General features: G+C 46.8%; 88 protein-coding genes and 2 tRNA genes (1 of these 90 cut by a window edge). 33 read left to right on the forward strand and 57 right to left on the reverse strand.

Features of this window, described 5'->3' with window-relative positions:
- Positions 1-454 carry the beginning of a glycerol-3-phosphate dehydrogenase/oxidase gene (locus KD145_RS15110; protein WP_212006657.1) on the reverse strand. Its footprint begins 1,115 nt before the window's first position, so the window shows 454 of its 1,569 coding nt (coding positions 1-454); its start codon is at positions 452-454; its stop codon lies beyond the left edge, outside the window.
- Positions 455-517: 63 nt separating this feature from the next.
- Between KD145_RS15110 and KD145_RS15115 the strand changes: the two genes are divergently transcribed.
- The 3 genes from KD145_RS15115 (at position 518) to KD145_RS15125 (ending at position 4,907) form a co-directional block, all read left to right on the forward strand.
- Positions 518-3,202, forward strand: coding sequence for a mechanosensitive ion channel family protein (locus tag KD145_RS15115; RefSeq protein WP_212006658.1), 2,685 nt, complete (start codon positions 518-520; stop codon positions 3,200-3,202).
- Positions 3,203-3,293: 91 nt separating this feature from the next.
- Positions 3,294-3,367 (forward strand) — tRNA-Met (locus KD145_RS15120).
- Between the two features lie 1,159 nt (positions 3,368-4,526).
- Positions 4,527-4,907: a PH domain-containing protein gene (locus tag KD145_RS15125; RefSeq protein WP_212006659.1), complete on the forward strand. Its 381-nt coding sequence runs from the start codon at positions 4,527-4,529 to the stop codon at positions 4,905-4,907.
- A gap of 130 nt (positions 4,908-5,037) precedes the next feature.
- Here KD145_RS15125 and KD145_RS15130 read toward each other — a convergent pair whose 3' ends face one another.
- The 6 genes from KD145_RS15130 to KD145_RS15155 all read right to left on the reverse strand — a co-directional run bounded on the left by KD145_RS15130 (position 5,038) and on the right by KD145_RS15155 (position 8,831).
- Positions 5,038-5,862, reverse strand: coding sequence for an alpha/beta fold hydrolase (locus tag KD145_RS15130; protein WP_212006660.1), 825 nt, complete (start codon positions 5,860-5,862; stop codon positions 5,038-5,040).
- Positions 5,863-5,929: 67 nt separating this feature from the next.
- Entirely contained in the window at positions 5,930-6,493 is a 564-nt protein-coding gene (locus tag KD145_RS15135) for a Crp/Fnr family transcriptional regulator (protein ID WP_212006661.1), read from the reverse strand.
- A gap of 59 nt (positions 6,494-6,552) precedes the next feature.
- Complete coding sequence (locus tag KD145_RS15140; protein ID WP_212006662.1) at positions 6,553-6,855, reverse strand: DUF1330 domain-containing protein; 303 nt, start codon at positions 6,853-6,855, stop codon at positions 6,553-6,555.
- Positions 6,856-6,999: 144 nt separating this feature from the next.
- Positions 7,000-7,458: a DUF6496 domain-containing protein gene (locus KD145_RS15145; RefSeq protein ID WP_212006663.1), complete on the reverse strand. Its 459-nt coding sequence runs from the start codon at positions 7,456-7,458 to the stop codon at positions 7,000-7,002.
- Positions 7,459-7,520: 62 nt separating this feature from the next.
- Entirely contained in the window at positions 7,521-8,159 is a 639-nt protein-coding gene (locus KD145_RS15150; protein ID WP_212006664.1) for a phosphoribosyltransferase, read from the reverse strand.
- Between the two features lie 9 nt (positions 8,160-8,168).
- Entirely contained in the window at positions 8,169-8,831 is a 663-nt protein-coding gene (locus tag KD145_RS15155; RefSeq protein WP_212006665.1) for a dienelactone hydrolase family protein, read from the reverse strand.
- Between the two features lie 372 nt (positions 8,832-9,203).
- Between KD145_RS15155 and KD145_RS15160 the strand changes: the two genes are divergently transcribed.
- Complete coding sequence (locus tag KD145_RS15160; RefSeq protein WP_212006666.1) at positions 9,204-10,001, forward strand: hypothetical protein; 798 nt, start codon at positions 9,204-9,206, stop codon at positions 9,999-10,001.
- A gap of 10 nt (positions 10,002-10,011) precedes the next feature.
- Here the strand turns inward: KD145_RS15160 and KD145_RS15165 are convergent, their stop codons facing one another.
- From KD145_RS15165 to KD145_RS15215, 11 genes are all read right to left on the reverse strand, one after another.
- Positions 10,012-10,692 (reverse strand): methyltransferase domain-containing protein, encoded by a 681-nt coding sequence (locus KD145_RS15165; protein ID WP_212006667.1) that lies wholly within the window; start codon positions 10,690-10,692, stop codon positions 10,012-10,014.
- On the reverse strand, positions 10,692-11,651 hold the full coding sequence (locus KD145_RS15170) for a hypothetical protein (RefSeq protein WP_212006668.1): 960 nt from the start codon (positions 11,649-11,651) through the stop codon (positions 10,692-10,694). Before KD145_RS15170 ends, KD145_RS15165 begins: the two co-directional genes overlap by 1 nt.
- Before the next feature lie 7 nt (positions 11,652-11,658).
- Complete coding sequence (locus KD145_RS15175; protein ID WP_249219837.1) at positions 11,659-13,014, reverse strand: MBOAT family protein; 1,356 nt, start codon at positions 13,012-13,014, stop codon at positions 11,659-11,661.
- A 458-nt stretch (positions 13,015-13,472) separates the two neighbouring features.
- Positions 13,473-14,594: a Fic family protein gene (locus KD145_RS15180; protein WP_212006670.1), complete on the reverse strand. Its 1,122-nt coding sequence runs from the start codon at positions 14,592-14,594 to the stop codon at positions 13,473-13,475.
- A 93-nt stretch (positions 14,595-14,687) separates the two neighbouring features.
- Positions 14,688-16,115: a trehalase family glycosidase gene (locus KD145_RS15185; protein WP_212006671.1), complete on the reverse strand. Its 1,428-nt coding sequence runs from the start codon at positions 16,113-16,115 to the stop codon at positions 14,688-14,690.
- A 9-nt stretch (positions 16,116-16,124) separates the two neighbouring features.
- Entirely contained in the window at positions 16,125-17,327 is a 1,203-nt protein-coding gene (locus KD145_RS15190; RefSeq protein ID WP_212006672.1) for a glycoside hydrolase family 27 protein, read from the reverse strand.
- A gap of 24 nt (positions 17,328-17,351) precedes the next feature.
- Positions 17,352-18,395 carry a PEGA domain-containing protein gene (locus KD145_RS15195; RefSeq protein WP_212006673.1) on the reverse strand — a complete coding sequence of 348 codons (1,044 nt, stop codon included), beginning with the start codon at positions 18,393-18,395 and terminating at the stop codon, positions 17,352-17,354.
- A 19-nt stretch (positions 18,396-18,414) separates the two neighbouring features.
- Positions 18,415-20,097: a RagB/SusD family nutrient uptake outer membrane protein gene (locus tag KD145_RS15200; protein WP_212006674.1), complete on the reverse strand. Its 1,683-nt coding sequence runs from the start codon at positions 20,095-20,097 to the stop codon at positions 18,415-18,417.
- A gap of 40 nt (positions 20,098-20,137) precedes the next feature.
- Positions 20,138-23,470 carry a TonB-dependent receptor gene (locus tag KD145_RS15205; protein ID WP_211999549.1) on the reverse strand — a complete coding sequence of 1,111 codons (3,333 nt, stop codon included), beginning with the start codon at positions 23,468-23,470 and terminating at the stop codon, positions 20,138-20,140.
- Between the two features lie 235 nt (positions 23,471-23,705).
- Positions 23,706-24,869 carry a FecR family protein gene (locus KD145_RS15210; protein ID WP_211999551.1) on the reverse strand — a complete coding sequence of 388 codons (1,164 nt, stop codon included), beginning with the start codon at positions 24,867-24,869 and terminating at the stop codon, positions 23,706-23,708.
- A gap of 88 nt (positions 24,870-24,957) precedes the next feature.
- Positions 24,958-25,572 carry an RNA polymerase sigma factor gene (locus KD145_RS15215; RefSeq protein ID WP_211999558.1) on the reverse strand — a complete coding sequence of 205 codons (615 nt, stop codon included), beginning with the start codon at positions 25,570-25,572 and terminating at the stop codon, positions 24,958-24,960.
- Positions 25,573-25,818: 246 nt separating this feature from the next.
- On the opposite strand from KD145_RS15215, the gene KD145_RS15220 reads away from it, so the two are divergent.
- Positions 25,819-26,418, forward strand: coding sequence for a methyltransferase domain-containing protein (locus KD145_RS15220; RefSeq protein WP_211999560.1), 600 nt, complete (start codon positions 25,819-25,821; stop codon positions 26,416-26,418).
- A 13-nt stretch (positions 26,419-26,431) separates the two neighbouring features.
- A complete protein-coding gene (locus KD145_RS15225) occupies positions 26,432-27,187 on the forward strand; it encodes a YoaK family protein (RefSeq protein ID WP_211999562.1) in 756 nt (251 codons plus the stop codon).
- Here the strand turns inward: KD145_RS15225 and KD145_RS15230 are convergent.
- Complete coding sequence (locus tag KD145_RS15230) at positions 27,153-27,878, reverse strand: Crp/Fnr family transcriptional regulator (RefSeq protein WP_249219373.1); 726 nt, start codon at positions 27,876-27,878, stop codon at positions 27,153-27,155. The genes KD145_RS15225 and KD145_RS15230 overlap by 35 nt on opposite strands.
- A 39-nt stretch (positions 27,879-27,917) precedes the next feature.
- Here KD145_RS15230 and KD145_RS15235 point away from each other — a divergent pair, with 39 nt between their 5' ends.
- Positions 27,918-28,631, forward strand: coding sequence for a Crp/Fnr family transcriptional regulator (locus tag KD145_RS15235; protein WP_211999564.1), 714 nt, complete (start codon positions 27,918-27,920; stop codon positions 28,629-28,631).
- On the opposite strand, the gene KD145_RS15240 is transcribed toward KD145_RS15235, so the two are convergent.
- A complete protein-coding gene (locus KD145_RS15240; RefSeq protein WP_211999567.1) occupies positions 28,623-31,331 on the reverse strand; it encodes a hypothetical protein in 2,709 nt (902 codons plus the stop codon). The genes KD145_RS15235 and KD145_RS15240 overlap by 9 nt on opposite strands.
- 525 nt (positions 31,332-31,856) lie before the next feature.
- Here KD145_RS15240 and KD145_RS15245 point away from each other — a divergent pair.
- The 3 genes from KD145_RS15245 (at position 31,857) to KD145_RS15255 (ending at position 37,300) form a co-directional block, all read left to right on the forward strand.
- Positions 31,857-34,976 (forward strand): SusC/RagA family TonB-linked outer membrane protein, encoded by a 3,120-nt coding sequence (locus tag KD145_RS15245; RefSeq protein WP_211999579.1) that lies wholly within the window; start codon positions 31,857-31,859, stop codon positions 34,974-34,976.
- Positions 34,977-34,985: 9 nt separating this feature from the next.
- The gene (locus KD145_RS15250; RefSeq protein WP_211999582.1) at positions 34,986-36,434 is read left to right on the forward strand and encodes a RagB/SusD family nutrient uptake outer membrane protein; all 1,449 of its coding nucleotides are present in this window, start codon (positions 34,986-34,988) and stop codon (positions 36,432-36,434) included.
- A gap of 128 nt (positions 36,435-36,562) precedes the next feature.
- Positions 36,563-37,300, forward strand: a complete 738-nt coding sequence (locus KD145_RS15255) for a hypothetical protein (RefSeq protein ID WP_211999584.1) — start codon at positions 36,563-36,565, stop codon at positions 37,298-37,300.
- 73 nt (positions 37,301-37,373) lie between these two features.
- Here KD145_RS15255 and KD145_RS15260 read toward each other — a convergent pair whose 3' ends face one another.
- From KD145_RS15260 to KD145_RS15275, 4 genes are all read right to left on the reverse strand, one after another.
- Positions 37,374-38,897, reverse strand: coding sequence for a DUF5689 domain-containing protein (locus KD145_RS15260; protein ID WP_211999587.1), 1,524 nt, complete (start codon positions 38,895-38,897; stop codon positions 37,374-37,376).
- A gap of 34 nt (positions 38,898-38,931) precedes the next feature.
- Complete coding sequence (locus KD145_RS15265) at positions 38,932-40,455, reverse strand: SusD/RagB family nutrient-binding outer membrane lipoprotein (RefSeq protein WP_211999589.1); 1,524 nt, start codon at positions 40,453-40,455, stop codon at positions 38,932-38,934.
- Between the two features lie 9 nt (positions 40,456-40,464).
- The gene (locus KD145_RS15270; protein ID WP_211999599.1) at positions 40,465-43,638 is read right to left on the reverse strand and encodes a SusC/RagA family TonB-linked outer membrane protein; all 3,174 of its coding nucleotides are present in this window, start codon (positions 43,636-43,638) and stop codon (positions 40,465-40,467) included.
- Between the two features lie 356 nt (positions 43,639-43,994).
- Positions 43,995-44,969 carry an AraC family transcriptional regulator gene (locus tag KD145_RS15275; protein WP_211999601.1) on the reverse strand — a complete coding sequence of 325 codons (975 nt, stop codon included), beginning with the start codon at positions 44,967-44,969 and terminating at the stop codon, positions 43,995-43,997.
- A gap of 96 nt (positions 44,970-45,065) precedes the next feature.
- Between KD145_RS15275 and KD145_RS15280 the strand changes: the two genes are divergently transcribed.
- The 3 genes from KD145_RS15280 to KD145_RS15290 are packed head-to-tail and all read left to right on the forward strand — an operon-like array spanning position 45,066 to position 49,038.
- Positions 45,066-46,637 carry a DHA2 family efflux MFS transporter permease subunit gene (locus KD145_RS15280; protein ID WP_211999603.1) on the forward strand — a complete coding sequence of 524 codons (1,572 nt, stop codon included), beginning with the start codon at positions 45,066-45,068 and terminating at the stop codon, positions 46,635-46,637.
- Between the two features lie 23 nt (positions 46,638-46,660).
- The gene (locus KD145_RS15285; RefSeq protein WP_211999605.1) at positions 46,661-47,989 is read left to right on the forward strand and encodes a TolC family protein; all 1,329 of its coding nucleotides are present in this window, start codon (positions 46,661-46,663) and stop codon (positions 47,987-47,989) included.
- A gap of 11 nt (positions 47,990-48,000) precedes the next feature.
- Positions 48,001-49,038, forward strand: coding sequence for an HlyD family secretion protein (locus KD145_RS15290; RefSeq protein WP_211999607.1), 1,038 nt, complete (start codon positions 48,001-48,003; stop codon positions 49,036-49,038).
- Positions 49,039-49,170: 132 nt separating this feature from the next.
- Here the strand turns inward: KD145_RS15290 and KD145_RS15295 are convergent, their stop codons facing one another.
- From KD145_RS15295 to KD145_RS15345, 11 genes are all read right to left on the reverse strand, one after another.
- Positions 49,171-49,626, reverse strand: coding sequence for a nuclear transport factor 2 family protein (locus tag KD145_RS15295; RefSeq protein ID WP_211999615.1), 456 nt, complete (start codon positions 49,624-49,626; stop codon positions 49,171-49,173).
- A 71-nt stretch (positions 49,627-49,697) separates the two neighbouring features.
- Positions 49,698-50,540, reverse strand: a complete 843-nt coding sequence (locus tag KD145_RS15300; protein WP_249219375.1) for an SUMF1/EgtB/PvdO family nonheme iron enzyme — start codon at positions 50,538-50,540, stop codon at positions 49,698-49,700.
- Positions 50,537-51,268: a hypothetical protein gene (locus KD145_RS15305; protein WP_211999617.1), complete on the reverse strand. Its 732-nt coding sequence runs from the start codon at positions 51,266-51,268 to the stop codon at positions 50,537-50,539. The genes KD145_RS15300 and KD145_RS15305 overlap by 4 nt, the downstream gene beginning before the upstream one ends.
- 44 nt (positions 51,269-51,312) lie before the next feature.
- Entirely contained in the window at positions 51,313-53,493 is a 2,181-nt protein-coding gene (locus tag KD145_RS15310) for an outer membrane beta-barrel family protein (RefSeq protein WP_211999619.1), read from the reverse strand.
- 149 nt (positions 53,494-53,642) lie between these two features.
- Positions 53,643-54,500 carry a TraB/GumN family protein gene (locus tag KD145_RS15315; RefSeq protein WP_211999621.1) on the reverse strand — a complete coding sequence of 286 codons (858 nt, stop codon included), beginning with the start codon at positions 54,498-54,500 and terminating at the stop codon, positions 53,643-53,645.
- 116 nt (positions 54,501-54,616) lie between these two features.
- Positions 54,617-55,531: a hypothetical protein gene (locus tag KD145_RS15320; protein ID WP_211999623.1), complete on the reverse strand. Its 915-nt coding sequence runs from the start codon at positions 55,529-55,531 to the stop codon at positions 54,617-54,619.
- Positions 55,532-55,555: 24 nt separating this feature from the next.
- Positions 55,556-56,293: a Crp/Fnr family transcriptional regulator gene (locus KD145_RS15325; protein ID WP_211999630.1), complete on the reverse strand. Its 738-nt coding sequence runs from the start codon at positions 56,291-56,293 to the stop codon at positions 55,556-55,558.
- A gap of 209 nt (positions 56,294-56,502) precedes the next feature.
- The gene (locus tag KD145_RS15330; protein WP_211999632.1) at positions 56,503-59,232 is read right to left on the reverse strand and encodes a hypothetical protein; all 2,730 of its coding nucleotides are present in this window, start codon (positions 59,230-59,232) and stop codon (positions 56,503-56,505) included.
- Between the two features lie 262 nt (positions 59,233-59,494).
- Complete coding sequence (locus tag KD145_RS15335) at positions 59,495-60,094, reverse strand: hypothetical protein (RefSeq protein WP_211999640.1); 600 nt, start codon at positions 60,092-60,094, stop codon at positions 59,495-59,497.
- 266 nt (positions 60,095-60,360) lie between these two features.
- Positions 60,361-60,981 (reverse strand): hypothetical protein, encoded by a 621-nt coding sequence (locus tag KD145_RS15340; RefSeq protein ID WP_211999642.1) that lies wholly within the window; start codon positions 60,979-60,981, stop codon positions 60,361-60,363.
- Positions 60,971-61,474 (reverse strand): RNA polymerase sigma factor, encoded by a 504-nt coding sequence (locus tag KD145_RS15345; RefSeq protein ID WP_211999644.1) that lies wholly within the window; start codon positions 61,472-61,474, stop codon positions 60,971-60,973. Before KD145_RS15345 ends, KD145_RS15340 begins: the two co-directional genes overlap by 11 nt.
- Before the next feature lie 319 nt (positions 61,475-61,793).
- Here KD145_RS15345 and KD145_RS15350 point away from each other — a divergent pair, with 319 nt between their 5' ends.
- Positions 61,794-63,812: a hypothetical protein gene (locus tag KD145_RS15350; RefSeq protein WP_211999646.1), complete on the forward strand. Its 2,019-nt coding sequence runs from the start codon at positions 61,794-61,796 to the stop codon at positions 63,810-63,812.
- Here KD145_RS15350 and KD145_RS15355 read toward each other — a convergent pair.
- A complete protein-coding gene (locus KD145_RS15355; RefSeq protein WP_211999648.1) occupies positions 63,809-64,924 on the reverse strand; it encodes a suppressor of fused domain protein in 1,116 nt (371 codons plus the stop codon). The two genes, KD145_RS15350 and KD145_RS15355, sit on opposite strands and share 4 nt — an antisense overlap.
- A gap of 111 nt (positions 64,925-65,035) precedes the next feature.
- Between KD145_RS15355 and KD145_RS15360 the strand changes: the two genes are divergently transcribed.
- The 3 genes from KD145_RS15360 to yiaA all read left to right on the forward strand — a co-directional run bounded on the left by KD145_RS15360 (position 65,036) and on the right by yiaA (position 66,700).
- Complete coding sequence (locus KD145_RS15360; protein ID WP_211999650.1) at positions 65,036-65,803, forward strand: NIPSNAP family protein; 768 nt, start codon at positions 65,036-65,038, stop codon at positions 65,801-65,803.
- Between the two features lie 229 nt (positions 65,804-66,032).
- Positions 66,033-66,104 (forward strand) — tRNA-Met (locus KD145_RS15365).
- A gap of 173 nt (positions 66,105-66,277) precedes the next feature.
- Positions 66,278-66,700 carry an inner membrane protein YiaA gene (yiaA, locus tag KD145_RS15370; protein WP_211999652.1) on the forward strand — a complete coding sequence of 141 codons (423 nt, stop codon included), beginning with the start codon at positions 66,278-66,280 and terminating at the stop codon, positions 66,698-66,700.
- Between the two features lie 88 nt (positions 66,701-66,788).
- Here yiaA and KD145_RS15375 read toward each other — a convergent pair whose 3' ends face one another.
- The 4 genes from KD145_RS15375 to KD145_RS15390 all read right to left on the reverse strand — a co-directional run bounded on the left by KD145_RS15375 (position 66,789) and on the right by KD145_RS15390 (position 75,914).
- Complete coding sequence (locus KD145_RS15375; RefSeq protein WP_211999654.1) at positions 66,789-69,242, reverse strand: PQQ-binding-like beta-propeller repeat protein; 2,454 nt, start codon at positions 69,240-69,242, stop codon at positions 66,789-66,791.
- A gap of 130 nt (positions 69,243-69,372) precedes the next feature.
- Positions 69,373-71,169 (reverse strand): RagB/SusD family nutrient uptake outer membrane protein, encoded by a 1,797-nt coding sequence (locus tag KD145_RS15380; RefSeq protein ID WP_211999655.1) that lies wholly within the window; start codon positions 71,167-71,169, stop codon positions 69,373-69,375.
- Positions 71,170-71,189: 20 nt separating this feature from the next.
- Positions 71,190-74,591 (reverse strand): SusC/RagA family TonB-linked outer membrane protein, encoded by a 3,402-nt coding sequence (locus KD145_RS15385; protein WP_211999657.1) that lies wholly within the window; start codon positions 74,589-74,591, stop codon positions 71,190-71,192.
- A 270-nt stretch (positions 74,592-74,861) separates the two neighbouring features.
- Entirely contained in the window at positions 74,862-75,914 is a 1,053-nt protein-coding gene (locus KD145_RS15390) for a FecR family protein (protein ID WP_211999659.1), read from the reverse strand.
- 161 nt (positions 75,915-76,075) lie between these two features.
- Between KD145_RS15390 and KD145_RS15395 the strand changes: the two genes are divergently transcribed.
- Positions 76,076-77,512 (forward strand): hypothetical protein, encoded by a 1,437-nt coding sequence (locus KD145_RS15395; RefSeq protein ID WP_211999661.1) that lies wholly within the window; start codon positions 76,076-76,078, stop codon positions 77,510-77,512.
- 139 nt (positions 77,513-77,651) lie between these two features.
- Positions 77,652-78,212, forward strand: a complete 561-nt coding sequence (locus KD145_RS15400) for an RNA polymerase sigma-70 factor (RefSeq protein WP_211999663.1) — start codon at positions 77,652-77,654, stop codon at positions 78,210-78,212.
- Between the two features lie 103 nt (positions 78,213-78,315).
- On the opposite strand, the gene KD145_RS15405 is transcribed toward KD145_RS15400, so the two are convergent.
- A complete protein-coding gene (locus KD145_RS15405) occupies positions 78,316-79,884 on the reverse strand; it encodes a RagB/SusD family nutrient uptake outer membrane protein (protein WP_211999665.1) in 1,569 nt (522 codons plus the stop codon).
- A 28-nt stretch (positions 79,885-79,912) separates the two neighbouring features.
- The gene (locus KD145_RS15410) at positions 79,913-83,068 is read right to left on the reverse strand and encodes a TonB-dependent receptor (protein WP_211999667.1); all 3,156 of its coding nucleotides are present in this window, start codon (positions 83,066-83,068) and stop codon (positions 79,913-79,915) included.
- Positions 83,069-83,818: 750 nt separating this feature from the next.
- Between KD145_RS15410 and KD145_RS15415 the strand changes: the two genes are divergently transcribed.
- The 7 genes from KD145_RS15415 to KD145_RS15445 all read left to right on the forward strand — a co-directional run bounded on the left by KD145_RS15415 (position 83,819) and on the right by KD145_RS15445 (position 94,320).
- Positions 83,819-84,457, forward strand: a complete 639-nt coding sequence (locus tag KD145_RS15415; RefSeq protein WP_211999669.1) for an RNA polymerase sigma-70 factor — start codon at positions 83,819-83,821, stop codon at positions 84,455-84,457.
- 103 nt (positions 84,458-84,560) lie between these two features.
- Positions 84,561-85,532, forward strand: coding sequence for a FecR domain-containing protein (locus KD145_RS15420; RefSeq protein ID WP_211999671.1), 972 nt, complete (start codon positions 84,561-84,563; stop codon positions 85,530-85,532).
- A gap of 180 nt (positions 85,533-85,712) precedes the next feature.
- Positions 85,713-89,303 (forward strand): SusC/RagA family TonB-linked outer membrane protein, encoded by a 3,591-nt coding sequence (locus tag KD145_RS15425; protein ID WP_249219377.1) that lies wholly within the window; start codon positions 85,713-85,715, stop codon positions 89,301-89,303.
- 20 nt (positions 89,304-89,323) lie between these two features.
- Entirely contained in the window at positions 89,324-90,781 is a 1,458-nt protein-coding gene (locus KD145_RS15430; RefSeq protein ID WP_211999673.1) for a RagB/SusD family nutrient uptake outer membrane protein, read from the forward strand.
- A 22-nt stretch (positions 90,782-90,803) separates the two neighbouring features.
- A complete protein-coding gene (locus tag KD145_RS15435; protein ID WP_211999675.1) occupies positions 90,804-91,655 on the forward strand; it encodes a putative zinc-binding metallopeptidase in 852 nt (283 codons plus the stop codon).
- A gap of 37 nt (positions 91,656-91,692) precedes the next feature.
- Positions 91,693-93,006: a DUF4302 domain-containing protein gene (locus KD145_RS15440; RefSeq protein WP_211999677.1), complete on the forward strand. Its 1,314-nt coding sequence runs from the start codon at positions 91,693-91,695 to the stop codon at positions 93,004-93,006.
- A 24-nt stretch (positions 93,007-93,030) separates the two neighbouring features.
- Positions 93,031-94,320, forward strand: a complete 1,290-nt coding sequence (locus tag KD145_RS15445; RefSeq protein WP_211999678.1) for a DUF4302 domain-containing protein — start codon at positions 93,031-93,033, stop codon at positions 94,318-94,320.
- Between the two features lie 76 nt (positions 94,321-94,396).
- Here the strand turns inward: KD145_RS15445 and KD145_RS15450 are convergent, their stop codons facing one another.
- Entirely contained in the window at positions 94,397-96,526 is a 2,130-nt protein-coding gene (locus KD145_RS15450) for a thiamine pyrophosphate-dependent enzyme (RefSeq protein ID WP_249219379.1), read from the reverse strand.
- Between the two features lie 80 nt (positions 96,527-96,606).
- On the opposite strand from KD145_RS15450, the gene KD145_RS15455 reads away from it, so the two are divergent.
- Positions 96,607-97,050 (forward strand): MarR family winged helix-turn-helix transcriptional regulator, encoded by a 444-nt coding sequence (locus tag KD145_RS15455; protein ID WP_211999680.1) that lies wholly within the window; start codon positions 96,607-96,609, stop codon positions 97,048-97,050.
- A gap of 44 nt (positions 97,051-97,094) precedes the next feature.
- Here KD145_RS15455 and KD145_RS15460 read toward each other — a convergent pair whose 3' ends face one another.
- The 4 genes from KD145_RS15460 to KD145_RS15475 form a co-directional block, all read right to left on the reverse strand.
- On the reverse strand, positions 97,095-97,706 hold the full coding sequence (locus KD145_RS15460) for a fumarylacetoacetate hydrolase family protein (protein WP_113617054.1): 612 nt from the start codon (positions 97,704-97,706) through the stop codon (positions 97,095-97,097).
- Positions 97,707-97,764: 58 nt separating this feature from the next.
- The gene (gene pth / locus KD145_RS15465) at positions 97,765-98,340 is read right to left on the reverse strand and encodes an aminoacyl-tRNA hydrolase (RefSeq protein ID WP_211999690.1); all 576 of its coding nucleotides are present in this window, start codon (positions 98,338-98,340) and stop codon (positions 97,765-97,767) included.
- Positions 98,341-98,406: 66 nt separating this feature from the next.
- Positions 98,407-98,997 carry a 50S ribosomal protein L25 gene (locus tag KD145_RS15470; protein ID WP_211999697.1) on the reverse strand — a complete coding sequence of 197 codons (591 nt, stop codon included), beginning with the start codon at positions 98,995-98,997 and terminating at the stop codon, positions 98,407-98,409.
- Between the two features lie 37 nt (positions 98,998-99,034).
- On the reverse strand, positions 99,035-99,991 hold the full coding sequence (locus KD145_RS15475; protein WP_113617051.1) for a ribose-phosphate pyrophosphokinase: 957 nt from the start codon (positions 99,989-99,991) through the stop codon (positions 99,035-99,037).
- Between the two features lie 283 nt (positions 99,992-100,274).
- Between KD145_RS15475 and radC the strand changes: the two genes are divergently transcribed.
- Positions 100,275-100,982 (forward strand): DNA repair protein RadC, encoded by a 708-nt coding sequence (gene radC / locus KD145_RS15480; protein ID WP_113619617.1) that lies wholly within the window; start codon positions 100,275-100,277, stop codon positions 100,980-100,982.
- Between the two features lie 55 nt (positions 100,983-101,037).
- Positions 101,038-102,003, forward strand: coding sequence for a Gfo/Idh/MocA family protein (locus tag KD145_RS15485; protein ID WP_211999699.1), 966 nt, complete (start codon positions 101,038-101,040; stop codon positions 102,001-102,003).
- 80 nt (positions 102,004-102,083) lie between these two features.
- Here KD145_RS15485 and KD145_RS15490 read toward each other — a convergent pair whose 3' ends face one another.
- From KD145_RS15490 to KD145_RS15505, 4 genes are all read right to left on the reverse strand, one after another.
- On the reverse strand, positions 102,084-102,755 hold the full coding sequence (locus tag KD145_RS15490; protein WP_211999702.1) for a 2-C-methyl-D-erythritol 4-phosphate cytidylyltransferase: 672 nt from the start codon (positions 102,753-102,755) through the stop codon (positions 102,084-102,086).
- Positions 102,756-102,875: 120 nt separating this feature from the next.
- Positions 102,876-103,925, reverse strand: a complete 1,050-nt coding sequence (gene queA, locus KD145_RS15495) for a tRNA preQ1(34) S-adenosylmethionine ribosyltransferase-isomerase QueA (RefSeq protein ID WP_113617048.1) — start codon at positions 103,923-103,925, stop codon at positions 102,876-102,878.
- Positions 103,926-104,026: 101 nt separating this feature from the next.
- Entirely contained in the window at positions 104,027-105,775 is a 1,749-nt protein-coding gene (locus KD145_RS15500) for an ABC transporter ATP-binding protein (RefSeq protein ID WP_211999704.1), read from the reverse strand.
- 20 nt (positions 105,776-105,795) lie between these two features.
- Positions 105,796-106,566 (reverse strand): AMP nucleosidase, encoded by a 771-nt coding sequence (locus KD145_RS15505; RefSeq protein ID WP_211999706.1) that lies wholly within the window; start codon positions 106,564-106,566, stop codon positions 105,796-105,798.
- 84 nt (positions 106,567-106,650) lie between these two features.
- Here KD145_RS15505 and KD145_RS15510 point away from each other — a divergent pair, with 84 nt between their 5' ends.
- Positions 106,651-107,091 carry a type I restriction enzyme HsdR N-terminal domain-containing protein gene (locus KD145_RS15510; RefSeq protein WP_211999708.1) on the forward strand — a complete coding sequence of 147 codons (441 nt, stop codon included), beginning with the start codon at positions 106,651-106,653 and terminating at the stop codon, positions 107,089-107,091.
- A gap of 84 nt (positions 107,092-107,175) precedes the next feature.
- On the opposite strand, the gene KD145_RS15515 is transcribed toward KD145_RS15510, so the two are convergent.
- The 4 genes from KD145_RS15515 to KD145_RS15530 all read right to left on the reverse strand — a co-directional run bounded on the left by KD145_RS15515 (position 107,176) and on the right by KD145_RS15530 (position 110,333).
- Positions 107,176-108,594: a Glu/Leu/Phe/Val dehydrogenase gene (locus KD145_RS15515; RefSeq protein ID WP_211999710.1), complete on the reverse strand. Its 1,419-nt coding sequence runs from the start codon at positions 108,592-108,594 to the stop codon at positions 107,176-107,178.
- A gap of 33 nt (positions 108,595-108,627) precedes the next feature.
- A complete protein-coding gene (locus tag KD145_RS15520) occupies positions 108,628-108,867 on the reverse strand; it encodes a CcmD family protein (RefSeq protein ID WP_211999713.1) in 240 nt (79 codons plus the stop codon).
- Positions 108,864-109,526, reverse strand: a complete 663-nt coding sequence (ccsA, locus tag KD145_RS15525) for a cytochrome c biogenesis protein CcsA (RefSeq protein ID WP_211999720.1) — start codon at positions 109,524-109,526, stop codon at positions 108,864-108,866. Before ccsA ends, KD145_RS15520 begins: the two co-directional genes overlap by 4 nt.
- Positions 109,527-109,670: 144 nt before the next feature.
- Entirely contained in the window at positions 109,671-110,333 is a 663-nt protein-coding gene (locus tag KD145_RS15530) for a heme exporter protein CcmB (RefSeq protein WP_211999722.1), read from the reverse strand.
- A 159-nt stretch (positions 110,334-110,492) separates the two neighbouring features.
- Between KD145_RS15530 and accC the strand changes: the two genes are divergently transcribed.
- Together accC and KD145_RS15540 are read left to right on the forward strand one after the other, a co-directional pair.
- Entirely contained in the window at positions 110,493-111,983 is a 1,491-nt protein-coding gene (gene accC, locus KD145_RS15535) for an acetyl-CoA carboxylase biotin carboxylase subunit (protein ID WP_211999724.1), read from the forward strand.
- A gap of 54 nt (positions 111,984-112,037) precedes the next feature.
- Complete coding sequence (locus KD145_RS15540) at positions 112,038-112,520, forward strand: GtrA family protein (protein WP_211999727.1); 483 nt, start codon at positions 112,038-112,040, stop codon at positions 112,518-112,520.
- Between the two features lie 49 nt (positions 112,521-112,569).
- Here the strand turns inward: KD145_RS15540 and KD145_RS15545 are convergent, their stop codons facing one another.
- On the reverse strand, positions 112,570-113,148 hold the full coding sequence (locus KD145_RS15545) for a thymidine kinase (protein ID WP_113617038.1): 579 nt from the start codon (positions 113,146-113,148) through the stop codon (positions 112,570-112,572).
- Positions 113,149-113,237: 89 nt separating this feature from the next.
- Here KD145_RS15545 and KD145_RS15550 point away from each other — a divergent pair, with 89 nt between their 5' ends.
- Positions 113,238-114,101: a hypothetical protein gene (locus tag KD145_RS15550; protein WP_211999729.1), complete on the forward strand. Its 864-nt coding sequence runs from the start codon at positions 113,238-113,240 to the stop codon at positions 114,099-114,101.
- Here the strand turns inward: KD145_RS15550 and KD145_RS15555 are convergent.
- Positions 114,071-115,336: a 3-deoxy-D-manno-octulosonic acid transferase gene (locus KD145_RS15555; RefSeq protein ID WP_211999731.1), complete on the reverse strand. Its 1,266-nt coding sequence runs from the start codon at positions 115,334-115,336 to the stop codon at positions 114,071-114,073. The two genes, KD145_RS15550 and KD145_RS15555, sit on opposite strands and share 31 nt — an antisense overlap.
- Positions 115,337-115,343 lie beyond the last annotated feature (7 nt).

Consider the following 115,343-nt stretch of genomic DNA (forward strand, 5'->3'; position numbering starts at 1 on the left):
GGTGATCTTTTTTCAGGGTAGTGAGTTTATCCAGGGTATCCTTGCGGGAGATGTGTACCGACTTGCCAAGGCTGAGATGTCCGGCCAGCCAGTCGTACATTTTAAGGCCGATCGTATACTTTATGTTTTCCCAGGCGTTGAAAGTGGGGATAACGAAGCTGAGGTTACGGACGAGGTGGGGGGCGTTGCGGGCAAGGCGGCCACGTTCAATGCTGGCTTCTCTTACCAGGGACACATCGCCCTGTGCCAGGTAACGGACACCTCCATGTACGAGTTTGGTGCTTTTACTGGAAGTGGAGGCCGCGAAGTCGGCCTGTTCCAGCAGCAGGGTACGATATCCTCTGGTGACAGCCTCCAGGGCGGCACCGAGGCCGGTAGCACCACCACCGGCCACAATAACATCCCATGGCTCCAGGTCTTTTCTCAGGGCTGCAACGATAGCTTCTCTTTTCATAAACGAGTTTTCGATTCCTACAAATTACTGCGTAAATATCTACCTCACAAGCATTCAGGGCATATGCCCCAAAAACTTAACGGACAGGTAAAGGAAATGTTCTGGCGTGTCAAACATTTAGGCATAAAAAACGTTCCTGTAAGGGATATCATCCGTTCCCACACTATTCATATGTCCATTAAGGTTATATCCATATTGCAGCGTTGCTGCCGGCCCTTGCTGGTGTTCCTTCTGCTGATCATCACCTTACCCCTCAGCGCGCAGCGCAAAAAAAACACCCCCATCCCCGGCACTATTCACATGGTGACCATAGACAGTGCCACTATCCGCAAAAATATCAGCAAGCTGGCCCAGGACACCTCCAAACTCAAAAAATCTGATACCGCTGTTGCAGTTATCATCAGCCGGATAGAAAGTTATACGTTGCTGCTCAATCAGCTGATGAGCAGCCTGCGCCGCGGATTCGACACTGTAAACATCAGTAAGGAGATACCGCTGATAGATACATCCCTGGCACTTATCCGCGAGAATATCGCCGGGCTGGGGCGTACTCCCAACGTCAACGATATTTACACCAACAAGGTGATGCTCGAACAACTACAGCGTAAACTCAGCGGCTGGCAGAACAATCTCTTTTCGTATTATAACCAGCTGGTAGCCATCAACGACACGCTACATTCCCTGCGCCAGGATACCTCCATGCGCAGTATTCCAGCAGAAGATGAGTTATATGGCTTCTACATAGGACAACTCACCCGCCTGATCGTCAAATACCGGTCAGTAGACAGTGCCAATAAAATCAACCTGATCAAAATAGGGCTGTTGCAAAACAAGATCGCCAACCGCTATATTGATGTGTCCAATCTGCTGGAAGACAGTGATTACCGGCTGGAGCAGTTTTCTGCCGATATGTTTTCGAAGGACTACCGCTACATCTGGAAACCGCATCGCGACAGTATCAACCCACTGGAATTTTTTCCGGTAGTACATCGTTCTCTTCACAAAAGCACCCGTGTGCTGACCATCTTCTTCTCCATACAGTGGCCGATATTCATCGTATGGATACTCCTTGCCACCCTCTTTGCCTTATGGATACGGAGTAATGTGCGTCATGTGCGGCGCAACCATCCTGAACAGGAGGCGGAAGCCATCCTGCAGCATGCCCGGTATGTACACCGGCATCCGATAGCCTGCACCATTATTTTCGTGACTACATTGTCATCGGTACTGTCTGTCCGCTACCCTATCCTTTACACCGAGATCATCTGGGCGCTCACTATGTTTGCGCTCACCTATCTCTTCAAAACCGATCTACCCAAAACACTGTTCCGGCATTGGCAACTATTGATGGTACTGCTGTTCGTTTATTCTCTCAACAACCTGCTGATAGAAGTAACTTATGCCGAGCAATGGGGCCTGCTCATCAGCGCTGTTCTCTGTATATTGCTGGGTTTCCGCCTGTTGAAGGAAACCACCCTCATTAGTTTTGCCCAGCCAAAATATACCCGGCCTGTTATCAAGATATTCATCGCCACCAGTGCATTCTCCCTGTTGATGGTACTGCTGGCACGTGTAGGCAGCGCCAAGATTTTCGGGTCCAGCGCGGTTGTGAATACTGTTATGGCCCTGAACCTTTATGTACTGGTGAAGATATTACTGGAAGCGGTTTTTCTCCAGGTAGAAGCCAACAAAAACTCCAGCACTTTCATCTCCTTTATGGACTACCAGGATGTGCAAACCAAACTGAAGACATTCCTGACCGCGCTGGCTTTCGTTGGCTGGCTCATCATCGTAGCCCGCAACCTTTATCTGTATGATGCTATTTCTGCCGATATCAGCCAGTTTCTTTCTACCAGTCGCCATATCGGCAATTCAGACTTCACCTTCAGCAGCGTGATCATTTTTGTGCTGGTCATATGGGTTGCCTTTGTAGCCTCCCAGCTGATCGCCTATATGTTTGGCAATACCGGCCAGAGCGCCACCCCGACACAGAAACCACGGTTTGGCTCCACGCTGCTATTGCTGAGGCTGGCCGTACTCGCCGGCGGTATTCTGCTGGCCTTCGCCGCCTCTGGCATACCCATGGACAAACTCACGATCGTTATCGGCGCCCTCAGCGTAGGCATTGGCTTCGGTTTACAGAACATCGTCAACAACCTCGTATCCGGTATCATCCTGGCTTTTGAAAAACCTATAGAAGTAGGTGATGTGATAGAGGTTGGTCCCCGCTCCGGTATTGTAAAAGAGATAGGTATCCGTTCGAGTAAAATCTCCGCCTATGACGGTTCTACCGTTGTAGTACCCAATGCCGACCTCATCTCCCAACAACTCATCAACTGGACCCTGACCAACCGTGCCCGTCGCGTCAACTTCATGCTGGGCGTAGGTTACGGCAGCAATATCGAACAGGTGACCGCCATCATCAAAAGCGCCTTCACCGACCAGGAAGGGATACTCGCCTCGCCAGAACCGGTTGTACAGCTGTCCCAGTTCGCCGACAACGCCATCAATTTCCAGGTGTATTTCTGGATCTCCGACCTCGGCAACGCCGGCGCACTACAAAGCCGGGTGCTGACTTTTATCTATGACGCTCTCAACAAAGCCGGCATAGAACTTCCTTTCCCACAACGTGATCTGCATATCCGCTCCATCGAAGAAGAAGTGCTGCTCAAGTGGAAAGGTGCTGCCACAAAGGATTCCAGCACCCCATCAACCGAAGCAGCCGATGATCAGGAAAAAAAAATATAAAAAAAACGGACTGTACATTTTGATTTTTCATTTATTAGCCGTTATCTTTGCACTCCCGTTTTGAGAATGACTGTTCAAGACAGACGGAAATGGCGAGGTAGCTCAGGTGGTTAGAGCACAGGATTCATAACCCTGAGGTCTCGGGTTCAAGTCCCGATCTCGCTACGAAAAGTTAAAAAATCCCATAGAATCAAAATTCTATGGGATTTTCATTTTGTATCTGTTTTATGTGTCGTATCTAATATGCATGTCGGCTATAATTAGGTTAGCAAGTATTTTTAAGGCCAGTAACCCACCTACTTTAAAATCATCTTTCATATTTCATCAGTTACTCAATGATAAGAGCCAGAAGATTTATTAAGTGCCCAACTAAATAGATCTTAGCAATTATTTTATAGAAAAGCCCATTACAATACCTTAAAGACTTCTTACAAGGTAGCTTCAGGGGAATATAGACCAAGGTAAGTCAAATCACAAAAATGAAAATTCAATAAACAGCCCCCTGCAAGGAACTCTATTATCCCTGGTATGTAGGACTTATCATTTGAATTTTCCGTAAATGCCTCCAGTATTCATCTTGCCAATTCATTAAATTCCATCTATTTTCCTTTCAAGACAAAGGATGGTTATTCAGATTCCTTCTATGCTCATATTATGGGTGATATGTTGAATTTTTATAAAAGTGCATCTGTTAAAGGGATTAGCTCATTCCTAGAGAACAAACGGAAAATCAACTCTGGTATTCTTCCTATAAATCTTATTGATGTAATAGAAGTGAATGATTATATCCCGATAGTCGAGCTAGAAGAAGTCTTATCAAAAAATATAGTTCATTCCAAATAGTAAAAAATTAATTGAATCGCTTGCTGAGTTATCGGATGAGGAGCGAAGACAAAAGATATTGGAATACAATATTGAGGTAACTAACAAGATAAACAAAAAAAAGAAAAGTGAAAATATAATTGATTTAGGTTTGAACATCCTAATGGATTCAGCAGGAGCAGCAACAGGTTATGTTGCTTTAGGAACAACTTTTTCAATGTTAAAAATGGCGATGCAGATAAGGCAAATATTCATTATTTAACAAAAATAAATAGAGTCGCGCGAGTTAAAAGAAATATCCAAACGCAGCTTACTAACCAAGCAACTTAAAGACAACAGGTCTGATAGGAATGAGTTAAATAACTCGCCCGATCTCACTACAGGTTAAAATCCGAAAATCTTTTACAGTAAACGGTTTGCGGATTCTTTGTTTTAATGCGGTACCTTTCTACCAGCATATTAGTTGACCATCTTTTTATATCTTTCCTAAAAAATATTATCTATGGGATTTTTTTCAGCGCTACTGGGCAATGCAGGAACAGTCAGTCAGGAAGAACTAGCAAAGGAATATGGTAAACTGCTGACTGATACAGAAGTGATAGAGTTAGGCTTTAAGTTGTTCAGGGATACTTTTATTTTTACGAACAAGCGGTTGATATTAGTGGATAAGCAGGGCCTTACAGGTAGTAAAACGGAATATAAAAGTGTGTCGTATAAGAGTATCAGCCGGTTCAGCGTGGAGACAGCCGGTACTTTCGACCTGGATGCGGAGCTGAAGATCTGGGTGAGCAGTGAAGCAACGCCCAGTATTGTGAAGACGTTCAATAAATCAGTGAATGTATATGAAGTACAGAGAGTGTTGGCACATCATGTATTAGGATGAGTACTATTAATCCCTCTCTTTTTTAAAAAATCCGGCTCACTTTAAGAGCCGGATTTTTTGTTTACCGGAAGATCAGTTTATGTGAATTTGAGATATCAAAAAACTGCTAAAGCATTATGGCGCAAATTTATTAGCATGGCTGAAGAGGCTTACTGTGTGTGGTATTTAATTCAAGAAAACCGGGAATCATTGCCATCAATAAATTAGTTTTCTTTGTTAATGCGGTATGCATTGTTCCGGGTAATATGGCCAGTTGTGAAGCGGGCATTGATAGCTCACCAATACTACCACCTCCCAATAGTTTATACAATTCCACAACATGCTCCAGCCGAACAATATCTGCATCACCAGCGATAATCAATGCAGGAGCCTTAATTTTTCGAATATCATCGACTGACCACTCCTGTATCTCTTTGTTAAATACGGTTACTTTCGCAAGGTGCTGAGACCAGTCCTGTGGCTGCGGAGCAGTGTTTAGATATTCTGCCTCATAGGGAGTACCCTTCATGCCTTCGGTGGTAAGCAAGGCTTCCAATCCTATGAGTTCCGGATGGCGCCCACTGCTATTGAAGGTAACGGAAGCCAGGATAAGTTTACTGACAAGAGCTGGTTTGCGCATAGCAATCTGCAGTGCGACTCCCGCTCCGGTACTGTATCCAAAAATATCTGCTTCTCTAATATTCAAAACATGCAGTAATTCAATAACGTCATCTGCAAATTGCTCATAAGAAAGCGGGCGTTCCGGAATATCAACCGTATGTCCATAGCCCTGAAATTCAAGGGCAATGACCTGCCTGCCTGTTGCCAGTAGCGGGATCAGGTTTCCGAAGGCAGTACTGACTCCGGAGACTGCCCCGGGCAAGAGAAGAAGCGGTTTTCCTTGTCCATGCACTTCGTAGTACATTTTCAGTCCGTTTACATTTGCATAGCTTCCACGGGTTTCTATAGTACTCATTAGCTTTGGGTTTGTTTGTTACAAAGCTCGGAAGCGACGGGCAAACAATTCTTGGTCTACACCAAGATCAAAATTTCACCTGATTGAATAGCTTGCTAAAATTCGTCGGGTCTATACCCAGATAGGAAGCAATATACTTGTGTGGCACCAGATGCAGCAGTTGCGGGCTTCTCTGGCAAAATGCCCTGTACCGTTCTTCTATGGTCATAGCCCGCAGGTTAATATGAAGGTCAACCATGTCTGCCAACATAGCTTCGATCATTCGTCTGAAGAGTCTTTCTATTTGCTGGGATTGGTCAAGCAGCTTTTGTAGCTGTTCATAACTGATATACTCCAATTCACTGTCTGTCAAACAGGATAAAAAGTATTTGGAAGGTACCTGAAACGAAAAGGATTCGGCGATGGCGCATAAGAAAGGGAAATAGCTGAAGTCAATGACATAAGTTTTGTCGCCCTCGAAGTAAGCCATTTGTACTCCGCTTTTTACAAAGTAAAGGTCCCGTTGGATCTGTCCGGGCACAGTAATGAAATCTCCTTTTTTAAATGAGCGGAGTTGCAGATTTTCTGTCAGCAAATGATAATCTGCCAAACTGATATCGTGAAATTGTCTGAAGTAATGGTAACGTTCCATAAAATCTAATCATCCTCCCTGTAATCAAAAGTCTACTTCCCCTAAAAAGAGTTATTGATCTATAAAGCAGCTCCCTGGATCAACAATATTTTACTCACGGACGCATCTTTGAGATGTAAAAAGTGTTCTCGTTCCTTGTCCTGTTTAAATGCATCAAAATCCTTTTCTGTAGCGAAACTCACAAGGTGTATCTCATAAGGCATTTCCTGCTCACCGGCTATCAGTTGTTCTTGTGAAGGCCTCAGCCTTAACAGTAATTTACCATGATATTTTTCCAATAAGCCCAAGGCCAAATCTTCAAATTGATGGAACGTCTCTTCTTTCCCAGGATGTATGTAGATAAGCTGCGTTAAATAAATCATGGTACAAAGGAGATTCGTGAAATAAATGTTATGTCACAAAATACTGTTTTTATAAAAAGATCAGTATAAGGATAACGTATTTTTTCCACTCAGAATGGCATAACACTCCAATGATTCTATGAGGCACCGTTTTTTATACTGTTCTCAAACCTTACTGGTAGTCTTCCTGGCTCTTGTTTTTGCAGCTTTCTTAGCAGCAGCAGAGCGTTCGGACTTACTCCGTTTTGAGGCCGCGGCATGAGCCTGACGTGAGAGCGCGGTGTGGGAAGCCGCAGCAGTGCTTTCTTTCTTCAAAGCCTTCTCTCTTGCCTCTGAACGTTTTTTTGAAATCGGTTCATGCTTCTGACCTTTTTCATAGGCCCGTTCTGCACTTTTCCGGGTCTTTTCAGATACGGTCCCGGCTTTCGGAGGTTTTAGTTTTACTCCTGCGCGACGGGCTTCTGACAGGCCTATTGCAATAGCTTGTTTCGCCGATCTCGCTCCATGCTCACCTCTACGAATTTTTTTTATCTCCTCGTGTACAAATTCACCCGCTTGTGTGCTGGGAGATTTCCCCTCACGTTTTGCTTTTTTTGCTCGTTCAATTGTTTTCTTTTCTGGCATAAAATAACTTTTTTATATGGTAAAAGTATAAAAGCGCCCCAGTCAGTCGGAATCTCTGTGTATTACTCAGTTCGTCTATCTCTTTCATTTAATTCCCTTAACAGGGTCATCACCTCCTCATCATCAATCTGTCTAAAATTCTGGTAGAACCTCCCTACCGCGTAGAAAGGGGCAGGTGTATACAAACATATAAACTCATCCACTTCCCTTTTGATTCGCTCCGTGGCTTCCTGAGAAGCAACAGGAACGGCCACTATCAGCTTTTTGGGTTGCTTGTTACGCAGCATTCTCAAGGTGACTAAAATAGTTCTGCCTGTTGCAATTCCATCATCGATCACGATGGCTGTTTTGCCCCTTATATCCATGGGCTCCTCTCTACCCATGAATCTCCTATAACGCTCTTTTAGCTCAAGGCGGATAAGATCAATTTGTACTTTAAGGTATTCATCGGGTATGTTGTCCCTCTCATCTATGAAGGCATCTTCTAATCCCACTGCACCGATAGCATACTCTTCATGCAAAGGGTGACCTATTTTTTTGGCCATCAACAAGTCCAACGCAAAATCCAGGTGCTTAGCCAGGTAATAGCCTATTGGAACGCCTCCCCTCGGCACAGCCAGCACTACACCAGTTTCTCCCTTGTACTTTTCTAATTTATCTGCTAACTGCATTGCTGCATCATATCGATCAATAAAGTACATAACAGGTTTTTAAAGTGGGCTGCCAGAAAACTTCCCGTTCCTGATTAAATACCGCTCAAACCAATCAGCAGCGAGATTGGATACGCTGTCCAGGGTTCCGGGCTCTTCAAATAAATGTGAAGCACCTTGTACAATCTCCATTCTCTTTTCACACCGAAGCTCATCATAGGCTTGTTTGTTCAACTCAATGACAGCGGTATCCAGCGAACCGATGATCAGTAATGTTGGTGCTTGTACCTGTGACAGATTTTTTGACAGATCTGGACGGCCACCACGGCTTACCACAGCCTCAATCCTTTTGTTCAGTGCAGCAGCCTGCAAAGCCGCTGCAGCGCCAGTGCTCGCACCAAAATAACCAACAGGCAATTGTCGCAGGGCAGCTTGTTCCATCGACCATTCTGATACTTTTATGAGCCGATTACTCAAAAGATTGATGTTGAAGCGATTTTCAAATACTACATCTTCTGAAGGTGTTAAAAGATCCGTAAGCAGGGTTGCCATCTGATGTTCATTCAGAACATCCGCCACAAAATTATTCCTGGGGCTAAATCGGCTGCTTCCGCTTCCATGTGCAAAAATCACCAATCCTTTAGCAGCTTCAGGTACCTTCAGCATCGCAGTCAGCTGTGGCCCACCTTTCAGTTCAACCTTTATTTCACCATTGTTCGGCATATGAATTATTTTATTATCAATGTTGGTTAAAACAAACTGACCTGGAAGGATTTTTTTGCAATATCCAAGCCATCTTCAGGCCCTATTGATACGCTCGATATACTTAACATTACTTCTTCCTCAGATGAGCATAATTCCAGTTCCGGGCACAAATGTTATTCCTGAGGTACAGCTCATCTCGTATTGCTCATTGTATTTAGTGGTATTTAAAGGACAGATTGCGCAATAAAAACTACAAGTAAAATCTCCCGGCAGGTCCATCCTGGCAGTTAACGCTGTGACAGTTATGATTCGCTTTCGGTGGTACCAATCCTACAGTGCATTTGTTTATATGCCCATCTTCTTTTATCTTATATAGACAACTACAGTATCATGAAAACAAAACCTATACTTAAGCCAGCTTTTTTAATTGCCACCCTCACTTTATCCCTAAGCCTTTCAGCACAGGAGCATCCAATGTTCGACACATTAAAGGTTGACAACAACACCAAACTCATAGGATACTATCCATCCTATGACAAAGCAAAAACTTATCAGTATCTGAATTTCTATCTGGATAATCCTGCGGAAATAAAAACAGTGATGAAAGAACTTACCACAGGTACTGAAGTACAAAATGCAATGGAAAGTTCGCCATTCTTTATCAGCATCATTCAAAACTACACCCTGGTAGAATCCTGGATTGTGAATCCAACCCTGAAAAGTGCCTTGTACGACGGGCACACCTACAAATTTGATATTGAAAAGATTAAAAAGCTCAGTAAGAAATATCCATTTGATTACAAAATGGAAAGGGTTACATTTTCAAATAAGGAAGAATACGAACAGTATTTAGCCAAACAAAAATCTGACACGACTTTTCTTTTTGCCTACCGTCCTCAGTTCAGGTATGAAGGTAGTTTTGAGATACAATTTCCAAACACGGGCACATTCTCCAGTCCTAAAACCATCAGTGATTTTTTAACCCCATTGATCGAGAAGATTGTCCCGGAAAACGAATATCGGGTGGGCTATATACTGGATCAAAAGAACATACATGATCAAAACCAGTTCACCATGACAATCACCGGGAGCAAAAAACTTTTTGACAATCTGAAGGTAGATAACCTGAAAGCCGAAAACTGGAAGCCCACGGTTGAAGAAGGGAGTTTTTTCTATAAAACGAAGTAGGTAGTCTTTTTTATCTGTAATAGGAAGTCACAGCCTCCTGACCGGTATAGTTCGGTCCGGATTTATCATCTGCGCCTACATATGTCAGCCTCAGGTCAATACTTCGAGGCCCTTTACACATCAGTATTTTCTTTCGGGTATTATATGTCATCTCATATTCCCGAAACAGTTTCTTCAGGCATTGATCGTTCCGGTCGTCTTCAATCTTAATGTTATTCAGATCAAGATTAGCTATTAATACACCTTGTTTTCCCAATGTTTTTAAAGCCGTTAGCAATACCTTCAGCTTATCACCGATATAATGCAGTCCATGTACGCAGGTTATCAGATCATACTGGTCATTACTTGTCCAGCTGACCAGCGATCTGATTTCAAATTGCAGACAGTTTATAGTCGATGGAATTGGCTGAAACTGATCAACAAGATCAATTCCCTTTAGTACAACACGATCCTGAAGTCCTTTACCGGCAATAGTTTCGCCGTATTGCAACAATGCATTGCCTTCTCCGCAGCATAAGTCCAGCCATTTTACCTGCTCTTGTTGTTTCAGGCAGTTATTTAAATATGTTTCCGGATTAAAATTTAATTCTTTTTCATAACTGTTTACCCCACTTGCTATCCGCTTGCGGTTCATTCTGTTGTTAGCGACAACAGGGGACCAAATCAGTTCGTTCTCAGATAGTAGCTTCATTACTGTCGGGATTCAGTTGTGATAAGATTTTTCAACCTACCTGCCAATCGTGCTGTAAACAGATCAGCGCCCTTATTATTGAGGTGCATGGTATTATAAAAATATTTTTTGTTGAAACAGAGCTCATCATTGGAGAAATCGAAGAAGGGTATATTGTATTTCCGGGAGAATTGATTGTATAGCTTTAAAAGTTCGTTTCTGTTGGCAATAAACCGTTGACCATCGATATGTTCGGGAGCGTAGAAGAGTACCAGTTCAATGTGGTTTCGGCTACACTCTTTGATAAAATTTTCGAACAATGCAATACTGGCGGTATCGAAGCGGATTTTATATTGTCCATTGTTTCGTTTGGCGTTAACGAAATCATCGTTCCATTCCATATCCATACCACGAAATCCTTTTTGTCTGTATGGTGGAATATCATTTCTAAGGCTACCAGCAATCATATCCATCGTTTCTGTTCTTCCTGCATATCTCATTAAAGGGATAAAATAATCGGTCTTACTAAAACCCTCATACGATGAAGTATACCTGTAAATATTCTCATTCCAGAGCATATACGGCATAAACTGGGTTAGCTGGTATAAATCCGGTCTTTTCTGCAGCGTAAATGCATCTACCGACATGACTATATGCCCCGGCTTGCGGTTATGTTTCAGATATTCCAGATGACGAAGATATTGCAACCAGAAGTTATGACCATCGATACCCAGATTGTATACACGCTTGTGCAGGGAATCCTCTATGATGGCTGGGTTGATCTGCACCCATGCCCGTGAGGAACCGTATACTGCAATATCACAGTCTACCCGGCCATCATATATGTCCCGCATCACCTCCAGTTCACCTATATCTCCATTTGCGTTTTTCAGGCCACGGGACAAGAGTATATCCAGCGGATACATTAAAGCAATGAGCGGAAATATGAATAAAAATACTTTCAGTAGAAATTTTTTCATGAAGACCTTAAAATTGGAAATAGATGAACTGTTGCTCTTTTCCGGCGAACCAGAAAACAGCTATTACCACAGCATAATAAAAAGCATATCTGACGGGCTTCTTCCAGTTCAGCCCCAATGTTTCGATTGCATACCTGTTTTCTCTGCCACACCACTCTACCAGCATAAACAGCGTAATCAATACCAGCTGAATCACCACGGCGTGGCCGGATTGGATATCCGGTTTACTAAACAGCGACCAGGAAAACATTCCTGACAAATAGGAAAATGCCGCTTCTATACTTTTTGCTCTGAAGAATACCCATGCTATCACGGTCAGGCTGAATGTAAGCGAAACATTGAACACATCTTTAACGGAAGGAAGCAGTTTTCCCTGGGCTACTGTTTCCAGGTTATTTCTGTTTTTGCTGGTGAGTAATAAAGGCAGAAAATAAAGCGCATTTAGTGCTCCCCAGGCGATAAAAGTCCAGTTAGCACCATGCCAGAAACCGCTGACGATAAAAATGATGAATGTATTCCTTATTTTCATCCACGTGCCACCTTTACTACCTCCCAGCGGGATATACAGATAATCGCGGAACCAGGTGGAAAGTGAAATATGCCAGCGTCGCCAGAATTCAGCGATATCACGCGAAAAATAAGGGAACGAAAAATTCTGCAGCAGCTCTATTCCAAACAGTCTGGCTGTACCCAGCGCTATATCGGAATAACCGGAAAAATCTCCATAGATCTGAAAAGTGAAAAATATGGCACCTAGTGCCAGGCTGCTGCCGGAATGATCAGCGGGGTTGTTAAACATCTCATTGGCAAATACAGCACAGTTATCAGCGATCACGATTTTTTTGAATAATCCCCAAAGGATTTGCCGTAAGCCATCCACTGCCTTTGCATAGTCGAATGTTCTTTGTTTTTTGATCTGAGGTAACAGATGGGTGGCTCTTTCTATAGGCCCAGCCACCAGCAACGGAAAGAAACTGACAAAAACAGCATAATCCACAAAATTACGTTCTGCTTTAATTCTGTCCTTGTAAATATCTATTACATAAGACAAGCCATGAAAAGTATAGAAGGAAATTCCAACGGGAAGAATTATTCGCAATGTCCACGGATTGACTTGTATCCCTGAACGGGCAAGCGCATCTGCAAAAGATGCTATAAAAAAGTTATAGTATTTAAAGAAGAACAGGAACCCCAGATTTACAATAATACTGATCCAGAACCAGGTTTTCTTTATGTTGACGCTTTTGGCATCGGACATTTTCAGCCCTGTATAATAGTCCAGTGACGTTGAGAAAACCAGTAAAAAGAGAAAACGCCAATCCCAGCATGCATAAAAGAAGTAGCTGGCCCCCAGTAACAACATATTCTGGATGGTTAGATTTCTGTTTGCAACAAACCAGTATAGGATGAATACTATAGGCAGGAATATAGCGAATCCAATAGAATTAAAAAGCATTACACAAGATGTTGGTTGCGGTGCGGCTACATGACTCTTATGAGCGCTGGCATAAGGTCAGATAACCAGCCGATTTTGGTTAATTGCCGGCAAATTAATCTAAAAAATACATCTGCAACAATTTTAACCTCCCTTATCTTTTTTACTTATCCAGCCTGATCAGCCGCACATAATCTATCATCTTCTGGTTCACTGTTTCATTCATGTTGATAACTGCCTGTCGCAGCACTTCTACCGGTCTGCACCGAAGAGGATTGTCCTGTGCAGACTAATTTTTCACGCTATTTCCATAAACAGTTGGGAGTGACACCCCCAGCTTATATCAATAGCCTGGAGAAAGAGCCGTGAGTTAAACTCAATCGTGGTTACATGGAAGAAGTGTCTGTTTCCTCCTTTAAGATGTAACTTGTACTTCTTCCTCCTGATGGCCCTTTAATCAATAGCCCGCGCTCTATTAAATCCTGGATATCACGAATCGCTGTGTCATGTGATGTTTTGGTAATTGTAGCCCATTTGGAAGAAGTCAGTTTTCCATGAAACCCATCCAATAATCTATTCAGCATCATTTTTTGCCTATCGTTAATAGATTTTGTAGCCGGATTCTCCCAAAACTTTGCTTTTCTGATCACAGCAGCCAGTGTATTGTCAGTCGCTACGATAGCGCGATGCAGACAACTTAAAAACCATTCCATCCAGGCAGTAATATCCAGGGTGTCTTTTTGTGTTTTTTCCAGAATATCATAATAATCATTCCTTTCGATTCTAATCTGTGCTGACATACTATAAAAGCGCCGGGGGCTTCCATCAGCTCTTGCGAGTTGCATATCGGTGAGTGCACGTGCCATACGTCCATTTCCGTCATCAAAAGGATGTATTGTTACAAACCAAAGATGGGTAATAGCTGCCTTTATTACGGGGTCTATCTTTTCGTCTTTATTAAACCAATCTATAAACCGGGCCATTTCTATATCCAGTATATCAGCATCCGGAGCCTGAAAGTGTACTTTCTCCCTTCCCATAGGGCCTGAAACCACCTGCATAGGGTCATCCTTACTATTATTACGCCAGGCGCCGACAACAATTTTATGCATACCGCTGCGCCCTGTAGGGAATAATGATGCATGCCATCCAAACAGACGTTCATCGGATAGAGGAAGAGCATAATGTTGTGTTGCGTCCAACATCATCTCCACAACTCCTTCTACATCCCTGTCAGCCGGGATAAGGCCAGCAACTTCTATCCCCAGGCGACGGGCAATAGAGGAACGTACCTGATCATGATCCAGTATCTCACCTTCTATCTCACTCGATTTCAGCACATCCATCGTCAGGGTCTGGAGAGTGGCTTCTTCCTGCAAGGGAAATCCCCACCCTTCCATCCTTCCAAGCAGTTTTCCTTGCCGATAGCGCACCTCAGCCAGTAGTGCAACAATTTGCTCATTATCCCAATGAAAGTCAGGCCGTTGTTTCAATTGATAAATAAACATTTTGCCTAGAATATAACATTTTTTCTTTGCAACAGCGGCCTAATCTACGCAAAACATGCGTAGATTAGGCCGCTTATTCTTCGCATCATCTTCTCAATTCACTTCTGCCTTCACCTTCTCTCCTGCTCTTACTTTAACATCAGTATATGAAATCATGTTCCCGCTATTGTCTTTCCGATGACTGGCGCGTCTGGCTGTCTGATGCAGGATAATTTTATCATAATTACCTGCAAAGGCAGCTCTCCATAACAGTGGTTGTTTCCCCTTGTTGTGGAAGATGGTTCTCTTATCAGCATGGTTGACCATAATGGTCGTGTTTAGTATATGGAGGCCGTCCAGGGTGGTATTGTTTCCTGTAGCTCCGCGGTATAGGGTTGTAATACGCTGACTGGGCGCATCAGGCTCTATTCCCATCAGTCCACTGACGATGCCTTCCACTACGCCAAAGGATACTTCCGGATATTCCCTTCTGGGTGTGGCTTTATCTGTAAGTTGCAGGATATAGTCAGTGGCTTTTTGCCAGTAGCCCTGCTTATACAGTATTACAGGGAGATAGGACGTAGTTTCCACATTCCAGGGTGTGGAAATAAGATGAGTGATTGTTTGACGGCTTCTGGCGGTATCTTTCAGGGCATCGAACCAAAGCAGGAACATTTCACCTTCACCCGTTCCGAATTGCCCTGCACCGTTATACCAGGTATAATAACGGGAAGCCTTTTCATTCCACCAGTATTGATCAATTTTTTCCCGGTACTGTTCTGCCATCTGTTTGTACAGGGCGGCTTTTGCGGTGTTTCCCCGTAAGCTTAAGATAGATGAATACGACAGTAATCCCCGGTAAATAGTGGCGATCAGGTCTACACCTGCTTTCAGGTCTGGTACGTTTTCCACATAGGATGCCAGGCCACGGCAGCGATGAAAATAATCAGCCTTGTTAAAAGGTGCCGGGGCATTGGGATGCAGCGGACGTGTCAACAGGGAGTCTGCCTGTAAGTTCCATTGATGGATGTATTCATGGATGGTTTTCTCAAAAAAATTGACAAACACCGGTTCTTCTATGTAACGTTTGTCGCCTGTCCAGGTATACAGTTTCCAGCAAGCGAAGATGATATCAAAGTTGGCGTTCAGGTTATACCAGAATTCTTTATCGTTCCGATAGTCTTCCGGTGCAGGTTTTCCGTATTTATTGATTTCCCAGAAAGAGCACCAGTCTCTGCTGGCGGCAATATTCCGGGCGAAGGCTGTCAGCATGTTCCGGTTTTCCTTGTCCAGGCCGCAGATGGCGGCGCCGATGGTCTGATGTGCCACATCACGCATACAAAAAGCGTTGCGGGATGGCAGGGCGGCTTCATACCAGGGTCCTACAGGGTCGGCGGGGTTGCCCCGGTAATGTTGTACCATTTGGAAGGCCCAGTTACAGGCCTGCTGCATAGCGGTATCGGTGGTGGTAAAAGTGGGGCCCTGCGCCTGCACAGCGATGCTGCAACAGGTGATCCACAGGGCCAGTAAGTGGTTTTTCATTTGTCTTTGCTATTGCTTTAATCTGAACATCACTACATCATGCGGTTTTATAGTAGCGCTGAAAGGTTTTTTGGTAGTGCCTTCGTTTTTACCTGTCCATACATTGTACAGGGTGTACTGAATGTTTGTATTTAAAGTATGATGAAAGACATTGTCTACTACAGGTGTTTGTTTCCAGTTGAAGCTGACAGCTGCATCATGGCTGCTTCTGTTCAGGAAACAAACGGCCCAGTCACCATGCTGTAATGGTTTGAACCATATCTGCAGACTGTCTTTATCTGAATATTTAAATCCCTGTATCCCTAGCGGGTCCTGGTCGATGGCGATGATATCTTTATTCGTAAGGATCTCTTTTGTTTCCTTTGTCATTTTGCGGATATCATTGCCGGCCATCAGCGGAGCTGCCATCATGGCCCAGAGGGAGAAATGGGTCTTGTCTTCTGCATAGGTCATCCCGTTGCCTACTTCCAGCATATCCGGATCATTCCAGTGGTCAGGACCGGCGTAGCGGCGCAGGGAATCCTGGAGATCGGCGATACGCATAACGCTCAGCGCATCCCAGGTGCCGTGGCTATGTACAGAGTCGAAAACCTGGTAGATGTCTTCCGTGGTGCGCCAGAGCTGACCTACAGGGGCACCCCATTCCCAGGGTTTGTTGACACCCCATTCGCAGATGCTGAAAATCATAGGGCGTCCGGCTTTGCGCAGGGCATTGCTCATAGTGGTATAAGCCTCTTTGGCGTTGATGCCGTGGGTATTGCACCAGTCGTATTTCAGGTAGTCGATGTTCCATGCCGCATAGTTGCGGGCATCCTGATACTCGTAACCACGTGTACCCGGATATTTGGCGCAGGTTAAAGTACCGGCACAGTTATACATGCCGAACTTCAGTCCTTTCGCATGAACATAATCCACTACCGCTTTAAGACCATGTGGAAATTTCTTTGGGTCGGGGACCAGGTTTCCGAGGCTATCCCGCTCCATGGTCATCCAGCCGTCATCGAGGACCAGGTAGTTGTAACCGGCGTCTTTCATACCGGAGGAAACCAGCACGTCCGCCATTTCCATGATCATTTTTTCATTGATGGCAGTCTGAAAAGTATTCCAGGTGTTCCAGCCCATCGGTGGTGTTGGGGCCAGCCCTTCAAATTTCTGTGCCGCAGCGGTATTGGCCATCGCCAATGCCAGCATGCCTATCAGCAGTTTTTTCATATTTTATGAAGATGATTTACGTATTTAATCCCTGCAACTATTGATGGCTTTTTCCCTGACGGAACAGCCCAGGAAGGCTTCAGGCCCGATACCCAGGAACCGTGGGGTTCCGGAATTGTTTACTACCCTGCCACCCATAAAATCACGGTACCAGTCCATCCAGGGGAAGGTATAGTTATACATTTCCGCAGCGTGTACCACCAGCCCGTCACCAGCTTTGCGCGGGAGTTGCAGCCCTTTGTCCTGGTAGAAATTTTCACCTACTGTATGCAACCATTCATGTACCCATACACCGGGATCATTGGTTTTGTAGTAGCTGATTTTGTTGGTGATACTGGTACCGGCATCAAACTTCACTGTGACATAACCTGTTTTGATATTTTCTTTCAACGGGTTTGTCCAGGCCAGGCCGAAGTAGCCGCTCTTAAAGCTACAAGCAGCCTCACTCTCCCGCCAGAATACAAACACACAATCGTATGTTCCTGGCTGTATTTGAGGCAGTATTCCTGAAATAGTAGAAGGTTCGGCCGTAAACCAGTTATCATTTGAGCGTGTAAGCGTTACCGGTAGTTCAATATCTTTTCTTTCCACATCCCAGTGGATGGTATTGTAAGTATATTTCTCAAAGTGTTGTTGCAGACTCCACTGAAAGAAACCATACCCCTGGTCCAGTTCATCTTTGGAAAAGTGGGTGCTGCATTCACCGCTGGTGGTGATGCCTTTGGTTTCGTATAGTCCTATCCAGAGGGCTTTCCATACCTTGGGGGCGGGCTTGTCTGTCATAACGAAGGCTACTGAAGCAGCACCGGTGACATTCACTTCTTTACGCAGGTACTGATATGAATTTTGCAGTGCCACGCTGATGATATGTTTTCCGGCTGTTACTGCAATGGTGCCAGGCGCCTGTTTACCAGTATATGCACCATCGACGTATACATAACCGGCTTCCGGCGCTGACACGGAGAGCTGTATCTGATTGTCTGACCCGTTACTACCGGCCGGGGCGCTGCTTTTTTTGCAGGCGCCCAGCATTGCCAGTAATAGTATCAGCATGCATCGCTTTTTCATGCTACCGCTTTAATGGTTATTATTTATATCCTGGATTTTGAGGCAGATTGGTTCTTCTGATTTCTTCGCGCGGGATAGGCAGCAGGTAATGTTGTGGCTTAAATGCCCTGTCCTGTACCTTAACGTAGGCGTAGGTTTTGGAGCCATCCGGATTTTTAGTGATGACTATGCCGCCCAGTGGTTTGTTTTCTGTGTCGTCTGCAATTTTCCAGCGGCGTACATCATAATAACGATGGCCTTCCAGGCACAGTTCCACCTGTCTTTCGTTTTGTATTTTTTTCTGCAGGCTGGAGCCGGCGAGGCTTCCGGGCAGATCATTCACAATACCGGCGCGGTGTCTTAACAGGTCCAGGTATTGCCGGGCCACGTTTTCATGACCGAGATTAAATTCTGCTTCTGCATAGTTCAGGTATATTTCTCCCAGCCGGGCGATGACCCAGAACTTATTTGTCTGCAGGTCTGTGTTATAGTTGTAGGTAGTATCCTGGTATTTCCGGAAGCTGTATCTGGTGAGACTGGCATTCCAGGTGTCCCATCCCTTCGGGGAGTCGAGGCCACCTTCATATGCTTCCACCACATTGCTATGTCCTGCGCTGTAACGGTCTTTGCAGAAATCGGGACGACCGAATGGTCTGCCATCGTAGATGATATCGTTGTAGAAACGAGGATCGCGGTTGGTATAAGGATTTTGCGAATCGTATCCGGAAGCAGGGTCTGTGATATCTTTACCATCCGCAGTACCAAAGGCATCTACCAGGTTCTGGCTGGGAGCAAAGGATGACCAGCCATGGAAACCATTGGGAGCAAGGAACATTTCCACACCCTGAAAAGCATCCCAGCGGTATTGTTTGTTACCGCCGCGGGTCATGATGAGTTCTGTGTTCTGGGAGGTGAAGAGGGTAGCATAACTGCCGGTATACAGCTGGTAAACAGGCATGTCAATCACTGCTTTGGCTGCGTCTGAAGCCAGCTGCCATTTCTGTTTGTCGCCGGAAGGATTCCAGAACGGGCTTGCAGCATATAACAACACTCTTGACTTCAGGGCCAGTGCAGCACCTTTGGTAGCCCTGCCCAGATCAGGAGAACCGGTGCTATAGCTTACCGGCAGCACAGCAGCTGCTGCATCACATTCTGCAACAATAAAAGCAACACATTCTTCAAATGAGCTGCGGGACATTTCAAAATTACTATGCAGGTCAAAAGGTTTCTTTACCAGTGGCACACCACCATAATCGCTGACCAGCCTGAAATAGGCAAAGGCTCGCAGGTAGGTAATCTCCGCTTTCAGCTGGCTGCGCAGCGCATCATCACCCGGTACCCCATCTATCTTAGACAGAAAGAGGTTGCAGTCCTGTATCCTTTTATAGGTTTCTCCCCAGATATCAAAATTCCCCAGATTGTCGGGTGTGAGGGAACCGGTATTCATAATGGACGCATTATAATCATCGAACCGGTTGATAGCTTCATCAGTAGCAGATGATAGCGCCCAGGAGCGGTTGGTCAGGTTATTCCAGTAATGACCGGGATTAGGGAGTATGTTATACTGAAAATCAGCAAATGCTTTTGCCAGCTTTATATCTTTCCAGACAGATTCATCTGAGAATGAATCCAGTGGTACTTTATCCAGCACATTTTTCTGGCAGGCCGCTAAAAACAATACGGTACATAATGCAGCACCTATTCTCCAATATATTCTTTTCACAGTAGTTAGATTTGAAGGTAATGAATATGATATAAGGGCCTTACAGACCGATACTGATACCGGCACGGTAAATCCGGGTCTGCGGATAACTAATACCGGTGATATTATTGGTTTCAGGATCGCGGTTGAATTTTTTCATTTTGTCGATAGAGAAAAGATTAAAACCACTCACGAATACCCTGATATTTTCGATACCGATGCTGCGGTACAGATTTTTAGGGACAGCGTAGGAAATCTGAGCAGATTTCAGCCGGATGAAAGAAGCGTCCTGCAGCCAGAAGTCGGCGTACACGGAGTTCCTGGGATCTTTGGAATTGAAGGCCCGCGGATATTCGGCATTAGGATTGTCCGCTGTCCAGCGACCATCGTATAGCCATTGGGGTGGTGCAATTACTGCACCCTGCATTTGCGGCAGGATCAATTGTTTGGCTTCAGCTTGTCCGGCCCATACCAGATCTACCGACAGCCCCTTATACTGGGCGCCCATAGTGATACCGAAGACTATCTGCGGAGAAGCGGATTCCGGGATACGTACCTGATCATCTTTAGTGATAGCTCCATCGCCGTTTTTATCCACGATCCACAGATCACCGGCTTTTGCACCGGCCATATGCGGCGACTCGTCCACCTCATCCTGTGTATGGTAAATACCTTTTGTTTCGTATACCAGCCAGGAATCAATCGGCAGGCCGGTGCTCTTCTGATAGTCGGGGATATTGGGTGCTTCATCACGGAACAGCACCTTGTTTCTGGCGTAGGTGAAGTTAAATCCGACGTTATATTTCACGGCATGTGCCTGACCATTGTAGTTGACGATAAAATCAAAACCTCTGTTCAGTGTTCTGCCGATGTTCTCGTCTGGCAGTACCAGCCCGGTATAAAGCGGTACGGAAGCATTGCGCGGCGCCAGGATATCTTTGCGGAGGTTACGGAAATAATCGACGGTCACACTCAGTTTGTTATTAAACAATACCGCGTCTATACCGAAGTTACGGGTATCCTGTTTTTCCCAGGTAATGCCGGTATTAGGTACAGAAGCCAGGAAGAGTGCTGTTGTTTCAGTATAGCCGGGCCCGAAATAAGTATAGTAGTTTTTGGGGGAATCAAAATAGTCGGTACTCATATTGCTTGCGAGCGAATAACGGGCGAGGTACAGGTACTTGGCTACATCGTCGTTACCCATCAATCCCCAGGAAGCACGCAATTTGAGGTTATCCACAAATTTTACGTTGTCTTTAAAGAATGGTTCTTCAGAGATACGCCATCCCAGTGATACTGACGGGAACATGCCCCAGCGGCTGTTTTTAGGGAAGTTAAAGGAACCATTATAACGGCCCACCACTTCTGCCAGATACTTATCAGCATAGGAATAGGAAATCCTGCCAAGGTAACTTTCGCGGCCATCCTGCGTAGCACTACCCATGGCGTTCTGATCAACTGTACCGCCGCTAAAAAGCTGGTCGAGCTGATCGCTGAGCAGATTTTTCCTGTAAGCAAGTGTTTTTCTGAAAGAAGAAACAGTTTGCTCATAACCGGCAAATGCACTGATATTATGCCGACCGAAAGATCTGTCGAAAGCTATTTTGTAGAAGTAGGTATTCTCATTATAACTCCTTTCATCCTGTGTGAGGCTGAGCGGAGTGGTGCTGGCTTTCTGGTTGTTGTAGGTATTGGTAGAAAGGCTATAGGTATAGGCATCCCAGGGGCGGTTAAAAATTTTCTCGCTGCGCTGATGGTAATCAAAAGCTGCATAACCACTAAGCGACAAGCCTTTGAGAAGAGCAGGCAGCTGCCAGTCGAAACCTATTTTAGGCTGTACGAAGAGGTCAGTTACATTATCATAGCCCGGCTCAGAAGACGTCATGGTATAGGGATTCCGGCCGTTGGAGACACCAGCAGAAGGCAGACCATTTGTCCAGTGTACAGGGATAAAAGGATACATGCTTACTGTTTCGTGCAGAATGCTCCCGGCAGAATTGGCCGGATACGTCCGGTCTTCTTTCCTGGCGGCAATATCAAGTGTGAGCTTCAGATTTTTGGAGATGGCCGCATCGATATTGGAGCGCAGGTTATAGTTTTTGAAGTTTTCGTCGCTGTTGCGCCAGTTGCTTTGTTGTGACAGGTATTGGCCGGATAGGAAAAACTTGATGGCTTCGCTGCCACCTCTTACAGAGATGCTGTGATTGGTTTGTGGTGCATTTTTACGGAAAACGGCATTTTGCCAGTCGGTGCTGGTATAGTTAGGATCATTACCGGCTTTATATTTTTCAATATCTGCCTGGGTATAGGGAATAGTTTGGCCCTGGTAGCCGTTCAGCTCATTGTAATAAGTCATGTACTGCCAGGAGTTGACACGGTGGTCCATTCTGGTGAGCTGCTGTATATCATAACTGCCTTCGTAGGAGATAGACGGCTTACCGGCCTTTCCTCTTTTGGTAGTAATGAGAATGGCGCCGTTGGCGGAGCGCACGCCGTAAATGGCTGCAGAAGCGTCTTTCAGGACGGTCACACTTTCGATATCGTTAGGATTGAGCCGGTCGATGTTTCTATCAGGGATGCCATCCACGATGATCAGGGGAGCTGTACCGCCGCTGAAGGAGTTGAAGCCTCTGACAGAGAGCTGGGAATTGTCATCGCCGGGACGGCCGGAGCGGTTGTTGGCAATCACACCCGGGATATGTCCGGCGAAGGCGTTGGAAACGTTGGCGGTAGGCACTCTTGCCATCTCCTCTCCTTTCAGGGTCGATACAGAGCCGGTGAGGGTTGTTTTTTTCTGGGTACCGTAACCTACTACCACTACCTCCTGTTGCTGAGATACCAGTCTTTTCAGTACTACGGTAACGAATACACTTTTTCCGATCAGTACTTCCTGTTTTTCCATGCCCAGGAAAGAAAAGATGAGTACGCCGGAAGCATTGTCCGGCAAGGAAAGCTGGAACTCTCCGTTTTCTTTTGTAACACCACCGATGGCGGTACCTTTCAATTGTACGGATACACCGATCAGGGGTTGTCCCTGTTCATCGGTCACCCTGCCTTTGATGGTTGCGGCCATCGCTGCAGGGCGTTCATTTTCCGGGGTGGCGGCTTTCCGGATGATGATCGTTTTATCGATGATCTCGTAGGTGACAGGCTGATTGCGGAAACAGCGCTTCAGCACTTCATCCACCTGTACATTGTTTACTTCAATGTCTACTTTACCGGTGTATTGCAGCAGGTTGTTGTTATAGACAAAGTTATAGCCGCCCTGGCGGCTGATCTCTTTAAATACGGTCCTGAGCGGAGCGTTTTTGAGTGAAAGCGTGATTGTCTGTGCATTCGTGCCGGCATGGACCTGTAGCATGAATACCAGGACAAGAAAAGTTGTCAACTTCATTATCAATCTGATTTTGGCCGGAAATCCCGTTGAATGGCGTGGTAGCAGGCCGTGGCAGCCTTTCAGAAAAGTGGAATTACAAAGAACATTTTGCATACTTTTGTCAAAGTTTGGATGTAAACGATTAGCAGTCCCGAAATGATTGTATAAGTGTACTGATCCAACAATCCACCGGGAAGTGCCGCGAACACAACCCGGTTTTTTATTGCACCATACATCAGGCTTTAGAACGGATTTATTTTTTTACGATGATTGTTTTTTCATTAACGGTGAAATGCACGCCCCCACTCAATTCCAGGAAGCGTAATAATTTTGATAGGGGCATATCCCTGGATATTTCCATACTATAAGTATCACTGATTTTATCTTCAAACACCACCTCTACATCGTACCATCTGCTTATCTGACGCATGATATTTTCCAATGGCATTCCGTTGTACGAGAAACGCCCGTCTTTCCAGGCCATGAGTGTTTCTATATCCGGATGCTCCACGACCCTGATATGATCATTGACCTGTGCCTGCTGACCAGGCTTAAGCAGGGCCACTTTCCCCTGATGGGCCACATTTACGCGACCCTCCAGGAGTGTGGTATTAATAGAGGATTCATCAGTATAGGCGTTTACGTTAAAATGGGTACCCAGCACCTGTACTTCCATTTCCTGTACAGTTACTTTAAAGGGCTGGGCTTCTCTGGCAGTCACTTCAAAATAGGCTTCCCCAGTGAGTTCCACCCGGCGTTCGTGACCGTGGAAGGCGGTTGGAAAATGCAGGGATGATGCAGCATTCAGCCATACTTTGGTACCATCGGGTAGTACGATACGGTACTGACCACCACGGGGAGTGGTCACGGTATTATATCCTACCGCTGCAGCAGACTGATTTACCATATCATAGTCCAGCTGCCCGCTACCTGTTTTCTGGATAGTGGCTCCTCCCTGCCTGGCCAGTGTTCCTTTGATGGCACTGTCCAGTTCTATACGGGTACCATCTGCAAGGGTAAGCATAGCTTTATTACCTCCTGGCGGCACATCTGTTTTGTGATAGGCTGCTATGGGCGCCGTTTTCTGCCGGATTCCTGTTACCCAATATGTGGTAGCACCAGCTATTAAAATGAGCACGGCAGCAGCAGCTTTCCACATGACTGTCCTGCGTTTTATCGGTTGTAGTGGTTGATCGTGTAATGGTGCCTGTTCAGCTGCTTTCTGCAGGATGTTTTGGAAGATCTGATCTTTCCGTGCATCGTCTGCCGGTGCTGCAAAAGCTTTACTGATCAAAGCCTGCTCAATAACCTGCTGTAGCGTTTCTTCCTGTTCTTTCTGCTTCAGATAATGGATCAATTCTTCCAGTTCTTCCACAGCAAGGGTATTATTAAGATATCGTTGTAACAGTTCTTTCAAATGTGTCTGATCCATTTTAGCCGATGGTGCTGTTTTCAATAAAGACACCAGAAAAATGCGGTGGTATGAGTGGTAATAAAAAAAAATTTCAGCGGGTGCGGGCGGCCAGGAAATAGCAGATGAGCAGCATTTCTATGGTCGCGTGGTGGCGGAGATAAGTGCGGATGATATGGAGCGCTTTGTTCATATGGCTTTTGACAGTATGCCGGGAGATGTGCAGGGTGTTGGCAATTTCCTCCTGGCTCAGCCCCTGCTGACGGCTCATACAATAAACGGTGCGTTGTTGTGGTGGCAGCTGTTCTACGGCTTCTTCCACCAGTTTTTCCAGTTCATTGCACAGCAGCTGTTTGTCGGGCGTATCAGTGGCTGCCACGGTAGCCTGAGCATAGTCCAGCAGATGATCGGTAAAAGCTTCGAATTTGATTTTTCTCCTGAATGTGTTAAAGATATGATTACGTGCGATGATAAACAGATAGCCTTCGAAGTTGTCTACTCCTGCCAGTTTTTCCCGTTTCAGCCATACTTTCACAAAAACATCCTGAGCCATCTCTTCCGCCATGGCAGCTGATTTGGTCAGTGCCAGTGCTACACCGTAAACAGTATCCCAGTGCTGGTCAAAAAGTACCCTGAAGGCCCCTTCATCACCCTCGGCCACTTTCCTGAAAAGGGCCTTTTCATCATCATATAGTAGGACGGTTGGCAATTGCTAAACAAATAAAACATACCGGCTTCCTATGAAAAACAGCCAGTGATGCGATTAATATTATGGTTGATTTTTTTCCAAGTTATTAAATTTAGGTGTAAATCAATGGGTTCCCTTTACCAAAATTACCTTCTTCTTATCCGATATTAACTGTCCATAGCCATCTATAAAGTGATCTTTTGCAATTTTTTTATTGAAAAGTATCACCACTGCCGAAAGCCACTACCGCTAACTTTGCGTCCAGACATGGAAGATATTACAGTGAGACCTGTATGGTCTGTTAATGATGCAGCTTTTGACTGGTTATATCCGGAGCGGATACAGCAGCTGTCCAGGCGTCACTGGACGCCGGTAGAGGTGGCCCGGAAATCAGCAAGGTTTCTGGCCGGAGGCGAGGGAAAAAAAATACTGGACGTCGGCAGTGGCGTTGGTAAATTCTGTTTGATAGGTGGCTATCATCATCCGGAGGCTAGTTTTTATGGTATCGAACAACGGAAGGAGTTACATCATTTTGCACAGGCAGCGCAACAACATACCGGTTTGGAAAATGTGCATTTTATAAATGGTAATTTTACCCAGATAGATTTTGATGATTTTGATCACTTCTATTTTTACAATGCCTTCTTCGAAAACCTGGCAGACGAAGGACATATTGATCATACCATGGAATATTCTGCCAGCCTGTATCATTATTACTGCCGGCAAATGTTTCAGGGGCTGTTATATAAGCCTGCGGGAACACGGGTTGTCACCTTTCACAGCATGGAAGATGAGATCCCGCCTGATTATCAGCTCGTAGATGCCAGTGTAGATTTCCTTTTAAAGATGTGGATCAAAAGACCCTGAAAATGTTGACCCTATGTTACGCCATACGGGAAAGAAACGAAATTACAGACACAACCTACGACTGGCTATATTGTTATGTTTCACAGCCGGCATGGTCAATGCGGCAGGGCTTTTCGCCTTTGCCGTACTGACCACCAATGTCACCGGACATGCAGCGTTGCTGGCCCAGAAGCTCGCTACAGGCGACTTCCGGGCCGCCCGCATGGTAGGTTTATGGTTACTGCTGTTTCTGGTAGGTGCATTTTTCTCCAGTTATTGTGTCAACAAAACAGGGCGTTTCAAAAGATGGCGGTATGTGATTCCTATACTTTGTGAAATCAGCATCCTCGTCATGGTAGGCAGCCTGGGCCATACTTTCGATCACAGTATCGTTAAAACTGAATATTTTGCGGGGAGCCTTCTTTTTGCCATGGGCATGCAAAATGCGCTGGTGTCGGCTATCTCCGGGTATGTGGTGCGCACCACTCACCTGACAGGTATGTTCACCGATCTGGGCATTGATCTGTACACGTTGTTATCCACACGACAACATCATCAGACAGATATCCGCAAAAAGGTGACGCTTCGCCTGGTGATTATTTTCTTTTTTCTGGCAGGTGGTATCGTTGGGGGTTATGCTTTTCTGCGGCTACATTATGCCACTTTTTATCTGCCGGCCAGTGTATTGGTGATAACCGTGTTTTACGATCTGTTCCGCATCCGGATGCTAAAGATGGTGCATAAAGTCCGCCGCGCTATGGCTGCCCTGCAATATCCACCAGTCGGTTGATATCGCTGATAATAATCTTCCTGCCACGGGTTTCGAGCAGCCCTTCTTTTTTGAATTCCTTCAGCACTCTTATTACATTTTCTCTGGCGGTGCCTACCAGGTTGGCCAGGTCTTCCCTGCTCAAATCGATGACTACCGGCAATTCCTCTTCTCCCTGTATTCTGAACTTTTCCCGGACAATGATCAGCTGCAGTGCCAGCCTTTCCCTGACTGTTTTTTGCGCAAACATGGTCAGATTATTGACCAATACAGCAAATTCGTGACTGAGCGCAGTCAGCAATCTGGTAGTAAGTAAAGGAGATTGATCGAGTGCACGCAGGAAATCTTCTTTGGAGATAAATGCGATAGTACTGTCTTCTATAGTAGCAGCCGTATCCGGATAACGCTCTTCTGAGAGCACGGCATGATAACCCAGCAGTTGCCCGCTATGGGCCAGGTAAACAATCTGTTCCCGGCCATCTTTATCTGCCTTATATTTTTTTACTTTCCCGTTGACAATATAGAAAATACCCGAAGGGAAAGCTCCTTCCCGGAAGAGGATTTCATTCTTCTTATATTTCCGTTCTTCGCGGTGAGCCATCAGCAGTTCATACACTTCCTGCGGCAGATCGGCGAGCACCGATTCGCTTCTGAAATTCCATTTGTCTATTGGAAAGATGTCCCGGATGCTCATAGCACCCAAAACTAGCATTTTAAAATTAAAAGTTACCTTTGATCATATCCACTACAGATGAGTTTGGCAGGCCTTTTTCCCATTGATAAATGGAATTTTAAATCACAGTCTATTTTAACTGGTCTTCCGGAAGAGGAATACACGTTCCTTTGCTCCCGGATGACAGACCTGCGTTATCATAAAGGGGAAGTGATTTTCAGGGAAGGAGTAATCGCTACCAACATCTTCTATATCAAAAAAGGAAAAGTAAAAAAATACCGGGCAGACGGAACAGGTAAGGAGCAGATCATCTATGTTGCCAATACCGGTGAGCTGGTAGGATATCATGCCCTGCTGGCCGGCGGTATCTATCCTGATTCTGCGGCCGCCATCGAAGACAGTGTGATTGCCCTCATTCCCCGGGAAGATTTTCTGCAGCTATTGAACAGCTCCCCCGTACTGGCACGCAGACTGCTGAAAACACTGAGCCACGAATTTACCGTACTGTCCAACACAATCTCTGCCTTTACCCAGCGCTCCGTCAAAGAGCGGCTTGCCATTACACTGATTGTTTTACGGGAGAAGTTCAAAGATGAGACAGCTCCCGGAGAAGATATTCTGGTACAGATTTCACGCAGTGACCTGGCCAATATGGTAGGCACCGGCATTGAGAATATAGCCAGGTTGCTCTCTTCCTTTAAAGCAGCCGGCATACTGACTACGCACGGCAAAAAGATTTGTATCACCGATATAAAACAACTGGTGGCTATCTCCGGCCAAACATTAGGGTAACTTCCTACTCTTTCCTTCATAAGAGCGACCGGGCGAAATGCTGTATTCCTCTCCTGCAGCGGCCTGGAAAGCGCAGGTGTTTTTTCCGGGGATAATATTAACATTGATATCCACAGCATTATTCTTTCCTTTTATGTTCCAGAAGCCCGGTGCCATGCCGTTCAGTACTACCTCACAGGCCCCGTTGCCAGGGATGGAGAGCTGCAAGGTACTATCTATCATATGGGCACCGATGGGCATCACCACCAGCCGGTTGGCCAGAGAGATCACATAACACTGCGCTGTTTCATAAAAGTGCAGCGGCAATGGAGCAGCTCCTTGCTGCGCCATTTGAAAAACTGTCAGGAAACGGTCCCGTTTATTTCCTTCACTGGGAGATACCATGATACGATATCCATTTGCTTCAGGATTAGCTGCGTTGACAACATACGGAGCCCCAAACGTGCTGGCAGCACTGTCTCCGCCCAGGACCACTGCATTGCGTTTGTCAGCGGATGGCAGGAGCATGTCCACATACGTATAGCCGGTCACGTTATCTTCTTCATTATGGAGCTGGAAACCTGTTGGTGTAAGTGCCGGTTTTTTCAGTGTATTGATCTGCCAGTATTTTTTAAAGGAAGATTGAGCAGTCGTCATATCATCGGTGAGGATGATGGCTGCCGGCACGTCTTCTCTGCCAAGCGACAGAAAACAGAAACCACGGGCATAACTGCTCATCTTATCCGTATAGGCTGCAGTCAGATCAGCCATAAAGTAGCTGTAGGACGGTGTTTGGGTAGAGGGACCATAAGCAGCGGACAACACGGTACCGTAATTAAACCATGGATCAGTAGTAGTTTCCTGCGGGGTAACCGGAAAACGCTGGTTAAAACGGGAGCCACCGTCATTGGCTGTTGTCCGGAACAGCAGCGGTTCTGCAGGATCTCTGGCCAGCATCATGCTATGGGAAACGGAGCGTTTATTGAAATTAAAATCGTAGGGAGTGCCGTAAGACAGATACAGACCAATATCTCCCACCTGCATGCCGTGATAATATATCTGCAGGTTGCCTGCGTCCGCATGCTGATGGTTACCAAAATGATAGCCCCCTCCTTTTATCTGAGCGATTACATCATTGCTGCCGGGAGTATTGTTCCATCCGGTGCGGGCAATCATGCCACCTATCACCGGGCCAAAGTCCCGGGTGAGCGGAAGCGATTGCAGGCTGGTATCGGCTTTCAGCGTGGGATCGTTTACCAGCAGGAATAACACGGGGTTGTCGGGCAGACCGCCCTCTCTTTCAAATTCTCCCTTTATCAGCGGATCGTTGGCATAAGCATAACTGAGGAGCATGGTCTGAGGTTGTTTCCAGTAGCTAGGCCGGCGATGAGCCCTTACGCTGAACATATCCCCATCGTGTAACATGGTACCGTCCGGCAGACGCATGTACAGCCACCAGGAAGGCAGGTTTTTGATATTGTCGTCAAATACGGTCTGTCCGGTCATGCGGTAAAAAAGCCAGGCGGCGTGCATTTCCCATCCGAAGCGATAAGCGCCGTAATCCACGCCCTGATTATGTCTGGGCGAGGCATATTCAAACCGGCGCATGGGCACCAGCTGCTCCAGGATGACGTAGGAAGTATACTGATAAGGCAACGGATCTTCGTCATATATGGCGATGCTCATAGCCAGCAGGTCGCGGTTGACTTGTGCTTCGTTGCCATGGCCGTTGATGGCGCTGTTATCGAAGGGAGGCCAGCCTATTTCCATTTCCCGGGCCAGTCGCATCATGTTTTGATACAGTATTTGTTTTTCCTCCCTGCTGAGCAAATCGTAACACCAGTCGTATACCAATGCCCCGGTATAGATGGCACGGCCTACTTCGCGGGTGATATCCCCATATTTTACATTGCCGAATTCCAGCATGGTGAGGTAGTGCGCCATGAGCTGTACCGCTTCGCTGCCGATGTTTTTGTCGCCGGTCATGAGGTAGTAGAAAGCTTTCATTTCGGCGGCTTTCTCTGCGGCCTCATTGTAAAATATTTCCTGTTGGGGATTGTAGACAAAAGGGAAAGGCCGTAGGGCAGCTTCTTTTACTTTGTTCCAGGCGGGTTGGTTGTCGCCGGTATTGAGCCGGGCCCTGACAATAGGTAATGATTTTTCGTTCAGCCATAACCGGGGTCTTGCTGACGGCGGAATGATAGCGGGTTTATACTGTTGGGCGGCGACAGGCACTGCAGGGGGTGTATATGTTTTAAGTCCGATGGATTGCAGGCGGACACCTTTGGGTAGCCATATGCTGATTTTCTGTTGTTTTCCTTTCAGGTCGAATTTACCGGCTGTCTGGGCGCCGTGGTTCCAGGAATCGAATACGATGCGTTGTGTAGGCCGTTGTTGGTTGACCTGTATTTTCAGGAGTATGGTAGGTACTTTCCCTTGTATTATGAGGGTATCCATGTTTTGTTCGGTGGTGGCCCTGGTGGTCATTTCGTAGGTACCTTCCCGTGGGATGTCTACTATAAAGGTCAGGTCGGGGGTGGTGCGATCGTATGAGGTATTCTTTTTCAGGGTGGCCCATCTGATGTTACCGGAGCCTTTGATGATTTCGGTGGTTTTAGGATTGAAAGCTGCCTTATCAACATTCCATTGTTGCTGTGCCAGGCTGGTGAGCGTTAATAATAATAACAACAGGAAGAAGGCTGATCGGCTGCAATTTTTCATGGTACACATGCTGGTTGATAATTACATTCACAGATAAACGGTCGGCTTAAGCAGACTACAATTATATATACATTTTGTATACAAAACAATATAAATCAAGTAAACATTTCTTCAAAATAGCTACTTAATTTATCATTTCAGATATTTCTTTAAACTAATAGGAAGAACAATAGTCATCTCATTTTTCTCAAAAATTAATTTTTTGTATACAAAATACATGTATATTCGTATACAAATAAATTAATACGATCCTGCAAACCACCGGAGCATTTTCCTGGCCAGCGGGGAAATTATCAAAATTATCAACCAACAAAACCGGCATTCTCTCTGGCTGCCGATTTAAACATCCGTCATACCAGCAATATTGAATTTCATGTTATCATCAGCAAAAAACTGATACAGGATTTTTATGTGAACACTGAACGCGGGAAAGGCATGCCGGTACAACCACAGACCTAAGCAACCAACATAAGGGCCGGTATATCCGGTCCGGGGGATTCTATTTTTAACCTGTAATTAAAACATATGGTTTTCAACATCCATACCAGGGGTAATACCTATGCCATGTTTCCCACAGGCACCCGTAAACCTGGTATTCCGAGATGGCCGCTGATGGCCACGCTAGCCTTGTTTTTCCTTTTCCTGTGCAACCTACGGGCATCCGCTGCCGGTAATACCTTCCGCAACCTATCCGACACAGTGGGCGTGAGTGGTATCATCACAGACAGCAGCGGCACTCCCATGCCGGGTGTACTCGTAAAAGTATCCGGCACCTCACAAGCCACTACCACCGACGCAGGGGGCCATTATCAGTTTAAACAGGTACCCCGCGGCGCTGTCCTGCTCTTCAGCATGATGGGTTATCTCCCCCAGGAAATAAAAGCAGGCAACAGCACTGTCAATGTACGACTTAAGCCAGGCATACGCCTGCTGGACGAAGTAGTCGTAACAGACGGTTACCGTACCACCACCAGGGCCGCCAATACCAGTGCTATCGGCACTATCAGCGGAAGTGCGCTCGAAAACAAACCTTTCTCCTCCTTTATGCAGTCCTTACAGGGAAAAGTAGCCGGCGTATCGGCTCCACTGACCAGCGGACAACCCGGCGCCAACGTCAACATCCGTATCCGTGGCCTGGGATCATTGTCCCTGTCATCAGATCCACTGATTGTGGTAGACGGCATGATCGTCAACTCCGGCGCATTATCAGGTACTGTCACCACCTCCAACGCACTTGCCGGCATCAATCAAAACGATATTGAAAGCATCGATGTACTGAAAGATGCCGCCGCCACTGCCCTGTATGGTTCCCGTGGCAGCACCGGCGTTATTGTAATCACTACCAAAAGAGGCCGCTTCGGCAAAACACAGGTCAGAGCCGACGCAGAGGCAGGTACTTCCAGCCCTATAGGACTGCCGCAGGCAGGTCAGCCCCTCAACGCCGGCCAATATGCGGAACTGTTTAAAGAAGGTCTCACCAACTCCGGTTATACCGATGCTCAGGTAAAAGACCTGGCAGACAAATACGGTCTAAACAGTGGCAAAAGCAACAACTGGTACGACCTCGTAACCCGCAACGGACGCCAGCAACAATACAATGTAAGTGTCAACAGCGGTACAGAAAAAACCAAACTGTTTGCTTCCGCGGGATACTTCGATCAGCAAGCCACCACTATCGGCGCCGATTTCAAAAGAATCTCCGGCCTGATCAACTTCGACCATCAGATCAATAAACGTTTCCTGCTGTCTGCCGGCGTCAATGTGTCTAACGTAGACCAGAACACGCCGTACAGCACACAATACTCCGGTAATCCTACCTATGCCGCCCGCGTATTAAGACCCTTTCAGCTGGCCTATAACGACGATGGCTCTATCAACACCAGCCTGAGTGGCAACACTAACTTCCCGGGCGTATACAATCCTTTATGGATCGCCCAAAACGACAGCAAACGTCTCTCTGAAACAAGAGTACTGGGCAACACCAAACTGAAATGGAATATATGGGACCAACTTACCTATACCAGCTATTTCAGTGTGGACTACAATACACTCGAGGAAACTATTTTCCTGAACCCCGTCATGGGTGATGGGGTTTCCGCCGGCGGCACCAGCAAAAACTATTACTCCCGTTATTTCAACTGGCTCACCCGCAACCAGCTGGACTACCGTTACAATATACCCGGATATGACAACTTTTATGTGACGGCTTCCGTTGGTTATGAAGCCCAGAAGTCCAAAAAATACCTGCTGGCAGCCGTAGGCAACGGTTTTCCATCTGCCCATGAAGACCTCACCGCCCTCAGCAACGCTGCCACTGCCGTAGGGGCCTATGGTCAATACAGCAACTATGCCTTCACCTCCCTGTATTCCAATGCCGGCATTAACTACCGGAACAAATATGCACTCAACGCCTCCTTCCGCAGAGACGGCTCTTCCCGGTTTCCCAGCAGTAACCGCAACGCCAGCTTCTATGCTGTGGGCGGTACCTGGAACATGCATGAAGAGGGATTCTTCCAGCAACAGCATATCCTTTCATCACTCAAACTCAGGTCATCCTATGGCACCACCGGCAACGCCAACCTCGGCAACTACGACTGGATGCCACAAATCAATTACAGCAGCAGCTACAGTTACGCCGGCTACAATGGCAGCCAGTACTCCATCATCGGTAATACCGACCTGCGCTGGGAGACCTCCAAAAAATTTGATATTGGCGCCGATATCGGTTTCAGCAACGACCGTTTTATACTGACCATAGACTACTACCGCAATAATATCGATGGACTTATCCGCGCCGTGAACACCTCACTCACCACCGGTTTCGGCAGCGTAAGCCAGAACGTAGGTGCTATGCTCAACAAAGGCTGGGAATTTACTATAAAAGGCGATGTACTGAAATATAAAGACTTCAACTGGTACAGCAATTTTAACCTGGCACTTAACAAAAACGAGATCACCCGGCTCCCCAAAGGTACTCCGGAACGCAATGACATGTTTTACCTGAAGGAAGAATACAGCTTCAACAACTATTACCTGAAGGAGTTTGCAGGCGTAGACCCGCAAACTGGTAGTCCGCTGTATTATACAGATGGCAGTCATGGTACCACTACCACCGATATCTCCAAAGCAGCCTATGTGATACTCGACCGCCAATCCATCCCCAAATATGTGGGCGGCTTCAGCAATATGTTCACCTACAAAGGCATCAGTGTGGGTGTAGACTTCAACTATAACCTGGGTTACTGGGTATACGGTGCATCTGATCTATACTTTACCTCCGGCGCCTATTACACCTACAACAAGTACCAGTTCATCTATGACCATCGCTGGACCACTCCCGGCCAGCAAACAGATGTTCCCCAATACTCCACCACTACCGATAATTCCACCAGCACCTACCGGCTGTATCGCGGTGATCATATCCGCTTACAAAATCTCAGCATAGGTTATGATCTCAGCAAAATAGCACTTGCAAAACGACTGGGCATCAACAAACTGTATGTATACGGACGTGGCACCAATCTATGGACAAAAACCTTCGACGACCGCCTGCCATTTGATCCCGAAGTCAGCTACTCTGGCTTTGATTACCAGAACATGCTGAAGTATAAAACTTTCACTTTTGGGATTAATGTCGGATTCTAAAATTTCTATATGATGAAAAACAAATTCAAACACATATATCTGTCAGTGCTGCTTGCCGGCATGGTGCTGATCTCTTCCTGTGGCAAAAGTTTCCTGGATGAAGAGCCGTCCACTTCCGTTTCGGTATCAAAAGGTATTCTTACCGACAGCGATATGATGGAAGCACTGGCAGGCTTATACCGCAACCTGGACAACTATTTCCTGTTTGGCCGAAATGCAGTGGTATTCGGTGATCTGCTGGCAGACAACGTATATCTCAGCAGCACCAATTCCAGCAGGCTGCTTACCCAGTACAGTTATACTTTTGTAGCTGGAAGCCCGGAAGCCAAACTACTGTGGTCGCAGAGCTACTACAGTATCCTGCAGGCCAACCGGATCATTGGTGCCCGTCTCAATATCAACAACAATATAAACCAGTTGAGAGGAGAAGCCTATGCCATCAGAGCCTTATGTTATCTAAACCTGGTTAACTGGTTCGCGACACCTTATACCGTGAAACCTGCTGCCGACGGTGTTCCGCTGATTACACGCTCCACCGATATAGGAGGAGCCTTTATCACACCCGCACGCAGTAGCGTAACGCAGGTATATGACCAGATCATCAGTGACCTCGACAGTGCCTACAAGATCATGCCGGATGTAACACCTGCTATTCATGCTACCAGCTCCAACTTCATTGCGAAGTATGCCGTAAAAGCACTGCAGGCAAGAGCCTACCTTTACAAAGGCGACTATGCCAATGCCCGCGATGCCGCGCTGCTGGTCGTAAAAAACGGTGGTTATACCCTTGCAGCCGATGATGCCGGCTTCAATGCCTACTGGAGCGGCGCTGCAGCCCGTACTGATAAACTGGAATCTATCTTCGAGCTTAACAACTCAGCCGCCGCCAACAACGGTCCGGAAGGACTGGATTACATCTATTCCCGCAGTGGCCTCGGCGACCTGCTGGTGACAGATGATACCTATGCGTTATATACGGCAACGGATAAACGCCGTGGACTGATTATTGACGGTACCAGAGGCAGTTACCAGGCTTACTTCGTCAATAAATACCAGAATGCCGCCAAAACCGATAAAGATGAAATAAAGATCCTGCGTTACGCCGAAGTATTACTAACGCTGTCCGAATCCTATGCCCGACTCGGTGACGAACCGAACGCCTTGCTATATCTCAACCAGGTAGCACAAAACAGAGACAACAAACTCACCGCCTACACCTATACCGGCACATCACTGACAGATGCTATCCTCCGTGAAAGACGCAAAGAACTGGCCTTTGAAGGACTTCGTTTCTTTGATCTCACCAGAACCAATGCAGAAATAGCCCGGCAGAACATGGGCGTAAAGGGATATACCAGTTATCCGACAGTGAAAACAACAGACTTCAGGAGATTACAACCTATTCCGGAAGCAGAAACAAGTGCCAATCCTAATATCAATCAGAATCCGGGATATTAACAGTAACATTTTTTCTTATAAAAAAGGCCTCATACTTCTGGCAGAAGTATGAGGCCTTTTGGTATCTAACCATTAATTAACAACCCCAGGGTGGTCGTTTTCGTTTGTACTCATAAAACTACCATCACATGAAAACGGCTATACTTGAACAGTTTAATGAAAAATGCAGTTCCCGGGTACTTTTTGAGGATAAATATCCTCCTAAAATGAGGAACGCACTCAGGAGGCTAAAAATACTACTCTTTCCAATTTTTATAATTGGGTATTGCATCATGGTTTACTTTGGCCAAAATAAATCCATTATATACCTCTTTGGCATAAGTGCATTAATACTTATAGCTGTCATTATTATTTACAAGAGGGTACAAATCAGTAGGAAAGGGGATTGCATAGTATTGGCCAGATACTACAATGAAATAGTTCGCTCTCCAAAAAAACTACCATCAGTCGTCAAAAAAATCAGGATAAAGGAAACTCTTCTACTGATTCGTTCCTGCAATTTATCTACAGTAAGAAAAGTCGACTATCTCATTAAAGACTTTACAGACGACTTGAAAGAAACCAGTCAAAACCCACAACTGGAGCAGATTGCCTCAATACCAACCATCCTCTCACTACTGACATTATGCCCGGCAGTCTATAGCCTAACAGAATTGAAAGACCTGCGTGTTGTATTCATTCTTGGAATAGCCTTCTTTTTGTTATGGGCACTGTTAATGCGCGCCTTTGCATATTTATTTTTTAGCAATAACAACAAAAAAGAACAACTTAGAGATCTTCTTTTCTATTTGAAAGAAGCCAGAACACAGCTTTTAAGTGAAGAACAATCCAATAGTGTTCTGAATCAGACGGAAGAATCCTGGTAAAGGGTAATTCCCCTAAAAATTAACCGGGGCCACCCTTTTATCAAGAGTGGCCCCGGTCCTGAATCAGATAATATTATTTCAGCGTAGTAACGTCTTTTTCTTCTATCTCTGCCAGTACGGAAGTTTTAGTAATCGGTGTATTAACCTGGGTGCGGGCTTTTACCCATCTACCTAAAGAAGGATTGTAAACACCACCCAGCTTAACAAAAATTCCATCTGTTGAAAGATACGACAGGAAAACACTGTTGGTTCCTGCCTTAAAGAAAGGCTGGTCCTTCAGGGTGATAGGATCTTTGATATCGTAAAAGTCGTTGTTGGTAATACGGTATCCTACGGGAGGCGGGCCTGCCGAATAAATACTACCACCGCCACTGATGAAAATAGCATCTACCGGTACAGTAGCGGCTGTAACTTTAGTACCGGCAAATACAGCAATACCAAAGGCGTTGCCGCTATTGGCCAGCAGGTTGCCGGTTTTCGTACCAAAGTCATCACCATCCACCTTGGAATAATCCGTCACTTTTACCCAGTTGGCATCACTCAGCACAGTAGTTTTATCTCCCATGATCATTTTGGTGGTACCTCCTACATAACAGAACTTACCCTTAGCTACTTTTCCGGATGTAATGTTGATTTTATAGGAACGCAGACCGCCGGTGGCCCAGCCATTGACAGGGAAACCTGTCGGCGTAGAGGCGTTGGCATTATTGTTTGTTACCAGGCAATAAGGAGTGACAGAGAAGTCGATGTCCTGTGTTGCCAGCAGCTGAACATATTCATAGTTGGCATCTGTGCTGATCGGATCGTTTACAAATCCGGAGATTACCAGTGGTGTGAGTGTAACAGCAGAACTTAATACGGTGACATCATCTGCGGAACGCAGTCTCAACTGCGGGGCCAGCGTATCACCGGAAGGTGCGTTAAACACGATACCAAAATAGTTGGCGAGGAAAGGCACAGTATTGTCCGCAAAAGTGGCGGTATTTTCAGTGTGCACTGTAACATTACCAAAACCATCAGTCAGTACCTTTTCGCCACGGATGGCTACCGGACTTGGTGGCAGCGGATCCAGCCCACCTTTAATCACCACTGAAAGTGTACTTTCATAGTTGTCCGGAAAAGCGAGCAACTGACTGGAGGTAACCCGGTTCAGCGGTATTTTGAGGCCGGAAGCCACTTTGGTAACAGCGCTATTGTTGATACCGGTCAGTTGAAGAATACCATTTACTCTTTTCAGCACAGCACCTTCCACATTGATGATCACGGAATCGCCGGGTACATATTTTGCAGCATCTGCACCCAGTGCGATACTAATACCTCTGATTTTGGAGAGGCGGCGGGAATCCTGTACCACCAGCAAACCGGCAGGCATATTACCACCGGTATGATCAGAAACCACTACAGCGGCCAGTTTATCGGATCCGTCCATATTTTCCCGGGTCAAAGTCACATCACTGCCTTTATATAAAGTCCGTATATCCAGAATACCGATATATTGACTGATCTCCCCACCGGGATAACTTTCTTTCTTACATCCCCATAAAAACACCAGGGAGCATAATAAAGAGAAATATATATTGATATTGATCTTGTTCATTATTTACCTTTTTTGCACAATAATTTTTCCTGCATTACGGTTTCTGCCACCATACCTGGGTAGAGATCAGGTCCGCTCCCTGTGCTGCCACGGCAGCTTTATAGTTGCCGGGGTTGGCGGATTGTACAAACACCGGATAAGTCATCCTTGCCGGCATGATACCATTGTTTTTCAGACCATTTCCTTTCGGCAACACCGGGTGACCGGTACGACGGTATTCAAACCACTGTTGCATGTCGGTGAGGAAAAGCGCATAGTATTTCTGCAGATGTATTTTCTCCATCTTCTGATCCAGTGTTTCGGATTCGATCCACTGAATATCAGCAGCCGCCAGCCAGTTGGTAATAGGACCGGTGAATTTAGGTACCCATTGCGTGATGGAGTTCATCGCTCCGTTGTTATAGTATTGGTCTGCAGCTCCGCTGATCCATCCTTTGGCAGCAGCTTCCGCGAGGATAAAGCATACTTCCGGATAGTTCAGGATCATGCCTGTCATCGGGTCGTTCATGAGACTGGGCGCGCTGGAGGTAGACACATAGGAGTTGAAGTAAGCCTTCTTCTGAGGATTTTCTCCTGGTGCGTATCCGCTGGGAACACCCTGGTACATGCCACTATAGGGGACAATGGCCCATCTGTTATAACCATTGGCGCCATAGGTAGGGATATCGATGCGCGGGTCATTCCAGGCAGCCAGATGATCTATAAAGAAGCTGGCAATACCTGGCGATCTGAAGTCCTGTTCACGTACATTCAGCAACGGTGACACCAGCGGTCCCATGCCCGTCCAGCGCAGGATGGCAGACTCGTCGTTGTTCGCCATGATCGGATACTGGGTAGGGTTCACATCTACCATCTCCTTAATCTTCTTAATACAGGTATCCGCTACTTCTGCTTTGCCGGACAAACGCAGTAATAACCGGAGATAAAGGGAGTTACCGAACTTGCGCCATTTGCCGATATTGCCGCCATACACCGGATCACTGCCACCGGGGATGCTAACGTTTCCTTTCAACAATTCGTTGGCTTTTTCCAGTTGTTTGAAAATATCAAAGTAGATATCCTTCTGACGGTCGAAAGGCGGATAGGAAATAGCGCTGTCCTTAGCCATATTGGATTTGAAATAAGGTACGTCCCCATAGGTATCTGTGAGCAGGGAATAGACCCATGACTGACAGATGAGGGAGATACCCTGGAACGACTGATTAGAAGTCAGTGTATCCGTTGCCGTTGCATACATCGCCTTGAAATCGGTAAGCCTGCTATACCAGGCAGTGTACAGATAATCTGACCAGCTGGAACGGTAATCATAACGGAATACCTTACCTTCTGCGTCATTGATATCCACCGTTACCTGCATCAGCTCATTGTTAAAGTTCCTGTTTCTGTTGAGGTTGGCGGAAAGGGTATTTACCAGTGCCGGCGCCAGCAGCTGCTGTGGCAGTGCGTGTTCGGTACTGTTAGGGTCGGTATTGATTTCTTCAAAGTTCTTTTTACAGGAAGTGAGCACTGTACTGAACATTACAGCAGCACATCCTATGATATATATGTACTTCTTCATATCCGTTTTTTAGAGGCCAATAACTAAGTTAAAACCGAAGGTGCGGGTAGATGGGAACTGCCCGATTTCAAAGCCCTGGATGATGTCTGTGCCACTGAGGGTACCAAATTCAGGGTCGAAGATGGGCCATGGTGACCAGATAGCCAGGTTACGACCGTAAACGCCCACGGTTAAACGCTGCAGACCGATTTTTTTAGCGGTAGAAGGTTTCAGCGTATAATCCAGTCGTGCTTCTCTCAGTTTGATAAAGTCGGTGCTGAAAGTGTTTCCTTCACCGTTATCCTGACCATAGTGAGAACGGTAGTATTCATCGATATTGGTAGCGATGACGTCGTTCTTTCTGTAGGAACCATCTTCATTTTGTACTACGCCATTACCAATGATACCGCTGTAACGGCCAGGCAGCGTGTTGGTAGTTTTACCCTGTTCTGCCAGTTTATAATGGGTCAGGGAGTGTGCTACAGCACCAAACTGTGCATCAAAGAGGATATTGAAGCTGAACTGCTTGTAGGAGAAATTATTCGTTAAGCCCATCTTCCATTTAGGGATGGTATTGCCGAGGTATACCACATCGGTAGTGAGCAGTGCCACGCCGGTTTTAGGATCATATACGATCTGTCCGTCCGGAGCACGCAGATAACCTCTTCCATAGAGATCACCCATGCTGCCGCCTACGGTGGCCACGATCTGTCCGCCGCCAACAGGGCCGGTTTGCAGCACGATAGAGCTGTCGGGCAGGGATTTGATGACATTTTTATTGGTAGAGAAAACGAAGTTGGAAGTCCATTTAAAACCACTTCTGGTAGTAAGCGGAGTACCGTTAATCGCTACTTCCAGTCCTTTATTAACAACCAGTCCACCGTTGATGATGGCATTGGTGTATCCGGAAGCCGGGTCCGTAAAGCGTTTCAGGATCTGGTCTTTGGTGCGGCCGGTATATACAGCCACATCGAAGCCCAGTCTGTTTTTCAGCAACACTACGTTGGTACCTACTTCATAGGTAATGGTGCGCAGCGGCCGCAAGTCTGGATTGGCCAGTGTGGAAGGCATCATCAGACCACCACTGTACAGGCTTCCTGCAGGTGAATAATAATAAGCGGTAGTATAAGGTACAGTACCACCACTACCTACACCAGAGGCAGAGAAACGCAGCTTGGCAAAATCAATGGCAGCAGGCAGTTTCGCTACCTCTGACAATACAAAGCTCAGGTTGGCGGATGGATAAAAGAATCCGGAGTTGGCGGTACGGGTAGGTGTTGCCAGTACGCTGTTCCAGTCCTGACGGGCGGTCAGGTCGGCAAACAGGTAGTTTTTATAGGCACCGGTCACCATTCCGTAAATACTGTTGATCGCATATTTTGACTTCCAGGGCATGGTCACAAGAGGACCAGCAGCGTTGGCCAGTGTGTACACGCCAGGATACGTGAGCGAGTCTGCACGGTTCTCATCGCGGTTGTAACTGTTGCGCAGCGTACTTCCACCCAGTGTTGCAGAGAAATCAAAATCGCTGTTGAACTTTTTGGCGTATCTCAGGAGGAAGTCACTGCTAGCTTCCATAGAGAAAATGTTTTGAGCACGGAAGCTGCCTTTGGCGTATTTGGCACCGGCACCGTAAGGACGTTGCTGGGAGCGCATTTCATAAGACAGGTCCATAGAAGATCTTACCTGCAGGCTGAGCTCTTTGGTAAAGCTGTAGGTAGCGGTAAAGTTACCGGTAACATTATGCCTGTTGGATTTATTCAGATACTCGTAAGCTACTGCAAACGGGTTGGAAGGATAGCTACTGAAAGGATATTTGATCTGTTTGTTGCCTTGTCCGTTTACCCAGTAGTTTCTAAGCCAGTTGATATCTGCATTAGGCTGCCAGAAAATATACCAGTACATCAGCGACTGGTTGCCATAACCAACACCAGGAAGGTTATCACTGGACTTGTTGGTATAGTTTACTTTGGATGACACCTGCAGTTTGTCGTTGATTTTGGAATTTACCGACATAGCCAGGCTATTACGTTTATAGCCGGTATTAGGGATGATCCATTTATTGCTAACATTGGTGAAAGAGAAGCGGGCAGTGGTTTTATCTGTTCCACCATCCAGGCTTACGGAGTTCGTATAGGTTTCCCCGGTATTAAAAAATGAGTTGAGTGTTTTATAGGGCACCCATGGTGTTTTGGTTTTACCCTGCGCCTGTGTCAATGGATCATACTGATAAAACAGCTGACCATCGAAGCGGGGACCATACGAAGAGCTGGTACCACTGGTGCTTGCACCGGAGGGAGAAGCTCCATAGGAATAATAGTCAGATCCATCCAAACCCTGACCATATTCATATTGCAGATCGGGCCAGCGGTTTACCTGCTCAAAAGCATTGTTTGAGTTAACGGTAATACCCAGTCCTTTCTTTTTGCTGGCGCCGGATTTGGTGGTAATGATAATGGCACCGTTGGCACCACGCTGACCGTACAAAGCCGCAGCACCAGGACCTTTCAGCACTGTGATGGAGGCGATATCTTCCGGGTTGATATCATTCAGCCCACTACCATAGTCGGCAGGCATGTTATCGTTGTTGGTACCATAGGCAGTTTCTCCGCTGATAGATGTACGGCGGCCACTTCCGTGGTTGATGACCACTCCGTCTACTACGATCAGGGCTTCATTCTCACCGGTAAGGTTGTTCTCTCCACGCAGAATGATTTTGTTGGAACCGGTAGGACCGCCATTGGAGCGGATCAGGTTCAAACCGGCTACTTTACCTGACAAGGCATCTGTCCAGTTATTAGACAAGGCATTGGTCAGGTCTTCTCCTTTAACAACAGTAGCAGCATATCCCAGTGCCTTTTCCTCGCGTTTGATACCCAATGCTGTAATAACTACATTATCCAGTTGTTTTACATCACTTCCCATTATCACGTTAATGACTACACGATTACCAACGATCACCTGGTGTGGTTGTAAACCAATAGAAGAGAACATCAGTGTGTCCCTTTCATCTGCATAAATGGTATAGGCACCTTCAGAATTGGTTTGTGTGCCTTTTGAAGTACCTTTTACACGCACGTTTACGCCGGGAAGAGGCGTATTGTCCGCGCGTTCTCTCACCGTTCCCGTGATCTTTTTCTGCTGGGCAAAAAGTACGGTATCCGTCATCACGAAGATGACGAAGAATAGTAGAAAATTCTTCATTGTGAAGGTTGATTTAAGCTTTAGTTACCGCGCGATAATAACTTTTGTTAAATGTTGATTTAGTACAGTACGCAATGCGGCCGCCAAAGTAGAGCGAATTCCAGAGAGTTTCACTTATTTAACATTAACGTTATGTAAACTTTCGTTTTCTTTCTTTTTTCGTATAAAAAAAGCAGGCACTTTCCTTGAAGGAAAACGTCTGCTTTTTTCTGCAATAACTGACAGGGTCTCAGAGCTTAGTATACAACAACTTCTCCTGTCCCCGCATATATTTGATCCGGTACCATTTTTTTTCTTCCACTTCTGTGCAATGCTCACCGTAAGGCATCTCCATGCTTTCAATCACGGCTCTTTTGTCAGGCTTTGAATTTTCCGGGGGTTATGCCGTACTTTCTTTTAAAGGCAGTGCTGAAGTTATTGGGACTGCTGTATCCCAGCTGGTAGGCAATAGTATTGATGGGTGCACCTTCCAGCAGCATTTTTCTGGCTTTCTCCATACGAAGGCTGTTGATATATCCAAATACGGTATCGCCAAACAGGCTTTTGAAGCCGTTTTTCAGCTTAAATACATTCAGGCCGGCCTGGCGGCTCAGCTTTTGCAGGGAATGGTCTGTTTCCGGTTCTTTATCTATCAGCTCCTTCACAAAATAGAGTTTCTCTATATCCCTGGAAAAGTCCATCAGATAACCACATCCTTTACCAGGAAGCGCTTCCTGCAGTGCTTCCGTTTGCAGCATAAACAGTTCCAATACTCGCGCTTCCAGAAACATTCTGCCGAAATAACCGGTACGTTTGCAGGTGATGATATCGGTGAGAACGCTGAGCAGATGGGGAGTTACATCCATCATACCGATATCGGCCGGCATCCTGTCATTACAGGCCAGCTTGTCCAGCAAAGTGGTATGTAACGCACAGTCTTCGTGAGCAATATGTTCAAAATAATTTTTGTTGAAGAGAATATCCACTTTTACCAGCGGCCGTTTATCCGACTGGAACTCTAAACCGGAGGTAAGGTTTTGGGGTACGGAGAAAAGACTGTGCTGTAAATCCTTTACCAGTAATGGTTTTATCAATTTCTCATTCCGGGAGAGAAAGCGGCCACTCAGCGAAAAATGCATTTCGACATACTGTTTTGAGGCATTGAGTTGCACGGCAGTATGCCTGGCCACTGTGATATTGCTGTAGTTGATTTCAAATCCTTCCAGCGCGGTGTATTCGAAAATTCCCTCCAGGCCTGTTTCCGGGACCATAGCATAACATGCCTGCCGAAAGCCTTTGGCCTCGCTCTCCCTGACAAGTTGGGCGTGTGGTAATAAAGCATCCAGGTACATACTGTAAAAATAACAATTATCCCTTTTGCAAACTTTTAAATCCTTTTCTCAAACTATTCTCCTTCGCTGGCCGGCGAAATTTGCCTTCAAAAAAAGATGAAACCGGAAGCAACAACCGTAGAGCATGGCCTGCGAAGAGTCGTCATCACCCTCACCGCCATGTTGTGCGCCATACTGGAATTACTGGACACCACCATCGTAAATGTAGCACTCAACGATCTGCAGGGCAATCTGGGCGCCACTTTATCAGAGGTCAGCTGGGTAGTAACTGCTTATGGTATCGGCAATGTGATATTGATTCCAATGAGCAGCTGGCTTTCCCGGCAGTTTGGACGGCGTAATTATTTCGCGGCATCCATCCTCCTATTCACACTGTGTTCCCTGCTGTGCGGTATGGCCACCAGTATTCCCGAACTGGCCTTATTCCGATTCTTCCAGGGCATCGGCGGCGGCGCCCTGCTGGCCACTTCCCAAACCATCATCACCGAATCATATCCCGTAGAAAAGAGAGGCACCGCCAACCTTATCTTTATGATGAGCGTAATCGTAGGCCCTGCAATGGGGCCACTAATCGGCGGATATATCATCGATCACTACAGCTGGCCACTGATCTTTTTTATTAATATTCCGCTGGGCATCATTGCAATCCTGCTAACAATGCAATATATACGTTCGCCTCATTACGATCATAAACTGCCAGCAGCAAAAGTAGACTGGGCCGGCATTCTGCTACTGACCCTGATGGTGGGGTCTTTACAGTATGTGCTGGAAAAAGGACAGGAAGAAGACTGGTTCAGCAACCGTACTATTACCACCCTGTCTGTTAGTGCCGGCATTGCAGCTGTCCTGTTCATCTGGCGGGAACTTACCTACCATCATCCGATAGTATCCCTGAAAGTGTTGAAAAACAGGAATCTGGCAGCAGGCACGCTATTTTCCTTTATCTATGGTTTCGGATCGTATGGGTCTACCTTTATTGTTCCCTTATTTACCCAGTCGCAGTTAAACTGGCCGGCTACCAATGCCGGACTGCTCGTTTGCCTCACTTCACTTTCCAGTCTGCTGATTTTTCCACTGACCAACAAACTTCTCAAAGCAGGTGTAAAACCGCAGTATATGATGAGTGCGGGCATGTTTATCTTTTTTCTGAACTGCTATATGAGTTCTAAAATACTAACGCCGGACACCAGCTTCAACGTATTTTTCTATGTGTTGATATTCCGGTATTTCGGGCTTAATATGATCCTGTTATCTATCAGCGCGATTGCCTTCTCTTCCCTCAAAACCCAGGAACTATCAGAAGGAGCGGCCTTTACCGGTATGACCAGGCAACTGGGAGGCTCCTTTGGCATCGCTATCATCACTACGTTTATTGCCCGAAGAAATATGCTGCACCGCACCAACCTGTTGTCTCATCTCAGCACCGATGCAGCCAGCACCTCCGAGCGCATACATCAGGCAACACGGTCTTTTCAGGCACAGGGCTTCAATGAAGACATGGCCGCCGGACACGCCTATAAACTGCTGGACATGGTAGTCAGCAAACAGGCCACGCTGCTATCCTACATGGACGTATACATCGTGATCGGATTTCTTTTTTTAAGCTGTGTGCCTTTCGTCTTATTTCTGAAAACCAGAAAAACCTTACCCGTAGCCGATATCCACTAATCTTCCAACATAATAACATAATCATGATCGAAAGAAAAAAATGGCATATACTGTTTTGTACCATCCTGATCACCTGGTGGCCATCAAAACATTACGGGCAACAACGCCCGCTCAGCCTTACTGATGCCATCAGTCTGGGAATAGCCCACAGCCAGGTACTCCGGCTGGACAAAGCCAGGACCGAAGAAACCATGAGCCGATATTTACAGGCCAAAGATGCCAGCCTGCCTACCGGAAACATCAACGCCTCCTTCAGTCATATGGAAGTACCGGCAGACCGTATCCAATTAGGGAATCTCAACTGGGCATTGGGCAAACGGGGCGAAACCTACACCGCCCATGCCGGTATCCGGGAAACGATCTATAGCGGCAACCAGCTCCGATATGCCCGTAAATCAGCACTGCTGCTCACCCAACTCGCGACATTGGACCTGGAGCGGCATACCAGCGAAGTAGTGTATACCATCGCAGAAATATATCACGATCTCTACAAGGTAAACAGCAGTATAAAAGTGGCGAAGCAAAACCTGAGCGCCATCGACAGTCTTATTAAACAGGCCAACGATCTGTACGAACATGGTATCGTGACTAAAAATGATGTGCTCCGTTTCAGGCTACAGCATTCGGAAGTAGCCATCACCTCCTCCAACCTTGAATCAGAACGGCAGGTGCTGCAATACAATCTGAACATATTACTGGGGCTCCCGGAAAATACAATCATAGAGCCGGCAGCAACCTTACCACCGGATAACGCCGGTACATCGCTGGAACAGTTTCTGGAAGACGCCTTCCGTTTACGGCAGGAACTGAAACAGTCTGCTGTACAATCAGCACTCGACGACACCCATATTCGCAGTATCAGAGCAGAACAACTGCCCACCCTCCATGGTAGCCTTACTGCAGATTATATACATGGCGGAGCAGCCTTTATCCCTCCTGCCGGCACCTATCTCACGCCCGTGTCTATTGGAGCCACCGCTGCCTGGAACTTCTCATCCCTATGGTACAACAAGCATAAAATCGCTACCGCCAAAATTCAACAGCAACAAACCACCATTCAACGGGACGTGATCAAAGAAGCCATCAGCCGGGAAGTTAGCACCTGTTATCAGCGCTACAGGCAGGCCTTGCGCAATATACAGCTACTACAGACCGCCATTGATCAGGCTTCCGAGAATAACCGCATACAGACAGACCGTTACAAAAACAACATCACTTCTGTGACAGACCTGATCGATGCCGACAGCCGGTTATACCAGACACTTACCAATATGGAAATAGCGCGTTCAGATGCCAGCCTGTTGTGGTTCAGGTTATCAAAAGCCATCGGTAATTTATCCACATCACACTAAAAACATATCACATGGAAGAAAAAACAAAAAAGCCTAAAATAGTGATACCCGTCCTGCTATTGGTACTGGCAGCAGCTGGTATCTTTATCGGCATCAACCGCTACCAGTATTACAGCAGCCACGAGGAAACCGATGACGCACAAATTGATGGTGATTTAAGCATGGTAGTATCCCGTGCCGGGGGTTATATAGACTCCATTTATTTTGAAGACAACCAGCGTGTCACGAAAGACCAGCTACTCATCACACTGGAAGACAGAGAATACCGGCTGAAACTGGACCAGGCATTAGCTGCGCACAAAGTGGCCGGTTCACGCATTGATGTTTCCGCCACACAGATAGAAACATCCCAGGCAGCATCATCGGGTTACAAAGCCCAGGCTGATGCCGCCAGGGCCCGGCTCTGGCAGGCCGAACAGGACTTTGCCCGTTACGCCGCACTAGTTACCAGCGGCTCCGTTCCCAAACAGCAATATGATAAGGCAAAGACAGAACGCGACGCCGCTGCTGCCAACTATGCAGCTGCCAACGACCAATACAATACCGCCTTGTTACAGATCAATAACAACCGTTCACAGTTGCAGGTGACACATACTGCTGTCAGCCAGGAAGCAGTAGCAGTGGATTATGCCCGGCTGATGCTGTCATACGCCCATATAACCGCACCGGTATCGGGGTTGGTCACCAAGAGAAGGGTACAGCGTGGACAGCTTGTACAACCCGGACAGACACTGTTCTCCGTGGTAGATGAAAACAATCTGTATGTAACCGCTAATTTCAAGGAAACACAGCTGGCCCATATACAGTCCGGCCAGCCGGTGAAGATCAGGGTTGATGCCTATCCCGATATGCACCTGGAAGGCACCGTTCACAATTTTGCAGCCACCACCGGAGCCCGGACAGCGCTGTTGCCGCCAGATAACGCCACCGGCAACTTCGTCAAGGTAGTGCAGCGGGTCCCGGTAAAGATACTATTGCATGGACCGGCCTCCGCACTCCGGTTACTACGGCCAGGCATGAACGTAGAAGTAATTGTGACTACACGGTAGCAGAAGACTCCGGACCATAGCCAACCGCAGCGCCAAAGAACTCACCAGGGTATTTCTATCTGAAACGGTTATACGAAATAAAAAAGGGAGATACCATTTACCGGTATCTCCCTTTCAATACGTTTCTACTCCTTACTGGTGTCTTTTAACATCATTAAACTGCCATAACACATTCACGATCTTCCACTCGTTGTTGAGTTTCGCCAGGTGCATGTAATCAATCCAGTCATCAGCATACAACTTTACAGAAGCTGTATTGGAACTGACGTCCAGCAACACCACCTCTTTCCGGGGAGTGGCCAGAAACTTGTCACCCTTAACGTTGTAGGAGGCCGCCAGCAGCACCATTTCATCGGCATGCGATTCACGCAGATACTCTTTTGACTGTCGGGGATACTTCCAGAAAGTACGTTTTACCAACCGCGGATGCAGACATCTGGCCATCTGTGCGGAGTCCGGCTTGTGTTGGGATTCAATGTAGTCCAGCGCTGCCTGCCGGATAGCGAGCGAATCAGCTTTAGTTTGGGCATAAGAGGTGAACACACCGCCCAGTAATAGAACGAGGATACTTGCTACAGTCTTGTTCATAAGCATATCAGTTGATACCAGCAAGGTATTAATGAAGCTGCATATGATGGCTACCGTTCATATAAATGCCACTATTGTTTCTTCACCACCCGAAGCCCCAGATTACTAAAGGAGGCGCCACGTTTTACACGTCCGATATCTACGGAGTTAAAGAAGCTGCAGGAGTTTTTGCTGCACCACCAGGAGCCACCGCGGGCATGCACTACACGGCTGTTTTTTTCATCGGTGGACACACGGCCTTCGCAGAATTCGAAGATATTGCCGTATATATCGTACAGTCCCCAGGGATTGGGCTTAAAACTGGCTACTGGAGCGGTATACATATACTGATCGCTGCTATCGGCATTAAGATGGTCGCGGCCATGCCATACATTAGCATAGGTGGATATCTGCGATAGATCATCTCCCCAAAAATAGGTAGTGCTGGCGCCTGCACGGGAAGCGATCTCCCATTCATCGAGGGTGGGCAGTCTTACGCCGGCCCACTGGCAATAGGCGATGGCGTCGCGGTAACTGATGCAGGTCACTGGATGATTCATCTTACTGGTGATATCACCCCGGCTGATGCCATTGGGATAACGCCAGTAAGCGGTACTATCTTCCAGCCAGCGAAATTCGCGAAGACCAGGTTCAAATACCAACGCGTTTTTCAGGCGTTCCGCATCGGTGATATAACCAGTGGCCTGTACAAATTTTTCAAAATCAGTGTTGGTAAGTTCTGTGGCGGCTATATCAAACCCATTGGTATGTACAGTCCGCAAAGGATTCATGGGGTAATCCTTCTTCCCTACCCTATACTCTCCTGCCGGCACATGCACAAAGGCAGGAGACTGGCCCTTAACAGCATTTACCCCGGCCAGCATCAGCAGGACCGGGGTAATATGTTGTAAACAATATTTCAGGAACGTCTTCATTTGCCGCGGGTACTATAAAAGTCAGTGGCCCTTTGTATGATCAGGTCTTCATTAGCCTTGTTAAAATCAATGTAAGACTGATAATTGGCGTCATCACCATACAGTTTACGGTACGACTGCGACGTCATGAAAGGCTTGTATTCATTGTCTTTCATCAGCAGCATCAACAGGGTCAGCAAGTCCCGGTCTTTATGGTCTGCGTTGTAGAGTTCAATGATAAAAGGAATCATTTCCCATCCGTTGACTTCTGTGATCGCCATTTTATAATTGGCACCCATTCTTTTGCTGCGGTTTACTGACTCTTTGACCAGTGCCATCACGGAATCCCGGTTGCTGACCAGAAACTTGGTCTGACGCTCGCTCCAGACAGACTCGTTAAAACCCTCTGCCATCTGGCCGAATATCTTCTTATCTTCATCCTGTATAGGCGGACGCACATCGCAGTTCTGAGCAGAGATCTCAGCATGGATCATATGGTAGGTAAACTTCTCCCGGAGGGGAAGCGCCATATAGTCCTTGTTGCTGAGCCGAAGGCTCTCATCATCACCGAAAGGGGTCTTGTCAATCAGCGCCTTTACTTTTGCCAGTCCGTATGGCGGCACTGTTTTTTTTCCTCTGTAGTCGCCATAAGCCTGGCTTGTTTTACTGGGATTCCTGTATTCGGACTCTTCCTGGGCAGAAAGGCGCAATACTCCAAAAAGGGCGGCCACAAACATCAGATACTTCATTAGTATATTCGATTTTAGACCGCTAAATTAAATGTTTATTGCTATTATTTTACCCTTCTGGATTCGTTTTCCAATCCGGAGCTGCGCTCCCTTGATTTAGCGAGTTTTAGGTTACCAAAACGATAACTGAAGCCCAGCCTCAACTGACGGGAATCTTCCATCCCACGGTTCCGGTAGTACAGTCCATCAAAGTCACGAACCCCGTACCAACGGTAAGTCTGGAAGAGATCATTGATACCCACCCTGACGGTAGCATTACCTTTCAGTATTTTACGCTGTACCCCGATATTCACCTGCCAGTTGTGCTTACTCCGCTGAAAACCGCCGTAGATGTCCGGAGACTGATAGTTACCGCTGATTTCTGCCTGCGTCTTTTTATCGAGATCAAACACCTGCTGTATATTCAGCAGCACGGTATTGACGCTTAGGGTAGCTTTGCGCAGCTCATCAAAACTGATGATATTCTGTTTGTGGTAAACATTCACATTGGCCGTGATATTCCACCAGGGCAAAGGAGACACACTGGAAGAAACATTCAGGGACAGCAGATGCTGGGAACCCACATTTTTGGGAGTCATCACCATTTTATTACCTGATATGCTGTCTGTTACCGGCACAAACATATCCTGTCTGTGTGTATACGTTAACGTAGCCGCCAGTATACCGGTGGCATTGTATCCCAGCGTAACGCTGTTGGAATACTGTGGGCGCAGAAAAGCATTACCCTGCCAGGATGATAATTCATCGAGCTGATAACTGAAAGGATTCAGATCGGTATAGGTGGGCCGGTCTATCTTCCGGTTGTACAGCAGGGTGAAGTTATGTTCAGCCGACTGGAGGAAAGACAGCTGCATGGATGGGAAAAAGTCCAGGTAACGGTTGTTTACCTGCTGTACAGTATCTTTAGCGGTAGTCAGACTTTTAGCATTTAATACACCATCAGCCGTGGTTTGTTCGGCTCTCACACCAGCCTGTAATTTCCATTTGCCCCATTGCTGGTCGGCCATCAGGTAGGCAGCATACACTCTTTCTTCATAACGGAAGGTGTTACTCTTCAGATCATTCAGATAATCCACATCATTCTTCACATCAAAAATCTGTACCCAGTTATCACTGATTACCGCATTGCCTTTGACACCGGCATACAGTTTTCCATGATGCAGCGGTTGTTCATAATCAGCTTTAACGCCATAGATGTTGATATCACTGTTGTTGAAAGTGCGCAGGGTATATTTATCCGTTTCTGTTACACTGTCTGCTTTGAGAAAGTGGTTGTACAGTATATTTTTGATACGGGCGCGATAATAGCCGTAATCGAGGTCTGTAGTGAACAGGCGGCCGGAGGTATCTTTATACTGGTAGTTGAAGTTGTAGTTTTTCCAGTTTTGTTTCTGGGAATAATAATCGTTGGTGGCTTTCAGCATGGACTGCAGTTTTTCTGTAGCGGCATCATGCAGATAGGTGGTGGTGTTGGTCATGCCCGGCCCGAAATACAGGTTAGCATTCATCATCAGGCCTATGGTGTGACGGCTGCTGATGTTATAATCAATACCTGCCTTAAAGTTCACCGGATTGCGCATATCTACATCGCGGGTGCGGTTATCGGTGATCTCTCCTTCCTGAATACGGTAAAAGTCGTATTCCATGTTATGGTAACCGAAATAATGGTTGTAGTTACCATAGAGATTAAATTTACCGCTGCGGTAGTTGAGATTAAGGGCTGCTTCTGTTTTGGGTGTTTCCCCGAAATGCATACCGGCAGCGATATCGCCGTTAAAGCCGGCGGCTGTGTTTTTTTTCAGGCGTATGTTGATGATACCGCCGCTGCCGGCTGCATCGTATTTACTCGACGGATTGGGCAGCAGCTCTATACTGTGTATATTGGCCGACTGTAATGATTTCAGTAGTGCAGCGAGTGCATCGCCCTGCATATAACTGGGCTTGCCATCGATATACACTGTTACACCGGACTTACCATTTAAAGAGATGCCATTAGTAGGGTCTACCATTACGCCCGGAGAGCGTTTCAGCAGTTCCAGTGCATTACTCCCCGCCGCATTCACACTATTGCTGACATTATACACTACTTTCCCATCCTTAAATTCCACTGTCTTCTTTTTGGAAACAACAGCAATTTCTTTCAGTTCCTTAATGGTGGAGTCCTTTTTTTGGGCAGCTACATACATGGGAAGGCTCACCAGCAAACACAAGATAAATTTACGCATACAGTACAATCAAATGATGACAAAATACGGTGTCAGCCGCTATTTTAATAACCGTCCATAAAAAAACTGTCGGTGTCATTTTCCCGTTTATGCATCACCGTTAATAACAAAAACCGGAACAGTGTTCCGGCTTTGCAGTGCATGAAGCGTTATTTCATGATTGGTTTTACCTTATATCCTTTTGCTCTCAGCAGATTGATCATGCCGGATTCACCACCCAGGTGGCCGGCACCTACCGCGAAGAAGCAGCTTTTCTCTTTCATCATATCAGGCATTCTGTTGGCCCAGTTGATATTTCGCGTAGTGAGCACCCAGTGTATCATTTCTGGATCGTCCATCTGTGCGAAGATAGCCTGAAGATCTTCCCGGTTGTAATCACCGGCCATCCGGGTGGTATTGGCTTTCAGGCTGTCGAGCGTATTGAGGTATTTAAAGAAATAAGTGTCCGTAAAACCTTTGTTCACATAGTCTACCTGCTCTTTCATGGTTTCCAGCACGGCAAATCCCATTTTCTTTTCTTGTGCTTCTTTATACAAGGTTGCTTCAAAGCTTTGTGGGTTGGCACATTCAAATCCCTGCTGGGATAAAAAGGAAAGGATCGCGCTCAGCCGGTAATGATCCAGCTGTATGAGGGAAAACTTGAGTTTCCTGCGGACAACGGAATCTACCAGGGCGTATTGTTCTTTGGTCAGCCTGGCACTTTGTGCCACATCGGAAGTAAAGCCCTCTTGTGCCACTTTAAGTTCTGCCGGATCAAAGACGTTGGATTCGATAACCAGTTGGGTTGTTTTGCCGAATGCTTTTTTTACTTTTTCTCTGATGAGAAAATCATCCTTGCAGAGCATATGAAAGGTACCAAACAGATAGGAAGGTTTATTGAGTCCGTTGCCGGATATTTCCCACAGTACAGTTTTTTCGGTGGGTTCGGGAGTAATGGCAGCGTGAGTAGCAACAATTGTAAATATAGCAGCGGTAGTCAGGATAATTTTTTTGAGCAGATTGTTCATCGTTTAAAAATTTATTTACATCATTAGTAGATGCAGATAATCTTTCGTTACAACTTTCTCAAAAAAAATTTCCGGCACTAAGAATAGTGCCGGATCAGATTCTAAGTGGATACAGTTCAGATATCTATCATTTCCTGTGCAGCTTCCATAGGTACGTCTGTTCCTGCGTCGATCACTCCTACGAGTGAGTATTTTCCTTTAGGTAAGTTCTTTGGTAGTTCAAATTCAACGATACGTCTTTGTTCCGGAAACAAGGGGAACTGCGGTACGTTGACTGTTGTTTTATCGCCGGTAGCGACATTGGACAGTTCTATATAACTGGTACATTCCAGTTGTGTAGTCCCTGTGTTCTGGCATACGATCTGACATTTCTTTTTGTCATTATCGGATTTATTATCGAAGGCCAGTATTTTCACATCTTTAAAGGTCAGGGATGGCGGTGTCTGGTAAAGATGGATGCCAACCCTTACTTTGTTATTTATGTTTGTTTTCAGTCCGTTTGCCCCTTCTACCACCTGTTCTTCTGTTGTTTCGAAGAAGAGCATTGTCCATTTCATTTCCTTGATAGAAGCGGTCGAATCGGGGACCTGTATCTTAATATCATAATCGTATGTCTGTCCGGGCTCTACTTCTATAAATGTTTTATTCAGTTTAACCCAGCGGGCGCAGGAGCGTTCAATGGAGCCTGGCGGTGTGTACGTATGAGCTCCGGTGGAGTCTCTGACCCAGTCGCTGAGATAGATTGTAAACTGTTTCTTCTTGGGAAGATGGTTTACTATATAAACATGGGCGGTACCCGTTTGCCCATTGTTCAGTTTAAAATCAATGGTGGATGGTTTAATCACCAAACCTATTCTTTTGCTGGTATCGGCGGGTGCTTTACCGGCAAGGGCGGAAGGCATCCTGGCGGGCACCCCTGTTTTACTGGTATCAACAGGGAGCCGCGGTATTGCGCTCTTTTTCCCGGTAGAATCTTGCGCCTTGGCAAGCAAAAAGTTGAACAACAGGAATAATAGAATCAACTGTTTCATAATAATATGGGATTGAAGGCTTAACTAAATATTCGATCTCCCATCGGAACAATAGATCAGATGTTCCAGCTTTCTTATATCCGTTATAATAATTTTTCCATCTTTTATCTGAACGACATTTTCATCACGGAGATCACCGAGGGTTCGTATCAGCGACTCTTTAGCTACGCCGGCGAGGGCTGCCAGATTACAGCGGCTGATGTTCATACTGAACTCGCCCTTATTGGAAGGATTATACTTTTTGTATGTGATCAGCAGCGCTTCAGCCACCTTTTTACGGAGCGGGCTGTAGGCCATTCTGAGCATCTGCTCCTGTTTTTCGGCAATGTTTGCTGCCAGTATATCCAGAAACTTGCGAAGAAAGCTACTGTTATACTCAAAATGATATTCCAGATCAGTCCGGGAAATAATAATGAGTTCTGCATCTTCTATCACTTCAGCTGTTTCGCGGTATCTGCCGCTATCCAGCAGAGCGTTGAATCCGATAAAATCGCCTTCATGATACAGGCCGGTGATCAGCTCTTTTCCTTCTTCATTCCATTTACTGGTTTTTACTTTTCCTTTCAGGATATAAAAAATGGACGCTGCAGTTTTCCCTTCCGAATAGATGATGCGTTTCTTTTTAACGCTTGTTACGTTTCCGTCATCGACCTGCGCTTTCAGCAGCTCGTCTACAGTAGCAACGGGGTTAAAAGAATGCATAATCGGGGTTAATGAATGTTTACAATCAGCTTCCTCTTCAATGATCATTACCTTTTTCATCTTTACTGAATTAATTAGGACATGACAATACATACAAGGCTCGTTTCAACAAACGACTCAGCATTGGAGATATGGCTAAATTTTCTTGAAAGAGAAATAATCTTTCGGGGTTATCATAAGAATAGAGCTATCACGATTTGGGGTGCATACTCAAACAAATCAATCTCTTGTTTTTCATAACAATGGGGTTTAATATTTTGGGGATACATTTACTTTTCCGTTTTGCGAAAGAACCTGACCATTCTGCTTCTATCTACAATTTCGAAGTCTGCCTTTGCTTCCAGCTGTATGCCTACATCTACTGTATAGGATAGTATTCTGGGTTTTATTTTTTCATTGAAAGCCTCCGGATTAAGCGAAACCGCATATTTGCCGGCGGGCACATTGAGAAAATAACTACCCATATCATCTGTCAGCGTGCTATACAGCATGCCTGTACTGTCTGTTGCGATTACTTTGATATTGTTGCGAGGGAAGTTGCTTTTAGCTAAAGAGTCAGAGTTGATCACGATACTCCCTGTAATCACTCTGCTCCTTTTAAAGGGCACGAAAACAGTGACATCTTTGTTGACCGGAATACTCTGGATGATGCCTGATGCAGGAATGACGCCTTTTACATTGTTTGCTCCTCCGAAATCCAATTTATAATTACCTGGAGTTACATTTCTATAGGAAATAGAGCCTCTTTCATCTGAGATAAAGGGAATGCTGTTGATACTGATCTGCAGATTAGGGATAAGCTGTTCTCCTGCATCCTTGATTCCATTAGCATTAACATCAAAAAAAGGTAAAAGGTTTAAGGTATAATACTTTTTCTTGAAAATTAATGGGACATTAAACTTCTTAATAATTGATACACTGATATACTTCTCACTCAGGCCATTAGGTGTCAAACTTCCTGTTTCCAGTGGCACCATGGCAGAGGCATTTACATCCAGTCCGTTCTTGCCGCCACTGTAGTTGATATTACCGCCTATCTGATGGTACATGGTTTTATCGTAAAGCGATTTGGAGAAATTGTAATAAACATTTGTCCTTACTCTTTTAAACAAATTGAACATTAGATAAGGCCCTGCCAGCACTGTCTGAACATATCGCAGAAAGTTTTTTTCGGTGGTATTGTCAAAAATCGGCTGCTGCATATAATTCCCCTTCACCCCAAAAAACTTATAACTTGCAGAGACATTTGTATTAGTCAATAATACAGGCTTTTTATTGGTCCCGTAAGAGCTATTATAACCGCTGAGCGAGTTCAGGATGAAGTTAAATTTCTTGCCGGCCCGTTGTCCGAAAGATACCTCCCCGAATATATATTTGGGCATCGTAGTTGCAACCGAAGCGCTCTGTTCCAAAAAGCCAGTGCTTAGTGACAAAGACCTGTTCATCGAAGAATTGCTGTATTTCAGCCCATACTTGGTGAAATTGAATTTAAATGCATCCGTATTATAGATCGTGTCCCGAAGCGTATTTACACCAGACCGGTTGTACTGATAAAAAATACCCAGTGCATTGTTTTTAAACTTCCAGCTTACATCATGGGAATGGAACAACAGTCCTTTGTTAAGTCCCGGGTAATAATCACCATTATATTGTATCATGCTGGAAAAATTAATCCTTTTACCTCTATAGGAGAAATTATATCCCAGTGCGGCTCCTGGCTTGTCCGGAAAACCGGCCACCTTGCGCAGATAATGGTCTATTCCTACACCTGCATTCACCCCCAGCGTCACCTTCTCTGTATTGAATAACTGTACTTCATTGTTAAAAAGATAAGCGGTACGATGCAGACCATGATCAAAGTCTGCAGATACTCCCTGGAGGATATTTATTTTTTTGAGGGAATATTTTGCCGTACCTGTGATATTATCATTCATGTAGTAGGTCATGAAATCGCTATGCTTGGTAACACTTAAAGTAAATACCGTATTGGGGTTGGATCTGTAAGTAAGTTTTCCCCCGCTTCCGTAGGTGAAAAAATATTTGATATCGCTCATATGGCCCAGATAAAGATCCCAGTGTTTAGATTGATAACCGAAGCCAAACACATTTTTTTCCAGGGTATTGCCGAGGCCGTATTGTTTTGTCCGGTAAAAAAAGGAAAGCTTGTTGTCACCAATGGGGATCTCACCGTGCATACCACCATAGTAACTAACCTGCTTTCCCCATATCATAACGCCTGTTTCGAACCAGAGCGGAAATATCGGGTACGGGGATTCTTTTTCCTTTCGTTCATGCTGTGCCCTTTCCAGCTTAACGTAGTTCATATAACTAACACCTGAGGTGTCTGTAACATTTACGTTCAGTTTTTCCGTCATCAGCTTGCTTATGGCCTTGTCCTTCAGCGTGTAGGAAAAAGTACATATCGTATCTGCACCGGGAGTGAGCCGGATAGCTTTAGAACTATTGATCTCAAGATTATTATTTCTCACATTGGTCAGATACGTTCCGGGTATGGTACCGGTGTTCCTTACCCGGAGCGTTATTTTAAAATCCTTTTCCTGACCTTTCAACGTGACGACATTAGTAATAGGGGTAACATAAAACTCACAGATGGGTTCCGCTTTTATATAAAACTTATAAGCTTTTGCATCAACCTGCACCTTCACCGGCTCCCAGGACGCCGGTGCATTCTGCAACCGCATCAGCACAACCGGTATAATCTCTGACTGACCGGCTTCCAGCACTTTGCTCATCACCTTTGCAGGGGCCATTAGCCGCCAGCCATCCGGGACCGTCACCGATAAATTAAATGATTGTGCCCGGTTATCCTTATTGAAAATCTTAATGTTATTATATAAGAAGCGGTTATTTTTATTGGCAGTCAGCGAGTCCCTGACGGTTACTGCAAAACCGGTGGCTCCCTGCCCGAATACAACCGGGCTATAGAGATTACAGCTAAGCTGCCATAACACATACAATATGGGTAACGACCATTTCATCGGGCTGACAGGGGGTTTGACATCGAACATTATATCTAGCGCAAAAAACATCCAACTTAGTGAGGTAACATCCAACTTAATGAGGTAACATCCAATTTATTTGAGGTAACATCCAACATTTATAGATAACATACATCTGATAGAAAACATACATCCAATAAACATCCAACAAAATATCCAACGAAATATCCAGCATGAAGATTTTTGGGGCAAGTAAGCCTCTTCCGGAGAAAAGGCTTACTTAAGCGTCCAATCTTAGGTATTATAACTGTGTTGCAGTCAAAATAACGCCGAGGTTGTAAGAACCAGCAGCAAAGTCCCATCCTGGATCTGCTTTAAATTTCAGACCAAAAGGTTTATTTAAACCATGAACACCATTGTTGATCAATGGAGCAGCCGCTACTGTCAGCGGATTCCATGTCATTGGAGTTGCGTTGGTACCACCAGTGCCATTGCTGGCCAGGTTGTAAGACAGTGTGCCGCAAGGCATTGTTGTATTGCCACCGCCAGGACCAACATACAGGAAGTTGGGGGAAGCAGATTTAATAGTTACGTTGAAGTTCCTGTTGGAACTTACAGAGAAAGTGCTGGTATGGTGACCGAAGAAGTCTTCCAGTACCTGACCTTCGTTATAATCGTCCTTGGAATCGAACTTAGCAGTTAAGATATCCAGTGGAGGACAGATTTCAATGATGTTTTCCAGACAAAGGCTAACAAGAACCACAGCGTGATCACAAGCGAGGTCAAAATTGCAGCATCCGGGACCATCAGGACGACGATCAGCAACGGGAGCGGCACCTGTTTGGGCGTAACCTGCAAAGGCAGCAAGAGCAAAAGCTGCAGATAAAATAAGCTTTTTCATTTTTTTTGGGTTTAAAGAGTTTTGAGAAAACAGCATCCTGAGACTGAAATGCGCATTTTTTAGTCAGGGGTTTATGACACAATATTAGAGTTAAAATCTTTTCGCAAAGATGACCGTCATCATCATTTTAAAATTCTTTTAACAACTTTATGGCATACTCGTTTTTAAACTCTCTAAACAAGCCATAGAAAAGGATTACAGGTATTTGTACGTATTTTCCCGTTAAGCATTGGTTAACGGGAAAATACATCCGAAAATCCATTTTTTTATACCTCTTCCCGCAACTGATCGAGGATTGCTTTTATTTCCTTCAGATACTTGCCGTAATATAATTTTATCCACCACTCCATAGACAGGCTTACCAACAATGTAAACGTCACAAATGCAATAATCACAGTAATGATGGTGATATCCTCAATATGCCTGTCTGCAAAGAATCTGGCCAACTTAGCATCCACCAATCCGTATACCGTCACAAAGCCCAGCGCCAGCATCAGTATGCTATAGGTACAAGACCTATACATCTCTATATTCAGTTTGATATCATAATATACCGCGTACAAATGGTCTTTGGTAGTCAACATATTGGAATTTAAACGTCTGTAAAACAGTAGGAATTTACTGAAGTAATATCCGCTGATGGCCAGCATCACACCATACAGACAATAATAAGCTGACTGCGTAGTCCTGTCCATTCCAAAATACTTCGGAAAAAAAGCCAGTATAATGATAGATAACAGCTGAACTATGCCTTCCTGCTGCATCATCTTCCTGATCTTATCCACCGGCTGCCCCACTGCTTTGATCTTTGCAAGATTGCCGGGCACTACAATATGACGGTTGTCGTCATCATTATTCCATACAGATTGTATATCATCAAAATTCATAACCTTGTTGTTTTATCAGTTCTTTTAATTTTGTTTTAGCCCGATTGAGTTTCACTCTGGCATTCACTTCCGATATGCCCAGGTTTTCCCCAATCTCTTTATGCGAGTAGTTCTCCAGATGATAGAACACCAGCGCCTTTTCCAGCTTTTCCAGCTGCTGGACTGCCCTGTAAAAGTGATGCAACTGCTGCTCCCTGACTGTCCATTGTTGTTCTTCTACTGCCAGATATTCCGGCATTGCATCCGAGGTCTGCAGTTGCCGCTTTTCCTTCTTCAGAAAAACAATAGCCGTATTCAGGGCCACGCGATACATCCAGGTAGAAAAGCTGCTCTGATGCTGAAAAGATCCGTAGGACTTCCACAGCTGATAAACAATTTCCTGAAACAGGTCTTGTTGATCATCAGCCGTATCCATATACATTTTACAGATCTTGTGAATGATGCCTTTGTTTTTTTCGATGTGTGCAAGAAATTCCTGTTCCTTATTTTCCAAGTCGGATAGCTTTTAGTACAAAATAGGTATACAAGACTAGTGGTATTCTTTCCGGCCAGAACCGGTACAATGCCTTATGTGTGCCCCCGGATGACGATCATGATGTTATTCATATTTCAAATCATTTACATCATTAGTAGCACACCATGAACTTTCGTTACAGCTTTTCCGAAAAAAAATAAAAAAATCCCGTTTCTCCCAATCCAACAGCATTTTTCATCCCCTCCGACAAAATCATCTTCAAATAATTGCCTATATAAAATGCCTCTTATTTATGGGCAACAACTGCTATCTTCGGTCAAACTTTACCATAGACCGCATGAAATATCTTTTATTGACATTGTTATTGATTAGCCGTTTTAGCACCCATGCCCAGCAACTTCCCCTCACCACCGTCACAGACATCGCCCGTTCACTGACAGACCAACAGGTACTCACGGCTACCGGCCGGGATGAACTGATACGGTTTGCCGGAGGACAACCCCTGAAATTATACGAAGGCCTGGATACCGTTGCCCTGCAAGGGATTACACAATCCGTCTTTGTAGCAGATGCAGGCCTCATCGACAGGATACCCGGTCAAACCCGCATCCCGCCTGCCCTCCTGGACTCCCTCGCTCATATTGACCACTACCCCTGGTCTGGCCACACCGAACAGTTTGCTGAAGAACAATTCCTGCAACAGCAGTTTCCTTCCCGCCGGGACCTGTTCAACTTTCTGCTCCTTGCTACCGACTTTTATCGCTTCAATTATACAAACGATCTGAGCTATAATAATACCCTGGCTATCTTGGTAAGCCGCATTGGCGGCTGGTTTGGACCGGCCATGATACCACTGTTTAAAGACACCACCGTGGAATTTTCAGTCAACGATCAGACAGATACACCCGAAGCCCAACAAGAAAGAGTGAAGACTTTCGCACCCTATCTCAATTGGGTCGCCATTTTCCAGCAGGCCGGCTTCCTCCCTGCCAGCGACCACGCCATTCAACAATACTATAGTAACGGTAAAAATATTTATGCCACCACCCATCATAGTTCCTTCCTGCAGGAACTGGGAAAGTATATCACCTATCTTGATAAATATCCCTATCTCCGTGAGCAACAGTTGCACCGCCTCGACAGCCTGCAACAGACAGGTCTCATAGATAACACGCAAAAAATCCAAATCATTACACGGTATAAACCCTTCACCCTGCTTTCTTCCGATGACATACTCAGCTGCTGCAACCATGCAGTGCCGCTCTATACAGCCACAGATATAAAACCATACGACTTTATCCCTCAAAATGAATATGGCCTCATACCGCCCGCATCTATTCAGGCCGTATTCAAAACAGTCACAGATAAAATTTCCCGGAAAATACTTTCACTAACAGCAACGGATATACGGATTCACAAACAAAAGCCCGGCAACAACGGTCTCTACCCTTATCAGGAACAACTGGCACTTAGCAGGTCCGCCAAACTGTTGTCGGCCACCCTGCTGCTCAACAATCAGCTGTATAAAGAAACGATCGATGAAAAAGAATTTGAATCCTGGATAAGGCCGGAAAATTTCCAGTTTCTCAATCATTATCTGGAAGACCAACACGACAACCGGCGCTTTTATTTCATCACGCCCAACAGATTTACCCGCTACGAGCCCCAGCCGGATACCGTTTTCCTGGCGTTGCTCACCGAACAACAAGCCACACTGCTGCAATCTCCTTATTTGTTTGACCGGATAGAAGGCTGTTACAACGGCAGTCCGGGCGACTACGACTATGCAGTTTATCCAGGCGACTACTTCCAGCTTTCTTCCAGGCTCAGCAAAACACAAATAGATTCTTTTGTAGCTATCTGCCAGCAGCATCAGGTACTGCCAGCCGGAAACACCGCCCTGCTGCAGGCAACTATCCGGGAGCAAAATCCAGCAGGTTACCGTGAAGCACTCTCCTGCTCACCGGCCTGCTTCGATAGTGAGGACAATCTATACAGCCTGCTCACCGGCACCCAAAGAGCCTTGCAGCAAATGCTTCCCCGCAATAAATTATTTTTTGCACAATTACCTGAGAAGCGAAATGGTACTCAGCAACCATCTTCCGGATTTATGTTTAACAAACAGATTTACCGGGTCCCTGCTTCGGACGAAGCAGCCGACTTCCCCGGTGAAATAGTGATGAAGACTATTAATAAGGCGCTGAGCGACCATGGCCTCCCCTACCTCCTTTATCAGGTGTCTGACAACAGCGAGGCGTTTAACGGTCACAGCTATGTATTGATAAAACCAGCCGCAGCACAGGCTTTGAGAAGCCTGTCGGCCGACATATTCCCTGTAACAGGTAGCAGCCGTTAACCGGCTACTACCTGCTCTCTGGGTTGTATAATATGGTTAATACCGTGATGGATCATTTTCTCCAGCAGCTCATAGCCACCATTGGGGTTTTCATGTGCAAACAGTCGTTCCGGTTTTGTAACCGGAGATACCCAGTACAGATTCACGGTGTCGTTGTACACCTTCGGCAGTTCAATAGCCGGTCCATTATATAATGCAGCCGACAGCACCAGGCTTTCATAAGGCGCCGGCAGCTCACTGGAGCTGATAGTATGCCCTTCTCCCAGCCAGGTTACCTGTTTCCACGGCCTGTCTGCGATTCCCGATACGATACCGGCCAGGTTCATGATCTCTTTTTCGGAGTAGTCTTTTTTGCTGATGGCCAGGGCCAGCTCCATACGACGGAAGCCCGGAGCCTTGTCACTATAGAGGATTTCCACCCAGGGCATAGGCCGGATGCTCACGCCTAGTGTCAGGAGATACACCACTTCATCTTTTTCAAAACGCGCCATACCCATAGGAGGCCACTGGTCACCATCTATGGCGTAATATTGTATTACCGGCCCCAGCAGGGCTTCGTAGGCGCTGAGGAACTCCTGCTGCAGGATGCTCCAGGTCTGGTTGGTTTCGCTGGTCCAGTCGTCCCAGAAAGCAGTGGCCTGTGCTACCCGTTGGTGCAGCTGGTTGGTGGCCGGAGTACCCAGCGGGAACATCATGCTGTCATCTTCAGCACCGATACAATCGGCCGCATAAGCTACGGAGCGCTCGTCTGAATACAGGGTCCAGCCGGGGATTACGCCCAACAGCTCTCCGTCATAAAAAAGAGAAGCCCCGTCACCTTCTTCCATCCACACGATATTGATCAGCGCTGCCTCTAATGGCGCTTTGCCTTCAGGATGATTACAAAAACGGGCTTCCAGCATGGGAGCCATGCCTTCTTTCATCGCCGCAATATCTTTTTTCTCCGGCGCCGGTTGCAGGTTACGCAGCCAGCAGGGCCTTGGAGAATACTTATTGGCCAGCAGTTCGGAAGGATACAGATAAAAATAAGCCGTTCTGTCGTCTTGTTCTACCACCGCGTACATGGTACCACGGTTGTTCGCTTGTTCTATTAACATGACCGGATCCGCCATAATATCAATTTTTAGAATAATACTGTATTCGCCAAAATTAATGCTTTCAGCGCAGGACTATTAAAGCTCTCTGAAATCGATTATTTTGTTGAGACTAAATATTACTCACACATGAGACTTTCCACGTTTCTGCTGGCAGCCCTGCTGCTGGGCACTCTTTCATTGGTTGCCAAAGACCGGCAATTTTATCAGATAAAGATCTATCATCTCAAAACAGCGGCTCAGGAAGCCAGCGTAGACAGCTTTCTTCAAACAGCCTATTTACCAGCACTACACCGTGCGGGCATCCAAACCGTAGGGGTTTTCAAACCAGTAACTGCAGACACCGCCGAAATACGGATCTATGTGCTCGTACCTTTCCGGAATATGGAACAGTTCATCAGCCTCGACAAAAAACTGTCTTCAGACAAAGCCTATCAGCAGGCCGGACAATCCTATCTCCAGGCAGCGTACAATGATATTCCCTATAGCCGCCTTGAGTCCGTTTTGTTACAGGCTTTCAGCGGTATGCCCATGATGACACTTCCTTCACTCACCGCACCCCAAAGTGAACGGATATACGAATTACGCAGTTATGAAAGTCCTACCGAACAATATCATGTCAACAAAGTGAAGATGTTTAACGAAGGCGATGAAATCGGCATCTTTCGACAACTGGGATTTAATGCGGTGTTTTACGGGTCCGTCATCTCCGGCAGTAAAATGCCCAACCTGATGTATATGACCACCTTCAATAACAAGGCAGACCGTGATGCTCACTGGAAAGCATTTTCAGCCGATCCTGCGTGGAAAAAACTATCTGCGATGCAGGAATACAGCCATAATGTATCCAAATCTGAAATACTGTTTCTGCGCCCTACAACCTATTCTGATATCTGATTAGAGGTATATCAACACTGTTGACACTGCATTCTTAATTTTTTTTTAGCTATCAACAACAGTTATCCACTTTAGCACGCACTCGACAAAACAAGCTACCACAAAGGATTTCATCAAATCGCTATTTATATATTTTTCTAACAGAGACAGATAGATTACCCATTCACTGCAAAAAAATTTTGCGTTAAATTTTGTAGTTTGATTTTATTGCCTACATTTGCATCCTCATTGCGAGGTAGAGCAGAGGTAGCTCGTCGGGCTCATAACCCGAAGGTCAGTGGTTCGAATCCGCTCCTCGCTACAAAAGAAAATCCCGGGTAATGCCCGGGATTTTTTTATTTATATAACCCGGTATCTTTTCCCCTCAACATAGCATGCACTTATCAGAAATAAATAGTATACTTATATTATAATTTTTTAACACCGCCATTTGTATCGCCAACATTCATCCCTTTTTTTAACATCAAGTATTCCATGAAACAAAAACCGTCACTCGCTTTTATCGCAGCCTCGTGGGTCGCACTGTTTGCAGGCATCCTCGGATTTATCATCGGGCTGTGGAATGCCAACATGCAGCTGAATGAAAAAGGCTATTATTTTACCGTATTGATGTATGGCCTTTTTGCTGCTGTATCCGTACAAAAATGTGTACGTGACAGACTTGAAGGTATTCCGGTAACAGACATCTATTACGGCATCAGCTGGGTATCTATGCTGCTCACCATTCTCCTGCTGATCATCGGACTGTGGAATGCCACACTCCTCCCCAGCGAAAAAGGCTTCTATGCCTTCGCCTTCCTGCTGAGTGTTTTCGGCGCCATCACCGTGCAGAAAAATACCCGTGATAGCCAGGCTGCCGCAAAAGAAGCAGCTAAAGCCAACGACCAGCTTATGTAGTTCTGTAGCACATTTTGAACATAACGTAAAAAGAGAAAGCGGAGATCAATGATCTCCGCTTTCTCTTTTTACTATGTACTACAAGCTATTACAGCCGATAAGCATTTACATTCCCCGAAAAATCGGCCACATATAACATACCGTTATAAATCGCCATTTCAGCGAACACTGGTGCCCCGGTAGCAATACGGTTCACGGCTTTGCCGGAGGCCAGATCCACTACATACACAAATCCATCGGAAGCCCCCACCAGGAGGCGGTTGCCCGCCAGCAAAGGCGTAGACTCTATCGTAGCAGAAGCTGGTGAAGTATAAGGAGCCGTGTAAAACAGGGCTTCTCCCGGCACAAACTGCCATACCTGTGCTTTGGTTGCTTTATCGTAGGCGATCATTCCGCCCCTGGCTGTGCAGGTGATGATGTACTGCGGCGTTACCAGCGGTGCAGTCATGGTTTTCAGTTCAGCCGTTACCGGTATACTGTCCACTGTTTTACCGGTAGCCGGCTCAATCACATGCAATTTATTGATGCCGTGCACATACAGCAGGTTATCAAAAAACGCTGCGGTACCGCTACGGAAGCGAATCCCTTCATCACTGCGTTTCCATTGCAACTTACCGGTAACAGCATCATGGGCATACAGATGGCTCCAGTTGGAGGAAGTGATCAGCTGACCGTTACGATAAGTCATAGCGGCTGGCGTACCTTCGCCACCCGCCCAGTCTTTGTTAGTCCATTTCACTTGACCAGTGTGGATATCCAGTGCCTGAAGATAATTGCCTGCACCGGTGTAGTAGATACCGTTTTGTATCAATCCTCCTGAATTGTAGGCAGGCAGTGATTTATGCGGTCCCTGGTGCTGCCAGCGCAACTTGCCGGTAGCAGCATCCAGCGCATAGGTAGTACCTTCTGCATCGGTGGCCAGCAACAGCCCTTCACTGTAACTCATACTGTGTTTGATGGAATTGCCGGTAGCAAACTGCCAGAGACGTTTGCCCGTAGCGGCATCCAGTGCGATAATGCTGCAACGGGTATTATTTTCATCATCGATGGTGCCCACGAATACACGACCGCCTGCACAGATGGGAGATGATTTCCAGATATTACCACCGGTATTGGCCGTCCATTTTAGTTGCAGACGCCCGGCAGTAACAGCACCCGCGACACCGGTACGTTGTACGTTCTGTAACACTTCCGGCCATTCAGGGCCAGTGGTGGCAGGCAATGCAGTTTTTGTCAGCCGGAAAGTATCGCGAACAAACAATACCCTGCCTGTGCCAAGGGTAGCCTCTACCGTGGCCGTATATACGTCGTTTTTACCCACCGGTGTTGCTGTGGCTGCACGCCAGTTCCAGTCTGTTTGTTGTTGCAGCGGCAGTTCTTTTACCAGGTGGCCTTTTTGATCGTACAGGCGGAAACGCACCTGTTTAACGGGAGAAGCGGTGTGGTAGGCGTTGAGGCTTATCACCATCTTATCCTGGTCGAAAGCTACGCCGCCAGCTGCCGGAGATACCAGTGCCAATTGGTTTTCCACATAGGTATAACGGCGCTGCACCAACGAAATACCCTTAGGATCGATATCTATCACATCGAAATTAGAAGCGGAGTTATCGATACCGCCATCCGGTGGCGGGGCAGCACACAATGAGCGGATATCAGTGTTGCCATGGGTACGGGCAAAGTTGATATGCCAGTGTCCATAAATCCAGGCTTTCAGGTTATGCTCATTAAGGTTAATGCTGTCGTTGCCCGCCCGGATAGCAAACAGGGTATCATAGGTAAGCAGGTCATGATTAAATACAATCACCGGTTTGGAAGGATCTGTATGTGCCAGATCATTCTTCAGCCATTTTACTACATCTTCTGCGGTATAGGAAGGCTGGTAGTCGCCATAACGCATAGGTGTTACGATAAAATGGGCCGGACCGGCTTCAAAGGAGTAAAATACAGGGCCAAAGAGCGATTCATATAAAGCCTCGCCATAAGGGCCCTTTACGAGGTCGTGGTTACCGATGCAATAATATACCGGTAGCCCCATCGTTTGAGTGTTAACATATTGGGCATGAAAGGCCATTCCTTTTTCATAGCAGATATCGCCGGTATGGATCATAAAATCGGCGTCTTCATTGCGGGCATATTCCTTCGCTTCGGTCATCCAGCTGTTGAACTGGGTTGTTTCCGTATCTGCCAGCCGCACAAACCTTGCTTTATCCTTCGTGGGCCTGTTGTGCTGCTGAAGTCCGAAATTATAGGCTGTAAGGGCACTGTCGGTGCGGATATAAAATGTACTGGTAGACCTGTATCCTGACGGAGTGGTGATAAATACGAACCGCGCCCTGGCATGTCCTGGCAGATGAAAGTTACCTCCCTGGTCTGTTACAGTCACTGTCAGTCCATCCGATACCCTTACACCCGGAATACCGGCTTCGGCTGCATCCTGCTTGCCGTTGGCATTCCCATCTGAATACACTTTCCCTGAAAATCCCTGTGCTATCAGCGTTTGCAGGCAGCAACAAGACAGGAGCGTGAGCAAAGTTTTTTTCATTGTCATTGTAAATAAAAAATACGAACTACAGATTACGAACCGTGGTTATCCAGCGAACATGAAACAATAAGAATCCGCTGAAATCACCACGTAAAATTCGCAATCTGTAATTCGTTGTCAGTAATTTATTTTACCAGCCCATGATCTGCTTCAGCTTATCGTTCAATACGGTCTGCTGTTTGGGAATAGGACGGTAATAAAACTGTGGTTCCTTGAAAAAACGGCCTGCACGGTCGCTGGCAAACAGAATATGTCCGCTGGTACCGTTTTCGAGATAGAAGTTGTTTTCTGCACCGTTTTTATCCACGAGATAAAAGCGGTTCAGCTTTGCTCTCACGTCAGCAGGCAGCCCTGCAATGGAAGTAGTATCTGTAGTATTGGGCAGGATAGCGATATCCGGTACACCATCACCGCTCATATCGATACCACCCAGTGCCGGTACATACATCCCTGCCGGTATTTCCTTGATACGTGCACCAGCTCTCCAGCGGTTGATATCTTTCAGGCGTAAACCTTCACAGGCCATTTCCACCCTTCTCTCACGGCGTATTTCCAGCAGCACTCCTTTATTGGCGCTATTGATGGTATACTGGTTGTTCATCACCGGATCAGGATTGCCGTTGGCAGCCACCAGGTTGAGGTCCGGCATCTGCACACGACGACGCAGCAGGTTGATGGACTTGTCCAGATCAGCTTGTGACAGCTCACCCAGTTCAGCTTTGGCCTCAGCAAAGTTCAGCAGCACTTCAGCATAGCGGTATACCGGCAATGCGGTATAGTTCGCATCCCATCCACCACGCTGTTTGGGATCGCGGGGATAAAATTTCAGCTGATCATATGCACCCAGGTTAGGTTTGGGGATGTACAACGAAGCATCCTGTGTGGTGGAGAAACCAGGATAGGACACGGTTTCAGCCAAACGAGGGTCACGGTCCTTAAAGGTAGCCACGAAGCCCATCTTGTCGTATCCAGGCTGTGAAGTGAAGGGAGTACCGTCCTTCATCAGGTAGCTGTATACCAGGCTTTGGCTGAGCGACCAGGTCCAGCCTAATACAGTATGGGTATTGTTGCCTTTACCCAGGCTCTGCGGATAGTCGCGCCACTGGATAATCTCCTTGTTACCACTCAGCGTAAGGCTTGAAAACAGATCACGGTAATCTGCTCCACCCCTGCCGGTATTGTATATTTCATATCCGCCGTTGGTCATAATCTGATCAGCGGCCCATACCGCTTTTTTCAGCCATGTATCGGCGGTATTGTCCAGTTTAAGTTCCGGCTGATAGCGGCGGAAAGTGCCTTCAAACAGGCAAAAGCGAGACATCAGCGCCAGCGCAGTGAATTTATTGACACGGGTACCGTTATCTTTTTTATCCACTTTAATGTTATCCACGGCAAACTGCAGGTCGGCCAGTACGGAATCCGCCACCGCTGCACGAGGATCCCGTCCTTTGTACAGGGAAGGGTCTACGTCGTTCATTGCATGGCTGTACCAGGGCACATCAGAATAACGGGCGATCATTTCAGCATAAAATCTTGCCCGGAAATAGCGTGCTACACCCACAAAATGATTGATATCAGCCGGATCGCCCTGTGTTTTGCCCACATTGTCCAGCATAAAGTTGATATTGCGCAGTTGGTTCCAGTTATCCCATCCTCCTACGGTCGTAGGGTCCAGGGTGTTGCGTACGAGTTTATCCAGTTCTCCGCCAGTATTACCGGAGACATTGTCGGAGTTGTTGTCATCATAGGGAGCAGACAGGTTCTCATCATACAGGCCGTATATATAAGTCTCCAGGTCTTTGGGTGTCTTAAAATAGGCTTCGGGAGAAATCTCTGTCTGTGGCAGACGTTCCAGGAAATCCTTATTGCAGGACACCGCTGCACATCCTAGTATCAGGAATGGTATAATAAGCCGTTTGTTTTTCATGTTGCACTTTTTAGCTTTCATTAAAAGTTCAGGTTCAATCCGCACGAATAGGTTTTCTGATAAGGATAAACGGAGCCGTCCAGTCCTTCCGGATCAATGTTGGCTTTCAGGTGAGAGATGGTAAAGATGTTCTCTGCACTGACATAAAAACGTAACCGGGCGATCTTCGCTTTTTCAGTAAGTGACTTGGGCAGTGTATAACCCAGTGTTACGTTTTTCAGACGGGTATAAGCCGCATTCTGCAGGTATCTGGTTTGTGGTGCACCCAGTTCGGTAGCATCTTCCGCGATATAGGATTTCAGACGCGGGAAATAACCGTTAGGGTTTTCCGGAGACCATCTGTCCTGGTTATGTACCTGAACGTTGGTCCAGGGTTGTGCATATACGCCCCAGAAATAGTGATTGCCCGGATTAGGGTACCAGTCTCTTTTGCCAATGCCTTGTATCAGTGCACGGAAGTCGAAACCTTTATAGGAAGCATAGAGGTCAATGCTGTAAGGGAAACGGGGAGCATTGTTACCGATGATTTTTCTGTCGCCGGGATTGGAAACAGTATTATCACCGTAGTCAATCACGCCATCACCATTAAGGTCTTTGAATTTCAGGTCACCTACATAGAACAGGTATTTCTGATCATCAGAACCCACTTTCTTTTGATCGGCATGTGATTTCAGCTCCTGTTCGTTCTGGAAGAAACCTTCTGTTTCGAGCCCCCAGATATCGCCGATTTCCTGGCCGTTATAATAGTTCCTGTCCTGCAGGTTGGAGGCGTCGTAATTCTCGAGTGTACCGGTTGGGTTGGTGTAACGGGTGATGAAGGAACGGCTGTCGGCCACCAGTAATCTAACTCCGTAGCTGAAGTCATTTTTACCGATTTTAAACTGATCGCGCCAGGAGAGCGTCATTTCCCAACCTCTTGTTTTCAGGTCAGCAGAGTTGGTTCTGGGTGCTTTAGCGCCGTATACAGAAGGCAATTCCTGGCTTTTAGCAAACATACCGTTTGTATAACGGGTATAACGGTCATAGCTAAACGATAATCTTTCTTTCAGCAGGGAGATATCGATACCGCCATTGATTGTTTTTACAGTCTGCCAGGTATAGGTAGCTGTTACCGGTTGAGGAGCAAACACGCCTATTGGCAGCTGGCCATTCAGTACGGAATTGATGTTTTTTGATTTCATCAGCTGCATATATCCGTAAGCATCCCATTGCTGATCGCCGAGGGAACCGTAGGAACCGCGCAGTTTCAGGAAGTCGATACCTGCGTTTTGTTTGATACCACTGAAGAATTTTTCTTTAGAGAGTACCCAGCCCACAGAACCAGATGGGAAGAAGCCCCAGCGGTTGTCATTGCGAAAACGGGAGGAACCATCATTACGGCCGTTTACTTCCACGATGTATTTATCATCATAGATATAATTCAGCCGATAGAAGATACCTCTTACAGCCCAGTCTTCGATGGATTGTTTTTCGGTGATATTACCGGTAGCCAGCTGTGGTGATGGATATTGCTGGCTGATCAGGTCTTGCCTTACAACATTAAAGAAGCTATAGTAGTGGTATTCCTGGTTAAAACCAGCGAGTGCTCCAACGTAGTGCTTTTTGTTGAAAGTTTTATGGAAATCAGTATAGAAGTTGTAAACGTTATACTTTACAGCTGTAGAGTTATTTTCAGCGGAAGATTTATTACCACTGGTATATTCAAAAGGTTGGTCCGGTCCTTTGCGGTAAGGCACAGGCAGTATATAGGAGTTACCCACATCATTGCCTCTGCGGAAAGTAGCGTCACCTTTCAGCGTCCATACATCCTTGATCAGTCCTATTTCTGCATTGAGGGTGGTCATAAACTCGCTCCAGGTATCGGTAGAACGGCCACCGCTTTGCAGGTTACCCAGCAGGGCAGCACCGTCGGAAGTCCAGGTACCATCCGGGTTACGGGGCACACTTAAAGACGGTGTACGGTTGGCATTATGGAAAAACAGGTAATCAGTAGTGCTGGAAGGCTGAGCATAGGTCGTATTGGTATACATGGTATTGGTACCTATTTTCACGCGTTCATTAAAGGTATAGGTGGCTTTTGCCCGCATGTTGTAGCGGTTGTATTTGTCTGGGTTATACCGCAGCATACCATCCTGTGAATAATAGTCACCGGAGAGGTAGTAGTTCAGTTTCTCGTCACCGCGGGAGATGCTGAAGTTGGCATTGTAGGCTGGCGCAGATTTCTGATATACTTCATGCAGCCAGTCGGTAGTGCCGTAATAGCTCCATTTGGTTTTATCTGTCGGGTTGACAATAACATTAGGTAAGGAGGGATCGTCTTTCAGTTTTTGCGCATAAGCCCTTTCAGCAGCAGGATACAGATCATACAGCGGTGTAGCTGCATCATGTTTGTAATCCATGGTGGTGAGCGGATCGGTAATGACTTTAGGTACCAGTCCCAGTGTACGTACTGCATAGTTGCTGTTGGCAGTTACTGCAATACGGCCGTCTTTACCGGATTTGGTGGTGATCAGCACCACACCGAAAGCGGCACGGGCGCCGTAGATAGCAGCAGATGCTGCATCTTTCAGGGTGGTCACGCTTTCAATATCGGCGGGGTTGAGGCGGGATACTTCGTCACTGGTGAAAGGGATGTTATCCACCAGGATAAAAGGATCTCCACCGTTGATAGAAGTCATACCGCGGATATTAAACTTGGCAGCGGAAGAAACACGGCCATTGGTGTTGGTGATATTGAGGTTGGGCAGCAGACCCTGTAAACCGTTGTTGATATTGGAGATAGGACGGCTCTCCAGTTCTTTGCCGGAGATGGCGTCTACGGCACCGCTCAGATTCACCCTTTTTTGTTTGCCATAACCGACTACCACTACCTCATTCAATCCGCTGGAATTGGCTTTCAGGGCAATGTTGTATATAGCACCATCTTTCGCTTTCATCTGTTGTGATTCATATCCAACATAGGAAAACTCGATGATGGCGTTTTCGGGAACTTCCATTTTAAAGCGGCCCTCAACATCTGTTTTAGCACCCTGGGTAGTACCTTTCACCAGTACAGTCACGCCGATCAGCGGCTGACCGGACTCATCAGTCACACGGCCTTTAACAGACACATTGGCAACAGTTTCTCCGGCTTCCAGGATCACGATCAGATTATCCTTCATGACCTTATATCCCAGAGAGGTGCCTTCCAGTGCTTTATCGAGGATATCGCGTACCGGAGCATCTTTCATGGCAATAGAGATCTTCCGGTCAGGAATGCTGGCATTTTTATACAGGAAAGTGTAGTCACTCTTCTGCCCGATCACATTCAGCAGCTTTCCAATGTTAATATTGTGATAATTAACACTGATGCGCTCCTGCGAAAATCCATGTGCGCTAAGCTGTAAAAACCCGGCACAAAGCAATACGGAGGTTAGTTTCATACGCAATAACAGTTTCCTCATATTCCGCCGGGGAATATCAGAAGGCCACCAATAGCTTTTTTTCATAAATTTGTTTCGTTAGGTTAAATAATAAGCCATTACCGGATTCTCGCGAATCGGTTTACGTTGTTTAGCCAGCATTGTAAAAGGGGAATGTTGCCGCATTTCCCTTTTTGCTGTCCGCAAAAAATTATCGGATGCCTGCACCGTAGCGCGTTAGATGCCGGCAATAAGATTTAGTTCAATAATCAAATAATAGTTAGTCCGCTTTTACCATATATAGATAACATTTTCCTTCGTGTTCATTTCGTAGTGAAAGCCCGACATCAATTGTAAAGCCTGTAGCACATCTTCAATGCCCTGCTTACGGAAAGCACCCGTAAATACTTCCTGTTTGTAACGGTCATTCTTAAACTGCAAGGTCACATTGTACCAGCGTTCCAGATCATGCGACAGTTGTTCAAATGTTACATTATCAAAATCAAAGCGGTCATTTACCCAGGCTGTTGTTGGTTTTTCCGCTGCCGGATCATCACCTGCCATCGTGATGACACTCTTTACCGGCGTAATGCTAAAGTTGTTCTTTTTATTGACGCTTGTTGGTTTGTCCTGTTCTGTTTCAATAATAAGTTTCTGTTCAGGCTGCAGCTGCACAGTTTTGCGGCCTCCTGTTGTTTTTCCTTCGGGGAAGCTGACCTCTACTTTCCCGCTCAGGAGCGTTGTTTCGATCCTTGCATCTTCGGCATAGGCTTTTACATTAAATACAGTACCTAACACCCGTATATTCACATGACCTGTCTGAATAATAAAAGGATGTGCAGGATCATGTTTTACATCGAAATAAGCTTCTCCGGTAAGCCCTACTTCCCTTTCTCCATTCAGGAAGCGGGTAGCATCATATTGTAAACGACTGCATGCATTCAACACCACGGTGGTGCCATCCGGCAGTACCACACTGGTTTTAGAGCCTGTTTTAGTAACTACTTCATTCCGGAAAGCCTGTTTGCCAGGTGTCACCGGCCATATGGCCCAAACGGAGATCAACACTGCAATACTGGCGGCGATGCCCGTCCACATCTTCCAGGGAGAGATACGTTTTACCACAGTATGTTCCTGCTCCTGTTGCAGGAACAGGTTCATGCGGTCAAGTCCTTCGCTGGCCAGCCGGGCTTCCTCTTCAGCAGTAAACCCGTTCACAGGCCCCACGCCATCTATATCCTCTACAATGGTAAAAGCATATTGTAATTCAGGGAACTGCATGAGCAACATTTCAAGCTCTTTCAATTCCGCTGCGCTGGCCTCTCCGGATACCTTCCTGGCCATCAAAATATTTATCCGGTTACCCTCGATCATTTATTTTTAATCCGTGTTACGACAGAAGGACGAAAATAATTTCAAAAACCCCCAAAGCCTGTTCTTCTTTTTTTACCTTTTCTGAATAATTTTTTTAATAATATATATTTGTACAGGTTAGCCTATCACTTATGGAAAACAAACTATTCAAGTACATCATCATTATTGAAATTCTACTGATAGCCGGCATTTTCGGCACTTCTTTTCTTGGCGCCATCCACGTTGATACCATGGCCATGGAAGATGCCGGCATACGGATAGCCTCACAATACGAAATCATCAGCCTGCCCTTTGGATGGCTGTACCAGCTGGATACGCTGCCCGGGGCACTGCCTCCGGGTGAACAGCATAACAGCTTATGCGATATGTTTGTAACACCTGTCGTATGGCTGCTCACCAGCTGTTTATGGGCTGGCATATTATATGGTATCATTCGGCTGTTTCGCCGGAAGGGAACGGAGATGGATACACGTAAAAATCATTTCTGGAAGAAGGTCTTTCTGTCTAACCTGCTGATATCCATTGTAGCTTTTCTTTTCATCTTTCTTTTTGACTACCGGTATTTACATACAGCATCCGCTTCGGAAAAAAATTTTTATCCGGAAACATTCGTATTCACAGGAGTGGCCATTGCCGGTGCCTTTTTACTGGGTGTCTGCTGGTGGCTGATAGAGCGGTGGTGGGCCAGCAAACGGGCTCTCAGCATTGTGTTTAGTAGTGTGGTAGTGGTGGGGATGTTGTCGGTTATTTTCGCTGCCTATAAACTGGTAGGCTATACCCGGGTGAGAGATGCTGCCCCTACTCCGCTTACGGCAGAGGAGCTGGCCGCCGCTGAGATGGTACAAGCCGCTGCTGCCGGCACGCTGGTGACAGATGGTGCTTCTCCAGCCACTTCCGCCAGCAACCAGGCAGAAAATCCATGGCAGGGTCCTGAACCGGAATCAGACAGCATAAGAGCCGCGCTGCAGTTTATCTGTTATGACCGGCTGGAGCTGGGAAAAAACAGTGGTCACCCTGCCGACCTGATGCTGAACTGGGGCCTGGAGATGCGGGCTCTCTTTGCACAGCAGGACCCCTTAACGCCTGAACAGGCCATCGAGCAATATCATACCAATGCCCTGGCGCCCGTCATTGCCATCTTTCAATTTACAGGCCGGGACGGCCACCTGCTGAAAGCCTGCTTCGACCACTTTAGCGAATACTTTCATCAGGTTTTGCCACAGGCAGTATACCGTAGTTCCCGGGCCGTCTATTATGTAGATAAATTAATAGCCACCCACGACCTGTTGCAACAACAATCCGGGTACCGGGAATCACTGACCGGACTATACGAAAAAATGAAACAGGGCTCCAACAACGGGGAACCACAGGCAGAAGCCTATATCGCAGATATCGCATGGACGGGCAGTTTGCGCAGTATCGACCCGGCCCTGGCCAGGGGAGATCAATATGCCAACCGGCTGTCTGTATGGCTGGTATCTTTCTGGGCGCGCAGGTATCAGGAAGGTAACGCAGGAGATGTTTATGATATCCTGCAAAAAATAGCTTCCCAGTATAGCAGCGATTAATGCTGAATTGGTGCGGATAATATCATTCTACGACAAAAAAATACCAGCGACAAAAAAAATTACCAGACAATTTATTTTGTTAACTTTAGCGTAATCTGCGTTATATATTATTGCAACCAACATCAGTGGCTTACAAGGGATGGATCAGGGTATAATCAATGAATTATTTAAAAACATCACAGCGAACAATGATCAGACAGCCTTTAAAGCTTTCTACAATCATTTCTTCATAAAACTACTGCGTTTTTCCTTCTCGCTCACCCGTTCCAAAGAAGTGGCAGAAGAAATTACGAACGATGTTTTTATGCATTGCTGGCAAAAAAGACAATCACTAACGGACATTAAAAATCCGCAGGTATATCTTTTTGTCGTAGCCAAAAACAAAGCAATCGATCATATGCGTAAACAAGCTACTACCAGACAGGTAGCCATTACCGCAGATGATAAACTGGAAATTTCTTTTGACAGCGATCCGGAGCAACTTATGATCTCCGCTGAAATGATACGCAAAATGGAATATACCATCGAACAACTTCCTCCCAAATGTAAAATGGTGTACATCCTGGTCAAACAATATGGGCTTCGTTACAAGGAAGTAGCCACTGTACTGAACCTCTCCGTCAAAACTGTTGAAAACCAGCTGGCCATTGCCATGAAACGCCTCACCACAGCGGTTAACTTCACACTGGAAAAAGCATAAAATATTTAGGGATTTAATGATTTAGGGATTTAGGGATTTGAGTGAACTGAAAAACTGGTCTACTCAAATCCCTAAATCCCTAAATCATTAAATCCCTAAATCATTAATATCCTTCATTCTGAGGTTTCAGGTTCGGGTTATTTTTCATTTCAAATACAGGCAGCGGATACAGGAGATGTTTCTTAGCCAGTACAGCGCCATTGGTTTTGAGTGCATGCCCTACGAAGTCGTCGAAACCATTGGTGTCTTCGTTGTATACTTTGCGCAGGCGCAGCATATCAAACCAGATCACACCTTCATAACAGAGCTCATGCCAGCGTTCACGCCACACGGCCTGTTCAAAATCGCTCTGGCTCAAACCAGCTTTAACAGGCAGGTTGGCACGCTGACGGATGGCATTCAATGCCGTATATGCATCTGCGTTAGGAGTCCCATCTGCCCTGTTCTGTGCTTCTGCATACATCAGCAATACTTCCGCATAACGGATCATCGGCACATTCAGGTTGCTAACGCCGGTACCGGGTTTGCCGGAAGCACCATGACAGGTCACATCAAAGTGTTTGTAGATATAGGGGGCACCCAGTTTGATAGTATCCCCACTTCCTTTGAAGAAGTAATAAGTATAAAAGAACTGTTGCTGGTCGGTACGTTTGTCGGTGGGCTCAAACTTTTTATAGGAGTCATAAAAAGAAGGAGAAGGCACCTCTGTTCCCTGACCGCTGCCTTTGGCAGAAATATCCGGCTGGGAGTTGTTGGGCAGCATCACCGTCTGCAACGGATTTTCTTCCACACCGCTCAGGTACTGCACTTCAAACAGGTGTTCCAGCCTGTTGTTGTTGGCCACGGTGTGCAGATCGTCGTAGTTGGTAAACAGGCCGATGTCGCTGGTATGCGTATTGGCATAGTCGATCACTTCCTTCGCTTTGTCTGCGGCCAGTTTGTAATAAGCCTGTCCTTTGTTGAGCGGGAAACCGGCCATGGTGAGGTATACTTTGGCGAGCAGCGCTTTAACGGCAGCGGTGCTGGCGCGGCCGGTATTGTCTTTCCAGGGCAAGCCAGCTGCTTCTGCAGTCTTCAGGTCATCCACGATGGTGTTATACACCTGTTCAGCACTGGTACGGCTAGGTGAGAAATCAGCCGATTGTGGTGTCTGTGATTTCAGGATCAAAGGCACATCACCCCACATCCTTACGGCATAGAAATAAGCCATGGCACGCAGAAAACGGGCTTCACCCAATACTTTTTTGCGGGCTGTTTCGTCCATGGGATTGATTTTCGGCACATTGTCCAGCACCAGGTTGGTTTGCGCGATCTCTTTATACAACCCTTTCCACCAGTTACCGATCTGGAGGTTGTCACCATCATACACCAGTCCCAACAGGTTATTCAGGTCGGAGTTCTGGGCTGTTTTAGTGACCACCGTTCCGGTAGGTGCGTCCAGTAAGGCGTAGTTGTTGGTAAAAATACCGGCGCCTTCTCCTATAAAACGCAGGCGTGCATAGGCCGCATAGATAGCGGCATCAGCATGTTCGGGCAAAGTAAAATAACTGTCGGGGCCCAGGTTGGAAGGATCCTGTTCTTCCAGGAATTTTTTACAGCCGCTGCCCGCACCCATCAGCATAGCGCCGCAGAGCGCCAGCTGTATTGTTTTATTAATGATATTTTTCTTCATGATAAAGTCTTTTTGAATACTGAACAAATTAGAACGCCACGTTTAATCCCAGCTGATAAGTAGTGGGTTTGGGATAGTCGAAGAAGGTCTGTCCCTGTGCAAATGAGTCGCCATAGGTAGTTACTTCCGGATCGTTGCCGCTGAATTTGGTCCTCAGGAAGAAGTTCTGTGTAGAAGCCCAGATACGCAGGCGGCTGAGATGCATCTTCTGTACCATTTCAGGGCTGAAGGTATAACCGATCAACAGGTTTTTGCCACGGAGGAAGGAGCCATCTTCTACCCAGCGGGTGTCTACGTTGGTCACATAACCGGCAGCTACCGGACGAGGTGCGGCAATCGGTGTGTTCTGGTTGGTAGGAGTCCAGTAGTTCAGCACGGTTTTAAAGCTGTTGGCGATGCTGATACGGTCTTCTCCGGAGTGATGGGACATGTTCAGCACATCATTGCCGTACATGTATTGCAGTTCCAGTGTAAGGTCAAAGTTTTTGTATTTGAAGCTGTTGATGAAACCTCCCCATCCTTTGGGGTTACCGTTACCGATGATCATGCGGTCAGCATCATTGATGATGTGGTCTCCGTTCACGTCACGGTATTTGATATCACCTGGCAGCATGGTGTTGCCACCGCGGTAGCTCTGGAATTTGGCAGCTTCTGCTCTTTCCGCTTCGCTCCAGGTACCTTCTCTAACCAGTCCCCAGAAGGAACCAACGGACTCGCCTATACGCAGAATGTTGGTCTGGTTGGTGAAGTTAGGTCCACCTACACCGAAGATGTCTGCAGGAGTAGCGAGTGACAGGATTTTGTTCCGGTTGAAGGAGATATTGAAAGTTGAGTTCCAGCTGAAATCCTTACCGTCAATCACCAGTGCATTCAGCGCCAGTTCCAGCCCTTTGTTTTCCATGGAGCCGATATTCTTGCGGATGGTATTATACCCGCTGGTGGTGGGTACGGGCGCATCCAGCAGCATGTTGGTTGTTTTACGATAGTAAAGATCTGCTTCCAGATTGATCCTGTTTTTCAACAGACCGATCTCAGCACCGAAATCGGCCTGTGCTGTCTTTTCCCATACCAGGTCCGGATTAGCCAGTCTTCCGGTTCCAACACCCTGTACTTTAGCACCACCAATCACGCCAGCGTAGGTGCCGCTGGCAGACAGCGTAGCGAGTGACTGGTAAGGAGGAATTTCAGAGTTGCCGGTCACACCATAGCTGGTACGCAGCTTCAGGTTAGACAAGACATTATTGCCTTTCAGGAACGGTTCTTCAGATACTCTCCAGGCAAGTGCCGCAGAAGGGAAATTGGCGTATTTCACTTTACCAAAGCGGGAAGAACCATCGCGGCGACCGGTGAAGGTCAGGAGGTAGCGGTCTTTGTAGCTATAGTTAAGTCTGGTGAAGTAGGAGAAGAATGAAAACCGGGTACGGCTGGAACCTACGCCACTGGCAGGTATCACCGAACCGGCACCCAGGTTGTTGGTTTCGAAATAATCTGTGGAATAGTTCTCTCCCCTTGCGTTAAAGCCAAAATAGTTGTTTTCGGAGGCGCCCATACCAACCATACCAGTGAAGGAGTGGTCAGTACCAAAACGTTTATTATAGGTCAGGTAGTTTTCGAATGACCAGAATGATTCGCGGTCATTGGCTATGATGGCAATACCTTTCTGGGAAGCAGAGATATCCAGCAGGGAGCGGCCATTCCATTCGTTGCGGCCGCGGGTTACGATGTTGGCGCCCAATACGCTGCGCAGTTCCAGGCCTTTTGCCAGGCTGATATTGGCGTAGGCGTTACCCAAGGTCGTTTGTGTGTTGAGGAGATATTTTCTGTCTGTCAGGATCTGTACGGGGTTGGAGCCACCTTCTGCACCGGGATACAGTTTATTGTTGGCCCAGGAGCCGTCTGCAAATTTCACGGGCAGGAAAGGTAACGCTTCAGTGATCATACGCACGGAGTTGAGACCGCCGGTACCGATGTCCACCAGGTTCTCCTGTTGGTTGTTGTAGCTGAGGGAGCCGCCAACTCTCAGCCATTCTTTCACTTTGGTGTCGATGGTGAAGCGGGCAGAGTAACGTTTCAGATAAGAGTTCAGCAGCAGACCGTTATCATCGAGGTATCCCAGGAAGAGGCCATACTGACTATCGGCGTTACCACCTGTAAAGCCCAGCTGATGGCTCTGTGAGAGCTTATGCTGAATAGATTCCTTGAACCAGTCGGTATCGTACAGTGGATTACCGTCTTTATCAAACAGACGGGAATCGGTCCTTTTCAGGGCTGGATTGCTGTTTACGTAGTTACCGTTGTCCCAGCCGGCTTTATCGTATATCTGTGCGTTTTTCCAGCCGAGTGTTTCGAGGTCCAGGTATTCTTTGGCATTGAGCATTTTCACCCGGTTAGGGCCTGGTGTGTTAAGGCCGAAGTAGTTATCGTATGTTACGCGGCCACCGGTGGCAGTACCTTTTTTGGTGGTCACCAGCACTACGCCGTTGGCGCCACGGGCACCGTAGATAGCGGTGGAGGAGGCATCTTTCAGTACTTCGATGGATTCGATGTCGCTGGGGTTGATGAAGTCGATGGCATTGCTGTTCTGTGTCTGGTTACCTATTGGCAATGCTACTCCGTCTACCACATAGAGCGGGTTGTTGGTGGTGTTGATGGAACTGAAGCCACGGATACGGATTTTAGTCTGACCGCCGGGGCGTCCGGAGTTGGTACTCACCTGCACACCGGGCATACGTCCGCTCAGCGCCTGGTTGATAGAGGCAGCGGGGCGTTCCTGGAGGGCTGCTGCTCTTACAGAGGTAACGGAGCCGGTCACGTCTGATCTTTTCTGTGTACCGTAACCGATTACCACTACGTCCTGCAGTGATTTTACATCCGTGCCGAGGGCGGCGTTGACGATGGTAGCGTTGCCTACCAGTTTTTCGGTGGGTGTATAACCAATGAATGAAAATATGAGGGTGCTGTTATTACCGGGTACATTGAGGGTAAAGCTGCCGTCGGCACCGGACTGTGTGCCGACGGAGGTGCCTTTTACCTGCACAGATACACCGGGTAGCGGCGTATTGTCCCGTGCATCAAACACCTTACCGGTGATCTTTTTTCCCTGGGAGAAAGCCAGCAGCGACAGTAGCAGCAGGAAGCTGCTCTGCAGGCTTACGCGCAACAGGAATGTCAGTTTTTTCTTCATACATGTTGTTTTTTGGTTAATAAAGGTTCTATATTAAAAAGGTGATTGCTAAAACGATTTTGCAAAAAGGGTCCACTATCCCTCCAATGTTTATTTTGGAACGAATCAGATAAAGACAATAAAGGGGGACAGGCGGTGGACCGGCTGCATACACAGCACAGGGTAGCTACATCACTACATATTACGCCTGATTACCTGGAAAAAATGATGCATAATGGCCGTGGTACCATTATAGTATCAACAAGTGCTTTTTGATAACGTGTTCTGTCAAATTTTTTTAGAGTTTTTTAATGTCTGTTTGTTCCTGCCAGCCATCAGCAGGGTGTCTTTTGTTTTCGTGTTTTCTGTTCTTGCTTTAAAAATATGGCTACCTAACGTGAAATGTGATAAATGCTCAATCGATTTAGCATTCCGGGCTTTTCACCATGACATTCATTTTTACAGCACTACATTACAAGTGATTAGATTTTTTAGATCCAGATTGTTTTGAGCTGGCATATTATTCTACATACTTTAGGTCTTTCCACTACAGCTCCGATCATAAAAATATAATTATTTCCAGATAACTAAAACGTTTTTGCAATTTTTTTTAAGGTTGATGATATATTACCGGTTATCATGAAAAAGGAAGAAAAAAATGGAATAACGCACACGGTTATAGGAACATGTGCTGCTTCTTTTTCTTTCTTAAATCAATTCATGTTTTTTTTATACCTTATACCCCGATACCTGGAAAAGAGTAGGAAACTAATGGTGAGAACCAGCGATATAACCCAATTGAGTGAGGCTGCACTGGTCAGGGAAATTCATGCAAAAAACAGGCAAGCCTTTACCTTCATATATGAACGCCATTTCCAGGAACTGGCCATGGCCGCTTTCCGTTATGTTAAAGATGCAGGCATCGCCCAGGAACTGGTGCAGGAAGTCTTTATCAGAATATGGGAACAACCCTCATTACTGGATGAAAACGGTGCGCTCCGTGCCTATCTGTACAAAGCAGTCATCAACCATGCTATCAACTATCTCAAAAGAGAAAAAAATATAGCCCGACATCATTCACTCATCGCTGAATCGCTGACAGACAGTTACCTGCACAACCTGCAGGAAGAACAGGAACTTAAACTGCGCATCTACCAGGAAATAGAAAAACTCCCCAAACAATGCGCTAAAGTGTTTAAGATGAGCCGCTTCGATGGCCTCAAATACCGCGAGATCGCCGAACAGCTGCAGATATCCGAAAAAACTGTAGAAAACCACATTATCAACGCCCTGAGAATCCTCCGCGAAAATCTTTTCTATCGCCAGGACAATTCCCGCGACTATACCACCAATTTACGTCTTATGCAACTCTTTGCCCTCCTCGCCGGAGACCTGCTCTCCCGGCTATAAAGCAACTCAAAACATATTAAACATAAAATAATGTGAAAATTTCTTCCCCAACACTGGGGGTATCCCCTTCTCTTAATTGTATCAATACACAAAGGCTAGCGTAATGGAACAAGAACAGATCAACTGGCTGCAACTGGTAAAATACCTGAATAACCCACAGGACCCCGTACTGGAACAGGCCATACGGCAATGGATCTCGGCATCCCCCGAGCACGAAGCCGCATTCCTCCAGGTACAGCAGCTATGGCAGCTGTCTCCCGACCTGAAAATACTCGACCAGCTAGACACACAGGCGGCCATCATTCGCCTGCAGGAAGCCCTGCCCCCGGAAGAAACAGATTATCAGCTTCCCAAACGCCGCTACAGATGGCTCAGCGCAGCCGCCATCACCATTCCCGTTATAGCTGCCGCCTGGTGGTGCTATCATACGTATAGTCACACCTCTTACAAAGAGAAAGCAACCCTGGCCGCCGTGGACTCACTGCGCCTCCAGGACCAGTCCCGCATATACCTTGATAAGTATAGCCGTCTCCGTTATCCGGAAAAAATGCAGCAGGAGCGCACCGTTTTTATGGAACAGGGTACCGCCTTCTTTTCCATCGCTCCCGACACCCATCCCTTCATCGTAAAAATAGGCCAGTCCAGCATCACCGTACTGGGCACCTCCTTTAACATCCGGATGAACGGCCAGCGTATAGGCGTCACCGTTAAAACCGGTAAAATCAGTTTTGTATCCGGACATAATAACACACCAGAAACCATTCTCATCGCAGGAGAAGGTATCAATTACGACCCTGTCACAGGTACCCTGGAACAGTTTAACGCCATCAACAGCAATGCGGACGCATGGATCACCCATGAACTGGTATTCATCGACGCTCCGTTAGCCGAGGTATGCAAAAAAGTAGAATCCCTTTATCAGGTACAGATCAGTCTGCAGGGTAAAATACCTGTCAAAAAACTGAATGCCACATTTAAAAATAATAAGCTGGAAGAAGTGCTGGAAGTTTTACAAGCCACCTACCCGATAACAGTGGTACAACACAACCGGGAAATCATCATCACCGGAAAATAACCACTGTCCATCAGGCAGGCCTTTCTCCTTTGTTATTAACCCTCATGTCAACTGAAATCAACAGCATTCCGTCATCCGGATATGCAACCGGAATTATTATCTGCAGGCTATGAGATGCCCTCCCCCGGAGGTCGCGTCTACGCATGCGCGCAACCCGTTTAACCTATAATTATATATACGATGTTTGAAATCCTTTACAAAAAAAAGCGACCAAAATCGAAGTTACTCCTGGCCCTCTTAGCGGCTGCCTGCCTGCAAAGTCAGGCCGCTCCCTTTAACAACGAGCAGAACAAAGAGAAGCTGGAAGTCATCCTCGGCAGGATGGAAAAAAAGTACAATGTCGTATTCGTGTATGATGCCGCCGTCATCAACAAAAATATGAACGTTGAAATAGACCCCGATAAACTGTCCATGCAACAAGCCATTGCCCTCCTCGAAAGCAAAGGCATCGCCTGTAAAGTGATCGGTGATAAAGTCGTGCTCACCCGCCCGGCCGAAAAACCCGCGCCCCAGCAGGAAGTCATCGCCGTCAAAGGACGCGTAGGCACCCGCAGCGAAAACGGTGAAACCAACTTCGTTGCAGGTATCAGCATCGTTGAAAAAGGCACCAGCAACGGTATCGCCACCGACAGCAAAGGAGAATTCACCATCAAGGTAAAACCCGGCGCCGTTCTCGTCATCAGTATGATAGGCTTTAAATCACAGGAAATAAAAGCCGCTGCCGACAAACATCTCCTCATCACACTGGAAGAAAATGTGACCAACCTGAGCCAGGTAGTTGTAACCGGTTATCAGACCATCGACCGCAAACTCTTCACCGGTTCGGCTAACACCCTGAAAGCCAGTGATGTTAAACGTGATGGTATCACCGACGTAAGCCGCATGCTGGAAGGCCGCGTAGCCGGTGTGTCTATACAAAACGTATCCGGTACCTTCGGCGCAGCCCCTAAAATCCGCGTCCGTGGCGCCACCTCCATCACTGGTGATAACAAACCATTATGGGTAGTGGATGGTATCGTACTGGAAGATGTGGTCAATGTGTCTAACGAACAGCTCTCTACCGGTGACCCCACCACCCTCCTGGGCTCTTCTGTGGCCGGCCTCAACCCCGACGATATCGAAAGTTTTCAGATCCTCAAGGATGCCGCCGCCACCGCCATGTACGGTGCCCGCGCCATGAACGGCGTAGTAGTGATCACCACCAAAAAAGGACGGATAGGTAAACCACTCATCTCCTACACCGGCAACTTCTCTACTTATATCAAACCATCGTACAAGGATTACAATATCATGAACTCTGCCGATCAGATGTCTGTGTACAAATCCATGGAAAGCAGAGGATTCCTGCAATACGGAGATATGGCCACCAGATCTGATGGTGGCGTGTTTACCAAACTCGCAGAAAACATCAACAACAGAACTGTTTATAACGATGAAAAAAGCAGGAACGAATTCCTGAAAAGATATGCACTGGCCAATACCGACTGGTTCGATGTACTGTTCCGCAACTCCCTGTTACAGGAACACTCCCTCAGCATCTCCTCCGGTACTGAAAAAACACAACTGTATTTCTCTACCAGTTTCCTCAACGACAACGGCTGGAGTATCGGTGATAAGGTAAAACGCTTTACCGGCAATGCCCGCGCCAACTTCAACATCTCCCCCAAATTCACCGTAGGCCTCATCACCCAGGGATCTATCAGAGACCAGCGCGCGCCTGGTACCATCGGCAGGGTCAGCAATCCCGTAGAAGGTAAATATGACCGCGATTTTGATATTAATCCATTCAGCTACGCCCTCAATACCAGCCGCACCCTCACAGCCTATGATGAAAAGGGCAACCAGGAATTTTTCCGGCGCAATTTCGCACCGTTCAACATCATCAATGAGCTCAATAACAACACGCTCGACCTCACCATGGTGGATATCAAACTCCAGGGTGAAGCTTCCTATAAAATCACCCCTACCCTGAAATACTCTTTCCTCGGTGCTTTGCGCTATGCCAAAACCAACAGGGAACATAAAGTAAGGGAAAACTCCAACATGGCCATGGCTTACCGCGCCGCCGACAATGCGGACGTAGTCAGCAAAAATAAATTCCTCTATCGCAACCCGGATGATCCGGAAGCCTATCCGGTAGTCGTATTGCCATACGGTGGTTTTTATAATACCAACGATGACTACCTCGTTAGCTACAACGTTCGCAATGCCCTGGAATGGAATAAAACCTACAACAACACGCACATCTTCGTAGCCTATGCCTCACAGGAATTAAGGTATGCCAACCGTCAGAACAAATTCTCCAATGGTTATGGTTACCAGTTCGATAAAGGTGGTGTGCCCTATGTAGATCCACGTATTGTGAAACAGGCCGTGGAAAGCAGTTTCGACTTCTATGGCATGCAAAACTACTATGATCGTTTCCTCGCCTACATGGCCAATGGTGCCTATTCCTATAAAGGCAAGTACAACATCAACGGTACCATCCGCTACGATGGCTCCAACCTGCTCGGTAAATCCCGTACCGCCCGCTGGCTGCCCACCTGGAATATCAGCGGCTCCTGGAACATCGATACAGAAGACTTCATGAAACAACTGGATAAAATCAACCGCCTCACCCTGCGTGCTACCTACGGCCTCACCGCCAGCCTGCAAGGCAAAGCCACCAACTCCAGTCTTATCACCCGCAGCGCCAAAACATACCGCCCTTATCTGCCGGAAATCGAGTCTGTGATCAATATCGCCGACCTCGAAAACTCACAGCTCACCTGGGAAAAACAATATGAAACCAACATAGGCATCGATGTGGGCTTGTTTAAAGACCGACTCAACATCACCATCGATGGTTACAAACGCGATGGCTTCGATCTTATCAGCCCTATCCGTACCTCCGGTATCGGCGGACAGTTCATCAAAAATGCCAACTATGCTGATATGAAATCCCATGGGGTGGAACTCACTGTTGGCGGCAACATCATCCAGCAGAAAAACTGGGGATGGAGAAGCCAGCTCACCGCTGCCTACAACGAAAACAAAATCACCAACCTCAAAACCAATCCCAATATCTGGGACCTCATCGGCGCTGATGGCGGCCCTATGATCGACCGTCCTTACAGAGGCCTCTATTCCATTGACCTGCAGGAACTGTCTTCCCTGGATGGTACCCCTGTTTTTGTCAACGAAAACGGAGAAAAAGTAAACGAGGTAAACCTCCAGAGTGATGCCATCAAATACCTGAAATATCAGGGCCCGATAGATCCCAGACTTACCGGTGGTTTCTACAACTCCGTACGATACAAAGACTTCATCTTCTCTGCTCTATTTACTTTCAGCGCAGGCAATGTGATCCGCCTCAATCCATCCTTCCAGCAGCGATATACTGACCTGACGGCTATGCCGAAAGAGTTCCTGGACCGCTGGATGATGACCGGCGATGAACGTTATACGGATGTTCCGGCTTTGTCTGACGTGCGTGTCATCAATCAGTTAAATGGTGTTACGCCCTATTATACCTATAACTATTCAACATCCCGTGTTGCTGATGGAGGCTTTATCCGCTTGAAACAGGTATCGCTCAGTTATAACCTGCCGCTGAAATACACTTCCGTGATAGGTCTTAACAACGCCTCTCTGAGCCTGGTGGCCAACAACCCATGGCTGATCTATGCAGACCCTAAACTGAAAGGCCAGGATCCTGAGTTCTTCCAGTCAGGAGGCGTAGCGTTACCTGTTCCCAAGCAATACACCCTGTCAGTAAAAGTTGGTTTTTAACCTGAATGAAAGTTTTGGATATGAAAAAAAATCTCGTATATATATCAGCGTTAGTAGTGATGGCTATTGCACCAGGGTGTAAAAAATACCTGGAACAGGTACCTGATCTTCGTACCGATGTCAACAGCCCGGCCAAAGTGGCTGAACTCCTCACCTCTGCCTATCCCAGGGCCAACTATATCCCGTTCCTGGAAGCTATGTCAGACAATGCCAACGACAAAGGCACCGCCGTTACCACCCGCGTAAATGCACAGCCCTGGTTCTGGGAGGTGTCATCAGACAGGGACCAGGACTCACCGGATTTCTACTGGCAAAGAGCCTATGGCGCCATCGCCGCTGCCAACCAGGCCCTGGAAGTTATTAACAACGCCTCCGATAAAGCCGCCTACAGCGCCTCCAAAGGAGAAGCCCTGGTAGCAAGGGCCTACGCCCACTTTATGCTGGTCACCATCTTCTCCAGATCATACGATGCAGCCACCGCCGCCAAAGACCCGGGTATCCCTTATGTCACCAAACCCGAAACTGTAGTGGTCGATAAATATGAAAGGAAAACAGTTGCCTACGTATACGAACAGATAGAAAAAGACCTGACAGAAGGCCTGCCATTGATTGATGACAACTCCTATGCAGGTGCTCCGGCCTATCACTTCACTACCACGGCCGCCCATGCTTTCGCTACACGTTTTTATCTCTTCAAAAAAGACTACGCCAAAGTAGTGGAACATGCCAACCTTACCTTCCCCGGTGGAAAAGCATTGTCTTTCCTTCGCCCGGTAAATACGGTGTATAATAACATGGAAGAACTGGTGTTAAGAAAAGAATATACCAGAGCTACCCAGAAAGCCAACCTGCTGCTGGCTGAAACACAGTCATGGTGGGCAAGAACGCTGATCTCCAACCGCTACGGCTGCGATCCCGCGCTGGGCGGCATGATCAACGGCCTCGACAACCCCGCAGGTGCCAGAGCAAGCTACAAAGTATACTACCAGGGAACAGAAGATTATTTCGTTCCTAAATTCTATGAACTGTTTATCCGGGTAGACCAGAACGCCAACATCGGTGACGGCTGGGATATGCTGCCTTTGTTCTCTGCTGAAGAAGTATTGTTCAACAGGGCCGAAGCACTTACAGAACTGGGCAAATTCGATGAAGCCCTGGCCGATGTCAACGATTTCCTCAGCCAGCGTATCACCCGCTACAACGCAGCCACCCACAACCTGAACATCGACAAGGTGCGCAACTATTACAGCACCATCGACACCCGCGCCGCTGTCATCCAAACTATCCTGCATTTCAAACGGATAGAGTTCATGTTTGAAGGCATACGCTGGTTCGATATACTCCGCCACAAACTACCGGTGACCCACGTTTCCTTCGATGGCAAAACCAAAATAGTGCTGGGTCCCAACGACCCACGCCGTATGGTTCAGATACCGCAGGAAGCTCAGCTTTCCGGCCTGGAATTAAATCCCAGATAAAACACCCTTCAAATCCGATTATATGAAACACAGATATATCATCACCCTGTTAGCCGCCGGCCTCATCACCCTGGCTGGTTGCAGTAAAAAAGAAAATCTCGACGTATCCAACCTGTTCCCGGAGAACAACCAGGCGCCTACCGCACTGGACAACTGGATCACCGATAATTATACCAAACCGTATAACATCGAAATAAAATACAAATGGGACCCTTTCGCAGTGTCAACAGATAAAACACTCGTTCCCGTTAAGGAAAATATAGTGATCCCCGTGATGGACCTCATCCGGAAAACATGGATAGATCCCTATGTGAAAGAAGCAGGGCTGCCCTTCTTCCTCAAATACTGCCCCAAACAGTTTGTACTCGTAGGAAGCGCCAAGTTCAACTCCAACGGAACCATTACCCTGGGTGAAGCAGAAGGCGGAAAAACAATACAACTGTTACGCCTAAACGATTTTAATCAGAAAGATGAAGCATTTGTAAAATTCATGCTGCACACTATCCATCATGAATTTGCACATATCATGCATCAAACCATCTTTTATCCGAGAGAATTCAAAGCCCTGACTCCCAGCGGATATACGGGGACCTGGAACAACACTTCCCTCCAGGAGGCACTGGACCTGGGTTTCATCACTCCTTATGCCCGTTCGAAGGCAGATGAGGATTTTGTGGAAATGGCGTCCACTATGCTCACAGAAGGTAAAGACGGTTTTGAAAAAATAGTCAACAAATCAACTACCGCAACCGGAAAAGATATGCTCCGACAGAAAGCAGAGATTGTCAGAACCTATTTCCAGAAAAGCTGGAAGATTGATTTTGACAGCCTGCAACTGAAAACCGCTACTGCGATTGCCGAGGCAATCAGGTAGTTTTTTTTGTAACAACGACTATAACGATCAAGCATATATGAAAAAAGTTATCATAGCAGGACTGTTGTTATGCACCTTTGCTACAGCATGCCGCAAAGACAATGATGGTTCTGTTTTCGGGGTAAAACCGGAAGAACGGATGAACACCACACTCAAGGCTTACAAATCACAGCTGACCGGCGGTGCCAACGGCTGGAAGGCCTATCTGTTCCCCGAAGGAGGACAGGGCTTTGGCTTCTATTTTAAATTCGGAGAAAATAACCGGGTCAATATGCTGGGCGACCTTAGCGCCGCAACGGGGCAGAACCAGTCTGAAAGCTCCTATCGCATGGCAGCTATGCAGCGGCCATCGCTCGTATTTGATACCTACAATTATCTGCACCTGCTCTCTGATCCCAATGAAAACGTGTTTGGCGGTATCCGTGGCCGTGGCTATGATTCGGATTTTGAATTCGGGTACGATTCCACCCGCACCGATACCGTATTCATGACCGGTAATGCTAAAATGAGCAAAATGATCCTGGTGAGGGCCAGCGCCGGAGAAGAGGCAGCCTATAAAGCAGGAGGCCTCAACTATATCCGGGATGCCGTGGAAGATTATGTAGCCGGCCACTCTACCCTGTATACCACCACTGCCGACGGGAAAAAAATACAGACAGTGGTTAACCCCAATTCCCGCACATTTTCGCTGGTATACGAACAGGATGGTAACCTGAAAACAGAGTCTACCCCTTACGCATACACGCTGACTGGTTTTCTGACCAAAAATCCTTTTCAGATAGATAAGAATACCTATCAGGAAGCCTTTTTTGATCCTGTTAAACAGGTATTCTACTTGAAGGGAAATGGAAAAAACATTGAATTCCAGGAAGCCAATGGGCCGATATTCGCCCTGCATCTGCTGTTAGGCATTGGGTATGACCAGATCGTGACCTCCGATGCTACACAGGGTGCCTTCTCTCCCGGCTACAAAAAACTCTGGGATGCAGCCAAAGCACAGATGCCCAATCTGGGTTTCCCGAACCTGCAACTTGCAGGTATCGATATCATATTCGATACACAGTCCCAGCTGATGGGTGTAAATGTCAGGGTTACCCAGGCGCCCAATAATTTCAGCGGCATGTACATTTTTGACTATACCAAAAACAAAGATGGTCACTTCAGCTTTGCCATGCAGGATATCAAGGGAGAAATTCCTTCCCTGATCTATCCTGCCATGAAAGGCATACTGGACAAACTGGGTACCGGTAAATACCGGGTAGACTACTTCTCCATGCCGGGCAACACTCAGATGGCCCAGCTGATAGGTGTAGACGATCCTGCCTTCATCATGGGCGGTTCCCTCAAATAATTTCATCATCTGTAATCAATTCAAATGAAAAAATTCGCTTTATATACCCTGCTCTGTGCCACTGTGCTGGCTTCGTGCCGGAAAGACAGCTCCATCAGCAATCCTGTGGAAAAGTCCTTCCCCGACCCAGCCCAGACACTCGACTCCTTCAAAAATGTGCTGGGCAGCGCCACCAACGGATGGGTGGGTACACTCAAACCCAAAGACGGCAGTCAGCTCTTCAGCGTTTACTTCCAGCTCGACAACAGCAAAAATGAAGTAACCCTGTATACCGACAACAACCCCGCCTCCGCCACAACGCCCAGCAAGAGCCGCTTTGGCGTAGCCATCTCACAAAAAATCAATCCTACACTGAGCATCGGAGAAGGCTCTCAGCTGGCAGATATCAAACTGAGCACTAAAAGGCCGGTGGATACTGCTTACTCCTTTCACGCTGTAAACGGAGACACCCTTTTGTTAATAGGTAACAAATACAGCGATGAACTGAAGCTGATCAAAGCCAGTGCTCAGGTAAAATCAGATTATGCTGCCGGCAAACTGGGCTCCAGCGCCGGAATCACCAACGACTATATCAGCAGTGCTGCCTTTTTCGGTTTCCAGCCGGGTAATACCAACACCATGGTATACTTCAGTCTGGAGAATAAAACCAGTGGGTTTGCTTATGTGAATAATAATGCCAGGGTTTCATCAGGTACCGGTTTCGCCTATACGCTCACCGGCATTGCCCTGCGTTATCCGGTGGTTATCGGCAATCAAAGCGTATCCGCCTTTACCTGGGACGACACCGTCAAAAACTTCTACGCCACCATCAACAATACCAAGGTATACCTGACAGCTACCACTGTACCGGTGATCCCGGTCCACTATCTGTTGGGCGGCGAAATTTCCGGCCAGCTGACTGTACCGGAACCGGCGTTGCTGCCGCTTCCTGGTTGGACCGCTGATTTTAAGGCCATCTGGACCGATGCAGCCACTAAATTCAAAGCCAGAGGGCTGCCTATGTCCAAAGTAGTGATGGACTTCCAGACCGATGCCGGAATACTCAATATGAACGTCTACTTTGCACAATACGTTGGCAAATACACTTTTAAATACACTAAAACAGCAGACGGGGTATATTCATTTGTGATGCAGCCATTCACCACAGAGGTGTCCAGCGCCAATGGCAATGCTGTAAAAGTACAGGCACAGCCCCTTACAGACATGTTGTCCAGGAACCGTTTCACATTGGGTTATGTAGATGATCCCGATGGATTGCTGATCAGCTTTACGAGTGTGGATAAACCATCGATCAGTTTTACTTCCTTCTGGTAAAAACTTTCCCCTCATAAAACATAAGGCCCTGTCACATAATGGACAGGGCCTTTTTCATTGACGTACCGGTTGGTTTTCAGTAGGACAACAGTTCTTTTATCATGGCTTCCACCTTGGTCGCATTGGGGAGCATAGCGGCTTCCAGCCCCATGTTCAGCGCTACGGCGGGCAGGTCCAGTGCTCCCAGCATATATACCGGCGCATCCAGCTCTTTAAAGCAGGCTTTTTGTATACGGCCGGCCAGTGCCTGGGTAAAGGAGTTGTTTAATTGTTCTTCCGTCAGTAGCAGGCATTTCCCATGTTTCTTAACGGTATTGAATACCAGCTCTTCATCCAGTGGGAACAGGGTACGCAGGTCTATTATCTCCACATTACCCGGGAAGGCACGGGCAGCAGCTTTTGCCCAGTATACCCCCATACCGTAGGTGATGATACACAGGGAATTACCCTGCTGTACATCTTTCGGGTGTGCCTGTAATACCACATTGCCCTTGCCCAGCGGCAGTACGTAATCTGCTGCCGGCTCAATGGTCATCGCATCCTGGGTACCAGGTACTTTACTCCAGTACAGCCCTTTATGCTCCAGCATCACTACCGGATTGGGATCCAGGAACGCCGCTTTCAGTAAACCTTTCATATCGGCGGCATTGGAAGGATACACCACTTTAATGCCTTTAATGCTCAACAGCGTGGATTCTACACTGCCGGAGTGATAAGGGCCTCCACCACCATAAGCGCCTATCGGCACCCTGATCAGTGTTTGTACCGGGTATTTGCCCCGGCTCAGGTAACAGGACTTGGAGATCTCGGTTACCAGCTGGTTAAAGCCCGGATAGATATAGTCAGCAAACTGTACTTCCACGATGGGTTTTACGCCGGTAGCAGACAGTCCGGCGGTAGAACCAATGATATAAGCTTCCTGGATAGCAGTATTGTATACACGGTGGTCTCCGAATTTATCGCCGAGAGTGGCTGCTTCACGGAATACGCCTCCCAGCCTTTTACCCACGTCCTGGCCAAAGAAGATGGCTTCGAGGTATTGCTGCATGATTTCTTCCACTGCGTGGAGTGCTGCGTCTACCATCACCACCTTGTTGCCGTTGGCAGGGGTACGGGTACCGGATTCCTGCGTAACGGCAGTCGGGGCAAACACATACTCCTTCACTGTTTCCGGTGCCGGTTCTGCCGCTTTTACCGCTGCTGTAAAAGCAACTTCAATATCTTCTATGGCAGTGCGTTCTATTGCCTGCAGATCGGTTTCTGCCACACCATGTTTCAGGAGTAAGGCCCGCAGTTTGGGCACGGGGTCGTTGGCAGCATGTTTCTCCAGGTCTTCCGGTGTGCGGTACCATTCCTTGCGTACGCCGGAGGTATGATGCCCCAGCAGCGGCACTTTGGCCTGCACCAGGATCGGCTTGCGTTCCTGCCGTACATAGCCGATGGCTGTTTCCATGGCGGCATAACTGGCGGTGAAGTCACTGCCATCTACCTGCATACGTTCCAGCCCTTTAAAACCGGCAGCGTATTCATAGGCGTCCATGGCACGGGCCTCTGCTGCTGTAACAGAAATACCCCAGTCATTGTCCTGTACCAGATAAATAATAGGCAGTTGTTTGAGTACAGCAAACTGTAATGCTTCACTCACTTCTCCTTCCGTTACGCTGCCATCCCCCAGAGAACAGACAACTACCGGCAGTTCCCCGTCGGGGCCTGTCTTCAGGAGGTCGGAGCCGATGGTTTCCAGATATTGCACACCCTGCGCCATACCGGTGGTGGGGATCACCTGCATGCCGGTAGCGCTGCTTTGATGTGGTATCTGTGGCTTGTCTTTCCGACGGCTGCTGGGGTGGCTGTAATAGGAACGTCCGCCGGAAAAGGGATCGTCCGCTTTGGCCAGCAGCTGCAGCATCAGCTCGTAAGGCTCAAAGCCCATGGCCAGCAGCATGCTCTCGTCCCGGTAGTAGGGGCTTACAAAATCCCAGGGTCTCAACTGCATGCCCGTAGCGATCTGTATGGCTTCATGCCCGCGGGAAGTAGAATGTACGTATTTACATATAGGCCGGTTGGCCTCGTAGGTGGCTGCCATATGGCCGGCCTGACACATCAACCGGTAGGCAAACAATAATTCCGCCAGCTCGCTCCTCTTCTCATCCTGGCCAGAGGCCCCAGCTTTTAAAGTTGAAACGCTTGTACTATCTTTAAACACGTAAAACTGTTTTGGTGATGACGATGGTGGTTAAGCAAAATAGTTGCTAATACAACTGTTGCTATTGCAAATTAATTAATATGGCTGATACTTTTGTCAATAATCCCTCTTTTTTTAAGCTGGATGCTACCTTGAAAAAACTGCGCAACTACTGGCAGAAAATGTTTGATGCTCAACAGATGGATATCACGGTAGATCAGTGGTTGCTGGTGGAAAATCTGTACAAGCACAAAAAAACAACCCACAACGAGCTGGCCCGTAATACCTCCAAGGATATCACGACAGTTTCCCGTATTATTGAATTACTGGTAAGAAAGGGGCTGGTAAAAAGGGAGGCCGATACCTATGACCGCAGGAAGATATACCTTCAACTCACTCCGGAAGGGGCAGAGAAATACAAACAGGTAAAACCACTGGTGTATGAAATGCGCAAAACAGGCTGGAAATCGCTGACAGAAGCCGACTATGCAGAGCTCACCAGGATACTGGACACGATCTACAATAATATTCCCGGAAAGGTATGATCAAGGGTATTTGACCGGCACTGCCGTCAAATACCCCTGTAAATTTATTTTACGGTAAACTCCAGCAGGCTGTCGTTTTCAATAAACGCTTCAAAAGAATCGCCGATAACGGTAGGACCTACACCTGCAGGGGTGCCGGTGAAAATCAGGTCGCCGATGTTGAGGGTAAAAAACCGTGAGATATAAGAAACGAGGAAATCAAAAGAAAAAAGGAGGTCTTTGGTATTTCCTTGCTGTGCCAGCGTTTTATTCTTATACAGGCAGAAATTAATATCTTTTTTATCCATTTCCGGCGTAATGGGAATAAAATTACCTACCAACGCTGAGTTATCAAAGGCTTTCGCGATCTCCCAGGGCAAACCTTTGGCTTTCTGTTTGTCCTGCAGGTCACGGGCGGTGAAATCTATACCTACAGAAATTTTATCGTAGTATTTGTCTGCAAATTTCTCCTGAATATGTTTGCCGTTTTTGCTTACGCGCAATACCAGTTCACATTCATAATGCAGGTTGGTGGTAAACTCCGGGTAATAAAAAGGATGGCCATTCTGCAACAGTGCATTCTTTGGTTTCATGAACAGCACCGGCTCAGTAGGTACTTCGTTTTTCAGTTCTTTGGCATGGTCAGCATAGTTCCTGCCTACGCAAATAATTTTCATAATGCGTTAGTTTTAAAAGATAAATTAAGCAGATAGCCGGCAGATTTGCAAATTTACTTTACAGGGGAAAAGTCAGCTTGTTGTACTCATTCATGGTGCGGGCCAACCCAATGCTGGCAAAACTTTCAATAATTTCACCACATTTGTCGATTTTTTGCTGCACCACCGGTAGTTCGGTGTTTTTCCACTTGCCCAGTACAAAATCCACCTGTCTGCCTTTGGGATAATCATTGCCGATACCGAAGCGCAGCCGCGGATACTGGCTGGTACCCAACGATTCCTGAATGCTCTTGAGGCCGTTGTGGCCGGCATCGCTGCCACCAGGGCGCAAACGGATCACGTCCAGCGGGAGGGCCAGCTCATCCATGATCACCAGCAGATTTTCAGGGGCGATCTTTTCCTTGTCCATCCAGTATTTGAGGGCACGACCACTGAGGTTCATATAAGTGGTAGGTTTGATAACGATAAACGTTTTTCCTTTCCATTTACATTCAGCCACTTCGGCCAGCCTGTCGTTGTGAAAAGTGCTGTTATGGCTGGCAACAAAAGCATCTACCACATCAAAACCAATGTTGTGGCGGGTATGACGGTATTCTTCCCCTATGTTGCCCAAACCGGCGATCAGGTATTTCATAATATTTCAAAATTAAAAAGCCCCTCTACAAGTAGAGAGGCTTTTCGAAGAATATTTTCTAAAAGATTATTTCTTTTTAGATTCTTTTTCAGCAGTAGCTTCTTCCTGACGCAGCTGACGGGTCATAACCACAGAAGCGATAGGAATACGAGGAGAGTTGATGATATCGATACCTTCTACTTTCACGTCTTCTACACGGATGTTTTCGTTCAGTTCCAGGTTATCGATGTTTACTTCGATGTTTTCAACCAGGTTTTTAGGCAGGGTTTTAACTTTCAGCGCTTTCAGTTTGCTAACCAGTTTACCACCGGCTTTCACACCTACGGAAGAACCAACCAGTTTGATAGGCAGCGTCACTGTTACCAGTTTGTCTTCTACCAGTTCCAGGAAGTCAACGTGAGCCAGCTCATCAGTAACTACGTCGAACTGCAGGTCTTTCAGTACGCATCTGTAAACTTTACCGTCCAGTTTGATTTCTGCAAGCTGGAAATCAGCAGTGTACACCAGGTTTTTGAATTCTTTGGCAGGAGCTGAAAAATTTACAGTTTCCGCACCCCCGTAAATAACACAAGGCACTTTTTCCTCAGAACGGATCTGGCGGGTGGCTTTTTTGCCGAATTCGCTCCTGAGTTGTCCTTCGATGGTTATTGTTTTCATTGCTTAAACAGTTTATATGAATTATTAAAAAACGTTGTTATTGCCGGCGCTGACTGTGAACAAACAGGCTGGTAATGGATTTGTTTTCGTGCATATTGCGGATGGCCACTGCAAACAGGTCAGCCACAGATACCACTTTAACCTTGGAACTTTCCGGACGGATAGGAATAGTATCACATACTACCACCTCTTCCAGTACGGAATTCTCAATGTTTTCATACGCTTTACCGCTGAAAACCGGATGAGTACAGAAAGCACGTACGCTTCTGGCTCCTTTTTCCTTCAGCAGGTTGGCCGCTTTTGACAGCGTACCGGCTGTATCACAGATATCGTCAATGAGCACAATGTCCCTGTCTTTCACATCACCGATCACTACCATGGATGCTATTTCATTGGCCCTTTTACGATGTTTATCGCAAATAACCATCTCAGCATTAAAGTAGGACGCCACTTCACGCACCCTATTGGTGCTACCTACGTCAGGGGACGCAAAGGTAAGATTTTCCAGCTTTAATTGCTCAATGTAGGGAATAAAAATAGCAGAACTGTCCAGGTGATCTACCGGGATATCGAAGAACGCCTGAATCTGCGGAGCGTGCAAATCCATGGTAATCACTCTATTCGCGCCTGCTGAAGTCAGCAGATTGGCCACCAGTTTAGACCCGATCGCTACCCTGGGTTTGTCCTTCCTGTCCTGCCGCGCAAACCCGAAATAAGGGATCACAGCGGTAATATACCCTGCTGATGCACGCTTGGCCGCGTCGATCATCAACAGCAGCTCCATCAGGTTATCTGAAGGGGCATTGGTACCCTGCACAAGAAAAACATAGTCACCACGGATACTTTCCAGGAAAACGGGCTGAAACTCGCCATCACTGAACTTCTGAATTTTTAATTTACCAATGCTGTTGAGGCCATTGCCATATCTTTTGGCAATTTTCTCGGCCAACGCTGGATTACTGTTGCCTGTGAAGATTTTTACTGAAGGTTGCATACTGCTGATACTAGTAGAAAAGAGGTGGCAAAACTATGATTTTTGGGGCTACCAGCACGAAAATTTTTTCATTCAAATATCTTATACACAAAAAACAGAATTCATAATAACCACATATTAAATAAATAAGGAGGAATAATTTTCATTTTTTATTTAAAACTTTTTCCGGCAGGAAATAACATTTTCTTCATAAAGGAAGTAATACCGGGAAATGGAAAAAATGTGGGGAGAAATGAAAAAAGATTCGAAAGGGTGATTTATATTTGGAGAAATACCCCGAAGTATGTTTGTTAGCCCGAAAACACAGTCCCATGTGGCCATACGCCATTGGGCAGATACTGAAAAACCACGGGAGAAACTGCTTAACAGCGGCCCTTCCGCCCTCACCGACACAGAGCTACTCGCCATCCTCCTTCATACCGGCCATAAGAGCAAGTCAGCACTGGACCTGGCCCGGGAAGTATTGCAGCTGGCACACAACAACCTCTCCGAACTGGGTAGGATCAATGCCAGGAAGCTGCAAAAGCTCAGAGGCATGGGCAGTGCCAAAGCTGTTACCATCCTGGCCGCCATGGAGCTCGCCCGGCGCCGGCAGGCAGGCTTCATCCACAAAAAAACCGTCATCCGTGCCGGTTCCGATGCAGCCCTCTTTTTTAAACCCCTCCTGGCAGACCAATACTTCGAAGCCTTTTATGTGATGTTCCTCAATCAGGCCAACAAAGTGCTGCATTACCGCTGTATCAGCACCGGCGGCATGACCAGCACCGTAGTAGACACCCGCATCATATTCCGGGAAGCCCTGGAAGCACAGGCCTGTAAGCTGCTCCTCTGCCACAACCACCCCTCCGGCAGCCTGCGCCCCAGCCAGGCCGATATAAGGATCACCCTCAAAATAAAAGAACTCGGTCAGCTCTTCGATATCGACGTCCTCGATCATATCATCGTTTCAGAAACAGGCTACTGCAGCCTCGTGGAAGAAGGTGTGATATAAAAGTCAAAAAATAACCAAATGTCTTTACTTTCGCATTTATTTATTAAGATCCAATATGCTCAAAATAGGACTCTTCGGGGTAGGACATCTCGGTAAAATACACCTCTCACAACTTTCCACCATGAAAGATGTAGAGGTAGTAGGCTTCTACGATCCCAGCAATGCCAACGCCGCCAGCGTAGCAGAGCAATACAATATCCCCCGGTTTGAGACACCGGAAGAACTGATCATGGCAGTAGACGCTATCGATATTGTAGCCCCTACCACCCTGCACTTCAAGTTATGTGAACTGGCCATCCGCAATGGTAAACACATCTTTGTGGAGAAACCCATGACCAACACCATGGAGGAAGCCAAAACACTGGTAAAGCTGGTAGATGAAGCCAATATCAAATTCCAGGTAGGACACGTGGAGCGTTTCAACCCCGCCTTCCTCGCCCTGAAAGGCTATGATCTGAAACCCATGTTCATCGAAGTACACCGCCTGGCAGAATTCAACCCGCGCGGCACCGATGTAAGCGTGATACTCGACCTCATGATCCATGATATCGATATCGTACTCAGTATCGTAAAGTCTACCGTAAGCCGTATCTCCGCCAGCGGTGTGGCCGTTATGAGTGATACTCCCGATATCGCCAACGTACGCATCGAATTCCATAATGGCTGTGTAGCCAATCTCACCTCCAGCCGCATCTCCCTGAAAAAAATGCGCAAAATGCGCCTGTTCCAGAAAGACGCCTATATCGGCATCGACTTCCTGGATAAAAAATCAGAGATCATCAAATTAAAAACACCGGAAGACGAAGGCCTCTTTACCCTCGATATCGAAACCAACAGCGGCAAAAAAACCATTGCTATCGATAATCCGGAGGTAAAACAATCCAACGCCATCCGTATGGAACTGGAACTGTTCCGCGACGCCATCCTGCAAAACAAACCCGTAGCCGTAAACGCTATAGATGGTCTGCAGGCACTCGACGTGGCCCATCAGATCCTCCAGAAAATAAACTCCGATATATAACTGTGATTTTGCTGATGCTCCTGATACCTTTTATTGAGTGCTCAACAAAACACATCAGGAGCTCAGTCAAATCATAAAAATCACAGTTGCAGGAAGGCTTTCGCCAGCACCAGGTCCAGCGGCTTGGTAATCTTCAGATTTGACTCCTCTCCCGTCACCAGATGTATCTGCTGCCCCAAACGCTCCACCACAGTGGCTTCATCGGTAAACAAAGGATCATAAGGCAGTTCAAAAGCCGGCAATATCAGCTCCGACAGAAAAGTCTGCGGCGTCTGAATAATCCGGAAACGGTCTCTGTTGACCGCCATATTTTTATCTCCCGACACTTCCCGGATACTGTCTTTCATATCAATTGCCGGAATAGCGCTACCATGGCTTAATGCAGCTTCATAACAGGTACGTATCAACGCAGGGGACACCAGCGGCCTTACCCCATCATGTACAAACACCACCGCATTGTCCTTCACCTGCTGCAGCCCGTTCTTTACTGAATGGAAGCGGGTCTCCCCTCCTTTCACGATCGTTATGGCCGGCATATCCTCAAATGACTGTAATAGATGATTGGCCTGGCTGATATGGTTTTCCGGTAATACCAGCACAATTTCCATATCGGGGTAGGCCTGGGCAAAAGCAGTAATGGTATAGTACAATACCGGCCTGCCAGCCAGGTCGAGAAACTGTTTGGGAACGGTACTCTGCATCCTGGTTCCGGAGCCGCCGGCAACAATGATAGCTATCTTTTTTCTCTCCATAAAAAGGAATACGTACTACTGTATTTAAATCAAGAATGCCTGAGTGAAGACCAGTGCGAAATAATTATTTCAGTCACTCTTCTCTCAGGCATCCAGGTCAATAACTGTAATCCGTCGTTATCAGATAATCAGCATGGCGTCGCCATAGCTGAAGAAACGGTATTTTTCTTTGATGGCCTGCTGATAAGCTTCCATGATCAGGTCGTATCCTGCAAACGCGCAGGTCATGATCAACAGACTTGTTTTCGGCAGGTGGAAGTTGGTCACCAACGCATTTGGAATCGCGAAATCGTAAGGAGGATGGATAAAGGTGTTGGTCCAGCCTTCTGCCGCTTTCAGGAGGTTCTGCGCCGTTACGGAAGATTCTACGGCACGTACGGAGGTAGTACCGATCGCGCAGATTCTGCGGTTTTCTTCCTTGGCTTTGTTCACCACTTTCACGGCATGTTCGTCGATGAGGAAATACTCAGCATCCATTTTGTGTTTGCTCAGGTCTTCCACTTCGATAGGACGGAAAGTGCCCAAACCAGTGTGCAGCGTTACTTCTGCAAATTTCACTCCTTTGATTTCCAGACGTTTGATCAACTCACGGCTGAAGTGCAGACCAGCAGTAGGTGCTGCCACAGCGCCTTCGTATTTGGCGTAAACGGTCTGATAACGTTCCTTGTCTTCTTCTTCCGGTTTACGTTTGATATACTTAGGCAGCGGTGTTTCACCCAGGGTGTCGAGCACCTGTTTGAACTCATCATCATTGCCTTCGAATAAGAAACGGATGGTACGGCCTCTTGAAGTAGTATTGTCAATCACTTCCGCTACCAGTGACTCGTCGTCACCAAAATACAATTTGTTGCCTACGCGGATCTTACGTGCCGGGTCAACAATTACGTCCCACAGGCGATTTTGCTTGTTCAGCTCACGCAGCAGGAAAACCTCAATTTTGGCTCCCGTCTTTTCCTTACGACCATATAACCTTGCAGGAAATACCTTGGTATTGTTCACAATCATCACATCCTTATCATTAAAATAACCCAGGATGTCTTTGAATACTTTGTGTTCAATTTTTCCGGTAACGCGATTTACCACCATTAAGCGTGATTCATCTCTTGTCTTGGAAGGGTGCTGTGCGATCAGGTTTAAAGGGAGATCGAATTTGAACTGTGATAGTTTCATATTACGGTATGAATAAAAAATTTTAGAGTCTGCAAAGGTACTGATTATTCCTTATTCCGTCAAAAAATGACCTATAATCATTATAATCAGTAACCTATATATTAAATCCCTTTAGGTATGGCTGAAATGAGCTGTTGTGTGTAAGGATGTTGCGGATGATTGTACACCTCGTCTGCCGGCCCCATCTCCACTATCTTTCCCTTCTGCATCACCATCATCCGGTCGCTGATAAAACGCACCACCGACAGATCATGCGAAATAAAAATACAGCTGAAGCCAAACTCTTCCCGCAACCGGATCAGCAGGTTCAGCACTTGCGCCTGTACACTCACATCCAGCGCCGCCACCGATTCATCACAGATAATAAACGATGGATCAACCGCCAGCGCCCTGGCTATCACCACCCGCTGACGTTGTCCACCGGAAAACTCATGCGGGTAGCGGTTAAAATGTTCCGGCAGCAGGTTCACCTTTTCCAGCAGCTCCATCACCTTTTCCCGCTGCAGCCGCTCATCGCCATAAAGCCCATGTACCTGCATCGGCTCCAGGATAGCCGCCCCTACTGACTTCCGCGGATTCAGGGAAGCATAAGGATCCTGAAAGATGAGCTGCATATCCTTACGCAGCGCCCGCATCCCTGCAGACGACAAACTCCGTAAGTCCTGCCCTTTATAAACAATACTCCCGCCGGTTGGTTCTATCAACCGTAAAAGAGATCTGCCCAGCGTGGTTTTGCCACATCCCGACTCTCCTACCAGTCCCAGCGTTTCCCCACTGACAACAGAAAAGCTGACATCATCTACCGCCTTGTACCATTCCAATACTTTACCGGTAATGCTTTTTTTCACCGGAAACCAGGTCTGCAGACCATGTACTTCCAGCAGAGGACTGGCAGCGGCCAGTTGCGCGTGCCGTGCCTGCTGAGCTGCTTCGCTCACCACCAGGGCATTCACCACTTCTGCTACGGCCCCGGCTTTCTCCTGTATACGGCCTTCGGCATCCGTTTCCATAAAATCACGGGTCACCGGCAGACGCGACAGCCGCTTGTCCAGCGGAGGCCGGCAGGCCAGCAGCCCCTTGGTATAAGGATGCTGCGGATGAAGAAATACCTGTTGAACCGGACCCTCTTCCACGATATTACCTTTATACATCACCACCACCCGCTCTGCCAGTTCAGCTACTACACCCAGATCGTGCGTGATAAACAATACACTCATGTCCATCTGTTGTTGCAGCTCTTTAAGCAGCAACAGGATGGCTTTCTGTACCGTCACGTCCAATGCGGTAGTAGGCTCGTCGGCAATCAACAGGCGGGGTTCACAGGAAATGGCCATGGCGATCATCACCCGCTGTTTTTGTCCGCCGGACAGTTCATGCGGATAACGGTCCATGATAGTGGCCGGGTTGGGGAGCTTTACCCGGGTAAATAGCGCAACCGCCTGCTCACGGGCTTCTTTCGACGAAACACCTTTGTGCAGCCGGATGGCTTCTGTGACCTGTGCGCCACAGGTATGTAACGGATTGAGGGAGGTCATGGGCTCCTGAAAAATCATGGCAATCTCATTGCCACGATAGGCCCGCATAGCAGTATCAGACAGTGTTACCAGGTCTGTAGCCCTGCCATCTGCATGGTGATAGATGATTTTCCCATGCGAGATCTTTCCCGGCGCCTGTATCAGACGCATCACGGAGAGGGAGGTCACCGATTTACCAGAACCGGATTCTCCCACTACCCCTATGATCTCGCCCCTGCCTACAGACAGGTTCAGTTGGTTTACAGCCTTAACGGTTTTATCATGTGCCTGGAAGGTGACTTCCATGTCTTGTATCTCTAGCCGGGTTGAATGCATGGCTGGAAGATACAACAATTCTAAAAACGCAGGTGCTTAACAGTCTGGTGACTTTCGATCAGCTTCTGCAGCGATTCGATACCGATTTTCAGGTGACGTTCCACAAACCGGGTGGTCACTTTTTTGTCGCTTTCTTCCGTTTTAACACCTTCCGGAATCATCGGCTGGTCAGAAACCAGTAACAGGGCACCGGTAGGAATTTTGTTATAAAATCCAACGGAGAAGATGGTGGCAGTTTCCATATCTACCGCCATGGCCCTTATACGTTCCAGGTATTGTTTGAATTCTGCATCATGTTCCCATACCCGGCGGTTGGTAGTATAGCAGGTACCGGTCCAATAGTCAAAGCCCTGTTCACGGATGGTGGTAGAGATCGCTTTTTGCAGCGCAAATGCAGGCAGTGCCGGCACTTCAGGAGGGAAATAGTCGTTGGAGGTACCCTCACCGCGGATAGCCGCAATAGGCAGTATCAGATCGCCGATGGCGTTTTTCTTTTTCAGTCCGCCGCATTTACCCAGAAACAATACCGCTTTAGGTGAGATGGCGCTCAGCAGGTCCATTACGGTAGCGGCACCGGGGCTACCCATACCAAAGTTAATAATGGTAATATCGCCGGCAGTGGCGCATTGCATAGGTTTTCCCACCCCAACGATTTCTACGTTGTTCCATTCGGCAAACATGGTGAGATAATTACTGAAGTTGGTGAGGAGGATGTGAGACCCGAAGTGCTCGAGTTTTTCTCCTGTGTAGCGGGGAAGCCAATTAGCTACAATTTCTTCTTTTGTCTTCATAGCCTTTTGACACGCAAATATAGGGTTTTATTCGCTATTCTCCATATTATCCCCCTATCTTCGCACTCATCAAATATTCTAGTATTGATTACCATTAACTTTCCGCCACCGGACTTCAGGATCAGCCGGGAGCAGGACAAAGAGCTGATCTTTGACCGCTACCGGAAGAAGTATGTCCGATTGACACCGGAAGAGTGGGTAAGACAGAATTTTCTCAACTATCTCGTCAAAACCCTGTCCTATCCATCTTCCCTGATAGGCATAGAAAAAGAAATCATGCTGGGAGAATTGAAAAAACGGTTCGACATCGTTATCTACAACCGCCGGATGGAACCCTGGATGCTGGTGGAATGTAAGGAAATGAACGTGCCCATTACCCAGCAAACACTGGAGCAGGTTGTCCGTTATCATATGGTAATTCCTGCGACCTATCTGGTGATGACCAACGGTCTTCATACCTTTTGCTGCACTTACCGGCCTGCCGAACAAAGGTGGGTGTTCCTGGAAGAAATCCCCTCCTTCTGACAGGGCTGAAATAAAAATGCAGCGAAAATCCGTGAAGATCTTCGCTGCATGTATAAATAGCTAATAAATAACTGAAGAAAATTATCAAGGGAAGATACCCAGTTGCTCGTAAGCGGCACCTACTTTGTTGATGGCTACTACGTAAGCAGCGGTACGCATATCGTGGATCTGCGGGTTGGCCATCATTACATCGCGTACTTCGTGGAGAGCGGCGTGCATGGTTTCTTCCAGACCGGAGTAAACCAGATCCACTTCATCTGCACCGTGTGCGATGAATTTTCTTTCTTTATCAGATACTTTTTTACCGGTCAGTTCTTCGATGGTTTGCAGAATGTGGATATTCATGTTTTCATCGAAGCGTTTGCCCAGACGGCCATAACGTACGTGGCTCAGGTTTTTCAACCATTCGAAGTAGGAAACGGTTACACCACCTGCGTTGAGGAACATGTCAGGTACTACGATCACGCCTTTTTTGTTCAGGATTTCGTCTGCTTCCGGTGTCAGTGGGCCGTTGGCGGCTTCACCGATGATTTTTGCCTTGATATTGGGAGCATTGTGTTTATCGATCACATTCTCCAGTGCGGCAGGGATCAGGATTTCGCATTCCAGTTCCAGACCGTCGGTATTTTTATTCAGGTTAGCTGAACCGGGGAAGTTGATGATGGAGCCGGTTGCTTTTTTGTGTTTCAGCACAGCATCAGGATCCAGGCCGTTTTCGTTGAAGATTGCGCCATCCCATTCGATGAGGCAGATCACTTTAGCACCTGCTTCGTGGAAGTATTTGGCAGCGTGATATCCTACGTTACCCATACCCTGTACCACTACTCTTTTGCCTTCGATACCGGTAGACAGGCCCAGACGGTCCATATCTTCCTTAATGTTGCACAGTTCGCGCAGGCCGTAGAATACACCGAGGCCGGTAGCTTCTGTACGTCCGCGTACACCGCCCTGAGATACTGGTTTACCAGTAACACAGCCGTAGCCGTCGATTTCACCTGGACGGAGGCTCATGTAGGTATCCAGTATCCAGCTCATTTCTCTTTCACCGGTACCGTAGTCAGGAGCAGGAACGTCGGTGCCGGGGCCGATAAAGTTTTTCTTTACCAGTTCCGCAGTATAACGACGGGTGATAGCTTCCAGCTGGAAAGGAGTATAGTTACGGGGATTGATTTTAAGACCACCTTTAGCACCACCGAAAGGCACGTTTACAATCGCGCATTTGTAGGTCATCAGGGAAGCCAGTGCCATTACCTCATCCTGGTTTACTTCATCGCTGAAGCGGATACCACCTTTACAAGGCAGTTTGTGGTGAGAGTGCTGTACACGATAAGCTTCAATTACCTGAACGGTATCGCCGATCCTTACCGGGAACTTGATCTGGTAAACGGCATTGCAGGCTTTGATCTGCTCCAGGATACCCTTGTCCCATCTGGTGAATACAGCGGCTTTGTCGAAACTTCTTTCCACACTCTGGAAAAAGCTATAATGCTGATCTTGCGACATAATATGTATTGTTTTGGTATAATGATTAGATTATCACGGATTATTTTTTTCCCGCTGCTCCAGCCTGGTAATTTTTCTGTCCAGGTTGATGAGGAATAATATGATTCCCAGGAAGATGATCACCAAAACGCCAACGATCACATATATTTTACCATTGCTGCGAAAAAACTGATTAACGGCCCCTGACTCTGTATCCTGTTGTTGAGCATTTGCCAGTACAGACACCAGTAACAGGGTGAGTGTCAGGCAGCATGAAAACGCTTTGTTGATCATTTAAAAATATTTTTAAGCTCTAATTTCTTGTAGCGAACCACGAGGGTATAGATCCATACACTCAGGAGGGTCCAGCCGATGAAGGCAGGATACAGCACCATTTTCATACCACCATCGGTATCCTTTGAAGCAAAGCCCGGTGTGGTAGCACTGCCCGGATGCAAGGAGTCAACCATGCGCGGGATGATATAGGTCAGCGGGATGAGCAGGGCAAAAGCGAAAATGTTGAAGACCGCGGAGATGCGGGCCCTTTTGTCGATGTCATGAATAGAGATGCGCAATACCAGGTAGGCCATATAAATCAGGATGGCGATGGCAGTACACATCTGTTTAGGATCATCCGTGAGGGTGCCTCCCCAGGTGTAGGTGGCCCATAAAGAGCCTGTTGCAAATCCCAGCACGCCAAAAAAGGTGCCTACCCGCGCAGCGCTGGAGGCATATACATCTCTTTTAAGATCATATTTTGACAGGAAGAGCAGGGAATTGACAACGGAGATGGTGAACATGGTATACATACATATCCACATTGGCACATGAAAAAACAATCCACGGGATGATTGTCCATTGGTCCCTATGATCGGTATCTTAATAGTGAACCCGGCGATAATTACGTAAATCAGCAGCAGTATCGCTAATGCTTTCCACCAATGTCTGGCCATTTTTAACAGCTATATTCCGGGGCAAACCTACACGTTTTATCCTTAATCGCAAAGATTTTACGCGATTTTAAGTTTATCCAATATCATGAATAACCCGTTAAAATCCGTTTATATAAGTACCCGAAATATTTCGATATTTCAAAATCAGTCTTTCCACAGGAAAGGGAACAGTACCATGGTCAAAGCGATGATAAGGATGTCCATACCGCCCAGCAGGAAAAACATTTTGGGGAGTCCGGGCTGATATACCGTTACAAAGGCAGAGAGAGAAACATTGGCCAGCAACATCAGCATGGGCATCATCAGCGGGAAACCCATCACCGCCATCAGGGCAGCGTTATGGTTGGCCTGGGCTGCAATAGCCGCCAGTACTGTAAAAAGCAGACTCAGGCTGGTACCACCCAGCAACACGATGCCCACAAAATAAAAGGTATTGGTGAGCGGATTACCCAGGAACATAAAACTGCAGACCAGGGCGATCAGGCTCATCAGCATCATCAGGATCACATTATAGATAAGTTTGGCCGCAATGAAAGCCCGCGGAGATACCAGCGAATAAAAGTACAGCAGCCGTCCCCTGTTTTCCTGCATAAAGCTTTTGGCAATGGCATTTACCGCCACAAACAACTGGATTACCCAGAAAAGAGCATTCCAGAGCTTATCATCCGGTTTGCCCATCATCAGATTGATCACAAACACAGTAGAGATAATATACAGTAACACGCCATAAAAAGCATATTGCTGGCGAAGCTCCAGTACCAGGTCTTTTTTTACCAGGGTAAATATTTGGTGGACGGTATTTTTCATACAGGGGGCGAAGGTACGAATTAGGATTTAGGGATTTAGAGATTTAGGGATATGAATTCAACACGAATACGCAAAAAGTATGTCCACATCGCCAAATCCATAAATCGTAAATCTATCAATCGTAAATCTCGTATATTAGCTGCTTGTTAAAATTTTTGCATGAAAAAGATCCTGGTAGCCAATCGTGGAGAAATAGCCTTACGTATTATGCGTTCTGCCCGTGAGATGGGAATCAAGACAGTTGCTGTTTATTCTGAAGCCGATCGTACGATGCCCTTTGTACAATATGCCGATGAAGCGGTATGTATTGGGCCTGCGCCCTCCAGCCAGTCTTATCTGCTGGGGCAGAAGATCATCGAGGTGGCCAAAGCCGCAGGAGCCGACGGCATTCATCCCGGCTACGGATTTCTGAGTGAAAATGCACAATTTGCCCAACAGGTAACCGATGCCGGTATTACCTTTATAGGCCCTTCTGCCGCCTCCATAGAGATTATGGGTAGCAAACTGGCCGCCAAACAGGCCGCCCAGCGCTTTGGAGTGCCGATGGTGCCTGGTACGGAAACTCCCCTACGTAGTGTGGAAGAAGCACAGGAAGTAGTTAAAAAAACCGGGTTCCCTATCCTGATCAAAGCCTCCGCCGGCGGTGGTGGTAAAGGTATGCGGGTGGTCAATGCTCCCGAAGAACTGGAAGAACAGATACGGCTGGCCAAAAGTGAAGCCAGAAGCGCCTTTGGCGACGATGCCGTATTTATAGAAAAATATGTAGGCTCTCCCCGGCATATCGAAATACAGATACTGGGTGACCACCATGGCAACTGCGTATATCTCTTTGAGAGAGAATGTTCTATACAACGACGCCACCAGAAACTGATAGAAGAAGCTCCTTCGTCCGTGCTTACTCCGGCCATCCGCGCCGCTATGGGACAATGTGCCGTAGATGTGGCCAAAGCCTGTAATTACTATGGTGCCGGCACCGTGGAATTCCTGGTGGATGAACAGCTGAATTTTTATTTCCTGGAAATGAATACCCGTCTGCAGGTAGAACATCCGGTAACAGAGCTGATCACCGGCCTGGACCTGGTAAAAGAGCAGATAAAGGTAGCCCGTGGGGAAAAACTATCCTTTACCCAGGAAAGCCTCACCATCAACGGACACGCCATAGAACTGCGTATATGCGCCGAAGATCCGGCCAACAACTTCCTGCCGGACACTGGTCGCCTGGAAACCTATATCCGTCCACAGGGTTATGGCGTACGGGTAGATGATGGCTACGAACAGGGTATGGATATTCCTATTTTCTACGATCCTATGATCGCCAAACTGATTGCCTGGGGTAGCAACCGGGAAGAGGCTCGCCACCGCCTGCTGCGGGCCATCGAAGAATATCAGGTGAAAGGTATCCGCACCACGCTGCCTTTCGGACACTGGGCACTGCAACAACCTGCTTTTATTGAAGGTCGTTTTGATACCAATTTTATCAATAAATATTATACGCCGCAAGCCTTGCTGGAAGAGCGTCCGGAGATAGAAAAACTCGCTGCAGTATTGGCTGCACAGGTATGGCAGCAACAAAACGTAGCTTTACAACAACCGACCGGTAATAATGCTCAGCCCTCATCTGCCTGGAAAAAAAGGAATATGTTAAGGTAAGAATAAAACAGTCCGCGGAAATCCTAAAACGACTAAATTTGCGCCAATTTCATCATGCTACGCAGGATTATATTACAGATAATTGATTTCTTCTACCAGCCTTTTGCCCGGGTAATGCCGCGGCAAACGTTCCGCTATCTTGCCTGTGGAGGCAGTAATACGGTATTGGATATATTTTTATATTTTATATGCTACAATTTTGTGCTGCAGAAAGAAATGGTACATCTGCCACTTATTGACATCAGCGCACATATCGCCGCCCTCTTTATGTCAATGGCAGTTACCTTTCCTACCGGCTTCCTGCTCAGTAAATATGTAGTCTTTTCTGAATCCAACCTGAGAGGACGGGTGCAACTGTTCCGCTACTTTGTGCTCGTAGGTATCTGCATCCTGCTCAACTACTTCCTGATGAAGTTGTTTGTAGACAGGATCCACCTGTATCCTACCGTGGGTAAGATTTGTACAACCGCGCTGGTGGTCATCTTCAGTTATCTCACCCAGAAAAAATTCACCTTTAAGGTTAAACAAACCGCCTGATACAGCCTTTCCCGTTACTGTTGTCAATGGTAACGGGAAAGGGCTCCAGCTATTTTTTGATTTTCTCTTCGTAATAACAATGCCTGCAAAGGGGTTCGTACAAGTCTTTTTCCCCCAGCAACAACGTTTCTGTTTCTGCTGATTTGCGGAAGGAATAGTTGGCGATATTACCACAACGTACACAGATGGCGTGCAACTTGGTAATATAATCCGCTTTGGCGAGCATAAAGGGTATCTGACCGAAAGGTTTGCCGGTATAGTCCATATCGAGGCCGGCCACTATCACACGGATACCCCGTAATGCCAGCTGATCACAAACATTGGGCAACTCTGCATCAAAAAACTGGGCCTCATCAATTCCTACCACATCCACTTCCTGCGCCAGCAACAGTATCTGCTGGGAATTTTCTATCGGGGTGGAAACAATTTTATTTTCGTCATGCGATACAATGCTACCTTCGTCATAACGTGTATCTACCACCGGCTTAAAGATCTCCACCTTTAAATTGGCGATACGGGCACGTTTCAGGCGGCGGATCAATTCTTCCGTTTTCCCGGAAAACATAGAGCCGCAAATCACTTCAATCCAGCCCCTCCGTCCTCCTGCAAGAGAAGGTTCAATAAACATACTGTACTATTTTGATTATTAATTAATTAAAATACGCTAATTTTATACAACTAAAATAATTCCCATCACTAAGCATTAACAATTAAGGCATGGAAAAAATAAATGCATTAATTGAGAAGTTGCAGGAATTGAAAAATTCCGGTGCAGACCTGCAGGCTATATCCTATTATGTACAGCTGTTGCAGGCAGAGGTGTTGCATATGCGTAACAAACAACACCAGCAGGCGGCTCAGGAGCGACAACAACACGTTGCCGTGATTATGCCCATGCAGCAACCTGTGATGAACGCACCGGTTACAACCGCAGCGCAAACTACAACATTACCGGCAGATAAACCGGAAGTTCCGGCTGCAGGTTATCCACAATCCGCTGTGGTGGCAGATCCTGCCCCTTCCCAACCGGAACTGGTGATTATAGCACGCCCTGCTCCCCCACCGGTGGCCAGCAAACCCGAACCGCAGGAAATACCTGCCCCTGTCCGGGAACCCTTGCTGGAGCCATTTTTCAAAGAGTCTCCGGCTCCTGAAAAAAAACCGGTTCCCGCTACACTGTTTGACCAGGTAGACACCATCACTGCTGTTAAAAACAGTTATGAGCCGGACACACACGCTCTCCGCAAAGACCTCAACGAACTGGTAGGCAACAACAGCGGTACTTCCCTCAATGACCGTTTTCGTCAGCAACAGCCGGAGGTAGCCCAGAAACTGGGCGAAATGCCGGTAAAAGACCTGCGCAGCGCTATCGGCATCAACGACAAGTACCAGTTTATCCAGGAACTGTTCCGGGGAGACACCGATCTTTATGAACGTTCGGTGAAAACCATCAACGAATGCAGCACCCTGCAGGAAGCGGATTATTGGATACAGCGGGAGATAAAGATCATACAGGGATGGCAGGATGACCATCACCTGGTAAAACATTTCTATTCCTTGCTCAGGAAACGTTTCTCCTGAATATATTGTAATATCTTTTCGGTAGCCCCTTTATTGTCCTTTACATAGTTTCCGGCTATGGAAGCGGTTTTCCCATAAAACTCCGGATCATTCAGCAGTAAATTCATATAGTCCTGCAGGTTAGTCAGCTCCGGCACTACCAGCGCCCCATGCAGGGCCACCAGCTCTACTGCCTCAAAGTATTTGCTGTATTCAGGGCCTATAATAACGGGTTTGCTGTATGCGGCAGGCTCCAACAGGTTGTGGATACCATCTTTCCCGAATCCGCCACCTACATAGGTAATATTAGCGTACCGGTATAAGGTGGTCAGCATTCCGATATTATCTATGATCAGAACAGTTGCATTGGGATCAGCAGTTCCGGCTTTTAATGCTGAATAGGTGACCGCTTGGGGGAAAAATGTTTTCACTTGCCGTATATGTCCTTCGTGAATCTCATGGGGGGCGATGATCAGTTTCAGGCCGGGATGAGATGATTGTTGCCACCAGGCAGCCAGCAGCTGTTCATCTTCGGGCCAGGTGCTACCGGCAACCAACAGCTTATCATGGCCGGCAAACTGTGTTATCAGCGGCAAGGTCTGTTGTTCGGTCAGCAATGCTGCTACCCTGTCGAACCGGGTATCCCCGCTGATGCTGGCATGGTGGATACCAATTCCTTTCAGCAGTTCCAGCGAATTTTGATTTTGTACGAAGAGGTGGGTCAGCTGTAGCAGCAGCTGTTTGAACATACCGCCATAACCTTTGAAGAAAAGCTGGTCCTGGCGGAAGATACCGGACACGAGCAGAACGGGTATTTTTCGTATATACAGCTCCGTGAGGAGATGGTACCAGAATTCGTACTTGACAAAAATGGCCAGCGAAGGTTTTACGATATCTGCGAAGTCGCGTGCATTACGGCGGGTATCGAGGGGCAGATAAAACACATAATCGGCACCGGGATAGTCTTTCCTGACCTCATATCCGGAGGGCGAAAAAAATGTTAACAAAATTTTATAGCCGGGGTAACGGAGGCGTAGTGCTTCCAGTACAGGCCTGCCCTGTTCAAACTCTCCCAGGGAGGCAGCATGTATCCAGATGACCGGATGCTGGCCCAGGCCGGCCTGCCTCATCCGTGTTTGCCAGTCCTGGCGGCCTTTCAGCCATAAAGATGCCTTTTTTTTGCCACCCATGGCTGCCAGGCAGACACCTGCCTTGTACAATTGAATCCCTGTATTATAAATAGCCTTTGCCAACATTAGCCTG

The organism is Chitinophaga sp. HK235 (genome assembly GCF_018255755.1).
In the GTDB taxonomy this organism is placed as follows: domain Bacteria; phylum Bacteroidota; class Bacteroidia; order Chitinophagales; family Chitinophagaceae; genus Chitinophaga.

Coding starts and splice junctions, on each gene's coding strand:
- KD145_RS15115 (WP_212006658.1), top strand. CDS start 518: ATGCCCCAAAAACTTAACGGACAGGTAAAGGAAATGTTCTGGCGTGTC.
- KD145_RS15125 (WP_212006659.1), top strand. CDS start 4,527: ATGGGATTTTTTTCAGCGCTACTGGGCAATGCAGGAACAGTCAGTCAG.
- KD145_RS15130 (WP_212006660.1), bottom strand. CDS start 5,862: ATGAGTACTATAGAAACCCGTGGAAGCTATGCAAATGTAAACGGACTG.
- KD145_RS15135 (WP_212006661.1), bottom strand. CDS start 6,493: ATGGAACGTTACCATTACTTCAGACAATTTCACGATATCAGTTTGGCA.
- KD145_RS15140 (WP_212006662.1), bottom strand. CDS start 6,855: ATGATTTATTTAACGCAGCTTATCTACATACATCCTGGGAAAGAAGAG.
- KD145_RS15145 (WP_212006663.1), bottom strand. CDS start 7,458: ATGCCAGAAAAGAAAACAATTGAACGAGCAAAAAAAGCAAAACGTGAG.
- KD145_RS15150 (WP_212006664.1), bottom strand. CDS start 8,159: ATGTACTTTATTGATCGATATGATGCAGCAATGCAGTTAGCAGATAAA.
- KD145_RS15155 (WP_212006665.1), bottom strand. CDS start 8,831: ATGCCGAACAATGGTGAAATAAAGGTTGAACTGAAAGGTGGGCCACAG.
- KD145_RS15160 (WP_212006666.1), top strand. CDS start 9,204: ATGAAAACAAAACCTATACTTAAGCCAGCTTTTTTAATTGCCACCCTC.
- KD145_RS15165 (WP_212006667.1), bottom strand. CDS start 10,692: ATGAAGCTACTATCTGAGAACGAACTGATTTGGTCCCCTGTTGTCGCT.
- KD145_RS15170 (WP_212006668.1), bottom strand. CDS start 11,651: ATGAAAAAATTTCTACTGAAAGTATTTTTATTCATATTTCCGCTCATT.
- KD145_RS15175 (WP_249219837.1), bottom strand. CDS start 13,014: ATGTTGTTACTGGGGGCCAGCTACTTCTTTTATGCATGCTGGGATTGG.
- KD145_RS15180 (WP_212006670.1), bottom strand. CDS start 14,594: ATGTTTATTTATCAATTGAAACAACGGCCTGACTTTCATTGGGATAAT.
- KD145_RS15185 (WP_212006671.1), bottom strand. CDS start 16,115: ATGAAAAACCACTTACTGGCCCTGTGGATCACCTGTTGCAGCATCGCT.
- KD145_RS15190 (WP_212006672.1), bottom strand. CDS start 17,327: ATGAAAAAACTGCTGATAGGCATGCTGGCATTGGCGATGGCCAATACC.
- KD145_RS15195 (WP_212006673.1), bottom strand. CDS start 18,395: ATGAAAAAGCGATGCATGCTGATACTATTACTGGCAATGCTGGGCGCC.
- KD145_RS15205 (WP_211999549.1), bottom strand. CDS start 23,470: ATGAAGTTGACAACTTTTCTTGTCCTGGTATTCATGCTACAGGTCCAT.
- KD145_RS15220 (WP_211999560.1), top strand. CDS start 25,819: ATGGAAGATATTACAGTGAGACCTGTATGGTCTGTTAATGATGCAGCT.
- KD145_RS15225 (WP_211999562.1), top strand. CDS start 26,432: ATGTTACGCCATACGGGAAAGAAACGAAATTACAGACACAACCTACGA.
- KD145_RS15230 (WP_249219373.1), bottom strand. CDS start 27,878: ATGCTAGTTTTGGGTGCTATGAGCATCCGGGACATCTTTCCAATAGAC.
- KD145_RS15235 (WP_211999564.1), top strand. CDS start 27,918: ATGAGTTTGGCAGGCCTTTTTCCCATTGATAAATGGAATTTTAAATCA.
- KD145_RS15240 (WP_211999567.1), bottom strand. CDS start 31,331: ATGAAAAATTGCAGCCGATCAGCCTTCTTCCTGTTGTTATTATTATTA.
- KD145_RS15245 (WP_211999579.1), top strand. CDS start 31,857: ATGGTTTTCAACATCCATACCAGGGGTAATACCTATGCCATGTTTCCC.
- KD145_RS15250 (WP_211999582.1), top strand. CDS start 34,986: ATGATGAAAAACAAATTCAAACACATATATCTGTCAGTGCTGCTTGCC.
- KD145_RS15255 (WP_211999584.1), top strand. CDS start 36,563: ATGAAAACGGCTATACTTGAACAGTTTAATGAAAAATGCAGTTCCCGG.
- KD145_RS15260 (WP_211999587.1), bottom strand. CDS start 38,897: ATGAACAAGATCAATATCAATATATATTTCTCTTTATTATGCTCCCTG.
- KD145_RS15265 (WP_211999589.1), bottom strand. CDS start 40,455: ATGAAGAAGTACATATATATCATAGGATGTGCTGCTGTAATGTTCAGT.
- KD145_RS15270 (WP_211999599.1), bottom strand. CDS start 43,638: ATGAAGAATTTTCTACTATTCTTCGTCATCTTCGTGATGACGGATACC.
- KD145_RS15275 (WP_211999601.1), bottom strand. CDS start 44,969: ATGTACCTGGATGCTTTATTACCACACGCCCAACTTGTCAGGGAGAGC.
- KD145_RS15280 (WP_211999603.1), top strand. CDS start 45,066: ATGAAACCGGAAGCAACAACCGTAGAGCATGGCCTGCGAAGAGTCGTC.
- KD145_RS15285 (WP_211999605.1), top strand. CDS start 46,661: ATGATCGAAAGAAAAAAATGGCATATACTGTTTTGTACCATCCTGATC.
- KD145_RS15290 (WP_211999607.1), top strand. CDS start 48,001: ATGGAAGAAAAAACAAAAAAGCCTAAAATAGTGATACCCGTCCTGCTA.
- KD145_RS15295 (WP_211999615.1), bottom strand. CDS start 49,626: ATGAACAAGACTGTAGCAAGTATCCTCGTTCTATTACTGGGCGGTGTG.
- KD145_RS15300 (WP_249219375.1), bottom strand. CDS start 50,540: ATGAAGACGTTCCTGAAATATTGTTTACAACATATTACCCCGGTCCTG.
- KD145_RS15305 (WP_211999617.1), bottom strand. CDS start 51,268: ATGAAGTATCTGATGTTTGTGGCCGCCCTTTTTGGAGTATTGCGCCTT.
- KD145_RS15310 (WP_211999619.1), bottom strand. CDS start 53,493: ATGCGTAAATTTATCTTGTGTTTGCTGGTGAGCCTTCCCATGTATGTA.
- KD145_RS15315 (WP_211999621.1), bottom strand. CDS start 54,500: ATGAACAATCTGCTCAAAAAAATTATCCTGACTACCGCTGCTATATTT.
- KD145_RS15320 (WP_211999623.1), bottom strand. CDS start 55,531: ATGAAACAGTTGATTCTATTATTCCTGTTGTTCAACTTTTTGCTTGCC.
- KD145_RS15325 (WP_211999630.1), bottom strand. CDS start 56,293: ATGAAAAAGGTAATGATCATTGAAGAGGAAGCTGATTGTAAACATTCA.
- KD145_RS15330 (WP_211999632.1), bottom strand. CDS start 59,232: ATGAAATGGTCGTTACCCATATTGTATGTGTTATGGCAGCTTAGCTGT.
- KD145_RS15335 (WP_211999640.1), bottom strand. CDS start 60,094: ATGAAAAAGCTTATTTTATCTGCAGCTTTTGCTCTTGCTGCCTTTGCA.
- KD145_RS15340 (WP_211999642.1), bottom strand. CDS start 60,981: ATGAATTTTGATGATATACAATCTGTATGGAATAATGATGACGACAAC.
- KD145_RS15350 (WP_211999646.1), top strand. CDS start 61,794: ATGAAATATCTTTTATTGACATTGTTATTGATTAGCCGTTTTAGCACC.
- KD145_RS15355 (WP_211999648.1), bottom strand. CDS start 64,924: ATGGCGGATCCGGTCATGTTAATAGAACAAGCGAACAACCGTGGTACC.
- KD145_RS15360 (WP_211999650.1), top strand. CDS start 65,036: ATGAGACTTTCCACGTTTCTGCTGGCAGCCCTGCTGCTGGGCACTCTT.
- yiaA (WP_211999652.1), top strand. CDS start 66,278: ATGAAACAAAAACCGTCACTCGCTTTTATCGCAGCCTCGTGGGTCGCA.
- KD145_RS15375 (WP_211999654.1), bottom strand. CDS start 69,242: ATGAAAAAAACTTTGCTCACGCTCCTGTCTTGTTGCTGCCTGCAAACG.
- KD145_RS15380 (WP_211999655.1), bottom strand. CDS start 71,169: ATGAAAAACAAACGGCTTATTATACCATTCCTGATACTAGGATGTGCA.
- KD145_RS15385 (WP_211999657.1), bottom strand. CDS start 74,591: ATGAAACTAACCTCCGTATTGCTTTGTGCCGGGTTTTTACAGCTTAGC.
- KD145_RS15390 (WP_211999659.1), bottom strand. CDS start 75,914: ATGGCCAGGAAGGTATCCGGAGAGGCCAGCGCAGCGGAATTGAAAGAG.
- KD145_RS15395 (WP_211999661.1), top strand. CDS start 76,076: ATGGAAAACAAACTATTCAAGTACATCATCATTATTGAAATTCTACTG.
- KD145_RS15400 (WP_211999663.1), top strand. CDS start 77,652: ATGGATCAGGGTATAATCAATGAATTATTTAAAAACATCACAGCGAAC.
- KD145_RS15405 (WP_211999665.1), bottom strand. CDS start 79,884: ATGAAGAAAAATATCATTAATAAAACAATACAGCTGGCGCTCTGCGGC.
- KD145_RS15410 (WP_211999667.1), bottom strand. CDS start 83,068: ATGAAGAAAAAACTGACATTCCTGTTGCGCGTAAGCCTGCAGAGCAGC.
- KD145_RS15415 (WP_211999669.1), top strand. CDS start 83,819: ATGGTGAGAACCAGCGATATAACCCAATTGAGTGAGGCTGCACTGGTC.
- KD145_RS15420 (WP_211999671.1), top strand. CDS start 84,561: ATGGAACAAGAACAGATCAACTGGCTGCAACTGGTAAAATACCTGAAT.
- KD145_RS15425 (WP_249219377.1), top strand. CDS start 85,713: ATGTTTGAAATCCTTTACAAAAAAAAGCGACCAAAATCGAAGTTACTC.
- KD145_RS15430 (WP_211999673.1), top strand. CDS start 89,324: ATGAAAAAAAATCTCGTATATATATCAGCGTTAGTAGTGATGGCTATT.
- KD145_RS15435 (WP_211999675.1), top strand. CDS start 90,804: ATGAAACACAGATATATCATCACCCTGTTAGCCGCCGGCCTCATCACC.
- KD145_RS15440 (WP_211999677.1), top strand. CDS start 91,693: ATGAAAAAAGTTATCATAGCAGGACTGTTGTTATGCACCTTTGCTACA.
- KD145_RS15445 (WP_211999678.1), top strand. CDS start 93,031: ATGAAAAAATTCGCTTTATATACCCTGCTCTGTGCCACTGTGCTGGCT.
- KD145_RS15455 (WP_211999680.1), top strand. CDS start 96,607: ATGGCTGATACTTTTGTCAATAATCCCTCTTTTTTTAAGCTGGATGCT.
- KD145_RS15460 (WP_113617054.1), bottom strand. CDS start 97,706: ATGAAAATTATTTGCGTAGGCAGGAACTATGCTGACCATGCCAAAGAA.
- pth (WP_211999690.1), bottom strand. CDS start 98,340: ATGAAATACCTGATCGCCGGTTTGGGCAACATAGGGGAAGAATACCGT.
- KD145_RS15470 (WP_211999697.1), bottom strand. CDS start 98,997: ATGAAAACAATAACCATCGAAGGACAACTCAGGAGCGAATTCGGCAAA.
- KD145_RS15475 (WP_113617051.1), bottom strand. CDS start 99,991: ATGCAACCTTCAGTAAAAATCTTCACAGGCAACAGTAATCCAGCGTTG.
- radC (WP_113619617.1), top strand. CDS start 100,275: ATGTTTGTTAGCCCGAAAACACAGTCCCATGTGGCCATACGCCATTGG.
- KD145_RS15485 (WP_211999699.1), top strand. CDS start 101,038: ATGCTCAAAATAGGACTCTTCGGGGTAGGACATCTCGGTAAAATACAC.
- KD145_RS15490 (WP_211999702.1), bottom strand. CDS start 102,755: ATGGAGAGAAAAAAGATAGCTATCATTGTTGCCGGCGGCTCCGGAACC.
- queA (WP_113617048.1), bottom strand. CDS start 103,925: ATGAAACTATCACAGTTCAAATTCGATCTCCCTTTAAACCTGATCGCA.
- KD145_RS15500 (WP_211999704.1), bottom strand. CDS start 105,775: ATGCATTCAACCCGGCTAGAGATACAAGACATGGAAGTCACCTTCCAG.
- KD145_RS15505 (WP_211999706.1), bottom strand. CDS start 106,566: ATGAAGACAAAAGAAGAAATTGTAGCTAATTGGCTTCCCCGCTACACA.
- KD145_RS15515 (WP_211999710.1), bottom strand. CDS start 108,594: ATGTCGCAAGATCAGCATTATAGCTTTTTCCAGAGTGTGGAAAGAAGT.
- KD145_RS15520 (WP_211999713.1), bottom strand. CDS start 108,867: ATGATCAACAAAGCGTTTTCATGCTGCCTGACACTCACCCTGTTACTG.
- ccsA (WP_211999720.1), bottom strand. CDS start 109,526: ATGGCCAGACATTGGTGGAAAGCATTAGCGATACTGCTGCTGATTTAC.
- KD145_RS15530 (WP_211999722.1), bottom strand. CDS start 110,333: ATGAAAAATACCGTCCACCAAATATTTACCCTGGTAAAAAAAGACCTG.
- accC (WP_211999724.1), top strand. CDS start 110,493: ATGAAAAAGATCCTGGTAGCCAATCGTGGAGAAATAGCCTTACGTATT.
- KD145_RS15540 (WP_211999727.1), top strand. CDS start 112,038: ATGCTACGCAGGATTATATTACAGATAATTGATTTCTTCTACCAGCCT.
- KD145_RS15545 (WP_113617038.1), bottom strand. CDS start 113,148: ATGTTTATTGAACCTTCTCTTGCAGGAGGACGGAGGGGCTGGATTGAA.
- KD145_RS15550 (WP_211999729.1), top strand. CDS start 113,238: ATGGAAAAAATAAATGCATTAATTGAGAAGTTGCAGGAATTGAAAAAT.
- KD145_RS15555 (WP_211999731.1), bottom strand. CDS start 115,336: ATGTTGGCAAAGGCTATTTATAATACAGGGATTCAATTGTACAAGGCA.